Genomic DNA, 85,350 nt, shown 5'->3' with positions numbered 1-85,350 from the left:
TTTAAAGAGCATTTCTGCGAGGACCCGGAGGCTTTCTCAGCAGCGCTGCGTTTTCAGCAGCAGAGAAGCGAGATTATGAACCGTCTTTTTCAGTTCGTCAACAACTTTTTAACTGCTTCGTTGCGACGACTGGGGGTCAACTTCCTGCACCGCCGAGGCCGCTACGACCCGCCCGACAGCACCGCTTCCCTTCTTCCCCCGCGCTGCGTTTCCGTTAGCGCGAAAGAGGCGTGATTCTAAGCACCCGCCGGCAATCGCGCAAGGGGTTCGATGGATTTTTCTTTCATCCCCGCCGATTCGGCCTTCCGGCCATGCCGGAGCACGAGACCGCTTATGGCGCAAAGAACGGACTAGAATGTGAGGTTCTTCGCCTCTTTCTATACGTATTTAATATGCGCCAGCGAATCGCCAAACGCCTCCCCCCCGACGCCGACAAACTGGTCGGCCTGTCGCTTGCGCTCTTCGCCTCGGGCAGTCGCATCGAGGATCGCTTCTGGGAAGCGAAGCTCGATGCGCTGCTTGCCAAGATTGTTCGCAACGGCAACCAGACCACGCTCGACGCAGCACTCGACCATCTGCAGCAGAACCATCCCGACGCCTATGGCGCGCTCGCCGACATGGCCGAGACGCATAGCGAATCGATGGTGATCGAACACGACGGCCAGCCGTACGATGCGCTGCTGGTCGCCGTTCCCGTTCTCGCCTGGACGCGCTACATGATTCCGTCGGGCCCGCTGAAAGGCGACGTCGCCGACGCACTGCGCACGCACCTGCAGGCGCACGTGCTCGCCACCGGCACGCTCGTCGGGCTGGCCCCGTTCCTGTACAGCATCGACCAGTTGCCGCGTCACCACGTCGAGACCTATCGGCTCGCCCAGCAGCTCGCACACGCGGCGCTCGGCCAGCACGCAGCCAAGCTCAGCTTCGGCGACCTGCCCGAAACCTCACCGATCCTGGCCGACCCACGCTTCCTGCTCGCCGTCGTCGCCGCGCCGGCCGGCGCACCGCTGTTTCGCTGGCAGGAGGAAGAACACGGCAACCGGATCGAACGCGGCCAGTGTCTCGAGCAATGGACTGCCCAGGGCGGCCCGAACCTGTCGGCTGCCCTGCCCGGCTGCGAGTTCGAATGCCTGCTTCCGGACGCGTACTACTCGGCCTGCCGCGATGCGGACGAGCGCATCCGTCCGCACACGGTCCGAACGGCCATCCGTTATCTTTTCGACACACTTGGTGCGGCACCGCAAGAGCTGCGCGCGGTGGTCGCGGGCTTCGGCGAGCGCCGGATCGACGAGTATCGCGTCGGCTTCACGCGACGTGCCAGCAACGACGTGATCTATGGCGTCGTGTGGCCGCTGTACGGTCGCGAGAACGGCGACGTGTCGATCGACAGCGCGACGCTGGAAGGCGAAGCCCCGATCGAAGGGCCGCTCGAGGAGATCGTGAGTCTGTTGAAGGAATGCGGCGTAACCGACGTCCGCCGGCACGCAGGCCGCTTCGAGCCCGAGTACTGCGACGACTGCGGCGTGCCGCTCTATGCGGATCCGCTCGGCGAGATCGTCCACGCGGAAATGCCGGAAGACGCATCGCCCGCCCAGCCGCACTTTCACTGATCGTGCAAGGCAGGCCCGCTGAGCCTGCCCAACGAAGCCGCTCCCGGTTCCTGCCGGAGCGGCTTTTTTTCGTCCGCATTTCCCTCACGCGAAATTTCAGACTTTTCCTAATCCTTTCAGCCAAGCAGACATCGTGTAAGGTTTTTGTCATTATCGGAGCCACCCCATGCCGACGGCAGCTCAATGACTCACCTTACGGAGGTTGAATATGCGGTTCCTGGTGCTTAACTCAGACGCCGAACGGCGTGACGGACTGAAAGCCCTGCTGCGGCAGATCGACCGTCACGCCCGCATCAACGATGCACCCGATGGTTTCCAGGCGCGCCGGCTGCTGCGCACCCAGCGTTTCGACCTCGTTGCCATCGACTGGCTGGACGTCGGGCGGCACAGCGAACTCCAGGCGCTCTGCAGCGCCTGCTCGCCGACGCCCGCCGCGGTGCTGATCGACGAATCCACGCCGGAGGCCATCCAGCGCTTCTACAACTACGGCGTCGCGGGCGTGATCCCGCACTCCACACGGCCGCACCTGATCGTGCGGGCGCTCGAAATGGTTCTGCTGGGCGGCCATTACATCCCGCCGATCGCGCTCAGCCTGCTGCCTTCCGCCGCCGCGGCGCGTCACGATGCCCATTTCCAGACGCTCGCCGGATCGCTGCCGCGCCGCCCGCCAAGCAGCCTCCTGTCGCCTAGACAGGCGCAGATCATGCGCTTCGTCCATATGGGCAGCACCAACAAGATGATCGCCCGCACGCTCGGCATCAGCGAAGGCACCGTGAAGATCCACCTCGCCAGCATCTTCCAGCAGCTGGGCGCGGCAAACCGCGCTGCCGCAGTCGCGATCTACAACGGCTGGCTGTCGCCCCATCTCGAGGTGCTGCTGGCGAACCGCGATCGTGCAAGCAAGCCCGTCATCGGCGAACGCGGCCCGGTCCCCCTGCGCAAGCAACGGAACGACCGTCCATACCCGCTGCCTGCCGCGGACACCAGCACTCGCGACCTGCCGCTCGCGGCCGAACCGCGGGCGCGGTTTCGGCGCGACCGCTGATCGGACAGTCTCGATATTGCGACGGTCGACATGTGCGGATTCCCACCTTTGATGCTCAACGAGTAATATGGACCCATGGGTTTTCTTTTCACACCGCTTCCGCTCTGGGTTGGCATCGGTGGCTGGATCGCCGCCGTGGCGCTGCTCGTGCTCGCGCTCTGGAATCGTCCCTTCGTCCGGCTGCAGGACGCAACGCTCCAGCACGTGTGGCTCGCGCTCGTCACTGCGATCACGGTGCTGTGGGCCTCGAATGCGTGGCTCGAAGATGGCATCGTCATGCACCTGCTCGGCGCGACGCTGCTCGTCACGCTGTTCGACTGGACGCTTGCGCTGATCGCGATGGGTGCCGTCACGGCCGTCGCCGCGATCGTCTTCGATGCGCCGTGGCAAGGCATCGGTCTCACCTATCTGATCTACGGCGCGCTACCGGTCGCCGTGTCCGCGTTGCTGCAACGCGCCGCGATCGCGTGGCTCCCGCACAACCTCGCATCGTTCATCATCGGCCAGGGGTTCCTGTCACCGGCCATCGCGATCGTCTCGGTCGCCGCGGCCGCGGCCGGTGTCCAGCTCGCGCTCGCGGACGGCGTGCCCGTCGTGATTCCCGCCGGCTATCTGCTGAACACCGCGCTGCTCGCGCTCGGCGAAGCGTGGTTCACCGGCATGGCCACCGCGCTCATCGCTGTCTATCGTCCGGCGTGGGTCACGACGTTCGACGTTCGGCGCTATCGCCTCGGCGGCCCGCGCGCCTGAACGCGCCGGCCCCGATGCGAGCGGTGCGCGCGGCGATCCGTTTGCGCAGCGCGGGAGAGTGCAACGCCTACTGCCGCACAACTTTTTTACGCTAAGATTGAACTCCTGATCTTCATCGGGCATCTATACGTGCCCGATGCCTCATTTGCTCCTCACCAATAACCAGATGGACAGCTCACCTGCCTCGCTCCGGATTTTCCGGGCGCTCGGCAAGCTGGCGGCCTGTGTCGCGGGCCTGTCGCTTGCGCTTCCGGCACCGGTATTCGCCGACCTCCTCGACCAGCGCTCCGAACTGATCAACAAATTCGTCAACGAGATGCACGCCGATCCGATCGTCGCCGATTGTGCGGCGCACGGCAGCTTCATCGCCAGCACGTCGTCGGCCTTCGATCGCGTCGACTTCGCGCCGAACGCGTTCGAAAACGGCAAGGCGACGATCACGCCGTGGAACGATTCGTTCGATCAGGGCAAGCAGCGCGTGAAGGTCGACAACATCGTTACCGTGGATGGCCTCGGCGTCCACAGCGACGGCAGCGACCCGACACCGCTGAAATTCCGCTGCGGCTACGTCGGTCAGCAAATGCTTGCGTTCAGCTGGAACGATCCCGTGCCGCCGCTGAAGCCGCGCGTCGAGCGTCCGTCGTCGTCGACGAAGAAGTTCAACGGCAAGTCACACCGCGGCAAGGTGAAGGCCAAGGCATCCGGCCGCACCGGCAAGAAAGCCGTCGCAACGAAAAAATCCAGCGGCCAGAAGAATGTCGTGAAGAAGAAAACCGCGAAGAAGTCCTGATACGGCGGAGCGGCAACGACAGAAGCCAAAAAGCCGGCACATCATGCGATGCGCCGGCTTTTTCATATCGACGACGATGCGCTTACGCGAACGTCTCGACGTGCACCAGGATTGCCGCCAGCATTGCAGCGCCAAGCGCCGCGCTCCGTTCGCCATTCCAGCCGACCCGCTCGTCGGGCAAGTTCGCGTTGTCCTTGAACGGCATCTCGAGCGTCAGCGACAGGCAGCCGAACTGATGGCCGATGTACTTCGACGCGAGCTTGAGCGCGTCTTCCTTGTACTTGCTCGCCGCATAGCCGTGCTCGGTCTGGAAATCCGGGCTTGCGACCTTGAACGCTTCGATGAACGCGGTCTGCTCCCTGCCCTGCTGCTCGGTAAAGCTCGGCAGCATCTCCGAACCCGCAACGAACACGTACGGCAGATCTTCGTCGCCGTGAATGTCGAAGAACATGTCGCAGCCGATCGCATGGATCGCATCGCGCACGGCCAGCACTTCGGGGCTGCGCTCGGCATCGGGCTCCATCCACTCGCGATTCAGGTTCGCACCCGCCGCGTTGGTGCGCAAGTTGCCGTGCACGCTGCCGTCCGGATTCATGTTCGGGACGATGTAGAACGTCGCGCGGTCGTACAGCTTGCGCGCCACCGGATCGCCCGCCCAGTCGCCCCATCCGGCCAGCCGCTTGACGAGCCCTTCGACGAACCACTCGGCCATCGTCTCGCCCGGGTGCTGGCGCGCGATGATCCATACCTTCTTCTTCGGTGCCCCGTCGACTTCCGGCGTACCGAGCGTCAGCAGCGACATCGGACGGCCTTCGACCGTGCGGCCGAGTTCGACGACGCTCGCCTGCGGCAATTGCTGAACCGCGCCGAGGAACGCCGCATGGCGCTCTTCCGAGTACGGCTCGAAATACGCGTAGTAGATGCTGTCGAACTCGGGCGCATGGTCGATGGTCATCGTCTTGCCGTCGAATGTCGTCGGCACGCGGAACCAGTCGACCCGGTCGTAGCTCGCGACTGCACTGTAGTTGCGCCATCCCGACGGATACGCGCATTCGGCTGCATTCTCGAACGACATCACGCACCGCTCGCCGCGCGCGCCCGTCAGGCGAAAGTAGAACCATTGCGCGAATTCCGAGCGGTTGTCGCCACGTATGCGCAGCCGGATCGCGTCCGGGCTATCGCACGACACGACGTCGACGGCGCCTGCGTCGAAATTGCTGGTGATCGAAAGGGTCATCTGTCTCTCCAATTGCGACCGGAGCGGGCGGTCTGCCACGTGTCCGGCCTCATGCATGCACCGGCCGTCTCGTGAACGGCCGGCTCGGTCACTCGCCGATTCGCCGGCGATATACGTAAGTCGAATCGTTCGACGCAGCGGCATCGAACGCGTAGTCTTCCACCGCGAAATCCTTCAGCGCGGCCGGCTCGGAGATGCGGTTCTCGACGATATAGCGCGCCATCAGGCCACGGGCGCGTTTCGCATGGAAGCTGATGATCTTGTAGCGGCCGCCCTTCCAGTCCTCGAACACCGGCGTGACGATCGGCGCGGCCAGCAGTTTCGGCTTGACCGACTTGAAGTACTCGGTCGACGCGCAGTTGACCAGCACACGTGCCGCGCCGCTGCGCGTCTCGAGCTGCTCGTTCAGTGCCCGCGTGATGCGGTCGCCCCAGAACGCATACAGATCCTTGCCGCGCGCGTTCGCGAAACGCGTGCCCATCTCGAGCCGGTACGGCTGCAGCAGGTCGAGCGGGCGCAGCAGCCCGTACAGGCCCGACAGCACGCGCACATGCTGCTGCGCATAGTCGAGATCGGCGGCCGACAGCGATTTGGCATCGAACCCTTCGTACACGTCGCCGTTGAACGCGAGCACCGCCTGCTTCGCATTGGCCGTCGTGAAGGTCGGCGACCAGTCCGCGTAGCGCTGGAAGTTCAGCCGCGCGAGCGGATCGGAGATGTCCATCAGCGTCGAGATATCCTGCGGCGACAGCTTGCGCAGGCCGTCGATCAGTTCCGACGCATCGTCGACGAATGCAGGCTTCGTGTAAGACGGGACGTGGGCGGGCGTATCGTAGTCGAGGGATTTGGCTGGGGAGAGAACGATTATCATAGAGGCTCGCTGGCACGCCGTGCCTTGCGGTCAGACGAAAACCACCGATTGTAACGAATGACCCGCTCCCTCGCCCCGCATGCCGCACATCGCGTCGTGCTCGACTCGAACGTCTGGATCGACATACTCGTATTCGACGACCCGGCCACCCGCCCGATCCGGGCTGCGCTCGAACGCGGCACGCTGGCCGCCGTGATCGACGGCCGCTGCCTGAACGAACTCGAGCTCGTGCTCGACTATCCGCAGTTCCAGGCGCGCGCGATCGACAAGGCCGAAGCGCTCGCGACCGTCGCCCGCCTGACGCGCCTCGTCGAGCCGCCGCCCGTCGACGCCGACGCGCCGCCGCTGCCGAAGTGCAAGGACCGCGACGATCAGAAGTTTCTCGAGCTCGCGCGCGCCGCGCAGGCCGACTGGCTCGTGTCGAAGGACCGTGCGCTGCTCAAGCTCGCGAAGCGCACCGCACGCGACTTCGGCTTCCGGATCGCGCAGCCCGCGCCATTTACCGAAGCCTGCGCGCTCGATGCCGCGTCGGCCCCCACCACCACGCCGGCCTGACGAGCCCGGCGCCACCCGCTTGCGACCGTATCGATGAACGCTCCTACCGACATGCCTACGACTCCCGTTTTCCCCTCGCGCCTGCCGAACGTCGGCACGACGATCTTCACGGTGATGAGCGCGCTCGCCGCCGAGAAAGGCGCCGTGAACCTCGGCCAGGGCTTCCCGGATTTCGACTGCGACCCGCGCATCGTCGACGCGGTCGCGGCCGCGATGCGCAACGGTCACAACCAGTATCCGCCGATGGCCGGCGTCGCGCCGTTGCGCGATGCGATCGCCGACAAGATCGCGCAGGTCTACGGCCGCCGCTACGATCCGGCCACCGAGATCACGGTCACGGCCGGCGCGACGCAGGCCCTGCTGACGGCGATCCTGTGCGCGGTGCATCCCGGCGACGAAGTGATCGTCGTCGAACCGACCTACGACAGCTATCTGCCTTCGATCGAACTGGCCGGCGGCAAACCCGTGTTCGTCACGCTGGAAGCGCCCGACTATGCGATCCCGTTCGATCGCCTGGCCGCCGCGATCACGCCGAAGACGCGGATGATCATGATCAACACGCCGCACAACCCGACCGGCACCGTGTGGCGCGAGGCCGACATGCGCAGGCTCGAGGAGATCGTGCGCGGCACCAACGTGCTGATCCTGTCGGACGAAGTGTACGAACACATGGTCTACGACGGCGCGCGGCACGAGAGCGTCGCGCGCTACCCGGACCTGGCCGCGCGCAGCTTCATCGTGTCGAGCTTCGGGAAGACCTACCACGTGACGGGCTGGAAGGTCGGCTACGTCGCGGCGCCTGCCGCGCTGACCGCGGAGTTCCGCAAGGTCCATCAGTTCAACGTGTTCACGGTGAACACGCCGATGCAGATCGGGCTCGCCGACTACCTGCGCGATCCGGCACCGTACCTGACGCTGGCCGGCTTCTACCAGAAGAAGCGCGACTTCTTCCGCGCCGGCCTCGAGCGCACGCGCTTCAAGCTGCTGCCGTGCACCGGCACGTACTTCCAGTGCGTCGACTATTCGGCGATCAGCGATCTGCCCGAAGCGGAATTCTCGAAGTGGCTCACATCGGAAATCGGCGTGGCGGCGATTCCGGTGTCGGCGTTCTACCACGAGCCGCACGAGTCGGGCGTCGTGCGCTTCTGCTTTGCAAAGCAGGAAGGCACGCTCGCATCCGCACTCGAACGGCTCGCGCGCCTGTAAGGCTTGCCTCGGCAGCCGGGCGCGGCACGACATCGCGCCCGCACCGCGCTTACGAACGCGCGGCGCTCGCCGCCTCGACGTAGGCCTTGCGATCGGCCGCCACGCGCTGCGCGGCCGGCCGCTCGCCGACCAGCTTAGCGTGCGCCTTCCAGTCGATGCCGGCGTCGAGCAGGAAATCGCGGCCGAAGACGGCCTTCGTCGCCATCCCGATCACCGGCAGGTGGATCGCTGCGGCAATGTCCGCAAGACTGAACGTGTCACCGAGCACGTACGGCGAGAACTGCGTCATCCGCTTGAACGCATCGATCGCGCGCGGCAGGCGCTTCTCGACGTGCGCCTTCATCCCGTCGCTGACCTTGCCGCCGAAAAACGCTTCCGTATAGACCTCGCGCGCGGTCCATTCGAGATACAGCTCGAGCGTCTCGACGAGTTCGCGCACCTTCGCGGCCGCGAACGGCCCGGCCGGGAAAATGGCCTTGTCGGGAAAACGCGCGGCCAGATACTCGATGATCACCTGCGACTCGAACAGCGCGCCCTCTTCCGTCTTCAGGAACGGAATCTTGCCGAGCGGCGAATCGGCAAGCAGTGCCGGATCGTTGATCGGCAGACCGCATGCCGATTCCTCGAACGGGATGCCATGCTCGAGCAGGACGAACTTCACCTTGTTGTAATAGTTGGACAACGGAATACCGCACAGCTGTAGCATCGGAGTCTCCTTCGTTGCTGAGGCGCGGCCGCAGTGATGCCGGCCGCATCGGGATGCGTCGCGCTGAAAAGCACGTTCGTGCTAGTCTAAAGCAGTTTCGCGTCCGTCAAGACAACGATACATCCGCTGCGGCATCACCCTCACGGGTAGGCGCGCAAGCCCGCGCAACATGCGGCGCCGCAACCCCGCCATTCGATGGAGACACACTCGCATGAGTGCTGAACTGCTGGCCTCGCGTCCGCCCGAAAGCGAATCGACGCTCGTCCTCACGCTGTCCAATCCCGGCGCGCGCAACGCGCTGCATCCCGACATGTATGCGGCCGGCGTCGAAGCGCTCGCCACCGCCGAGCGCGATCCCGCGATTCGCGCGGTCGTGCTCACGGGGGCCGATCGCTTCTTTTGCGCGGGTGGCAACCTGAACCGGCTGCTCGACAACCGCTCGAAGGATCCGTCCTACCAGGCCGACAGCATCGATCAGCTCGGCGCGTGGATCACGGCGCTGCGCGCAACGACGAAGCCCGTGATCGCGGCCGTCGAAGGCGCCGCGGCCGGCGCGGGCTTCTCGCTCGCGCTCGCGTGCGACCTGATCGTTGCCGCGCACGATGCGAAGTTCGTGATGTCGTACGCACGCGTCGGCCTCACGCCCGACGGCGGCGGCTCGTGGTTCCTCGCACGTGCGCTGCCGCGTGCGCTCGCCGCCGAAATCCTGTTCGAGGGCAAGCCTGTCGCGGCCGAACGCCTGCATGCGCTCGGCGTCGTCAACCGGCTCGCCGCGCCCGGTGCCGCGCTGTCCGACGCGCTCGCGTGGGCCGACTCGCTTGCCGGCATCTCGCCGAACGCGCTGACACGCATCAAGTCATTGCTCGACGATGCGACCGCGCAGCCGCTCGATGCGCACCTCGGCACCGAGCGCGATCACTTCGTCGCGTCACTGCATCACGCGGACGCGTTCGAAGGCATTACCGCATTTCTCGAGAAACGCCAGCCGCGCTACAAGCGCTGATCCGGCGCGCGGCCACCGCTCGAACGCCGGTTCCGCCGCCTCGGCGACACGCGCGCGCAGGCGCGTGGCCGCACGTTGCCGTCGCCTGCAGCCCGCATCGATCCATGCTCTAATGACCGCCTGTCGCGGCGCCCTGTCGGCGCCGTTTTCGCGCATGCAATAAAGGAGTTGACGATGATCGACGTCTACAGCTGGGCGACCCCGAACGGCCACAAGGTACACATCATGCTCGAGGAAACAGGCCTCGCGTATCGTGCGCATCCGGTCGATATCGGTGCGGGCGACCAGTTCGAGCCCGAATTCCTGAAGATCAGCCCGAACAACAAGATCCCCGCGATCGTCGACGCGGACGGCCCCGGCGGCAAGCCGATCTCGCTGTTCGAATCCGGCGCGATCCTCATTTACCTGGCGGAAAAGACCGGCAAGTTCCTGCCGACCGAGCCAGCCGCACGCTACGCGACGCTCGAATGGCTGATGTTCCAGATGGGCGGCGTCGGCCCGATGCTCGGCCAGGCGCATCACTTCCGGCTGTATGCGCCGGAGAAGATCGCGTACGCGGTCAATCGCTACACGAACGAAGCGAAGCGCCTGTACAACGTGATGGAAAAGCGCCTCGGCGAATCCGCCTATCTCGCGGGCGACACGTACACGATCGCGGACATTGCGACGTTCCCGTGGACGCGTTCGTGGCAAAACCAGGGCATCGTGCTCGACGAACTGCCGAACGTGAAGCGCTGGCATGAAGCCATTGCCGCGCGTGCCGCCGTGCAGCGCGGCGTCGAAGTACTCGCGTCGCTGCGCAAGCCGCTGCAGGACGACAAGGCACGCGAGATGCTGTTCGGCGCGACGCAATACGCGAAGCACTGAAGCACCGCGCGCCCTGCGACGCAGCGGCATCCGTCGCTGCCGCCGCGCGCATCAGAAGTAGTGCAGCGTAATGAATTCCGCCGAACAAACGAGCAACGGCGCATCCGGACGCTCGACCTGCATCGACACCGACCACGTCACCTGCACGCCGCCCCGCGCGGCCTGCGCGGCCTCCTTCACCGCGAACAGCGCGCGCACGCGCGCGCCGACCGGCACCGGCTTCAGGAACCGCACGCGGTTCAGTCCGTAGTTCACGCCCATCTTCTGCTCGAAGCGCATCGCATCGGTCATCAGCGCGGGAATCAGCGACAGCGTCAGGAAGCCGTGCGCGATCGGGCCGCCGAACGGCGACTCGCGCCGCGCACGCTCGGGATCGACGTGAATCCACTGGTGATCGCCGGTCGCGTCGGCGAACCCGTCGACCCGGCGCTGGTCGATCTCGACCCAGCCGCTCGCGAGCGGTTCCGCGCCGACCCGCTCGAGCAGCGCTTGCGTCGACGCGATCAGCGGCAATGTCACGTCCGTCATGCACCCGCTCCTTGCGGATGGCGCAGCCCGAAGATCACCTTGGTATGCACGGTGATCACCGTGTCGCCGGCACCGTTGAGGCCGATCCACTCCGTCGACACGATGCCGCGATCGGGCTTGCTCGCCGACACGCGCTTGTCGTGGACCTTCTGGTACATCGTGATCGTGTCGCCGGCACGCACGGGCTTGAGCCAGCGGATCGAATCGATGCCGGGCGAGCCCATGCTGGTCGAATCCGGCCCGAGCTTCTTGATGAGCAGGCTCATGAACACCGAACACGTATGCCAGCCGCTCGCGACCAGTCCACCGAACGGCGAGGCCTTGCCGGCTTCCTCGTCGAGGTGGAACGGCTGCGGATCGTAGCGTTGCGCGAACGCCTTGATGTCGTCCGGTTCGAACGTATAGCGGCCGATTTCGGTCGTACTGCCGACTTCCAGATCTTCGTAACTGATACCCACTGTCTATCTCCTGTAGCGCGCTCGCGCGTCGCCGTCATGCCGCGTCGGTCTGCGCGAAATCCGGCAGGGCCGCGATGCGCGCAAGGTGATGATCGGTGTCGCCGAGGGTCGTCTCGATGATCGACAGCCGCTTGAACAGGTGTGCGGCGGCGACCTCGTTGGTCACGCCCATGCCGCCGTGCAGTTGCACGGCCTGCTGGCCGACGAAGCGCGCGGCCGCGCCGACCCGCGCCTTCGCGGCCGACACCGCCTTGCGCCGCGCGTCGGCGTCGCCGCCCGCGTAACGCACGGCGGCCAGGTAGGTCAGCGAACGCGCCTGCTCGGCGTGAATCAGCATGTCGACCATCCGGTGCTGCAGCGCCTGGAAGCGCGCGATCGGCACGCCGAACTGTTCGCGCGTCTTCGTGTATTCGACCGTCGCGCGGTTCAGTTCGTCGAGTGCGCCGACCGCTTCCGCGCAGAGCAGGAAGGTCGCGTAATCGGCAATCTGCTCGAGTGCGGCCGCATCGCGTGCGCCGCCCGTCAACTGCCGTGCGGGCGTTTCCTTGAACTCGATCGTCGCGGCGCGCTGGCCGTCGATCGTCCGGTAGTCGACGAGCTGCACGCCCGCGGCATCGCGATCGACGACGAACAGGCCGATTCCGCCGCCGTCGACGCGCGCGGGCACGATCCACACATGGGCCTGTGCGCCGTGCTGAACGATCGACTTGATGCCGGTCAGCCGGGACGTGCCGCCATGCTCGCGCGCATGCGTTTCGAGTTCGTACAGGTCGTAGCGCGCCCGCGGTTCGTGGAATGCAACGGCAACGCGCTTCTGCCCTTGTGCGACCGCTTCCAGCAGCGCGGCATCGTCGCCCGTGCCGGACCCGGCGATGCGCAGCGCCTCGATACCGACCGCGGTCGCCCAGTACGGCTCGACCACGAGTGCTCGGCCGAGCTCCTGCATCGCGACCAGCATGTCGACCGGGCCGCCGCCGAATCCGCCATGTGCGTCGGGCACGGGCAGCGCGGTCAGGCCCAGCTCCGCGAATGCGCTCCATTGTGCATCCGACACGCCCGCCTCGCTGCGCACGATGGCCTGGCGCGCGTCGAAACCGTATTGCTCGCCGAGATAACGGCGCAGCGCGTCGGCGAACTGTTGCTGCTCGTCGGTAAAGCTGAAATCCATGGTTGTCTCCGTTCCCTGATCACAGCCCCAGGATCATCTGCGCGATGATGTTCTTCTGAATCTCGTTCGAACCACCGTAGATCGAAGTCTTCCGGTAATTGAAGTAGTACGCGGCGAGCGGCGCCGCATCGTCGTCGCCCGCGCTGCTGTGTTCGCGCTCGCCCTCGAGGAACGGGACATCGAATGGCGCGGCGAGCGGCCCGATCGCCTCGAACATCAGCTCGGTGAGCGCCTGCTGCACCTCGGTGCCCTTGATCTTCAGCATCGATGCCTCGGGGCCCGGCCCCTTGCCGCTCGTCTCGCGGCTCACGACGCGCAGCACCGTCACCTCGAGCGCCATCAGCTCGACCTCGAGCGCCGCGATCTTCGCGGCAAACACGGGATCGGCGAGCAACGGCTTGCCGTTCTTGCGCTGGTTCGACGCCACGCGCTTCAGGAATGCGAGCTCGCGCTTCGACGCGCCGACGCGTGCAATGCCGGTGCGCTCGTGGCCCAACAGGTATTTCGCGTAGGTCCAGCCGCGGTTTTCATCGCCGACGAGATTCTCGACGGGCACCTTCACGTCCTCGAAGAACACCTCGTTGACTTCGTGATCCTCGTCGAGCGTGATGATCGGACGCACGGTGATGCCGGGTGTCTTCATGTCGATCAGCAGGAACGAGATGCCCTCCTGCTTCTTCGCCGCCGGATCGGTGCGCACGAGACAGAACATCATGTCCGCGTACTGGCCGAGTGTCGTCCAGGTCTTCTGGCCGTTGACGACGTAGTGATCGCCGTGGCGTTCGGCGCGCGTGCGCAGCGATGCGAGATCCGATCCGGAGCCCGGCTCCGAGTAGCCCTGGCACCACCAGTCGGTGCCGTCGAGAATGCGCGGCAGATAATGGCGCTTCTGCGCTTCGCTGCCGTATTTCATCAGCACCGGCGCGACCATCGACACGCCGAACGGCAGTACGGTCGGCGCGCCGATGCGTGCGCACTCCTCATCCCAGATGTGCCGCTGCGTCGCGTTCCAGTCCGGGCCGCCGTATTCGGCCGGCCATGCGGGCGCGGACCAGCCGCGCTGGCCGAGAATCCGGTGCCAGCTCGCGAAATCCTCGCGGTCGAGTCGTTTGTGATCGAGTACCTTGGCGCGCAGTGCGTGAGGCAGATTGGCCTCGAGCCAGGCGCGGACGTCCACGCGGAACGCGTCGTCGGCGGGGGAATAATCCAGATCCATGCGCAGTGTCTCCTGGCCGCGGCCGTCCGGGCCGCCAAGGACACACTGCATACGTCATTGCAGCGGTTCTTTCAGCGCGGCAGGAATCGGCAGCGGCATCACGTCGATGCCTTCTTCGGCCAAGGATTGCGCATCCTCCGGCGTCGTGACGCCACGAATGCTGCGTGCCGGCGCCTCGTTGTAATGGATGCGCCGCGCTTCCTCGGCGAAGCGCTCGCCCACGTTCTCGGTCTTCTCCAGCACCTCGCGCAGCGCGCGCATCACCTGCGCCTGCAGCGCACGCGGATCGGCCGGCTGTGCCTGCGTCGCGCCCGACAGGTTCAGGCGAGGCGCCGACGGCATCCGGTTGATCTCGGTCGTCCCGCATACCGGACATTCGACCAGCTTGCGGGACAACTGCGCTTCGAACTCATCGGCGGAAGCGAACCAGCCTTCGAACCGATGGCCGTGCGGGCACTGTAAATCGAGGACCTTCATGCTGAATCAGGGCGTGTGACGAGTGTAGCGCAAAACGCGCTTTTGTGAACGATCGTGCTAAACCAGGATCGCGCGGCCGGCCAGCAACCGCGTCACCCAATTGTAACGCGGCGCCCCACCCGCCGCTGACGCGTCGTCAGGGCTGCTCGACCGGACCCAGCGGCCAGGCGCCGGACAGCACCTTGTCGAGCCACATCGTGCCGATGATCGTCTTCACGTCGGTGATCTGGCCCGTGCGCACCCACTCCTGCAGGTCGGGCAGCGTCGCCGTGAAGGTTTCGAGGAATTCGCCTTCGTCGAGCTTGCGCTCGCCGGCAGTCAGGCCGCGCGCGAGATACAGGTCGATGAATTCGGTCGAATAGGAAATGATCGGGTGAATACGGGCCAGGAACACGTATTCGCGTGCCGTGTAGCCGGTTTCCTCGCGCAGTTCGCGCACCGCGCAGGCGAGCGCGCCTTCGTTCGGATCCAGCTTGCCGGCCGGGAATTCGGCCATGACCTTGCCGATCGGATAGCGGTACTGGCTTTCCATCAGCACGCGGCCGTCGTCGAACAGCGGGATCACCATCACCGCGCCCGGGTGCTGGACGTATTCGCGCGTGGCCTGCTTGCCGTCCGGCAGACGGACGGTATCGCGCTTCAGCTTGAGGAACGAGCCTTCGAAAATCGCCTCGCTCTCGAGGCAGGTTTCGGTCAGCGCGGCGTCGTGATTGGGTAGTTCGGCCATCGGCGGCTCCAAGAATGAGCGCGACGGCCGAAGCCGTCAGCGTCGTTTGACGAGATACTGGAACGTGAAGCCGGGGAACGCGAACACGACAAAGAGACTGAACGTGATCGCGTAAAACTGCCAGCCCTGTTCGAAGCGGTTGCCGGCGCGCGACTCGAGCCAGAAGCCGAGCGCGCCGACGACGAAATACAGCACGATCAGCTCGCCGATCCGAACCCACGCGTTCTTCTTCGTCGCACCGATCGGCACGACGGCGAAGAGGCGTTGGTTCAGGAACGGCAGGTTGGCGCAAACGAGCGCCAACAGCACGATGAACCAGCCGGCTGCCGACATTACAGCGGCAGCGTGTGACGAATCGCCTGCAGGCAGGCCGTCAGCAGCGGGCTCGGGATCAGGCCGAGCACGACGACCGCGAGGCCGTTCAGCACGAGGATCGTGCGCTTGCAGAAATCGCCGGTGACCGGAGTCGTATCCTGCGGTGCATCGAAGTACATCAGCTTGACGATGCGCAGGTAGTAGAACGCGCCGAACAGCGACGTGATCACGGCCAGCACGGCCAGCCACGTGAGCCCCGCATTGACGGTCGCCTCGAGCACCGCGAGCTTCGCGTAGAAGCCGACGGTCGGCGGGATACCTGCCAGCGAGAACATCATGACCATCATCACGAACGCGAACACCGGGCTGCGCTTGTTGAGGCCCTTGAAGTCGTCGATCGTTTCCGCTTCGAAATCGCGGCGTGCGAGCAGCATCACCACGCCGAACGAGCCGAGCGTCGTGATCAGGTAGACGATCGCGTAGAACATCGCCGAGCTGTATGCGTTCGCCGGTGCGGCCGCGTCGCCCTTCACGATGCCGGCGAGCAGGCCGAGCAGCACGAAGCCCATGTTCGAGATCGCCGAATACGCGAGCATCCGCTTGATGTTGCGCTGGACGATACCGGTGATGTTACCGACGATCAGCGACAGCGCGGCGAGGATCACGAGCGCGGTCTGCCAGTTCTGTGCGAGCGGCAGCAGGCCCATCACCAGGAAACGCAGGCCCCACGCGAACGCGGCAACCTTCGGGCCGCCGCCGACGAACAGCGTCATCGCGGTCGGTGCGCCCTGGTAGACGTCCGGCACCCACATGTGGAACGGCACGGCGCCGAGCTTGAACGCGATACCGGCGACGATGAAGATCACGCCGAACATCAGCACGGCCGCGTCGGTGTTGCCGCCGACCGCCTTGTACACCTCGCCCAGCTCGAGCGAGCCGGTCGCGCCGTAGAGCATCGAGATGCCGTACAGCACGAAGCCCGACGCGAGCGCGCCCAGCACGTAGTACTTCATCGCGGCTTCGCTCGACTGCGCGGCATCGCGGCGCAGCGCGATGACCGCGTACAGCGACAGCGACATCAGTTCGAGGCCGAGGTACAACGTCAGGAAGTTGTTGCCCGACACCATCACCAGCTGACCGAGCAGCGAGAACATGCCCAGCAGGAACACGTCGCCGCGGAACATGTCGCGGTCTTCGAGGTACTTGCGCGAATAGACGAGCGAGACCGCGAAGCCGATCGACACGACGGCCTTCATCATGCTCGCGAACGAGTCGACGACGACCATCCGCGAGAAGAAGTAGTACGGCTGCGGGTCGAGCGCCTGCACCGCGAACCACACGCCGGCGACGACCGACGAAACCACCGCGATCAGATAGGTCAGGCGGCGGCCAGCGGCACCGGTAAAGGTGTCGTTCAGCCATGCGACGACGATGGCGACCATCACCAGCGCGTCAGGCAACAGGACATTCATAGGAGCGTTCATGATCTTGAGTTCCTCCGCTCGCGATTACTGGGCCAGCGGCAGCTTCGACTGCGCGACTTGGGAGAGGAGGTTTTCCACGGAAACGTGCATCACGTCGGTGAAAGGCTTCGGATACAGGCCCATCAGCATCGTGAACGCGGCGAGCACCGCCAGCATCACGAATTCGCGACGGCCGATGTCTTTCAGCTTGGCAACGTGATCGTTCGCGACCGCGCCGAAGTACACGCGCTTGTACATCCACAGCGTGTAGGCCGCGCCGAGGATCAGCGTGAATGCCGCGCCGAATGCGATCCAGAAGTTGTACTGGACGGCCGCGAGAATCACCATGAACTCGCCGACGAAACCCGAGGTGCCCGGCAGGCCGCAGTTGGCCATCGAGAACAGCATCGCGAATGCCGCGAACTTCGGCATCACGTTCACGACGCCGCCGTAATCGGCGATCTGACGCGAGTGCACGCGGTCGTACAGCACGCCGATGCACAGGAACATCGCGCCCGACACGAAGCCGTGCGAGATCATCTGGACGATCGCGCCTTCGACGCCAAGCTGGTTGAAGATGAAGAAGCCGAGCGTGACGAAGCCCATGTGCGCGATCGACGAATACGCGACCAGCTTCTTCATGTCGGCCTGCACCATCGCGACGAGACCGATGTAGATCACCGCGATCAGCGACAGCGTGATCACGACCGGTGCCAGGAAGTGGCTTGCGTCAGGCGTGATCGGCAGCGAGAAGCGCAGAAAACCGTATGCGCCGAGCTTCAGCATGATCGCCGCCAGCACGACCGAGCCGCCCGTCGGCGCTTCCACGTGCGCGTCCGGCAGCCAGGTGTGCACCGGCCACATCGGCACCTTCACCGCGAACGCGAGGAAGAAGGCGATGAACAGCAGGATCTGCGGCGTCATCGCGATCTTGGCGCCCTGCCACGTCGCGAGGTCGAACGAATGCGTCTGCGTGTACAGGTAGATCAGCGCGACCAGCATCAGCAGCGAGCCGGCCAGCGTGTACAGGAAGAACTTGAACGCCGCGTACACGCGGTTCGGGCCGCCCCACACGCCGATGATGATGTACATCGGGATCAGGGTCGCCTCGAAGAACACGTAGAACAGCAGGCCGTCAGCCGCCGAGAACACGCCGATCATGATCCCGGACAGGATCAGGAAGGCCGCGAGGTACTGCGCGACGTTCTCGGTGATCACTTCCCACGCGGCGATCACGACGATCACCGTGATCAGCGCGGTCAGCACGACGAACCACATCGAGATGCCGTCGACGCCGAGGTGGTACGAGATCTTGAAGCGTTCGATCCAGGTCGACTGCTCGACGAACTGCAGCGCAGCCGTGCTCGAGTCGAAGCCCGTGATCAGCGGGACCGTGACCGCGAGACCGAGCAGCGAGCCGATCAGCGCGACCCAGCGGGCCGTCCCCGGATTTTTGTCGTTACCTACCGCGAGTACCAGGAGGCCGAAAACGATCGGCAACCAGATCGCGGTACTGAGAATCGGAAAAGCGTGCATTGTTCTTGTCCCCTCGCCTTATTTGCCGCCGAGCGTTACAAACAGGGTCAGGAGCCCCAGCATGCCGATGATCATGGCGAACGCGTAGTGATAGATGTAACCGGATTGGAGGAAGCGGATCACGCCGGCGAACCAGCCGATGAACTTGGCGCTGCCGTTGACGAGGCCGTCGATCACGACGACGTCGCCTTCCTTCCACAGGCCGCGGCCGATCGCCACCGAACCACGGGCGAACACCACTTCGTTGATCTTGTCCATGTAGTACTTGTTGTCGAGCAGCGTGTAGATCGGGCCGAACGCGCGGCGGATCACGGCAGGCAGCTCAGGACGCTTCAGGTACAGGAACCACGCGACCACGACGCCGGCAATCGCGAGCCACAACGGCAGCGTCGTCAGCGAGTGCAGGCCCATTGCGGCCCAGCCGTGGAATTCCTTGCCCAGCTCTTCGAGGCCCGGGTGGTTTTCGCCGATGAAGATCACCTTGTCGAATGCCACGCCATGTTCGAAGAAGCTGCCGTACAGCATCGGGCCGATCGCGATCGCACCGATGATGACCGACGGAATCGCGAGCAGCACGAGCGGCAGCCACACGACCCACGGGGTCTCGTGCGGTTCGTGCGCGTGGTCGTCGTGACCGTGGCCGTGGCCGTGATCGTCGTGGCCGTGCGCGGCCGCCATGCCCATCGGCGATTCAGGATGCTTCGGGTTGCGGAAGCGCTCTTCGCCGTGGAACACGAGGAAGTACATGCGGAACGAGTACAGCGCCGTCACGAACACGCTTGCGACCACTGCGAAGTACGCGAAGCCCGAACCCGCGAGATGCGATTCCTTCACGGCCTCGATGATCGAATCCTTCGAGTAGAAGCCCGAGAAGAACGGCGTTCCGATCAGTGCGAGCGAGCCGATCAGCGACGTGATCCACGTGATCGGCATGTACTTGCGCAGGCCGCCCATGTTGCGGATGTCCTGGTCGTGGTGCATGCCGATGATCACCGAGCCCGCGCCAAGGAACAGCAGCGCCTTGAAGAACGCGTGCGTCATCAGGTGGAACAGCGCGACCGGGTACGCGGATACGCCGAGCGCGACGGTCATGTAGCCGAGCTGCGACAGCGTCGAATACGCGACCACGCGCTTGATGTCGTTCTGGATGATGCCGAGGAAACCCATGAACAGCGCCGTGATCGCGCCGATCACCGTGATGAACGACAGCGCGGTATCCGACAGTTCGAACAGCGGCGACATGCGCGACACCATGAAGATGCCGGCGGTCACCATCGTCGCCGCGTGAATCAGTGCGGAGATCGGGGTCGGGCCTTCCATCGAGTCGGGCAGCCACACGTGCAGCGGGAACTGTGCCGATTTACCCATCGCGCCGATGAACAGGCAGATACAGGCGACGGTCAGCAGGCCCCAGTCGGTGCCCGGGAAGTGCAGGCTGGCGAGCTCGGCACGCTTCGCGAACACTTCGCCGTAGTTCATCGAACCCGCGAACGCGAGCAGCAGGCCGATGCCGAGCAGGAAGCCGAAGTCGCCCACGCGGTTCACGAGGAACGCCTTCATGTTCGCGTAGATCGCGCTCTCACGCGTGAAGTAGAAGCCGATCAGCAGGTACGACACCAGACCCACCGCTTCCCAGCCGAAGAACAGCTGCAGGAAGTTGTTGCTCATCACGAGCATCAGCATCGAGAACGTGAACAGCGAGATGTACGAGAAGAAGCGCTGGTAGCCGTCCTCTTCCTGCATGTAGCCGATCGTGTAGACGTGCACCATCAGCGACACGAAGGTCACGACGACCATCATCATCGCCGTCATCGAATCGACGAGGAAGCCGACTTCGAGCTTCAGCGAGCCGACCCGCATCCATTCGTAGACGGTCGCGTTGAAGCTCGCGCCGCCCATCACGACGTCGGCGAAGACTTTCGCCGACAGGAGGAACGCGATCATCACGCCGAGGATCGTGATCCGGTGTGCGCCCTTGCGCCCGACTGCGTTCCCGAACAGCCCCGCAATCAGCGAGCCGGCCAGCGGAGCGAGCGGAATCGCCAGCAGCAGGTTTTCATTGAGTGTCGTTGACATAACAGCGTTGCCTGAAATTAACCTTTGAGCTGATCGAGATCCTCGACATTGATCGTGTCGAGCTTACGGAACAGGGTCACCAGAATCGCGAGACCGATCGCGGCTTCCGCTGCGGCGACGGTCAGCACGAAGAACACGAAGATCTGGCCGTGCACGTCGCCGAGGTAGTGCGAGAACGCGACGAAGTTGGTGTTCACCGCCAGCAGCATCAGCTCGATCGCCATCAGGATGATGATGATGTTGCGGCGGTTCAGGAAGATCCCGACGATCGCGATCGCAAAGAGGATCGCGCCGAGCACGAGGTAATGAGCAAGAGTCAGCATGGTTTTCCTTTCCTCCGCTTAGCCGTTGGTGCTCGTACCGGCTTCGCTCTGCGCCGTTTCCGGCTGCGGCTTGTCCGCTTCCATCTTCACGAGGCGCACGCGGTCGTCGCGGCGCACCTTGACCTGATCCGACACACGCTGGCGCTTGCTGTCCTTGCCCTTGCGCTCGGTCAGCCCGATCGCGGCAATGATCGCGACCAGCAGCACCAGGCCGGCGATTTCAAACGCGAAGATGTAGTCGGTGTAGATCACCTTGCCGATCAGACGCGTGTTCGACCAGTCGGCCATCGCGCCCGTCGCCATCGCGTGCACGGTGTGCGTGTCGCCGTAGCCGCGCCACAGGATCAGCGCGGTCTCGACCACGATGATCGCGCCGACGACGGTCGCCATCGGCACGAAGCGCTTGAAGTCGCGGCGCAGGTAATCGATGTTGATGTCCAGCATCATCACGACGAACAGGAACAGCACCATCACGGCGCCCACGTACACCAGCACCAGCAGGATCGCGAGGAACTCCGCTTCCAGCAGCATCCAGATCGCGGCGGCGTTGAAGAACGCCAGCACAAGGAAAAGCGCAGACGCCACCGGGTTGCGCGAAGTGATCACCTTCAGCCCTGATACCACCAGGAGCAGCGCGAAGATGTAGAACAGTACGGTCGTGAATTCCATGATTACCGGTTCATCGTTAGGCCATAGTCAGGCGCGGCTTGCGGGACGCTCTCGCGTGCCGCACCCGTCGCGGCGGCTCGGCCCGTTCATGCCGGGCCGGCACTGCAAACACAATCAACGATACGGCGCGTCGGCGGCCTTCGCCGCAGCGATGTCCTTCTCGTAGCGATCGCCCACCGCGAGCAGCATTTCCTTCGTGAAATACAGGTCGCCGCGCTTTTCGCCGTGATATTCGAGAATCTGCGTCTCGACGATCGAATCGACCGGGCAGCTTTCTTCGCAGAAACCGCAGAAGATGCACTTCGTCAGGTCGATGTCGTAGCGCGTCGTGCGGCGCGTGTTGTCCGCACGCGTTTCCGATTCGATCGTGATCGCCATCGCGGGGCACACGGCCTCGCAGAGCTTGCACGCGATGCAGCGCTCTTCACCGTTTTCGTAGCGGCGCAGCGCATGCAGCCCGCGGAACCGCGGCGAAATCGGGGTCTTCTCTTCCGGGAACTGCACGGTGAACTTGCGCCGGAACGTGTAACGACCGGTCAGCGCGAGCCCCTTCAGCAGCTCCGTCAGGAAGAAGGTCTTAAAGAAGTGTTGGATTGCCGTCATGATTTCGTCCGATCTTTACTTCACCCAGATGTTGAGCGGCGACATCATCCAGAAGCCGACCACGACCACCCAGATCACCGTGACGGGCAGGAACACCTTCCAGCCCAGACGCATGATCTGGTCGTAACGGTAGCGCGGGAACGTCGCGCGCACCCAGATGAACACCGACAGCAGCGCGAATACCTTCAGCACCAGCCAGAAGATGCCCGGAATGAACGACAGGAATTCGAACGGTGCGTCCCAGCCGCCGAGGAACAGCGTCGAGGCCAGTGCCGAGATCACGATCATGTTGATGTACTCGGCGAGGAAGAACAGCGCGAACGCCATGCCCGAGTAATCGATCATGTGACCCGCGACGATCTCCGACTCCCCTTCCACCACGTCGAACGGGTGACGGTTCGTTTCGGCGATGCCGGACACGAAGTAGACGACGAACGCCGGCAGCAGCGGCAGCCAGTTCCACGACAGGAAGTTCACGCCGTGGCCGGCGAAGAAGCCGTGCTGCTGCGAGCCGACGATTTCCGACAGGTTCAGGCTGCCGGCCGTCATCAGCACGAGCACCAGCGCGAAGCCCATCGAGATTTCGTACGAGACCATCTGCGCCGCGGCGCGCATCGCGCCGAGGAACGCGTACTTCGAGTTCGATGCCCAGCCGGCGAGAATCACCGCGTACACGCCGATCGACGAGATCGCCATCGCGTACAGCAGGCCCGCGTTCACGTTCGCGAGCACGGCTTCGGCCTGGAACGGGATCACCGCCCACACGGCGAACGCCGGCACGACGGTCATGACCGGTGCGATCAGGTACAGCCAGCGGCTGGCGGCGCTCGGCTGAATCACTTCCTTCAGCAGCAGCTTCAGCACGTCGGCGATCGGCTGCAACAGGCCGGCGGGGCCGACGCGGTTCGGGCCGAGACGCACGTGCATCCAGCCGATCAGCTTGCGTTCCCACAGAATCAGGTACGCGACGCACAGCAGGATGACGACGGAGACGACGAGGATGCGCACGATTGCCCACACCGTCGGCCACGCGACGCCGAGAACCTGGGCGCCGCCCGCGTTGATCGTATCGAACAAGCTCATTTACGCCTTCTCCACCACCAGTTCACCGGACAGGCTGCCGAGCGCTGCGCCGGCAGGCGTTGCCGCCGACACGCGAACGACCGTCTCCGCAAGATTCGCGTCGCGCACGGCCGGCAACTGCACCGCACGCTCGCCCTGGCGCACGCGCACCGCGTCGCCTTCCTTCAAGCCCAGCTTGTCGAACAGCGCGGCCGGCAGGGCTGCGGCGTTCGCTACCTTCGCGGCGGCCGTCAGGTGCAGCGCACCTGCGCGGCGCACGAGTGCGTCGGCATGATAGATCGGCACGTCGGCGAGGCGCTCGAAGCCGCCGTTCGCGGCAGTTGCCGCGACGCGGGCCGGTGCGGCCGACGCCTGATTCGACAGACGGTTCGCGACGCCTGCGTCGCCGAGCGCCGCGAGACGCACTTCTTCGGCCGTTTCGTATTCGAAGTTCGGCAGGCCGAGCAGGCTGCCGAGCACGCGCAGCACCTTCCACGCCGGACGCGTGTCGCCGAGCGGGCGTACGACGCCGTTGAAGCTCTGCACCGAGCCTTCCGCGTTCACGTACGTACCGGCCGTTTCCGTGAACGGCGCGATCGGCAGCAGCACGTCGGCGTAATCGAGGCCGTGCTTGAACGGCGACATCACGACGACCATCTCGGCCTGGTTCAGCGCGGCAAGCGCCTGCGCCGGATCGACCGTGTCGAATTCCGGTTCGACGTTCAGCAGCACGTAACCCTTGCGCGGCTGCGCGAACGCTTCGCGTGCGTTCAGGCCGCCTTCGCCCGGCAGTGCGCCGACGACGTGCGCGCCGACCGTGTTCGCCGCTTCCGTCAGGAAGCCGAACGTGGCGCCGGTGTTGTCGGCGATCCACTGTGCGACGGCGTGCAGCTTCGCGAATTGCGGATGACGCACGGCTGCGTTGCCGAGCAGCACCGCGCGGCGCTCGCCGTTCGCGAGCGACTGGGCGACCGCTTGCGCAGCCGGCGATGCGGCGACGCCCGCGAGCGCGTCCGGCAGCGCGATGCCGCGCAGTTGCGCGACGGCTGCGGCCACGCCGGCCAGTTCGTCGAGCCATGCCGACGGCGCGGCGACGATGCGCTTCGCGGTCGGGATCAGCGAGTCGTCGGCGGTCGCGTGCAGGAAGTGCAGCTTCGCGCCGTTCTTCGCGGCCTGGCGCAGGCGTGCGGCGAACAGCGGGTGGTCACGGCGCAGGAACGAACCGACGACGAACGCGGCATCCACGTTCGACAGGTCGGCGATCGGCATGCCGAGCCACGGTGCGCCCTGGACCGGCGCCGAGAAATCCTGCTGACGCAGACGGAAGTCGACGTTCGGCGTCTTCAGTTCGTTGGCGAGCTGCTTCACGAGGAACAGCTCTTCAGCGGTGCTGTGCGCGCTCGCGAGCATCGCCAGCGCAGTCGCGCCGTGATCCGCGGCGATGCCCTTCAGGCCCTTCGCGACGTATTCGAGCGCGGTCTGCCAGTCGGTTTCGATCCACTGGCCGCCCTGCTTCAGCATCGGCTTCGTCAGGCGCTCTTCGCTGTTCAGGCCTTCATACGAGAAACGATCCTTGTCCGAAATCCAGCATTCGTTGATCGCTTCGTTCTCGAACGGCAGCACGCGCATCACGCGGTTGTTCTTCACCTGCACGACGAGGTTCGCGCCGACGGAATCGTGCGGGCTCACCGACTTGCGGCGCGACAGTTCCCACGTACGGGCGCTGTAGCGGAACGGCTTGCTGGTCAGCGCGCCGACCGGGCACAGGTCGATCATGTTGCCCGACAGTTCGGAGTCGACCGTCTTGCCGACGAACGTCGTGATTTCCGAGTGCTCGCCGCGGCCCAGCATGCCGAGCTCCATCACGCCGGCGATTTCCTGGCCGAAGCGGACGCAGCGCGTGCAGTGGATGCAGCGCGACATTTCTTCCATCGAGATCAGCGGGCCCACGTTCTTGTGGAACACCACGCGCTTCTCTTCCGAGTAGCGCGACGACGACTTGCCGTAGCCGACCGCCAGATCCTGCAGCTGGCATTCGCCGCCCTGATCGCAGATCGGGCAGTCGAGCGGATGGTTGATGAGGAGGAATTCCATCACCGACTGCTGCGCCTTCACGGCCTTGTCGGACTGCGTGTGCACGATCATGCCGGCCGACACGGGCGTCGCGCAGGCAGGCACGGCCTTCGGCATCTTCTCGACTTCGACGAGACACATCCGGCAGTTGGCCGCGACCGACAGTTTCTTGTGATAGCAGAAGTGAGGAATGTACGTATCCGCCTTGTGCGCAGCCTGGATCACCATGCTGCCTTCGGGCACCTCGACCTTCTTGCCGTCTATTTCAAGTTCAACCATGATGGTGAATGGTCCTTAACCTATTTCCGCCCGTTCGCGCCTTCGCCCGACCGTGCGCTCAAATTCCGCAACCGGTGCTTCGCTTCAGGCTGCCGCCACGTGCGCGTGGCCGCCGACCATGCAGTGCTTGTGCTCGACGTGGTACGCGAATTCGTCCCAGTAATGCTTGAGCATCCCGCGAACCGGCATCGCCGCCGCATCGCCGAGCGCGCAGATCGTGCGGCCCATGATGTTCTCGGCAACCGAGTTCAGCAGGTCCAGATCTTCCTGGCGGCCTTCGCCGTGCTCGATACGATTCACGACGCGATACAGCCAGCCGGTGCCTTCACGGCACGGCGTGCACTGGCCGCACGATTCCTCGTAGTAGAAGTACGACAGGCGCAGCAGCGAACGCACCATGCAGCGCGTCTCGTCCATCACGATCACCGCGCCGGAGCCGAGCATCGAGCCCGCCTTCGCGATCGAGTCGTAATCGAGATCGGTCTGCATCATGATGTCGCCCGGGATCACCGGCGCCGACGAGCCGCCCGGAATCACGGCCTTGATCTTGCGGCCGCCGCGCATCCCGCCGGCGAGTTCCATCAGCGTCGCGAACGGCGTGCCGAGCGGCACTTCATAGTTGCCCGGACGCTCGACGTCGCCCGACACCGAGAAAATCTTCGTGCCGCCGTTGTTCGGCTTGCCGATCTCGAGGTAATTCTGCGGCCCGATGGACAGCAGGAACGGCACCGCGGCAAACGTCTCGGTGTTGTTGATCGTGGTCGGCTTGCCGTACACGCCGAAGCTCGCCGGGAACGGCGGCTTGAAGCGCGGCTGGCCCTTCTTGCCTTCGAGCGACTCGAGCAGCGCCGTTTCCTCGCCGCAGATGTACGCGCCGTAACCGTGGTGCGCGTGCAGCTGGAACGAGAATTCCGAGCCCATGATGTTGTCGCCGAGGAAACCCGCGGCGCGCGCCTCATCGAGCGCGGCCTCGAAGCGTCGATACACTTCGAAGATTTCGCCGTGAATGTAGTTGTAGCCGACGGTGATGCCCATCGCGTACGCGCCGATGGCCATGCCTTCGATCAGCGCATGCGGGTTCCAGCGCAGGATGTCGCGATCCTTGAACGTGCCCGGCTCGCCTTCGTCCGAGTTGCAGACGAGGTACTTCTGTCCCGGGAACTGGCGCGGCATGAAGCTCCACTTCAGGCCGGTCGGGAAGCCCGCACCGCCACGGCCACGCAGGCCCGACGCCTTCACGTCGGCAATCACCTGCTCCGGCGGAATCTTTTCTTCGAGAATGCGGCGCAGCTGCTTGTAGCCGCCGCGCGCAACGTAGTCTTCGAGATGCCAGTTCTCGCCGTTCAGACCAGCGAGGATCAGCGGTTTGATGTGACGGTCGTGGAGGGACGTCATTTCGAGAGCTCCTCAAGCAGCTGGTCGATCTTCTCGCGGCTCATGAAGCTGCACATTCTGTGATTGTTCACCAGCAGCACCGGCGCATCGCCGCACGAGCCCATGCATTCGCCTTCCTTCAGCGTGAACTTGCCGTCGGGCGTGGTCTCGCCGAAGCCGATGCCCAGCTTCTGTTTCAGGTAGTCGGCCGTCGCTTCCGCGCCGCCGTGCGGGCCAAGCTGGCACGGCAGGTTCGTGCAGAGCGTGATCTTGTGCTTGCCGACCGGTTTGAGCTCGTACATCGTGTAGAACGTCGCGACTTCCTGCACGGCGACGGCCGGCATGCCGAGATAGTCCGCGACGAACTGCATCAGTTCGGGCGACAGCCAGCCGTGCTCTTCCTGAGCGACGGCCAACGCCGACATCACGGCGGACTGTTTCTGATCGGCGGGATACTTCGTCAACGCTCGATCGATTTCCTTCAGGCCTTCAGCTGAGATCATTTTCAGACACGACTCTTTCAATTCCTACCGAACGAACAACCTGCCGCACTGCTGTGCATGGACGGCAGACCTGGCGCTCACTGTTGACAGCTTGCGAAGCCGCGCCGGCTCGGCGCATACCGCATGTGACTTCGCGTGTGACTGACCGCTCGCCGCCCGCTCGCGCAAGCGGCGCAACCATTAGCGATCGATTTCGCCGAACACGATGTCCTGCGTACCGATGATCGTGACGGCGTCGGCAATCATGTGACCGCGCGCCATTTCGTCGAGCGACGCGAGGTGCGCGAAGCCCGGTGCGCGGATCTTGAGGCGATACGGCTTGTTGGCACCGTCCGACACGAGGTAGATGCCGAACTCGCCCTTCGGATGCTCGACTGCCGCGTACGCCTCGCCTTCCGGCACGTGAAAACCTTCGGTGAAGAGCTTGAAGTGGTGAATCAAGTCTTCCATGTTGGTCTTCATGCCGACGCGCGACGGCGGCGCAACCTTGTGATTGTCGGTCATCACCGGGCCCGGATTCTTGCGGAGCCACTCAATACACTGTTTCGCGATACGGACCGACTGGCGCATTTCTTCCACGCGCACCAGATAGCGGTCGTAGCAATCGCCGTTCACGCCGACCGGCACGTCGAAATCCATGCGGTCGTACACTTCGTACGGCTGCTTCTTGCGCAGGTCCCAGGCGATGCCCGAGCCGCGCAGCATCGGGCCCGTCAGGCCCATCTGCAGCGCACGCTCCGGGCTGACGACGCCGATCCCGACCAGACGCTGCTTCCAGATCCGGTTGTCGGTCAGCAGCGTTTCGTATTCGTCGACGCACTTCGGGAAGCGCGTGAAGAAGTCGTCGATGAAGTCGAGCACCGAGCCGCTGCGCGCTTCGTTCATCTTCGCGAGCGCCTTCTCGTTGCGAATCTTCGACGCCTTGTATTGCGGCATTGCGTCAGGCAGGTCGCGATAGACGCCGCCCGGACGGTAGTACGCCGCGTGCATCCGGGCACCGGACACCGCTTCGTACACGTCCATCAGGTCTTCGCGCTCGCGGAATGCGTACAGGAACACGGCCATCGCGCCGACGTCGAGTGCGTGCGCGCCGATCCACATCAGGTGGTTCAGCACGCGGGTGATCTCGTCGAACAGCACGCGGATGTACTGCGCGCGCTCCGGCACGTCGATGCCGAGCAGGCGCTCGATCGCGAGCACGTAGCCATGCTCGTTGACCATCATCGACACGTAGTCGAGACGGTCCATGTACGGCACGGACTGGATGAAGGTCTTGCTTTCCGCGAGCTTTTCGGTCGCGCGGTGCAGCAGGCCGATGTGCGGATCGGCACGCTGGATGACTTCGCCGTCGAGCTCGAGCACCAGGCGCAGCACGCCGTGCGCTGCCGGGTGCTGCGGGCCGAAGTTGAGGGTGTAGTTCTTGATTTCTGCCATGACGCCCCCTTAATGTTTCAGACCGCCATAGCGATCCTCGCGGATCACGCGCGGCGTGATTTCGCGCGGCTCGATCGTCACCGGCTGGTAGACGACCCGCTTCTCTTCCGGGTCGTAACGCATTTCGACATAGCCCGACACCGGGAAGTCCTTGCGGAACGGATGGCCGATGAAGCCGTAGTCGGTGAGGATGCGGCGCAGGTCGGGGTGACCCTCGAACACGAGGCCGTACAGGTCGAACGCTTCGCGCTCGTACCAGTTTGCGGAGGTCCAGATGTCGACGAGCGACGCCACGATCGGCAGATCGTCGTCCGGCGCGAACACGCGCAGGCGCAGGCGCCAGTTGTTCGTGACCGACAGCAGCTGCGACACGGCCGCGAAACGCGGGCCGTCGTAGGCGCCGTCGCCGTACGTTTGATAGTCGATGCCGCACAGGTCGATCAGCTGCTCGAAACGGAGCTTCGGATCGTCGCGCAGCGTCTTTGCGACTTCGAGGTAATCGCTCGCCTTCACGACGAGCGTCAGTTCACCGATCGCTTCGGTGAGGCTCACCACGCGCGCGCCGAGCGCGGCTTCGAGGTTGGCCTTGAGGGTCTCGATTTTGCTTGCCATATTGAGGGGACGCTCGGGGCTTTATTGACGGGCGATGGTGTTGGTGCGGCGGATCTTCGCCTGAAGCTGGATCACGCCGTAGACCAGCGCCTCGGCCGTGGGCGGACAGCCCGGCACGTAGACGTCGACCGGCACGATCCGGTCGCAACCGCGGACCACCGAGTACGAGTAGTGGTAGTAGCCACCACCGTTCGCGCACGACCCCATCGAGATCACCCAGCGCGGCTCGGCCATCTGGTCGTACACGCGGCGCAGCGCGGGCGCCATCTTGTTGCACAGCGTGCCGGCGACGATCATCACGTCCGACTGACGCGGGCTCGGACGGAACACGACCCCGAACCGGTCCAGGTCGTAACGGGCCGCGCCCGCATGCATCATCTCGACGGCGCAACACGCGAGCCCGAACGTCATCGGCCACAGCGAGCCGGTACGCGTCCAGTTGATCAGCTTGTCAGCCGTCGTGGTGACAAACCCTTCCTTCAAGACCCCTTCGATACTCATTTGCTTTCCACTCCAGACGAGCGGCCCAGCGTGGCCGCCCATGCAAACCGGCGATTAACCCATCACTCCCAGTCGAGGCCGCCTTTCTTCCAGATATAGGCAAAGCCCAGCAGGAATTCGAGCAGAAAAATCATCATTGCGATGAAACCCGGCCAGCCGATGTCCCGGAGCGCGACGCCCCACGGAAACAGGAATGCGGTTTCGAGATCGAAGATGATGAACAGGATGGCGACGAGGTAGTACCGGACGTCGAATTTCATCCGGGCGTCTTCAAAGGCTTCGAAGCCGCACTCGTACGGTGCGTTCTTCTCGACGTCCGGCTTGTTGGGACCAAGGAGCTTGCCGATGCTGACCAGCGCTATACCTAAACCAGTGCCCACGAGGAGGAACAACAAGACGGGGTAATAGGCTGCGAGGTTCAAGGCAATCCTCTATCGGTTGGTTCTGAGCGTCCGGAGAATACCACTTCCGGCGGAAGGAATCATTTCGGAGTGCGTGCAATCACAAGACAATCGCAAGGCACACCCCACAAATGAAAAATGCCAGCCACTAGAAGCGGCTGGCATTGAGTAACTTTGGTGCCGACGGCGAGACTCGAACTCGCACAGCTTTCGCCACTACCCCCTCAAGATAGCGTGTCTACCAATTTCACCACGTCGGCACTGCATGCAACTCGGGTTGTACTGCTCGTTTCCCGCGAATCGCTTCAAGAATTAAATTCTAACCCGAGTTCCAGATTTGTTCAACGCACAACCGCAAAAAATTTAACTTTTTATTTCGGGACGTCCTGGCCCGGCGCGCTTGCGGCCGACCCCGCCACCGCGGCGGACGCCGCGACTGCCGGTGCCGATGCTGCAGGTGCCGATGCCGGCGCGGTCGCTGCCGTGCCGAGCACGCCGGCCGACGGCGTCGACTTGTACGAACCGAGATACGTCAGTGCGAGCGTCGCGACGAAAAAGATCGTCGCGAGAATGCCCGTCGTGCGCGAAAGAAAGTTCGCGGAGCCTGTCGCCCCGAACAGGCTCCCCGACGCGCCGCTGCCGAATGCAGCGCCCATGTCGGCACCCTTGCCGTGCTGGAGCAGCACCAGCCCGATCACACCCAGCGCAGACAGTACCTGCACGACAATAATCAGCGTCTTGAATAACAGCATCACACCCACCCGATTGGATCAGGCGACCGGACCGACCGGCCGCCATCATGGTTCAATTCGACCCCGGACCGCTCAACGCGCAGCCCGGCAGATCGCCAGGAAATCTTCCGCCTTCAGCGACGCGCCGCCGATCAGGCCGCCGTCGATGTCCGGCTGCGCGAACAGCTCTTCCGCGTTGTCCGGCTTCACGCTGCCGCCGTACAGCACCGATACGTCCGCCGCCCCCTTTGCCGCGAGACGCGCACGCAGGAATGCGTGTACGTCCTGCGCCTGCGCCGACGTCGCGCTCTTGCCCGTGCCGATCGCCCAGACCGGCTCGTACGCGACGACGATGCGCGCCGCCTCGTCGGCCGTCAGCACGGCCAGCACGGCGTCGAGCTGCGCACCGACCACCTGCTCGGTCGCACCCGCTTCGCGCTCGTCGAGCGTTTCACCGACGCACACGACGGGCGTGAGGCCTGCCGCGAGCGCGCGCTGCGTCTTCGCAGCGACGGTTTCGCTTCGCTCGCCGTGATACGCGCGGCGCTCCGAGTGACCGACGATCGCATACTGCGCGCCGAACTCCGCCACCATCGCGGCCGCCACTTCACCGGTGAACGCGCCCTGCTCGTGCGCGGACACGTCCTGCGCGCCGAACGCGACACGGCCGCCGGCGAGCTGCGCCTGAACCTGCGCGAGATACGGGAACGGCACGCACACGCCGATCGACGTCTCGGCCGCCACCGCGCCTGCGCCCTGCACCACTTCGTTCAGCAATGCCTGGTTGCCGGCCAGCCGGCCGTGCATCTTCCAGTTGCCGATCACTCGCTTCGTTCGTTGTTTCGACATCGTGTCTGTCTCGTCACTATCTTGTCATTAACGCACCGGAAACCGGCCGTCAGGTTGGATCTGGCGAAGCAAACCCGCGATTTTACTGCGCGCGGCTTGAACCGGTCAAACCGCACATGTCAAGTCCGGCCGCACGGCCGTTAGGTGGTCGTACCCCAATCGAGCACGATCTTGCCGATGTGCTCGCCGCTTTCCATCAGCGCATGCGCCTGCGCGGCCTCGCCGGCCGGCAGCACGCGGTAGATCACGGGCTTGATGCGGCCGTCCGCGAGCAGCGGCCAGACGCGCGCCTTCAGCTGTGCGGCGATGCGCGCCTTGAATTCGACCGGACGCGGACGCAGTGTCGAGCCCGTAACCGTCAGCCGGCGGCGCAGGATCTCGTTCAGGTTGACCTCGGCCTTCGCCCCGCCGAGCAGCGCGATCAGCACGAGGCGGCCGCCATCCGCGAGCGCGGACAGTTCGCGCGGCACGTACGAGCCTGCGACCATGTCGAGGATCACATCGACGCCACGATCGTGCGTCAGCGACTTGACGACCTCGACGAAGTCCTCGGTCTTGTAGTTGATTGCACGTTCGGCGCCGAGCGCCTCGCATGCCCGGCATTTGTCGGCATTCCCGGCCGTCGCGAACACGCGATAGCCGAGCGCGTGCGCGATCTGGATCGCCGTCACGCCGATCCCGCTCGAGCCGCCTTGCACGAGCAGCGTTTCCTGCTCGCCGCCCTCGCCCGCGCCGAGCAGCGCGCGGTCGAACACGTTGCTCCACACCGTGAAGAACGTTTCAGGCAGCGATGCGGCTTCGATGTCGGTCAGCCCATCGGGAACCGGCAGGCATTGCGGCAGCGGCGCGACCGCGTACTCGGCGTAGCCGCCGCCCGCGAGCAGCGCGCAGACGCGATCGCCCAGCTTCAGGCCGAACGGGTTCAGCGCCGCATCAGACAGGTCGCCGCCGACGATCTCGCCCGCGACCTCGAGGCCCGGCAGATCCGATGCCCCCGGCGGCGGCGCATACGCGCCCTTGCGCTGGAATACGTCGGGCCGGTTCACGCCGGAAGCCGCCACCTTGATCAGCACTTCGCCGCGCTTCGGTTCGGGGCGCGGACGCTCCGCGAGCTTCAGCACGTCGGGGGCGCCGAATTCGGTGATTTCGATGGCTTGCATGGTGGTCGCTCCAGGATCGGAATCGGGTGGCGCACCCGTGCGCGGCACGGGCGCCTCGCCGGCGCTGCTGCGCCGCACAACGATGCTACAGAAAAAACGGCCGGCACGCTTTCGCACTGCCGGCCGTTCTCACGCCTGTCCGCTTACTGCTGCGGCGGCGTATCCGAATGCGACGCCGCCGCTGCTTCGTTCAGCAGCGCCTTCGCCGACAGACGCACGCGACCCTTCTCGTCCGTCTGGATCACCTTGACCTTCACCTGCTGGCCTTCCTTCAGGTAGTCGTTGATGTCCTTCACGCGCTCGTTGACGATTTCCGAGATGTGCAGCAGGCCGTCCTTGCCCGGCAGCAGGTTCACGATCGCGCCGAAATCGAGCAGCTTGAGCACCGTGCCTTCGTACACCTGGCCGACTTCGATTTCAGCCGTGATTTGCTCGATGCGCTTCTTCGCTTCGGCCATGCCTTCGCTGTTCGTGCTCGCGATCGTCACGACGCCGTCATCGGAGATGTCGATGGTCGTGCCGGTTTCTTCGGTCAGCGCGCGGATCACCGAACCGCCCTTGCCGATCACGTCGCGGATCTTTTCCGGGTTGATCTTGATCGTGATCATGCGCGGCGCGAATTCCGACAGTTGCGTGTTCGCACCCGAGACCGCCGAGGTCATCTTGCCGAGGATGTGCATGCGGCCTTCCTTCGCCTGCGCGAGCGCGACCTGCATGATTTCCTTCGTGATGCCCTGGATCTTGATGTCCATCTGCAGCGCCGTCACGCCTTGCTCCGTGCCGGCCACCTTGAAGTCCATGTCGCCGAGGTGATCTTCGTCGCCGAGGATGTCGGTCAGCACCGCGAACTTGTTGCCCTCGAGGATCAGGCCCATCGCGATGCCCGCGACGTGCGCCTTCATCGGCACGCCGGCGTCCATCAGCGCGAGGCAGCCGCCGCACACCGATGCCATCGACGACGAACCGTTCGATTCGGTGATTTCCGACACGACGCGGATCGAGTAGCCGAATTCGTCGGCGCTCGGCAGGCACTTGACCAGCGCGCGCTTCGCGAGACGGCCGTGGCCGATTTCACGACGCTTCGGCGAGCCGACGCGGCCCGTTTCGCCGGTCGCGAACGGGGGCATGTTGTAGTGGAGCATGAAGCGCTCGCGGTATTCGCCTTCGAGCGCGTCGATGATCTGCTCGTCACCCTTCGTGCCGAGCGTCGCGACGACGAGCGCCTGCGTTTCGCCACGCGTGAACAGCGCCGAACCGTGGGTGCGCGGCAGCACGCCGGTGCGGATCTCGATCGGACGCACGGTGCGCGTGTCGCGACCGTCGATGCGCGGCTCGCCGTTCAGGATCTGCGAACGGACGATCTTCGCTTCGATGTCGAACAGGATATTGCCGACGGTCGCCTTGTCGGCCGCGACCGTGCCGGCCGCCAGCGCGTCTTCCTCGAGCTTCGCCGAGGTTGCCGCGTAGACTTCCTTCAGCTTCGTCGAACGCGCTTGCTTGTCGCGCAGCTGGTAAGCGGCGAGCAGGTCGCCGTGCGCCAGTTCCGTCACGCGCGCGATCAGCGCTTCATTCTTCGGTGCCGGCTGCCAGTCCCACTCGGGCTTGCCGCCTTCGCGCACGAGTTCGTGGATCGCGTCGATCGCCGTCTGCATCTGCTCGTGGCCGAACACGACCGCGCCCAGCATCACGTCTTCCGGCAGCTGGTCGGCTTCCGATTCGACCATCAGCACCGCACGCTCCGTACCGGCGACGACGAGGTCGAGGCTCGATGCCTTGATCTGGTCACGCGTCGGGTTCAGCACGTAGGCGTTGTCGATGTACGCGACGCGCGCGGCACCGACCGGACCGTTGAACGGCAGGCCCGACACGGCGAGCGCGGCCGATGCGCCGATCAGCGCGGGGATGTCCGCCGGGATTTCCGGGTTCACGGACAGCACGTGGATCACGACCTGGACTTCGTTGTAGAAGCCTTCCGGGAACAGCGGGCGCAGCGGACGGTCGATCAGGCGCGACGTCAGCGTCTCGTGTTCCGACGGACGGCCTTCGCGACGGAAGAAGCCGCCCGGGATCTTGCCGGCCGAGTAGGTCTTCTCGAGGTAGTCGACGGTCAGCGGGAAGAAGTCCTGACCCGGCTTCGCCGACTTGGCGCCGACGACGGTGGCCAGCACGACGGTGTCTTCCACGTCGACGATCACGGCACCGCTCGCCTGGCGGGCGACTTCACCGGTTTCGAGGCGCACCTTGTGCTGGCCCCACTGGAATTCCTTCACGACCTTGTTGAACATGGACATGGTTGCTCCTTTGAATTCATTCATTTCATTCGCCGTGCGGGCCATCCCGCGCGGCGGCGTCCCGACCGAATCACCCGGAGCAAGGTGTGTTTTTTATGCCATTCCAGCACGCCGCTCGACGAGCGGCGCGCTGGAATGACACAAATCCCGACCCCGGTATCAGCCGTTCCGGCAGCCCGGCACCCACGTGCCGGACGACCTGCGGTGCGCGTGACGCTACGCACCGCGCAAAAACAAAATGCCTGCATCAGCGGACTGACACAGGCATCTTGCTGGCGGCAATCGCCTCGATTACTTACGCAGACCCAGCTTCTCGATCAGCGCGCGGTAACGGTCGGCATCCTTGCCCTTGAGGTAGTCGAGCAGCTTGCGGCGGCGGCTCACCATGCGCAGCAGGCCGCGGCGGCTGTGGTGATCCTTCGCGTGGGTCTTGAAGTGACCCGTCAGTTCGACGATACGTGCGGTCAGCAGTGCGACCTGGACTTCGGGCGAACCCGTGTCGTTGGTACCGCGGGCGAACTGAGCAACGACTTCCGACTTCTTGATATCTGCAACAGACATGAGATTTCCTTTGTTTCCTACTGGCTAACTAACAGGCGGACACGGAAGAATGGCCGTGCCGTGACTTACAACCGGCGGGCATTGTAGCACAACTGCACGCCGTTCCATCGCCTCCTGTCACGGGCGCGTCATCGAGCAGGTCGACGGCATCTGCGTGCGCTGCGCGGGCACCGCGAGGACGGTCCGGAAACCGTATCCCGAGCCCTCGTTGTCGAAGCGCACGCCCGGCGTGCCGGCCTTGTCCATTTCCATCACATAAAGGGGCTGGATCAACTGGTGATCCTGCGCGCGCATCGACGACGCGTGGAAGCCGTCGTCGAGCGACAGCCCTTCGAGCGCGCGCGCCACTGCGACGGGGTCGGACGAGCCGGCGCGATTCATCGCCGCCGCGAGCATCTCGATCATCAGGCTCATCCGTCGCACCGGATAGTCGTCCGGGGCAGCGGGAAAACGGGTCCGGAACGCGCGGTAGAACGCGTCCGATTGCGCGCCGCCCGCGTTCGGATGCCAGTCCGCGACGGCGACCACCCGGCCGACGCCCGCATCGCCGAGCGCGGCCGGTGCGCCGAGGCTGTTGCCATAGAACGTATAGAACTTCGCGTTCAGCCCCTGCTCGCGCGCCGCCTTCACGAGCAGCGTGAGGTCGTTGCCCCAGTTGCCGGTCACGACGGCGTCCGCGCCGCTTGCGCGGATCTTCGCGATATAGGGCGAGAAATCCTTGATGCGGCCGATCGGGTGGAATTCGTCGCCGGCGATCGTCACGTCGGGGCGCCGCTCGGCCAGCGCCTGCCGCGCCAGCGCGCTGACGTCGTGGCCGAAGCTGTAGTCCTGGTTCAGCAGGTAGACCTTGCGCAGCGGGCGGTCGCGCGCCATCACGTCCGCCAGCGCGGCCATCCGCATCCCCGCGTGCGCGTCGAAGCGGAAATGCCAGAAGCTGCAGCGCGCACCGGTCAGCGCCGGATCGTCGGCCGAATAGTTGAGGAACAGCATCCGGCTGTCCGGATTGCGCGCGTTCAGCTTGTCGAGCGCCGCGACGAGCGCGGCCGCGACCGCCGAGCTGTTGCCCTGCGCGACGAAACCGATGTGCCGGTCCGCCGCCGCGCGCAGCTGCACCAACGCCTCCTCCGGGCTGCCCTTGCTGTCGAGCACGACGAGTTCGAGCGGGTGCGCGCCGTCACGCAGCTTCACGCCGCCCGCCGCGTTGACCCGCTCGACGCCGAAGCGCAGGTTGCGCTCGACGGCCGCGCCCGCGTTCGCGAACGGGCCCGACATCCCTTCGATCAGCGCGATCCGCACCGGCTCGCCTGCCGCGAACGCGGACGACGCCAGCATCCACCCGGCGCTCCATGCGAGCGCGTACCGTTTCCACAGCTGCATCGGCTCCCTGCCCTTCAACCCGTCCGAGAAGCGCGGATCATAGGACGCGGACGGCGCCGGCCGCAAGCCCGGCGCGCAACGATAGCCCGACGACACCCGGCCGGCTATCCGCACCGATTTTTTCGGCACGATGCGCCGGCGCGCGCCGTCCGTGATACAACTGAACGGTTAGAGCGTTCTGGAGGATCCCATGCGCATTCGCATTCCCGCGCGCCTGCCGGTGCTGGTCGCCTGTGCGGCGGCGCTGCTCGCCGGCTGTGCGCAACCGTGGCAGCAATACCAGGCCGGCCAGGACGAGTCGGCGATCGTCGCGCGCATGGGCCCGCCGCGCGAGATCTACGACCTGCCCGGCGGCGGCAAGCGCCTGATGTGGCCGACCCAGCCGATGGGCGAGATCACCATCGCGGCCGACGTCGACGCGGCCCACCGGATCGTCAACGTGCGCCAGGTGCTGCAGCCGAGCGAGTTCTATCGCGCGGATATCGGCAAGTGGACCAAGACCGACGTGCTCGTCAATTTCGGCCGCCCGGTCGAGACGTCCTACTTCCCGCTGATGAAGCGCGAGGTATGGACCTACCGCTATCTCGAAGACAACGTCTGGTACATGATGTACAGCTTCTACTTCGACCCGCAGGGCATCCTGCGCACCACGCAGAAAACACCGGACCCGCTGCACGATCCCGACCGCCGCAATCTGTTCTGATCGGATCGATTGCGCATTTACGCGAAATTTTCACAATGGCCATTCACGAATTGCTGCGTGAATGGCCATTTCATTTTTTCCGTCATATTCGATTAATTTCGAATTGAAGCAGCAATCCTTTCCGATCGAATATGCGCCCAAAGCATCGCGATGAGCCCCGCGCCACGCGGCCGCCAGGAGGAAACAGGCATGTACGATACATGTCATGCGTTGCATTGGTGCATTCGGTGCACCTCGCCAGATCGAGTTGAAACAATTTGTATCATTGGCACCGGATGTTAGGGCATACCCCTAATATCGGATGAAATTGAACCTTTCAATTTAGAAAGCATCCTATTGCTCCACTTCGTCCGGTATTTGTTTGTCCTTATCAGAAAGGAGTCCTCATGAATCGCCCCAAGAGCATGCTGGTTGCCAACATCGCCTGGGCCCGCGAGACGCACGAGCACACGCCCGGTTTCTTCGACGCACTCGCGCGCGGCCAGAATCCGCGCGTGCTGTGGATCGGCTGCGCCGACAGCCGGGTGCCAGCCGAAACCATCACGCACTGCGTGCCCGGCGAGCTGTTCGTCCATCGCAACATCGCGAACCTGTTCCATCCCGACGACGACAATTCCGCGAGCGTGCTCGAGTACGCTGTGCGCGTGCTCGAAGTCGACCACGTGATCGTGTGCGGCCACTACGGATGCGGCGGGGTGCGCGCGTCGCTGCTGCCGCCGCCGGCCGACCTGCCGCACGTCGCGCGCCGCATCGCGCCGCTGTGCGCGCTTGCACGGCGCCATCGCGACACGCTCGACGGACTCGACGACACGGCCGCCGCCGACCGCCTGGCGGAACTTAACGTGCTCGAACAGGTGCGGCTGCTGCGCGCTTCGCCGATCGTGCATGGCCGGCAGCGGCCGCCGCTCGTGCACGGCTGGATCTTTTCGCTTGCCGACGGCCGCCTGAAGGAACTCGATTCCGGCTACACGACAGCGCCGGCCGAAGCCGAACCGGAGCATGCCGCCATGGCCGCCGCTCTCGGCTGATCCGCCCCTCCCTACGCCAATGAAATCACCCCAACCATGAAACTGAACGACCGCCTGTCCACCCTGCCGCGCGACATCGTCGCCGGCATCGTCGTGTTCCTCGTCGCGCTGCCGTTATGTCTCGGCATCGCCAATGCGTCCGGCGTCGAGCCGTTCGCCGGGCTCGTGTCCGGCATCGTCGGCGGGATCATCGTCGCGCTGTTGAGCGGCTCGTCACTGTCGGTCAGCGGGCCGGCCGCCGGCCTCGTCGTGATCGTCGTCGAAGGGATCGCGCAACTCGGCAGCTTTTCCGCGTTCCTGCTCGCTGTGCTGCTGTCCGGCGTGCTGCAGTTCGGCTTCGGCATGCTGCGCGCCGGCCGCTTCGCCGCGTACGTACCGTCGCCCGTCATCAAGGGCATGCTCGCGGCGATCGGCCTGCTGCTGGTCGTGAAGCAGATTCCGTTCGCATTCGGCATCGGCGGGCCGGCCGCGCAATCGTTTGCATCGTGGCCCGGCCTGCCGACCGCCTGGGCCGCAACGGCCATCGCGCTCATCTCGCTCGCGCTGCTGGTCGCGTGGGACACGCCCGCGCTCAAGCGCTTCGGCTGGGTACGCGCGGTGCCTGCGCCGCTCGCGGTCGTCGTGTTCGGCATCGGCGCGACGCTGGTGCTCGGCGTCGTTGCACCGTCGGTCGCGCCGGGCGCCGCGCATCGCGTCACGCTGCCGGAGCTCGAATCGTTCGCGGCGCTCGCGGCATCGCTGAAGCATGCCGAGCTCGGCCCGAACTTCGCGCAACTCGTCAATCCGGACGTGTGGCGCGTCGCGATCACGCTCGCGGTCGTCGCGAGCCTCGAGACGCTGCTGAGCCTGGAGGCGGTAGAACAGATCGATCCGAAGCGCCGGCCGACCCAGCCGGACCGCGAACTCAAGGCCCAGGGCGTCGGCAATCTCGTCGCGGGCGCGGTCGGCGGGCTGCCGATCACGTCGGTGATCGTGCGCAGTTCGGTCAACGTGAACGCGGGTGCCCAAAGCCGGATGTCGGCGATCGTGCACGGGATCCTGCTGCTCGCCAGCGTGTTCGCGCTCACCGGGCTGATCAACCTGATCCCGCTCGCGAGCCTCGCGGCGATACTGATCCACACCGGCTTCAAGCTCGCCAAACCGGCGCTGTTCCGCTCGGTGCTGAAGCAGGGCCCGGCCGCGTTCGTGCCGTTCGCCGCGACGATCGCGGGCGTGCTGGCGGTCGACCTGCTGTTCGGCATCGCGCTCGGCCTCGCCTGCAGCGTGCTGGCGGTCGCGGTGGCGAACCTGAAGAGCCCCGTCACGCTCGCGCAGCACGACGACCACTTCCTGCTGTCGTTCCGCAAGGACGTGTCGTTCCTCGGCAAGGTGCAGGTCAAGCATCACCTGCGGCACATTCCGGACCGCGCGGCCGTGATCATCGACGCGACGCGCGCCGACTACATCGACCACGACGTGCTCGAACTGCTCGACGCGTTCATCGCCGATGCGCCGCGGCGCGGGATCGCGGTCGAATTCCGCCGCCGCAGCCCGGCGCCCCGCCCGGCCGCGCGCCGCTGGTCGTTCCGCGCGCCGGCCGCCGAATGAGCGGCGCATGAAAAACGCCCCGCGCGGCGCGAGGCCGCTCGGGGCGTTTCGTGTGCTTCGGGCGCTCGACGCGCAGCGCTTACGCGCGCTGCGGGTTGACCTTGTCGTCCTTCGAATGCAGCTTGTTCAGCGCCGAGATGTACGCCTTCGCGGACGCGGCGACGATGTCCGGATCGGTGCCGACACCGTTGACGATCCGCCCGCTCTTCGACAGCCGGACCGTCACTTCGCCCTGCGCCTGCGTGCCGGTCGTGATCGCGTTCACCGAGTACAGCAGCAGTTCGGAACCGCTGCCGACTTCACCCTCGATCGCATTGAACGTCGCGTCGACCGGCCCGTTGCCGCGTGCCTCGCCGGTCACTTCCTTGCCTTCGACCGCGAACACGATCTTCGCCTGCGGCTGCTCGCCCGTCTCCGAACGCTGCGACAGCGACACGAACTTGAAGTGCTCCTGCTCGTGCGCGAGCGCCGATTCTTCCGAGACGATCGCGATGATGTCTTCGTCGAAGATCTCGGCCTTGCGGTCGGCGAGGTCCTTGAAGCGCATGAACGCGGCGTTCAGTTCGGCTTCGCTGTCGAGCGACACGCCGAGCTCCTGCAGGCGCTGCTTGAACGCGTTGCGGCCCGACAGCTTGCCGAGCACGATCTTGTTCGCGGTCCAGCCCACGTCTTCCGCGCGCATGATTTCGTAGGTGTCGCGCGCCTTCAGCACGCCGTCCTGGTGGATGCCCGACGCGTGCGCGAACGCGTTGGCGCCGACCACCGCCTTGTTCGGCTGCACGACGAAACCGGTGATCTGCGACACGAGCTTCGAGGTCGGCACGATCTGCGTCGTGTCGATGCCGACGTCGAGGCCGAAGTAGTCCTTGCGGGTCTTCACGGCCATCACGATTTCCTCGAGCGACGTGTTGCCCGCGCGCTCGCCGAGACCGTTGATCGTGCACTCGACCTGGCGCGCGCCGCCGATCTTCACGCCGGCGAGCGAGTTGGCCACCGCCATCCCGAGATCGTTGTGGCAATGCACGGAGAAGATCGCCTTGTCCGAGTTCGGAATGCGTTCGCGCAGCGTCTTCACGAGGTTGCCGTAGAGCTCCGGCACGCCGTAGCCGACCGTGTCGGCGATGTTGATCGTCGTCGCCCCCTCGGCGATCACCGCTTCCAGCACGCGGCACAGGAAGTCGAGATCCGAACGGCTGCCGTCTTCCGGCGAGAATTCGACGTTGTCGGTGAACTTGCGCGCGAAGCGCACCGCGAGGCGCGCCTGCTCGAACACCTGGTCCGGCGTCATGCGCAGCTTCTTTTCCATGTGCAGCGGCGACGTCGCGATGAACGTGTGGATCCGCGAGCTGTTGGCCGGCTTCAGCGCGTCGGCCGCACGCTGGATGTCCTTGTCGTTGGCGCGCGCCAGCGAGCAGATCGTGCTGTCCTTCACGAGACCGGCGATCGTGTGGATCGCGTCGAAGTCGCCGTTCGAGCTGGCCGCGAAACCGGCCTCGATCACGTCGACCTTCATCCGCTCGAGATGCTTCGCGATGCGGATTTTCTCTTCCTTCGTCATCGACGCGCCGGGCGATTGTTCACCGTCACGCAACGTCGTATCGAAAATGATCAGCTTGTCTGTCATGGGGGGCTCCAGGGCTCTTTATACGGGAATCGAACGTAATGAGATCGCGCCACCGCTGGCGACGCTCAACAACAGACGAGGCTTGACGGAGGGCGAGAACGGTCAGCGCGGCAGGCGCGCCAAAGCTAGCGCGCGTAGCGGCGCACCGGCTAGAAGGAGGGAGAGGCGGGGAAATGCAGTCATGCCGAAGACTATAGCGACATTCCGCCGGGTGCGCAATCGGACGGCACCCGGGATACCGGGCTCCGACGCACGAAAAAGGGGCAAATGAAAACGGCGGCCCGGAATCACCTCCGAGGCCGCCGCTTCCGGACAGGTTGCGCGTCAGTGGTCGCGTTGCGACGAGCGCGCGGGATTCGCCCGTCCGCGCACGGCCATGTAGGCCCAGAACACGTAGCCGGACAGCCCGTACAGCACGAACAGGCAGAACAGCATCAGCGGCGGATCGGACGACACGAGCACGAACGCGACGACGACCAGCAGGATCGCCGCGAACGGCACGCGGTGCCGCACGTCGAGCGCCTTGCCGCTGTAGAACGGCGCGTTCGACACCATCGTCACGCCCGCATAGATCGTCAGTGCAAACGCGACCCAGGGCAGCCAGCCGAGCTTCATCGGCACGCGATTGTCGGTCGCGAGCCAGACGAAGCCGGCGATCAGCGCGGCGGCGGCCGGGCTCGGCAGCCCCTGGAAGAAGCGCTTGTCGACGCTGCCGATGTTCGTGTTGAAGCGCGCGAGACGCAGCGCGGCGCCCGAGCAATAGACGAACGCGGCGAGCCAGCCCCAGCGGCCGAGATCCTTCAGCACCCACTCGTACATCACGAGCGCGGGCGCGACGCCGAACGACACCATGTCCGACAGGCTGTCGAACTGTTCGCCGAACGCGCTTTGCGTATGCGTCATGCGCGCGACGCGCCCGTCCATCCCGTCGAGCACCATCGCGACGAAGATCGCGATCGCGGCGATCTCGAAGCGCACGTTCATCGCCTGCACGACCGCAAAGAAGCCGCAGAACAGCGCGGCGGTCGTGAATGCGTTCGGCAGCAGATAGATGCCACGCGTCTTCAGGAACCGCTGGCGCGCGGCGCGGCGGCTCTCGAGCGGCGCGGGATCGGGCGCCATTCCCTTGTTGCGGCGGAACGGACGTGGCGTCTGGCCGGAGCCGTTACGCGGCCGACGCGGTTTGAATGCGGCCATCGTGCGCCCCGCCGCTTACTGTTCGAGCTCGGCGAGGATCGTCGACGACGCGTAGACCTTCTCGCCGATCGACACCTTCGCGCGGCTGCCGAGCGGCAGATACACGTCGACGCGCGAACCGAAGCGGATGAAACCGTAGCGCTGGCCGCGCGACAGCGGCTCGCCGGCGCGCACGTAGCAGAGGATCCGGCGGGCGACGAGGCCGGCGATCTGCACGGCGGTGACGGTCTTGCCGCTCGCCGTCTGGATCACGACCGCATTGCGCTCGTTCTCGGTCGACGCCTTGTCGATCGCCGCGTTCAGGAACGCGCCCGGGAAGTACTCGACCTTGGAGATCGCGCCGTCGACCGGCGAACGCTGCGAGTGAACGTTGAAGACATTCATGAACACGCTGATCTTCAGCGCTTCGCGGTTCGCGTACGGATCCTGCGTGGTCTCGACCGCGACGATGCGGCCGTCGGCCGGGCACAGCACCGCATTCGGCTGCGCCGGGATCGGGCGCTGCGGATCGCGGAAGAACTGGACGACGAAGACGAGCAGCAGCCAGAACGGCCATGCGAAGCCGAAGCCCCCGACGGCGTGGATCAACAACGCGATGACGGCTGCAATCGCGATGAACGGCCAGCCTTCGCGCGCGATGATCGGATGAGGATAGTTCATGGGTTCGTTCGGTGTTCGGTGAATTGCAAAGCCCGTAGGATAGCAAAAGCCGCCCGGGGCACTGCTGCCTTCGGACGGCTTTTTGAAACCGACCCTCCACTCGAAGGGCCGGAGCAGCACGCGGTGCTTAGTTCTTCGTCTGGTCGACGAGCTTGTTCTTCGCGATCCACGGCATCATCGCGCGCAGCTTCGCACCGACCTGCTCGATCTGGTGCTCGGCCGTCAGGCGGCGGCGCGACTGCAGCGTCGGGGCGCCTGCCTTGTTCTCGAGGATGAAGCTCTTGGCGTACTCGCCCGTCTGGATGTCGGTCAGGCACTGCTTCATCGCCTTCTTCGTCTCTTCCGTGACGACGCGCGGGCCCGTCACGTACTCGCCGTACTCGGCGTTGTTCGAGATCGAGTAGTTCATGTTCGCGATGCCGCCTTCGTAGATCAGGTCGACGATCAGCTTCAGTTCGTGCAGGCACTCGAAGTACGCCATTTCCGGCGCGTAGCCGGCTTCGACCAGCGTCTCGAAACCTGCCTTGATCAGCTCGACGGTACCGCCGCACAGCACGGCCTGCTCGCCGAACAGGTCGGTTTCGGTCTCTTCACGGAAGTTCGTCTCGATGATGCCGGCACGGCCGCCGCCGTTCGCTGCCGCGTACGACAGCGCGATGTCGCGTGCCGCGCCCGACTTGTTCTGCGCAACCGCGATCAGGTGCGGCACGCCGCCACCTTGCGAGTACGTGCCGCGCACGGTGTGGCCCGGAGCCTTCGGCGCGATCATGATCACGTCGAGGTCGGCGCGCGGGATCACCTGGCCGTAGTGGACGTTGAAGCCGTGCGCGAATGCCAGCGCCGCGCCCTGCTTGATGTTCGCGTGCACTTCCTTCGCGTACACGTCGGCGATCTGCTCGTCCGGCAGCAGCATCATGACGACGTCCGCGCCCTTCACCGCTTCCGCGACTTCCTTGACCGCGAGGCCTGCGTTTTCAGCCTTGCTCCACGACGCGCCGTCCTTGCGAAGGCCGACCGTCACGTTCACGCCGCTGTCCTTCAGGTTCAGTGCGTGTGCATGGCCTTGCGAGCCGTAGCCGATGATCGTGACTTGCTTGCCCTTGATGAGGGAGAGGTCAGCGTCTTTGTCGTAGAAAACGTTCATGATGGTTCCTTCGCTAATTCAAAAATTCAACAATTCGTTCAGATGGAGTACTGCGGGCCGGGACATGACGGCGCACCCGGCGTGCCTCTTTGGCAATTTCGGCATCACACCTTCAGGATGCGCTCGCCGCGTCCGATGCCGGAGCTGCCGGTACGCACGGTCTCTAGGATCGCGGTGGCGTCCAGCCCCTGGATGAATGCGTCGAGCTTGTCGCTCGCGCCCGTCAATTCGATCGTGTAGGTCTTTTCGGTCACGTCGATGATGCGGCCGCGGAAAATGTCCGACATCCGCTTCATTTCTTCGCGCTCCTTGCCCACTGCACGTACCTTGATCAGCATCAGCTCGCGTTCGATGTGTGCACCGTCGGTCAGGTCCACCACTTTCACCACCTCGATCAGGCGGTTCAGATGCTTCGTGATCTGTTCGATCACGTCGTCGGAGCCAATGGAAACGATGGTGAGCCGCGACAGCGATTGGTCTTCGGTCGGCGCCACCGTCAAGGTTTCGATGTTGTAGCCGCGTGCGGAAAACAGACCGACCACGCGCGACAGCGCGCCCGGTTCGTTTTCCAGCAGGACGGAAATGATGTGTCTCATGTTCGCTTCTTCCAGAATGTGTCCGTGTCGATTCACTCGCGCCGCGCGCCGCCCGGTGCCGCACCGCCCTTCGTGAAGGCGGCCGCTCCCGGCCTGGACGCGCGTCGCGCCGTTACAGATCTTCCGATCCGAGCAGCATCTCGGTGATGCCCTTGCCGGCCTGTACCATCGGCCAGACGTTTTCGGTCGGATCGGTCTGGAAGTCGAGAAACACGGTGCGGTCCTTCAGGCGCAGCGCTTCCTTCAGCGCCGGCTCCACATCCGAGGTCTTTTCGATCCGCATGCCGACATGGCCGTACGCTTCGGCGAGCTTCACGAAATCGGGCAGCGCATCCATGTACGAATGCGAATAGCGCTTGCTGTATTCGATCTGCTGCCACTGGCGGACCATGCCCAGATAGCGGTTGTTCAGCGAAATGATCTTCACGGGCGTGTCGTACTGCAGGCAGGTCGACAGTTCCTGGATGCACATCTGGATCGAGCCTTCGCCCGTGATGCACAGCACGTCGTCGTCCGGGTGCGCCATCTTGACGCCCATCGCTGCCGGCAGGCCGAAGCCCATCGTGCCGAGGCCGCCGGAGTTGATCCAGCGACGCGGCTTGTTGAAACGGTAGAACTGCGCGGCCCACATCTGGTGCTGGCCGACGTCCGAGCACACGAACGCGTTGCCGTCCGTCAGCTCCCACGCCTTCTCGACCACGTACTGCGGCTTGATGATCTCGCTGTCGCGGTCGAACTTCAGGCAGTCTTTCGCGCGCCAGCTTTCGATGTCCTTCCACCATTGCGCGAGCGCGTCGGTGTCGGGGCCGTGCTCGGCCGTCTGCAACTGCTCGATCAGTTCCTTCAGCACTTCCTTCACGTCGCCGACGATCGGGATGTCGACCTTCACGCGCTTCGAGATCGACGACGGGTCGATGTCGATGTGGATGATCTTGCGCGGACGCGACGCGAAGTGCGCCGGGTCGCCGATCACGCGGTCGTCGAAGCGCGCGCCGATCGCGATCAGCACGTCACAGTGCTGCATCGCCATGTTCGCTTCGTAGGTGCCGTGCATGCCGAGCATGCCGAGGAATTTCTTGTCCGACGCGCGATAGCCGCCGAGGCCCATCAGCGTGTTCGTGACCGGGTAGCCGAGCAGGTCGGCGAATTGGTTCAGTTCGCGTGCCGCATCGGCGAGGATGATGCCGCCGCCCGTGTAGATATAGGGACGCTTCGCCGACAGCAGCAGCGACACGGCCTTGCGGATCTGGCCCGAATGGCCCTTCGTGACGGGGTTGTACGAGCGCAGCGACACGCTCTTGACCGGCTCGTACTGGCACGGCGTCTTCGAGATGTCCTTCGGGATGTCGATCAGCACCGGGCCCGGACGGCCGGTGCGGGCGATGTAGAACGCCTTCTTGACGGTTTCCGCGAGGTCGCGCACGTCCTTCACGAGGAAGTTGTGCTTCACGCACGGACGCGTGATGCCGACCGTATCGCATTCCTGGAACGCGTCCTGGCCGATCGCGGCAGTCGGCACCTGGCCGCTGATCACGACCATCGGGATCGAATCCATGTAGGCCGTCGCGATGCCGGTCACCGCATTGGTGACACCGGGGCCGGACGTCACGAGACAGACGCCGACATTGCCGGTGGAACGCGCATACGCATCGGCTGCGTGCACGGCCGCCTGTTCGTGGCGCACCAGCACGTGCTGAATCTTGTCCTGCTTGTAAAGCTCGTCGTAGATGTAGAGTACCGAGCCGCCGGGGTAGCCCCAGATGAATTCGACGTTTTCGTCGGCCAGTGCCTTCATGAGCACGGTGGCGCCGATGGAGTCGCTATCGGGAGGGGAAAGGGGTTCCGACGTGGAGAATTCCGCGCTGGGCATGTTCATTTTGACCTTTCGAATTTTCGGCAAAAAATTGATCGGGTGCTCTCTGCCGGGCTTGTGGCTCGGGTTCAAGCGGCGCGTCCAGTTTGAAGGGCGGGCTTCTTGGGCCAGCCTCAAATGAGACCATCACTTCATGTTGCGAATCGCTGACGATAGCGGGTCATGATTGGGTCGTCAAGCAAAATATCCCGCAGCGCATCATGCGCCCCGCCCGGCGGGCCGCGGACGCGGCTCGCATGCAACGGGGCGAGCCGCAACCGGTGCCAAGTCGCGCGAAAATTTGTTAGCATCCGCGGGTTTTACGAAATTTTTCGACCTTTCACACGCCGCAGTCCGCAGCGCATACCTTTACGGAATGGCATCAGACAAGGAACTCGCCGACTTTCTGGCGGGCGTCGAAAGGCGCGCGTTCAAGCAGGCTGCGTACGCCGTGCGTGACGACGATGCGTCGCTCGACATCGTGCAGGACGCGATGATCAAGCTGGCGGAGAAATACGGCGACCGGCCGGCGGCCGAACTGCCGCTGCTGTTCCAGCGGATCCTGCAGAACGCGATCCACGACTGGTTCCGCCGGCAGAAGGTCCGCAACACCTGGGTCACGCTGTTCTCGTCGCTCAACAATACGGACGACGAGGACTTCGATCCGCTGGAAACGCTCGAGTCAGCGGACGACAATGCAGGTGTCGAGAGCACCGAGCACCGCCTCGAGCGGGAGCAGGTTCTGGCCCTGATCGACGAAGAAATCCAGAAACTTCCGACGCGTCAACGGGAAGCGTTCCTGATGCGTTATTGGGAAGATATGGATGTCGCCGAGACTGCCGCCGCAATGGGGTGCTCCGAAGGCAGCGTCAAGACGCACTGCTCGCGAGCCACCCATGCCCTGGCGCAAGCGCTCAAGGCCAAAGGAATCACGCTATGAGCTCCGCTCCCGTAAATCGAGAACACGAATTCGCGCTGAAGGTCCGCCGCGCACTGGACGAACGTGCCGCGGCGCTGCCTGCCGCGACCACCGATCGTCTGGCCGTCGCGCGCCGGGCCGCGCTCGCGCGCAAGAAGCCGGAAGCCGCCACCGCGCCGGTGTTCGTGCCCGCCTTCGCCGGTGCCGCCGCCGCATACGGCACGCCGCCCGCGAGCCGTCCGCAGACGTCGTTCGCGCGCCGCCTGCTGCGCGCGTGGCCGCTCGCGCTGCTGCTCGCGGGGCTCGTCGGCATCGCGTACTGGGAAGACATGCAGCGCACCGCCGAACTCGCCGACATCGACGCGGCGATGCTCAGCGACGACCTGCCGCTCAACGCGTATCTCGATCACGGGTTCAACGCGTATCTTTCGCACACACGCTAACAAACAGACAATAACGAGGGGATCGCACGGGTGAGTCAGAAACGCGGCCTGGCCGTATTTTTCGGATGCGTGATCGCGATCGCCATTTCCTACGTCGCCACCTATTCCCGATTCAACCCGCCCCCCGCGACGGTCTCCGCCGCGGCCAGCAGCGCGCCCGCGCCGACCTCGGCCGCGGCCGGCCTGACCACCGAACTCGCCCCGCTGCCCCTGCCGCTGCCGGCCGCCAACGGCCCGCTCTCGTGGGCGCGCCTGACGCCCGCGCAACGCGCGGCACTCGCGCCGTTCGCCGATCAGTGGGATGGCTTCAGCGATGCGCGCAAGCGCAAATGGCTGAAGATCGCGTCCCGTTTCGCGAAATTGACGCCCGATGAGCAGAAGCACCTGCAGGACAGGATGTCCGAGTGGGCGCGGATGACGCCCGAGCAGCGCCGCGTCGCGCGCGAGAATTACCAGAGCGCGAAGGAGCTTTCCGCGCAGGCGCGCGAGCGCGCATGGAAGGCCTACCAGCAACTGCCCGAAGAACAGAAGCAGCGCCTCGCCGCGACCGAGCGCCGGCGCCGGCCGAGCGTCGTCAGCGCGCCGCCGACCGTCGCCGACCGCGACGTGCGCCGCCTCGTCAATTCGCACGAACATCCGGCGAGCAACCCTGTTGCGGCACCGGCGCCCGCATCGGTCGGCGCCGGCGCGCCGCCGGTGACCGCATCGGCCACGTCCGGCACCGCCCCCGCACCCGCGACCGTCACGCCCGTGTCGCCGGCCGACGCGCCGTCGATGTTCAAGGGTTCCTGACCCGCCGTGGCAAGCGCCCCCGCAACCGAGGCCCCGGCCGTCGCCGCCGCGCCGTCCGTGCGGCGGCGCCTCGCGGCGATGCTGTACGAAGCCGTGCTGCTGTTCGGCGTCGTATTCTTCGCCGCCCTCGCCTTCAGCCTCGCGACGCAGCAGCGCAACGGCCTCGTCCATCACAACCTGCTCGCCGCGTGGATCGCACTCGTCGTCGGCGCGTACTTCGTCTGGTTCTGGACCCATGGCGGCCAGACGCTGCCGATGAAGACCTGGCGGCTGCGGCTCGAATCGTCGAGCGGCCGGCCGCTGAACGCCGGCCACGCGCTCGTCCGCTACGCGCTCGGCTGGCTGTGGTTCCTGCCGCCGCTCGCACTGCATCCGCTCCTCGGCCTGTCGGTGCCCGTCACGCTCGCGCTCGCCGCCGCATGGATCGTCGTCTGGGCCGGCGCCGCCCGCCTGCATAGCGATCGCCAGTTTCCGCACGACCGCATCGCCCGCACGCGCGTCGTCGCGATTCCGCGCTGACCGCGCGGTTCGCGTGATCGCGGGACGGCTCCGCGCATCCGCGCATTCATCAGACAAAACCACTCGAAACCGCCCACACGCCCGCCCCGCGAGGCATGCACGGTAACCGCAGGCCAGTCGGTTCGGCAGATTACGCAACACCGCCACATTCACTGCTAAACACGCCGCGACGACAGTAATAAGAACGTCTCGTGACTGTCACGGCATGGTCACGCCCGCATGGCGCAATGCCGGTAATGTCAACCGGCGCGAGTCATGCATGGGCCAGAAAACGTCCGCGACCTCCCTGTTCCGTCAACCGCTCGGCGCCCGCGCCGTCACCGCCTTCCTGTCCGGCTCGGCCGCAACCGATGCCCTTTCGCCGCACGAACCGGCGGCCGCACACGTCACGCAGCGCGACGACCCCGAGCCGTCCACGCATCGCTACCGCACGATCTGGCTGTCCGACATCCATCTCGGCTCGAGCGGCTGCCAGGCGCCGTACCTGCTCGATTTCCTGCGCCACAACGATTCGGAATACCTGTACCTCGTCGGCGACATCATCGACGGCTGGCAGCTGAAGAAGGGCTGGTACTGGCCGCAGGCGCACAACGATGTCGTGCAGAAGGTGCTGCGCAAGGCGCGCAAGGGCACGCAGGTCGTCTACATCCCGGGCAACCACGACGAAGGCGCGCGGCAGTTCTGCGACCTCGCATTCGGCGACATCCAGGTGCGCGGCGAGGCGTTCCACACGACGCTCGCCGGCAAACGTTTGTGGATCGTGCACGGCGACCTGTTCGACGGCGTGATCCAGCACGCGAAATGGCTCGCGTATCTCGGCGACACGCTCTACACGCTGATCCTCGTGCTGAACCGCTGGTTCAACCGGATCCGCAGCCGGCTCGGGTTCCAGTACTGGTCGCTGTCACAGTACCTGAAGCACCAGGTGAAGAACGCGGTGAACTTCATCTCGCAGTTCGAGACCGTGATGACCGACGAGGCGCGCCGCCGCGGCTGCGACGGCGTCGTGTGCGGGCACATCCACAAGGCGGAGATCCGCGACATCGACGGCGTGCTGTACTGCAACGACGGCGACTGGGTCGAGAGCCTGTCCGCGCTCGTCGAGACGATGGAAGGCGAACTGAAGGTCGTCTACTGGACGGCGATGCGCACCGCGCCGTCCGTTGCCCCGTCGCGCAAGGCCAAGGCCACTGCCTGACACAACTCCACTTACAGGACACATGCCGCGATGAAGATCATGATCGTCACCGACGCGTGGGAACCGCAGGTCAACGGCGTCGTGCGCACGCTGAAGAGCACCACCCGCGAACTCACCGCGCTCGGCCACCGGGTCGAAATGCTGACGCCGCTGGAATTCCGCACGGTGCCCTGCCCGACCTATCCCGAGATCCGCCTGTCGATCCTGCCGTACCGCAAGCTGCGCGCGCGGATCGATGCGTTCGCACCCGACGCGCTGCACATCGCGACCGAAGGCCCGCTCGGCCTCGCCGCGCGACGCTATGCACGCGCGCGCAAGCTGCCGTACACGACCGCGTATCACACGCGCTTTCCGGAATACGTGCAGGCGCGCTTCGGGATTCCGCTGTCGGCGACCTACAAGTTCCTGCACTGGTTCCACGGGCCGTCGCTCGCGGTGATGGCGCCGACCCCGGTCGTGAAGCAGGACCTCGAGAAGTTCGGCTTCACGAACGTCGTGCTGTGGACGCGCGGCGTCGATCTCGACATCTTCCGGCCGATGGAGTCGAAGGTGCTCAACACCGCCCGGCCGATCTTCCTGTACGTGGGCCGCGTCGCGATCGAGAAGAACGTCGAGGCGTTCCTGCGCCTCGACCTGCCCGGCTCGAAGTGGGTCGCGGGCGAAGGTCCGGCGCTCGCCGAGCTGAAGTCGCGCTACCCGGAAGCGAACTATCTTGGCGTACTGTCGCAAGCCGAGCTCGCCAAGGTGTATGCTGCGGCCGACGTGTTCGTGTTCCCGAGTCGCACCGACACGTTCGGCCTCGTGCTGCTGGAGGCGCTCGCGTGCGGCACGCCGGTCGCCGCCTACCCCGTCACGGGCCCGATCGACGTGCTCGGCGGGGGCGATGCCGGCGCGATGCACGAAGACCTGCAGGAAGCCTGCCTGGAGGCGCTGAAGATCGAACGCGAGACGGCCCGCGCGTGGGCCGAACGCTTCTCGTGGCGCGCGGCGTCCGAGCAGTTCGCGTCGCATCTGAAGCCGCTGCCGAAGACTGCGTACTCGCCCGCCGAAGGTGCCGCCGTTTGAAACGAGACCTGAACGACAAGACCCCGTCCCCTGCCATCACGGCGCCACTGCATCGTCCGTTCGACGAAGAAGAGCCGCACGCCGACGCGGACGTGCACCCGCACGAACCGCTCGGCCCCGACGATCGCCTGGCGCCGCTGCCGCCGAACCCGTACAAGCGCCACCGCGGCATCACGCGCGCGTGGTACGCGCTCAAGCATTCGCTGAACGGGTTTCGCGTCGCGATCCGCGAGGAGAGCGCGTTTCGCCAGGAGCTCACGCTCGCCGCGCTGATGCTGCCGATCGGTGCGTTCTCACCGGTCCCCGCCGCATCGCGCGCGCTGCTGATCGCGTCGGTGCTGCTCGTGCTGATCGTCGAGCTGCTGAACTCGAGCGTCGAGGCCGCGATCGACCGCATCTCGCTCGAGCGCCACGAATTGTCGAAGCGCGCGAAGGATCTCGGCAGCGCGGCGGTCACGGTCGCGCTGTTCGCGTGCGTGACGACGTGGGGCTTCGTGCTCGGGCCGGTGATCGCCCGCTGGCTCGGCTTCTAGCAACCCCCGCGCCGCCGCCCGCGTGCGGCGGCGCACCATGCGCGGAACGCATCGCGCTCACGAAATGCGCCCGATGCAAGGAAACCGCGGTTTATAATCGTCCGCCAGACTTAGAACAGCAACCCGCGCCGGACGAATCCCGCAGCATCGATTGCAGCGCCCGCCAGTCCGGCACACACAGGGCCGGACGACATGGAAGCGAAACCTCCCCGCCGCACCCGCGAACGGATTCTCGAGTTGTCGTTGAAACTCTTCAACGAGATCGGCGAGCCGAACGTCACGACCACGACGATCGCCGAGGAAATGGAAATCAGTCCAGGCAACCTGTACTACCATTTCCGCAACAAGGACGACATCATCAACAGCATCTTCGCGCAGTTCGAGCAGCAGATCGAACGGCGGCTACGCTTCCCCGAAGATCACCGTCCGACGATCGACGAGACCTGGTCGTACCTGCAGTACATGGCCGATTTCATGTGGACCTACCGGTTCCTGTATCGCGACCTCAACGACCTGCTCGCGCGCAACCGCACGCTCGAGACGCACTTCAAGCAGATCATCAGCCACAAGGTGCGCTTCGCGCACGAGATGTGCGAACTGCTCGTGTCCGACGCCGAAATGGTCGCGACGCCCGCCGAGATCGAAGTCATCGCCACCAACATGGCGGTGATCTCGACGTACTGGCTGTCGTATCAGTACGTGATGCATCCGCGCAAGTACAACGACCAGGACGCGATCCGCGAAGAGCTGCACCAGGTGAGCATGCACGTGATCTCGATCATGGCCCCGTACCTGCGCGGCCGTTCGCGCCAGCTGTTCGACGATCTCGTCTCCGGCAAGCTGCCCAAGCGCCAGTTCACCGACTACCTGCCGCCGCGCGACGGTTCGCCGCGCCCCGCGGGCAGCCCGGTCGCCGCCAAGCCCGCCGCGAAGGATACGAAACAATGAAGGCAGTCTGTGTTTACTGCGGCTCGTCGTCCGGCGTGCGGCCCGTCTATGCGGACGCCGCGCGCGCATTCGGCCGCGCGCTCGTCGATGCGGGCCTCACGCTCGTCTACGGCGGCGGCCGCGTCGGTTTGATGGGCGTGATCGCCGATGAAGTGATGGCGGCCGGCGGCCGTGCGGTCGGCGTGATCCCCGAGTTGCTCGTCGACAAGGAAGTCGGCCATACCGGGCTGTCCGAGCTGCACGTCGTACCCGACATGCACCACCGCAAGAAGATGATGGCCGACCTGTCCGACGCGTTCGTCGCGATGCCCGGCGGCGCCGGCACGCTCGAGGAATTCTTCGAGGTCTATACGTGGGCGCAGCTCGGTTATCACCGCAAGCCCGTCGCGCTGTACAACATCGATTCGTTCTACGATCCGTTGATCGCGCTGCTGCGCCATACGGTCGACGAAGGCTTCATGCGCCCGGCCTACTTCGACGCACTGTGCATCGACGCCGAACCGGTCGCGCTGATCGAACAGCTGCGCCGCTACCAGCCGCTCGCCCAGGACAAGTGGGCAACCGACGCGGCCAAGTAACGTTCATCAGGAGCCGCACGCGATGCCCGCACCGTCCGAGCGCAAGGCCGTCCTCATCACCGGCGCGAGCCGCGGCATCGGCCGCGCGACCGCCGTGCTCGCGGCCGGGCGCGGCTGGGACGTCGGCATCAACTACGCGCGCGACGCGGCGGCCGCCGAACTGACCGCGCAAGCCGTTCGCGACGCCGGCGCCCGCGCATGCGTCGTCGCCGGCGACGTCGCGAACGAAGCGGACGTCATCGCGATGTTCGATACGGTCGCGACCGCGTTCGGTCGCCTCGACGCGCTCGTCAACAATGCGGGGATCGTCGCGCCGTCGCTGCCGCTCGCCGACATGCCGGTCGAACGGCTGCGGCGGATGTTCGACACCAACGTGCTCGGCGCCTACCTGTGCGCGCGCGAAGCCGCGCGCCGGCTGTCCACCGATCGCGGCGGGCGCGGCGGCGCGATCGTCAACGTGTCGTCGATCGCGTCCCGGCTCGGCTCGCCGAACGAGTACGTCGACTACGCGGGCTCGAAGGGCGCGGTCGATTCGCTGACGATCGGCCTCGCGAAGGAACTCGGCCCGCACGGCGTACGCGTCAACGCGGTGCGCCCCGGCCTGATCGAGACGGAAATCCACGCGAGCGGCGGCCAGCCGGGCCGCGCGGCACGCCTCGGCGCGCAGACGCCGCTCGGCCGCGCCGGCGAAGCGCAGGAGATCGCGGAAGCGATCGTCTGGCTGCTCGGCGACGCGGCGTCTTACACGACGGGCGCCCTGCTCGACGTCGGCGGCGGCCGGTAATCCCGCCCCAAAAGGCGGAAAAACGGCCGACCGGGGCCGTCCGTGGTCACGACACCACAAATCTCCACAATATCGCGGCTGTTTCAGTAAACATCCGTAACGGTTCCGTGTTCTACTAGCGCCAAGCCAAAAACGGCCGGTCATCCGGCTGTCATTTCGCCTCGATGCGACCCTTATTGGTCCCGGCCCATGTCGCCGGACCGGCTTGACCCGACCGAGATCTTTTCCATGCCAGGAACCGCAGCGCCCGGCCGGCGACGCACGGCCGTGCCCGCTTCGGCCGCGCACGCACGCTCAGCCGCCGATCCCAACCTCAGCGCGACACTCGATGGCGCCGGCACGCCTGCCGTGGCCGGCGCCGCCGCACCGAACGCCACCCGCGATCGCGTCCTCCGGCTCGGCTGGCGCGTCTGGCTGCTGGTTGCCGCGCTGGTGTGCGCGTATACGCTGCCGGGGGTGCTCGGCCACGATCCGTGGAAGCAGGACGAAACCTATACGTTCGGCATCATCCAGCACATGCTCGAGACGGGCGACTTCGTCGTGCCGACCAGCGCCGGCCAGCCGTTCATGGAAAAGCCGCCGCTCTACGCATGGGTCGCGACGAGCCTCGCGTGGCTGCTGCAGCGGGTAATGCCGCTGCACGACGCGGCACGGCTCGCGAGCGCGCTGTTCGCGGCGCTCGCGTTCGGCTTCATCGCTCGCGCGGCCCGCAGTGCCGGCCGGGCCGACAGCTGGCTCGACCTGCGCGTGATCGGCCCCGTCGTGCTGAGCGCGGGCACGCTCGTCGTGATCAAGCACGTGCACGACATGATGACGGACGTCGCGCTGTTCGCCGGCACCGCAATGGGCTTCTGCGGCCTGCTCGAGCTCGTGATGCGGCACGTCGCGCAGGCGCGGCAGATGCGGCACGGGCTGCCGGTGCGGCCGTCCGGCCGCTGGGCCGCGCCGCTCTTCGGCGCGGGCGTCGGCATCGCGCTGATGGCGAAGGGGCTGTTCGTGCCGCTCGTGTTCGCGGCCACGCTCACGGGCGCGCTGGTGCTCTACCCCGCCTGCCGTACGCGCGCGTTCGCACGCTCGCTCGGCGTCGCCGCGCTGGTGTTCGCACCGTTCGCGCTCATCTGGCCAACCGCGCTGTTCCTGCGTTCCGAGACGCTGTTCATGACGTGGTTCTGGGACAACAACGTCGGCCGCTTCTTCGGTTTCTCGGTGCCGGAACTCGGCGCGGAAAACGACAAGCCGTTCTTCATCCTGCGTGCGTTCCTGCTGCTCGGCTTCCCGGTCGCGCCGCTCGCGATCGCCGCGCTGGCGCGAGGCGCATGGCGCGACTGGCGCACGCCGCGCATCGCGCTGCCCGTGCTGTTCGCCGGGATCGGCCTCGCGGTGCTGCAAGTGTCCGCGACCTCGCGCCAGCTCTACATCCTGCCGTTCTTCGCGCCGCTCGCGCTGGTCGCCGCGCAGGCGATCGACCGCCTGCCGCGCGGGCTGCACCTCGCATGGGACTACCTGAGCCGCCTGCTGTTCGGCACCGTCGTCGCGCTCGCGTGGATGATCTGGGCGGTCATGGCCGATCCCGGTGCATCGCGTGCGAACCTCGCGGTACTCGGCCGCTGGCTGCCGCTCGACTGGACCATGCCGATCGTGCCCGGGCTCGTGATCGGTGCGCTCGCGCTGACGGTCGGCTGGCTGTCGCTGCTGCCGAAGCTGCGCACGACCGGCCTGTGGCGCGGCGCGCTGTCGTGGGGCGCCGGCGCGCTGGTCGCGTGGGGTCTCGTTTATACGCTGCTGCTGCCGTGGCTCGACGTCGCGAAGAGCTACCGGTCGGTGTTCGACGACCTGAACGCGCATCTCGCGCTCGAGTGGAGCGACGGCGACTGCATGGCGAGCCTGCACGGGCTCGGCGAATCGGAAGCGCCGATGATGTACTACTTCTCCGGTATCCAGCACACGCCGATCGACGACGCGAAGACGACGCGCTGCACGTGGATGATCGTCCAGGGCGTGCGGGCCGTCGATCCGGCACCGGGCAGCGAATGGAAACTGTTCTGGACCGGCGCCCGCCCGGGCGACGACGAGGAGCTGCTGCGCGTCTACGTGCGCACGCCCGAAGCGCACGAAACGAAGTAATGCAAGGCGGCGCCGCAAAACGGCGCCGTCGTCATGTCCGGAAGACCAGCGCAAGCGGCGCGCGAGCGCGGCTTCATGCCCGCCATCCCGCCCCCCCGCCCGTCAAAACGACGAGCCGGGCTCGCGCAGGAATGCCGCCTCCGCATCGGTCGATGCACGGCCGAGAATCGCGTTCCGGTGCGGAAAACGGCCGAAACGCCCGATCACGGCCGCATGACGCAACGCGAAGTCGTGATAGCTCGCACACCCGGCCTCGCCGCGAATGCCAGCGCACAGGCGCACGGCCTCGCGCTGGCTCGCGTCCGACTCGTCATGTTCGAACGGCAGGTACGCAAACGCGCGGTGATGGCCGCTCGGCAACTGCGCGTCCCACCCGGCCGCGACGACGCGCCGCGCGAGCGCCAGCGCTCTCGGATCGGCGGCGAACGCGCGCGGCGTGCCGCGGTGAATGTTGCGCGAGAACTGGTCGAGGACCACGATCAGCGCGAGCGCGCCGAGCGGCGTGTCGGCCCAGTGATCGCACGCGCCGTCGCACGCGGCGTCGAGCAACGCACCGTAGCGCGTACGAAGCACGTCGTCGAACGCCGCGCCGCCGTTGAACCACACCTTGCGCGCATGGCCGAACGCCGCCGAATCCGGTTCGCCGAACCAGAAATCGAGAATCTCGCGCGCTTGCGGATCGAGCGCCGCGGCGCTGTCCGTCAGGTTGTCGATCGTCATGCAAACTCCAGCACGAGGCGCCGTGTCCGCGCACTCTTCTTTTCAAGTCTGGCGACCCGCAGGTCGCCGATTTCCGACGTATTGCGCACATGCGTGCCGCCGCACGGCTGCAGATCGACACCTTCGATGCGCAGCAGCCGTACGCGGCCCAGCCCCAGCGGCGGCTTCACGCTCATCGTGCGCACGAGTTCGGGGCGCTCGGCCATCTCCGCGTCGGTGATCCATTCGGTCGTGACCGCATGCGCGCCGTGGACCAGTTCCGCGAGACGGCGCTCGACGTCGACGCGGTCGATCGTGTCCGACGTCGCGAAATCGAGCCGCACGTAGTCGGCCGTCACGCTGCAGCCGTCGACCGGGTAAGGCAGCACCGCGCACATCAGGTGGGCGGCCGTATGCAATCGCATGCGCCGGTAGCGGCGCAGCCAGTCGATGTCCGCGACCACGCGCGCGCCGGGTGCGAGCGCCGCGACGCGCGCTTCCTGGCCCGCCTCGGGCACGTGCACGGCATCGTCGGGCGTTGCGCCTTCGAACTTCGCCTTGCGCGTGTCGACGATCGCGATCGTGCTGCCGTCGGGCAGCGTCAGCGTGCCGCTGTCGCCGGCCTGCCCGCCGCCGAGCGGATAGAACACGGTGCGGTCGAGCCGGATGCCGTCTTCGCCGACGGCCGCGACGACGGCCTCGCACTGCGTCAGATAGGCATCGTCGCGAAACAGGGCCTGGGTCATCATCGGGCGAACCTCGTATCGATGGGGAAACGACCAGTGTCGCGCCGCACCGCGCCGGCCGCCCAGACGCAGTTCGCCCAGCGTCCGGACAGCGGCGTACCGGTCGATCAACCGGGCCGGTTGCGCATCCAGTCGGCCGTGTCGTAGAACGAATGCATGAGCCGTTCGCGCAGCGGCTCGGGCAACCCGACGTCCTCCATCGCCCACGCCATGCAGCGCAGCCACTGATCGCGCTCGACCGACGCGATCGGGAACGGCAGGTGCCGGGCGCGCAGCCGCGGATGGCCGAACCGGCTGATGTAGTGATCGGGGCCGCCGAGCCAGCCGCACAGGAACCAGAACAGCTTGTCGCGCGAGCCGTCGAGCGACGCCGGATGCAGCGCGCGAATCTCCGCGAACTCGGGCTCGAGGTCCATCAGGTCGTAAAAACGGTCCACCATCTCGCGCACGCGGGCTTCGCCGCCCACGAGCTCGAACGCCGTCGGCTGCGACGGCGCTTCATCATTCACATCGGTCATACGGATAATCGGAAACGGGATAGTCGGGGCCGCCGGCGACGCTCAAGCGTCGCGCAGCGACTGCAGCGCCGGGCGCCGCAACACATTATGCAGGCTCAGCCAGCCGGCCGCACCGGCGCACGCGACGCCGGCCGCGATGCCGGCCGGCACGAGCCACGGATCGACGGCGAGCCGGAACTCGAACACGCGCGACGCGAGCACCCAGCCGACCGCGATCGCCCCCGCCGCAGCCAGTGCGCCGGCCAGCGCGCCGACGACGATGAATTCCGCGCGCTGCACCGCATTGACCTGCGCGCGCGACGCGCCGAGCGCGCGCAGCAGCGCGGCCTCGCGCACGCGCTCGTCGCGCGAGCCGGCCAGCGCCGTGTACAGCACCAGCACGCCCGCCGCGAGCGTGAACGCAAACAGGAACTGCACCGCGCCGACCACCTGCAGCATCATCCGTTGCAGCTGCGCGAGGATCGGCGCGATGTCGATCGCGGTCAGGTTCGGGTAGCGCGCGATCAGCGGATCGAGCAGCGCCGCCTGCTCGGCCGGCTGGTGGAAGCTCGTCAGGTAGACGGCCGGGAAATCCTTCAGCACCGGAGGCGGCATCAGCACGAAGAAGTTGACGCGGAACGTGCCCCAGTCGAGCTTGCGCACGCTGGTGATCGGCGCATCGACCGTCAGCCCCGTCACGTCGAAGCGCAGCGTGTCGCCAGGCTTCACGTTCAGCGTCTGCGCCAGCCCGGCCTCGATCGAGATCTGCGGGCTGGCCGAATTGCCGAACCAGTCGCCTGCGACGATCCGGTTGTCGGGCGGCAGCTCGGTCGTATACGACAGGTTGAACTCGCGATCGACGAGCCGGCGCGCCTCGTCGGACGGATACGCTTGCGGGTTCACCGGCTTGCCGTTGATCGCGACGAGCCGGCCGCGCACCGTCGGCGCGGGCACCGCATCGCGCACGCCGTGCGCGGCGAGCCACGCCGCGACGTCGTCGCGCTGGTCGGGCTGGATGTCGATCAGGAACTGGTTCGGTGCATCGGGCGGCATCGACTGCCGCCAACCGGCGACGAGATCGTTGCGCGTGATCGCGATCAGCAGCAGGCACATCAGGCCCAGCGCGAGCGCGGTGATCTGCAGCGCGCTCGCCGTGCCGCGCCGGTGCAGCGACGCGAGCGCATAGCGCCAGCCGATGCCCGCCGCCACGCGCGCATCGCGCACCGCGCGCGCCGCCGCGTACAGCACGAGCCGCGCGATCAGCGAGAACCCGACCAGGGCACCGGCGAACCCGCCCGTGACGATCAGCCCGAGCTTCAGGTTGCCCGCCGCGACGATCAGCAGCCCCGCGAACAGCACGACGCCGAGCGCATACGCGGCCCACGCGGTGCGCGACGCGTCGCCCCAGTCGCGCCGCAGCACGCGCACCGGCGGCACGCGCGTGAGCGGCGCGAGCGGCGGCAACGCGAAGCCGAGCAGCAGCACGAGCGCGGTGCCGATGCCGACGAGCGCGGGCCACAGCGTCGGCGGCGGCAGCGCGACGTCGATCAGGCCGCCGAGCGCCGCCAGGAGCGCCCAGTGGCCGCCGTAGCCGAGCGCCGCGCCGGCGACACCCGAGACGATGCCGAGGCCGGCGAATTCGAGCGCGAACAGCGCGCCGAGCGTGCGCCGGCTCACGCCGAGGCAGCGCATCGTCGCGCAGCCGTCCAGATGGCGCCGCATGTAGCGCTGGGCGGCCATCGCGATCGCGACCGCCGCGAGCAATGCGGTCAGGAGCGCGACGAGCGTCAGGAAATGGCGCGCACGATCGAGCGTCTGGCGCACTTGCGGCTGGCCTTCCTGCAGCGATTCGAGACCGACGCCGCGCAGCTTGCCGCCGTCGACGCGCCCGTGCGCATAGGCCTCGAAGCGCGCGACGGCCGCCGGGTCGCCGGCGACCAGCAGCCGGTACGTGACGCGGCTGCCGTAGCCGGTGAGCCCGGTCGCGGCAAGCTCGTCCGCGCGCATCATCAGCCGCGGCGAGAAATTGACGAACGAGAAGCCGCGATCGAGTTCGCGGGAGATCGACGCGGCGACCGTGAACGTGCGCAACCCGACACGCACGGTATCCCCGACCTTCAGATCCAATGCATCGAGCAGCGCGGGATCGGCCCACACGGTGCCGGGCGCGGGAATCGCGGCCGCCTTGTGCGCGGCGGCGGCGCCGGCCGGCACGATCTCGACCGCGCCGCGCAGCGGATAGCCGGGCGACACGGCCTTCACGGCCGCGAGGCGCGCGGGCGCCGCGTCGCTCGCCTGCCGGCCGGCGGCCGACGCGATCATGCTCGGGAAGATCGCGGTCGTCGCGGTGCGCAGGCCGAGTGCGCGCGCCTCGCGATCGAACGACGGATCGACGGGATGGTCGGCACGCACGACGAAATCGGCGCCGAGCATCTGGCGCGCGTCGCGCTCAAGCCCCTGGCGCAACCGGTCGGCGAGGAAACCGACGCTCGTCAGCGCGGCGACCGCGAGCACCAGCGCGAGCACCAGCAGCGTCAGTTCGCCGGCACGCCAGTCGCGTGCGGTCATCCGTGCGGCCTGGCGGATCAGGTCGTGCCAGCCGAAGCGGCCGGCATGGCCGGGCCGCCCGGCCGGCGAAGGGTCAGGACGCTGCCGCTCGGCGGTTGACGGCGCCTTCAATCGCGCTTGCCCCCGATCGAGTTGAGCCGCGACACCATGTGGTTCGCCATCCCGCGGAAGCCGCCCGACACGCCGCGCCACAGACGCGGCAGCGCCCAGGCCGATGCCGCGATGAACGCCGCGAGCAGCACGAGGAACGCAAGCGGAACGAAGAACGCGAGTGCGAGGCCGCCGAACACGAGGCCGTCTTCGGTGGACGATGCGACCCAGTTCGAGATCGGCTCGGGAGACAGGTTGATCAGCGCGCGCGTGCCGGCCTTCGCGACGTGCGCGGCACCGGCGAGCGAGCCGCCGGCCAGCCCGGCGACCGCGAGCACGGTCGGGTCGGCATGGCCGAGCGCACCGGCGGCCAGCACCGCGCCGGCCGGAATGCGGATGAAGGTGTGGACCGCGTCCCACAGCGAATCGAACGCGGGAATCTTGTCGGCAAGGAATTCGGTGACGGCGAGCACGGCGGCGGCGCCGATGACCCACGGCGACGTCAGGACCGCCAGCGTGTCGGGCAGATGGAGCCAGCCGACCCGCGCGAGCACGCCGGCGATCAGCACCGTCAGGTAAAGGCGCAGCCCGCTCGCCCACGCGAGCCCCGCGCCGAGCGAAATGGCTTCGATCATGGCCCTCTCCTTGCACTTTTCGTGCGCTTTGCCGATTGATCGGATCGAGTCGGTATGACCGGCCGCGCGGCGCGTGGCAACCGGTGCCGCCTGCCGGGAACGGCGCAGCGGCATTCAGGCCCGAATGCGTTCCATTATAGACAGGCTGGCAGGCGGGCCGCCGCAATTCCGCAGTGCGTCACGGCCGGGGGCGGGCGCCGGCCGGCGCGGCGGCGTCACGCAGCCGACGACAGCTTCAGGCCGATCAGCCCGAGCACGATCAGCGACGCGCTCGCGACGCGGGCGGCGGTGAGCGCCTCGCCCATCATCACGATCCCGAACACGAACGCGCCGACCGCGCCGATGCCCGTCCATACCGCATACGCGGTGCCGAGCGGCAACTGGCGCATCGCGACCGCGAGCAGCCCGAAGCTGGCGAGCGCCGCCACGATCGTCACCACCGACGGTCCGAGCTTCGTGAAACCCTCGGACGATTTCATGCCGGCCGCCCAGGCCACTTCCAGCAAACCGGCGATCAACAACCATACCCACGCCATCTCGACGTACTCCGGATCGGATGGGGCCGTCCCCGTTGAAGCGAATGGCCCGGGGTCGTCCCCGGGCGGCGCCGAGTATAACAAGACGCTTACGGGCATGCCGGATGCGCCGGCCGGGGGCGAACGGGGGGATCGCTGCGACGCATGGCCCGCGCGCCGCCGCCCGGCCGCGCCCGGTCTCAGTTCGACACGCGTTTGGCGCCGCCGCCGCCCACGCAGCGGTCGTCGCGGTACAGCGCCCATTCGTCGCACACCCGGCCGTCCTTGAACACGCACATGCCGACCTGCCCGCTCGACAGGTTGCGGATCACGTGGCGGCCGCCGAGCTTCGCGCAGTTGACCGACGCGGGATTGGCGAGCGCCTGTTGCGGCGCCGAAGGCTGCTGCCCGGGCGGCAGCGGCTGGGCAAACGCGCCGGGCGCAGCGAGCGCCAGCGCACAGATGACGACCAGACGGACGGACATTGCACGCTCCTCGATTTCGTTCGCGGAACGGTCAGCATAGCGGGGAATCCGTGGCCGGTGTGCGCGGCCGGCGCATGCGGCGGCAATGTCGCGCCGATGCAACTTCACCGGCGTGCGGCCTTGCATTCCGGCCGCTTCGCGCGGCACGCCGCGGACGTCACGCAGCGCCGACGAGCCGGTAGCCGACTCCCGTTTCGGTGACGATATGCTCGGGCTGCGCGGGATCGCGCTCGAGCTTCTGGCGCAGGTGCGCCATGTAGATGCGCAGATAGTGATGGCTCTCGACGTGCGACGGCCCCCACACGTCGCGCAGCAGCTGGCGATGCGTGAGCACGCGCCCCGCGTGCCGCACGAGCGTCGCGAGCAGCCGGTACTCGAGCGGCGTCAGGTGCACGATCTCGCCGTCGCGCCACACTTGGCGCAGCGCGAGATCGACGCTCACCGTGCCGAAGCTCACCTTCGGCGACTCGTTCGCGCCGCCCTGGTTGCGCCGGCGCAGTTGCGCGCGGATCCGCGCGCGCAGCTCGGACACGCCGAACGGCTTGGTCAGGTAGTCGTCGGCGCCGGCATCGAGCGCGGCGACCTTCTCCTCTTCCTGGGTGCGCGCGGACAGCACGATCACCGGCACCTCGGACCAGCCGCGCAGCTCGCGGATCACGTCGAGGCCGTCGGTGTCGGGCAGGCCGAGGTCGACGATCACGAGATCGGGCTTGCGGGTCGCCGCGTCGATCAATCCCTGCTTGCCCGTCTCCGCCTCGAACACGGCGATGTCCTCCTCTTCGAGCGCGGCGCGCACGAAGCGGCGGATCTGTTTTTCGTCCTCGATCAGGACGACGGTCAGGCTCGGTTCACTCATGGTCTGGCAATGGCTCGGAGGGAGACGACGCGCCGGGCACGTCGATTTCGTCGTCGGGTACGGCAGGCACGGCCGGCGGCGTGTCGACCGGCAGCGTGAACCAGAAGCGCGCGCCCGTCACGCGGCCGTCGGGCGCGATACGGTTGAGCGCGCCGATTCTACCGCCATGCGCCTCGACGATCGCGCGGCAGATCGCGAGGCCGAGCCCGATGCCCGGCGTCGCCGATTCCTTCTCGCCGCGCGTGAACTTGTCGAAGATCCGCGTTTCCATCCCGGCCGGCAGGCCCGGGCCGTGATCGTCGACGTGCACGCGCACGAAGGGCTGGCCGTCGTCGGTCACGCGTTCGGCGCCGATGTCGATCGGCGCGTCGGCCGGTGTGTATTTCGCCGCGTTCTCGAACAGGTTGGTGAACAGCCGCTCCATCAGCACCGCGTCCATCTGCAGGAGCGGCAGGTCGGCCGGCAGCGACACGCGCGCCGGATGCCGCGCGAGCACGCGCTTGCACGCGGCGAGCGCGGCGCCGACGGTTTCCTCGAGCAGCGACCACTGGCGCTTGAGCTGCAGGCTGCCGGCCTGCAGCCGCGCCATGTCGAGCAGGTTGGTGACGATGCCCGTCATCCGCAGCGCCTCGTCGTGGATCGCGTCGACCAGCTCGCCCTCGCGCTGCGCGAAGCGTTCGGCCGCCGCGGCGTCGCCGTCCTGCGCGGCCGCGCGACCGTTCGCGAGCATCGACGAAAAGCCGACGATCGTCGTGAGCGGCGTGCGCAGGTCATGCGAGATCGCCGACAGCAGCGAGTTGCGCAGCCGCTCGGATTCCATGTTGACGAGCGCGTCGCGCGCGATCTCGACGTAGTGCACGCGTTCGAGCGCAAGCGCGATCTGCGCGGCGAACGCGTCGAGCATCCGCTGCTGCTCGGGCACCTCGAGTTCGCGCGGCTCGCGCGACGCGACCGCGAGCACGCCGCGCGTGCGCATCGGCGCCTTCAGCGGCAGGTACAGCGCGGCGGCGGCGGGCAGCGTGTCGGTGCCGCGGCCGGCCGGCTTCTGCTGGTCGTACACCCACTGGCCGACGTCGCTGTCGAGATCCGCGCCCGTCAGCGTGACGGCCGCGTCGGGTTCCTCGATCTTCTGCCGCACCTGGTCCGCGCTGTCGGGCAGCAGGAACGCGACGCGCGCGCGGAACACCTCGCCCACGTGGCGGCTGCCGATCTCGACGATCTGCTCGGTCGTCAGCGCCGCGCCGAGCTCGCGCGCCATCGCGTAGATCGCGCCGGTGCGGCGCTCGCGGCGCTGCGCGATGCTCGCCTGGCGCGTCAGCGTCGACGTCAGGTGGCTGATCACGAGCGACGTCAGCAGCATCCCGAAGAAGGTCAGCAGGTACTGCGTGTCGCTGACCGAGAACGACATGCGCGGCGGCACGAAGAAGAAATCGAACGCGGCGACCGACAAGAACGACTGCAGCACGCCCGGGCCGCGCCCGAGCCGCACGGCCGAGAACACGACGCCGAGCAGGTACAGCATCACGAGGTTCGTGAGGTCGAGCCGCTCGGACACGACGCTCGCGACACCGGTGATCGCCGCGCAGATCGCGGCGGCGTACAGGTAGTGGCGCGGCGGCGAACGCCGCAACCCGAATTGCGCGAACGCGTCGCGCCAGTCGCGTGCGCGCGCGTCGAGCGGCGCCGCGCGCACCTCGTCGCTCGCCGACGCGCGGATCAGCATCAGGTCGACGTCGCCCGCGCGTTCGGCGAGCTGTTCGCCGAACGGCCGCGCGAAGCGGCGCGCGAGCCCGACCTTCGGCGAGCCGCCCGCGACGAGCTTCGACACGTTGCGCACCTTCGCATAGCCGATCAGCGCGGCAACCGCGTCGTCGCCCGCGAGCGTGGCCGTCTCCGCGCCGAGCTCGGCCGCGAGTTTCAACGCGTCGAGCGTGCGCTGCCGCCGCGCATCGGGCAGCCGCTGCAGCCGCGGCGTCTCGACGTACACGGCGATCCAGTCGGCCTTCAGGCTCGCCGCGAGCCGCGCGGCCGCGCGCACGAGCGTCGGCGCCTCGGGGCCCGGCCCGACGCACACGAGCAGCCGCTCGCGCGCCTGCCAGATGCGCTGGATCGAACGGTCGGCGCGGTACTCGCGCATCTGCGCGTCGACGCGATCGGCCGTGCGCCGCAGCGCCAGCTCGCGCAGCGCGATCAGGTTGCCCTTGCGGAAGAAGTTGCGCACCGCGCGCTCGGCCTGCTGCGCGAGATAGACCTTGCCGTCGCGCATCCGCTCGAGCAGCTCCTCGGCCGGCAGGTCGACCAGCGTGACTTCGTCGGCCGCGTCGAACACGCGGTCGGGCACGGTCTCCCACACGCGGATGCCGGTAATCGCGCCGACCACGTCGTTCAGGCTTTCGAGATGCTGGACGTTGACCGTCGTATAGACGTCGATGCCCGCGTCGAGCAGTTCGTAGACGTCCTGCCAGCGCTTCAGGTGCCGTGCGCCCTGCACGTTCGAATGCGCGAGTTCGTCGACGAGGATCAGCTGCGGCGCGCGCGCGAGCGCGCCGTCGAGATCGAATTCGGCGAGCGTGCGGCCGCGATACTCGATGCGCGCGAGCGGCAGCACGTCGAGGCCGTCGAGCAGTGCGGCGGTTTCGCCGCGGCCGTGGGTCTCGACGATGCCGACGACGACGTCGACGCCGTCCTGCAGCCGCTGGCGCGCGGCCTGCAGCATCGCATAGGTCTTGCCGACGCCGGCGGACGCGCCGAAGAAGATCTTCAGCTGGCCGCGCCGCTGCTTTTCTTCGTCGCGCTGCAGCTTGTCGAGGAGTTGGTCGGGATCGGGGCGGTTCATGCGTCAGGAAGGCGAAACGCGGGATGGCGAACGAGTACTGTCATTGTGGTTCCAAATCGCCGCAAAAGGCAAAGACGGCGCATGCGCCGTCGGACAAGCGCGTGCGGCGCGGATCGGGCCGCGCCGCACGCCGGTTGCCGCGCCGGGAGCCCGGCCGCGCGTTCAGTGCGCGGCCTGCGCCGCGTCGAGCGCGAGGTTCAGCTTCAGCACGTTCACGCGCGCCTCGCCGAGCACGCCGAACTGGCGGCCCGCCGTGTTCGCGGCGACGAGCTGCGCGACCGCGTCGGCCGTCAGGTTGCGCGCCTTCGCGACGCGCTCGACCTGGTACGCGGCGGCGGCCGGCGTGATCTCCGGATCGAGGCCGCTCGCCGACGCCGTCACGAGGTCGACCGGCACGGGCTTCGACATGTCGGTGCCGGCGTCGCGCAGCGCGGCGATGCGCGCCTTCACCTGGTCGGCGAGCGACGGGTTCAGCGGGCCGAGGTTCGAGCCGCCGGAGCCGGTCGCGTTGTACGGCATCGGCGACGTGGCCGACAGGCGGCCCCAGAAATACTTCGGCGCGTCGAACTGCTGGCCGATCAGCGCGGAGCCGACCGCGCGGCCGCCCTGCTCGATCAGGCTGCCGTTCGCCTGCGACGGAAACACGGCCTGGCCGAACACGGTCATCACGGCCGGATAGGCGAGCCCCGTCACGGCGGTCAGGACGACAAAGATCACGACGAGCGGGCGAATCAACGTTTTCATGAGGGTTCCTTCAAATGCGGCGCATCAGGCCCAGCCGAGCGCGGCGAGCGTCATGTCGATCAGCTTGATGAACGGGAACGGCAGCAGCACGCCGCCGAGACCGTACACCAGCAGGTTGCGGCGCAGCAGCGACGCGGCGCCGAGCGGCCGGTAGGTGACGCCCTTCAGCGCGAGCGGGATCAGCGCGACGATGATCAGCGCGTTGAAGATCACCGCGGACAGGATCGCGGAGGCCGGCGACGTCAAATGCATGATGTCGAGCACGCGCAGTTGCGGGTACGTCGTCACGAACGCGGCCGGGATGATCGCGAAGTACTTCGCGATGTCGTTCGCGATCGAGAACGTCGTCAGCGACCCGCGCGTCATCAGCATCTGCTTGCCGATTTCGACGATCTCGATCAGCTTCGTCGGGTTCGAATCGAGGTCGACCATGTTGCCGGCTTCCTTCGCCGCCTGCGTGCCGGTGTTCATCGCCACCGCCACGTCGGCCTGCGCGAGCGCCGGCGCGTCGTTGGTGCCGTCGCCCGTCATCGCGACGAGGCGCCCCGCCGCCTGGTGCTCGCGGATCGTCGCGAGCTTGGTTTCCGGCGTCGCTTCCGCGAGGAAGTCGTCGACGCCCGCTTCCGCCGCGATCGCCGCGGCCGTCAGCCGGTTGTCGCCCGTCACCATCACGGTCTTGATGCCCATCTTGCGCAGTTCCGCGAAGCGCTCCTTGATACCGCCCTTCACGATGTCCTTCAGCTCGATCACGCCGAGCACGCGCGCCACGCCGTCGTGCAGGTCGGCCACGACGAGCGGCGTGCTGCCGCGGCGCGCGACGTCGTCGACCGCGCGGCGCACTTCATCCGGGAAGCGGCTGCCGTGCGTCTCGACGTAGCGGCGGATCGCATCGGCCGCACCCTTGCGGATCTCGCGACCCGGGAGATCGACGCCGCTCATCCGCGTCTGCGCGGAGAAGCCGAGGAAGGTCGCATGCAGCTGCGCCATGTCGCGCTGGCGGATGTTGAAGCGTTCCTTCGCGAGCACGACGATGCTGCGGCCTTCCGGCGTCTCGTCGGCGAGCGACGACAGCTGCGCGGCATCGGCCAGCGCCTCCTCGCTCACGCCCGGCGCGGGCACGAACATCGACGCCTGGCGGTTGCCGAGCGTGATCGTGCCGGTCTTGTCGAGCAGCAGCACGTCGACGTCGCCGGCCGCTTCCACCGCGCGGCCCGACGTCGCGATCACGTTCGCCTGCATCATCCGGCTCATCCCGGCCACGCCGATCGCCGACAGCAGCCCGCCGATCGTCGTCGGGATCAGGCACACCAGCAGCGCGACGAGCGCGGTGATCGTCACCACGTGGCCGGCCTTCATCGCGTCGACCGAGAACATCGAGAACGGCAGCAGCGTCGCGGTCGCGAGCAGCATCACGATCGTCAGCGCGACGAGCAGGATCGTCAGCGCGACCTCGTTCGGCGTCTTCTTGCGCTTCGCGCCCTCGACCATCGCGATCATCCGGTCGAGGAACGCCTCGCCGGGGTTCGCGGTGACCGTCACGACGATCCAGTCGGACAGCACGCGCGTGCCGCCGGTCACCGACGAGAAGTCGCCGCCCGATTCGCGGATCACCGGCGCGGATTCGCCGGTGATCGCCGATTCGTCGACCGACGCGACGCCGTCGACGACTTCGCCGTCGGCCGGGATCACGTCGCCGGCCTCGACCAGCACGACGTCGCCTTTACGCAAGTCCGACGCGGTCGTGATGCGGATCGGCGACTTCGGATGCGGCTCGTTGAGCTTCTTCGCCATCACGTCCTTCTTCGCGCTGCGCAGCGACGCGGCCTGCGCCTTCGAGCGCCCTTCGGCGAGCGCTTCGGCGAAGTTCGCGAACAGCACGGTGAACCACAGCCACAGCGCGATCGCGAGGATGAAGCCCGCCGGCGCCTCGGCCTGGCCGGCGAGCGCCGCGATCCACAGGATCGTGGTCAGGATGCTGCCGACGTACACGCAGAACATCACCGGGTTGCGGAACTGCGTGCGCGGCGTGAGTTTCTTGAACGAATCCACGATCGCCGGGCGCAGCAGCGCCGGATCGAACATGGACCGTGTTGCGGAATGTTGAGTCATTGCGATCTCTTCAATCTCTTCAGTCTTTGCAAGGTGTCGCCATGCGCTCGTGCGTCATGCGCCCAGCCACATCATCAGATGCTCGACGCCCGGGCCGAGCGCGAGCGCCGGCACGTAGGTCAGCGCGCCCACCAGCATCACGGTGCCGAGCAGCAGCACGACGAACAGCGGGCCGTGGGTCGGCAGCGTGCCGCTCGTCACCGCGATGCGCTTCTTCGCGGCGAGCGAGCCGGCGATCGCCAGCACCGGCACGATCGTGCCGAAGCGGCCGAACCACATCGCGATCGCGGTCATCCAGTTGTAGAACGGCGTGCCGACCGTCAGGCCCGCGAACGCGCTGCCGTTGTTGTTCGCGGCCGAGCTGAACGCGTACAGGATTTCCGAGAAGCCGTGCGGGCCCGGGTTCGCGATGCCGGCACGGCCCGCGTCGGCCAGCACCGCGATCGACGTGCCGACCAAGACGAGCAGCGGCGTGAGCAGCACGACGATCGACACCATCTTCATCTCGTACGACTCGATCTTCTTGCCGACGTATTCCGGCGTGCGGCCGATCATCAGGCCCGCGACGAACACCGCGAGCAGCGCGAACACCAGCATCCCGTAGAGACCGGACCCGACACCGCCGTAGATCACCTCGCCGAGCTGCATCAGCAGCATCGGCACGAGACCGCCGAGCGGCGTCAGCGAATCGTGCATCGTGTCGACCGCGCCGCACGACGCGGCCGTCGTCGCGACCGTGAAGATGCCGGTCTGCGCAATGCCGAAGCGCGTTTCCTTGCCTTCCATGTTGCCGCCCGGCTGCAGCGCGCTCGTCGACTGGTCGACGTGCAGCGCGGCGAGCGCCGGGTTGCCGGCCTGCTCGGCGCTCACCTCGACGCCGATCGCGACCGCAAACGCGACCGTCATCGCCGCGAGCACCGCGATGCCCTGCCGGCGGTCGCCGATCATCCGGCCGAACACGAGGCACAGCGCCGCTGGAATGATCAGGATCGCGAAGATCTGAACGAAGTTGGCGAACGGCGTCGGGTTCTCGTACGGATGCGCGGAGTTCGCGTTGAAGAAGCCGCCACCGTTGGTGCCGAGCATCTTGATCGCTTCCTGCGACGCGACCGGGCCCATCGCGAGTGTCTGCTTCGTCAGCTGCGTCGGCACCGTGACCGCGTTACCCTTGTCGTCCTTCACCGGGTTGCCCTGCGCGTCGAGCTTCGGCGCAGCATAGGTGCTCGTCTGCAGCACCGGCACGTCCTGGTAGGACTTCATGTTCTGGATCACGCCCTGGCTCATCAACAGCGCGGCGACGAGCGCCGCCATCGGCACGAGCACGTACAGCGTCACGCGCGTGAGGTCGACCCAGAAGTTGCCGATCGTCTGCGCGGTGTGACGCGCAAAGCCGCGGATCAGCGCGATCACGACGACGATGCCGGTCGCGGCCGACAGGAAGTTCTGCACCGTCAGGCCGAGCATCTGCGTCAGGTAGCTGACGGTCTGCTCGGGCGTGTAGTCCTGCCAGTTCGTGTTGGTGACGAAGCTGACGGCCGTGTTGAATGCGCCGTCAGTCGTCATCGCGCCGAACTGCTGCGGATTGCCGGGAAGGAAACCCTGCAGGCGCAGCAGGCCGTAGAGAAACAGCGCGCCGAGCGCGTTGAATGCGATCGTGGCGACCGCGTAGCGCTTCCAGGTCATCTCGGTGCCGGCGTCGACGCCGGCGATGCGGTACAGCACGCGCTCGAGCGGTCCGAACACGCGCACGACGCGCGAGCTGCCGTCCATCACGGCCGTCAGGTAGCGCGCGACCGGCACGGCCGCCGCAAGCAGCACGACGATGAACAGCAGCGTCTGCAACAGGTTGTTCGCGTTCATTCGATGTCCTCCGCGCGCAGCAGCGCAAAGACGAGATACGCGAACAGCAGGGCCGTCGAGGCACCCGCCAGCCAAAGCATCCAGGTCATGCGCGCCCCCCGCGGCCGTATTGCGCGAGCGTCTCGCAACCGGCAAGCAAACCGAGGATCAGCGCTGTGAACAGCACCAGTGCGCCGATGAAAACCCCATCCATTTTTGTGTTCTCCGTCGTCGAAATCGGACGACTAGAACCTTATGGGAACGCGCGTAAAGGACGGGTCAAAGGTCATCGGGCCGGCATAAAAAACGCGTAAACGCGTGCGGCGGCGGACGGCGGGGGACGGCGGGCGGAACAGCGGCGGGACAGCGGGCGGAACAGCGGACCGAACGTCGGTCGAGACAAAGACTGGACCGACGGCGACCGTCGCCGCCCGCCAGGGTGCGCGCCGGCGTGGTGCCGGCGCGAAGGGATACGTCAGGGAATTAGGATCGTCGAGCCGGTCGTCTTGCGCGACTCGAGGTCGGCATGCGCGCGGCCGACTTCCGCGAGCGGATAGCGCTGGTTGATGCTCGTCTTCACCTTGCCCGACAGGATCACGTCGAACAGCTCGGCGGCCGCGGCTTCGAGATCGGCGCGCTTCGCGATGTACGAGAACAGCGTCGGCCGCGTGAAGAACAGCGAACCGCGCGACGAGAGCTCCTTCGAGTCGATCGGCGGCAGCGGGCCCGACGCGTTGCCGAAGCTGACGAACAGCCCGAGCGGCGCGAGGCAGTCGAGCGAACCGATGTAGGTGTCCTTGCCGATCGAATCGTAGACGACCGGCACGAGCGCATCGTTCGTGATCGCCCTCACGCGCTGCGTGAAATTCTCGCGCGTGTAGACGATCGGGTGGTCGCAGCCGTGCGCTTTCGCGAGTTCGGCCTTCTCGTCGGAGCCGACCGTGCCGATCACCGTTGCGCCGAGCGCCTTCGCCCACTGGCAGACCAGCAGGCCGACGCCGCCCGCCGCGGCATGGATCAGGATCGTGTCGCCGGCCTTGACCGGATACGTGCGGCGCAGCAGGTAGTGTGCGGTCAGGCCCTGCAGCATCACCGACGCCGCTGCGTCGTAGCTGATGCCGTCCGGCAGCTTGACGAGGCGGTCGGCGGGCAGCACGCGCTCCTGCGCGTACGCGCCGGGCGACGACCACACATAGGCGACGCGGTCGCCGGGCTTGAACGCGGTCACGTCATCGCCGACCGCCGTCACCTCGCCGGCCGCCTCCATCCCGAGCCCGGCGGGCAACGGCTGCGGATAGAGGCCGGTGCGGAAATACACGTCGATATAGTTGAGCCCGACCGCATGCTGCTTGACGCGGACCTGGCCCGCCTGCGGCTCGCTGACCTCGACGTCGACCCACTTCATCACGTCCGGGCCGCCTGCCTGGTCGTATCGGATTGCTTTCGGCATCGTTTCGCTCCTCGCTTGTCTGGAAATTCGGTTCGGCAAATACGTCGCTGCCCCCGAATGGCGAGGCGGGCAGACGCGGGACACTGCGCGTGATTTTCGCGCGTCGCGCGCGCTCGTGCTGCACGCCGCGGCAATCCCTTCACGACCGTAGGGTCTTCGCGAAAGACGATCGGCACGTGACGTGCATTCCGGCGGATGGTGCGCCATCCGATCCGTCGCGACCTTGCGCTCGTCTCGGTGCGGCGCGTGCCCCACGTGTAACATTTCGCCACGTTCAAGGAATCATCTTCGGGTCGGACGAATGGCTGTCCATTCAGCGATGGCAAAGCGTCGCCACCCATTGCACCGTGCGGTCCCCCGCGAAATCATGCGGTCCATGGAGATTCCCGGGACGGTGAGCGTGCTATTTTGCTTTGCGCCGAATTCACGAACCCCATGCCATGAACGCCCTTTTCATCCGCCATGCATTTGTTTTCGCATCGTTGTCGGCAGGTATCGGCATCGTGAACGGAGCCGCGCTCCCACGCGTCGACGGTGCGCGGCTGCTCAACGGCATCAGCCGTACGGACAACAATCCGTACGCCGACGCCGAGCGCCACGTCATGACCGGTTATCTGGCCGGCGTGGCCGACATGACCGAAGGCAAGGACTGGTGCGACAACGGGCGCCTCAAATCCGGAGAGATCGATTCGGAAGTGATCGGCGGTCTTCGAAAACTGCCGAACGATGCGCTGCGCACAAACGCAGCAGGCCTGATCACCCGCATCCTGCAGCAGAAATATCCGTGCCGTTGATCGGGGACGATCTGCTTGAAACCACACTTCTCATTACTGAACAGCCACTATCCGGACAACAGGACGGTATCCAGGGAAGCGCTATACGAGGAGCTCGGCTGGCAAGACCTGGTCGCCAATCCGGCGTATGCAAATACGTGCGCCATTCGGATCAGCCTGGCACTCGTCAAGAGCGGAATGACATTGCGCGGCGGCCTCGTCATTCAGAAGGGGCCGCACCGTGGACGGCGAATTGAAGCCGGCCAGGCGAGGCTGGCCAACATGCTGGCGGAGCCGGCCTATTTCGGCAAGGCTGAAGTGTTCCGGCGAGACGATGCGACGACCGGCATTGCCGCCAGAAAGGGCGTCGTGGCCTTCTGGAACATCCCCGGATACATGAACGGCCGCGGCGGACACATCGACCTGATCGATGGCGCCCGCGCCCTCTGCAGTTCGGATTGCTACTGGGCTGCATCAACCGTGTGGTTCTGGTCGTTACGATGAGCGACCGGCCGCGATCTCGGGCATCGCAATCCGCGCCTGTTTCGGCGCTATCAACGCTCACCGCCATCCGTCACATGTCATCCACACGACAGATGGCGGCAAGCACGCACACTCACGCGTGCCGAACGCCTAGCAAACGTCCTGCATGTTGCGCGCCAGATCGTCGAGCAACATCCGCGCGGTCGCGACATTCGTCGCGACCGGCACGTCGTGCACGTCGCATGCGCGCACCAGCGCGGTGATGTCCGGGTCGTGCGGCTGCGCGGTCATCGGGTCGCGCAGGAACACGACGATGTCGACGCGGCCTTCGGCCAGCTCAGCACCGATCTGCAGGTCGCCGCCTTGCGGCCCCGACAGCTTGCGCTCGACCTCGAGCCCGTGCGCGGCGGCGATGCGGCCGCCCGTCGTGCCCGTCGCGACCAGCCGGCATTGCGCGAGCGTCGCGCGGTACTGGCCCGCGAGCGCGACGATCTCGTCCTTCTTCGCGTCGTGCGCAATCAGTGCGATGCGGGGTTTGCTCATCTCCGTTTCCTTCGTGGGTCGATTGTTGTCGTATGTGTGAACGGCGGTGCGCGCGTCAGAACGTGCCCGGATACGCGCCGCCGTCGAGCAGCCAGTTCTGCCCGGTGATATAGCCGGCATGCACGCTGCAGAGGAACGCACACGCCGCGCCGAATTCGGCGCGCGTGCCGAGGCGCCCGGCCGGGATTTCCTTCGCGCGCCGCGCGCGCATCTCGTCGACGCTCACGCCCTGCGCCTTCGCCGACGCGGCGAGCGTCGTCGCGATCCGGTCGGTGTCGAACAGCCCGGGCAGCAGGTTGTTGATCGTCACGCCCTGCCCCGCGACCTTGCGCGACAGCCCCGCGACGAAGCCGGTCAACCCCGAGCGCGCGCCGTTCGACAGCGCGAGCACGTCGATCGGCGCCTTCACGGCCGAGCTCGTGATGTTGACGATCCGGCCGAAGCCGCGGCCGATCATCCCGTCGACGGTCGCGCGGATCAGCTCGATCGGCGTCAGCATGTTCGACTCGAGCGCGCGGATCCAGTCGTCGTGCGAGAAATCGCGGAAATCGCCGGGCGGCGGCCCGCCGGCATTCGTCACGAGAATGTCCGGCTGCGGGCACGCGGCGAGCGCGGCCGCGCGGCCGTCGGGCGTCGTGATGTCGCAGGCGACGGCGGTGATCGACACGTTCGACCCGGCGCGGATCTCCTCCGCGGTTTCCTCCAGCGTGTCGCGCGTGCGCGCGACGATCACGAGGTTCACGCCCTCGGCGGCCAGCGCTTCCGCGCAGCCGCGCCCGAGCCCCTTGCTCGCCGCGCACACGAGCGCGGTCTTTCCTGCGATGCCGAGATCCATCGTCGATTCCTTTATGGCGACGCGCGCCGGACGGGCCGGTCGCCGACGGGTCGCAGGCCGGTTCGCCGGGCGGGCGAACGGTCGCGAACGCAGGCGAGCGGGCGAACACGGCGCGCGGATTGTCGTGAGACGTCGATAATATCCGGATCACGTGGCGCGCCTTGGTAAAATTGCGGCCATGAGCGGCGGCCGGCCTGGCGCCGGCGCCGCCCCCGATCCCCTTTTGCCGCCAAGGCACCCCGTCATGAAACAGGACAGCCGTTTCCCGAATCTCTTCATCACCGATCACCCGCTGATCCAGCACAAGCTGACCCACATGCGCGACAAGGACACGTCGACGCGCACGTTCCGCGAACTGCTGCGCGAGATCACGCTGCTGATGGGCTACGAGATCACCCGCAACCTGCCGATCACGACCAAGCGGGTCGAAACCCCGCTGGTGGCGGTCGACGCGCCGGTGATCGCGGGCAAGAAGCTCGCGATCGTGCCCGTGCTGCGCGCCGGCATCGGGATGTCGGACGGCCTGCTCGACCTGGTGCCGTCCGCGCGCGTCGGCCACATCGGCGTGTACCGCGCGGAAGATCACCGCCCGGTCGAATACCTGGTGCGCCTGCCCGATCTCGAGGATCGCATCTTCATCCTGTGCGACCCGATGGTCGCGACCGGCTATTCGGCCGTGCACGCGGTCGACGTGCTCAAGCGCCGCAACGTGCCGGCCGCGAACATCATGTTCGTCGCGCTGGTCGCCGCGCCCGAGGGCGTGCAGGTGTTCCAGGACGCGCACCCGGACGTGAAGCTGTTCGTCGCGTCGCTCGACTCGCACCTGAACGAGCATGCGTACATCGTGCCGGGCCTGGGCGACGCGGGCGACCGCCTGTTCGGCACCAAGAACTGACATACGACGACGCCGGGCCGCGCGGCCCGGCACGCCGCAACGGCCCGCCCGGCCGTTCGGCCATGCGCGGCGGCCCCGAAGCGACGGTCGCCGCGTGATAAAATCACGTTCCACTCGACACGCGCGGCCCCGCGGCTTCATGCCCGCCCAGACGGCCGCCGATTCAACGACACATTGGCACAATCGCCCGCGCAGCGCGCCCGGGCACGGAGAAAGGTATGGCTGGTCATTCGAAATGGGCCAACATCAAGCATAAGAAGGCAGCAGCCGACGCGAAGCGCGGCAAGATCTGGACCCGACTGATCAAGGAAATCCAGGTCGCGGCCCGCCTCGGCGGCGGCGACGCGAGTTCGAACCCGCGCCTGCGTCTCGCGGTCGACAAGGCGGCCGACGCGAACATGCCGAAGGACAACGTCAAGCGCGCGATCGACCGCGGCGTCGGCGGCGCGGACGGCGCGAACTACGAAGAAATCCGTTATGAAGGCTACGGCATCAGCGGCGCGGCGATCATCGTCGACACGCTGACCGACAACCGCACCCGCACGGTCGCGGAAGTCCGTCACGCATTCTCGAAGTTCGGCGGCAACATGGGCACCGACGGTTCGGTCGCGTTCATGTTCGATCACGTCGGCCAGTTCCTGTTCGCGCCCGGCACGTCGGAAGACGCGCTGATGGAAGCGGCGCTCGAAGCCGGCGCGGACGACGTCAGCACGAACGACGACGGCTCGATCGAAGTGCTGTGCGACTGGCAGGCGTTCTCGGCAGTGAAGGACGCGCTCGAAGCCGCGGGCTTCAAGGCCGAACTCGCCGAAGTGACGATGAAGCCGCAGAACGAAGTCGAATTTACCGGCGACGATGCGGCGAAGATGCAGAAGCTCCTGGACGCGCTCGAGAACCTCGACGACGTGCAGGAGGTGTATACGAACGCCGTCATCGTCGAGGAATGAGATGCCGGCCGCCGTGCGCAGCGTTGCGACGGCGGCCCGACCGATTTCGCGGCCGGCGCGCCTGAGCGTGCCGGCCGCCCTGTTTTCTAGTCTGCGGGGAATCCCATGAAACTACTCGTCGTCGGTTCCGGCGGTCGCGAACATGCACTGGCGTGGAAGCTCGCGCAGTCGCCGCGCGTCCAGATGGTCTACGTCGCGCCCGGCAATGGCGGCACGGCGCAGGACGAGCGTCTGAAGAACGTCGACATCACGTCGCTCGACGCGCTGGCCGATTTCGCGGAAAGCGAAGGCGTCGCGTTCACGCTCGTCGGGCCGGAAGCGCCGCTCGCGGCCGGCATCGTCAACCTGTTCCGCGCGCGCGGCCTCAAGGTATTCGGCCCGACCCGCGAAGCCGCGCAACTCGAAAGCTCGAAGGATTTCGCGAAGGCGTTCATGAAGCGCCACGGCATCCCGACCGCCGACTACGAAACCTTCTCCGACGCGGCCGCCGCGCACGCGTACCTCGACGCGAAAGGCGCGCCGATCGTCGTGAAGGCCGACGGCCTCGCGGCCGGCAAGGGCGTCGTCGTCGCGATGACGCTGGAAGAAGCGCATGCCGCGGTCGACATGATGCTGTCGGGCAACAAGCTGGGCGACGCCGGCGCGCGCGTCGTGATCGAGGAATTCCTCGATGGCGAGGAAGCGAGCTTCATCGTGATGGTCGACGGCAAGCACGCGCTGGCGCTGGCTTCGAGCCAGGACCACAAACGCCTGCTCGACGAGGACCGCGGCCCGAACACGGGCGGCATGGGCGCCTACTCGCCCGCGCCGATCGTCACGCCGCAGATGCACGCACGCGTGATGCGCGAAATCATCATGCCGACGGTGCGCGGGATGGAGAAGGACGGCATCCGCTTCACGGGCTTCCTGTATGCGGGCCTGATGATCGACAAGGAAGGCAATCCGCGCACGCTGGAATTCAACTGCCGGATGGGCGACCCCGAGACGCAGCCGATCATGGCCCGCCTGAAGAGCGATTTCTCGAAGGTCGTCGAACAGGCGATCGCGGGCACGCTCGACACGGTCGAGCTCGACTGGGACCGCCGCACCGCGCTCGGCGTCGTGCTGGCCGCGCACGGCTATCCGGACGCGCCGCGCAAGGGCGACCGCATCAACGGGATCCCGGCCGAGACCGAGCAGGCCGTGACGTTCCATGCGGGCACGACGCTCGACGGCGACAAGCTGACGACGTCCGGCGGCCGTGTGCTGTGCGTGGTCGGCCTCGCCGATTCGGTGCGCGAAGCGCAGCAGCATGCGTACGACACGATCAACCAGATCAATTTCGAAGGCATGCAGTACCGCCGCGACATCGGCTTCCGCGCGCTGAATCGCAAGAGCACGTAACACCCTGACCGCCGCTTTGCCGTCGCAAACGGCGGCCTCCTCTGCCGGGGTTCGATAGAATGCCCGGCAGATGCCTTTTTTACGGCCCCCGCTTCGCGCGGGGGCAGCCAGTCCAGACATGACCGATTCGACCTACGACGTGGCGCGCGTGCGCACGTATCTCCAGGGCCTGCAGACACGCATCGCCGACGCGCTCGGCGCGCTCGACGGCACGCCGCTCGCGACCGACGCGTGGCAGCGCGGGCCCGAGGAACGCCTGCGCGGCGGCGGCTGCACGCGGATTCTCGAAGGCGGCCGCGTGTTCGAGCGCGCGGGGATCGGTTTTTCCGACGTCGCCGGCGATGCGCTGCCGCCGTCGGCGAGCGCCGCGCGCCCGCAGCTGGCCGGCCGCGGCTTCGAGGCGCTCGGCGTGTCGCTCGTGCTGCATCCGCGCAACCCGTACTGCCCGACCGTGCACATGAACGTGCGGATGCTGATCGCGACGAAGCCCGGCGAGGCGCCGATCTTCTGGTTCGGCGGCGGCATGGATCTGACACCGGTTTATCCGTTCGAGGACGACGCGCGGCATTTCCACCAGACCTGCAAGGACGCGCTCGATCCGTTCGGCGCCGAGCTCTACCCGCGCTTCAAGACGTGGTGCGACGAGTATTTCTTCCTGAAGCACCGCAACGAGACGCGCGGCATCGGCGGGATCTTCTTCGACGATTTCTCCGAGCCCGGATTCGAACGCTCGTTTGAGATGATGCAAAGCGTCGGCGACGCGTTCCTGAACGCGTACCTGCCGATCGTCGAATGCCGTGTCGCGCTGCCGTACGGCGAGCGCGAACGCGACTTCCAGGCTTACCGGCGCGGCCGCTACGTCGAATTCAACCTCGTGTTCGACCGCGGCACGCTGTTCGGGCTGCAAAGCGGCGGCCGGACCGAGTCGATCCTGATGTCGATGCCGCCGGTCGCGCACTGGCGTTACGACTGGCAGCCCGAGCCGGGCTCGCCGGAAGCGCGCCTGAGCGAGTTCCTCGTGCCGCGCGACTGGGTCTGAGCCCGCCGCGCCCCGCCGCCTCAAGAACAGGACACGTTTTTCTGGACACCACCACCCGCCCCGCCCCGCAGCCGCTGTCACGTCGTATCGGCCTGCTGGGCGGCACGTTCGACCCGATCCACGACGGCCACCTCGCGCTCGCGCGCCGGTTCGCCGACGTGCTCGGCCTGACCGAACTCGCGCTGCTGCCCGCCGGGCAGCCGTACCAGAAGCGCGACGTGTCGGCCGCCGAACATCGGCTCGCGATGACCCGCGCCGCTGCCGGCTCGCTGTCGCTGCCCGGCGTGACGGTCACCGTCGCGACCGACGAGATCGAGCACGCGGGGCCGACCTATACGGTCGAGACGCTCGCACGCTGGCGCGAGCGGATCGGCCCCGATGCGTCGCTGGCGCTGCTGATCGGCGCCGACCAGCTGGTGCGGCTCGACACGTGGCGCGACTGGCGCAAGCTGTTCGACTACGCGCACGTGTGCGCGTCGACGCGCCCGGGCTTCGACCTCGGCGCGGCGCCGCCGGACGTCGCGCAGGAAATCGCGCGGCGGCAGGCCGGTGCCGACGTGCTGAAAGCGACGCCGGCCGGCCACCTGCTGATCGACACGACGCTGGCGTTCGATATCGCCGCAACCGACATCCGCGCACACCTGCGCGAATGCATCGCGCGTCACGCGCAAATGCCCGATGCGTCGGCCGAGCATGTGCCGGCCGCCGTCTGGGCCTATATTCTTCAACATCGTCTCTACCATTCCTGATTCCATGGATATCCGCAAACTGCAGCGCGTGATCGTCGACGCTCTCGAAGACATCAAGGCGCAAGACATCAAGGTGTTCAACACCAGCCACCTGACCGAACTGTTCGACCGCGTGATCGTCGCGTCGGGCACGTCGAACCGCCAGACCAAGGCGCTCGCGTCGAGCGTGCGCGACAAGGTCAAGGAAGCCGGCGGCGACATCGTCAGCTCCGAGGGCGAAGACACCGGCGAATGGGTGCTGGTCGACTGCGGCGACGCGATCGTGCACATCCTGCAACCGGCGCTGCGCCAGTACTACAACCTCGAGGAAATCTGGGGCGACAAGCCCGTGCGGATGAAGCTCGGCGGCGGCAAGGGTCCGAACGGTCTCGCTACCGCCAGCGAAGAAGAGGACGACGAGGAAGAAGCGCCCGCACGCCCGGCGCGCAAGACGGCTGCCCGCCGCCGCTGAGCCGCAGCGAGTCGTCCCGATGAAGCTTTTCATCCTCGCGGTCGGCCACAAGATGCCCGGCTGGATCGCGTCCGGCTTCGACGAATACACGAAGCGGATGCCGCCCGAGCTGCGCATCGAACTGCGCGAGATCAAGCCCGAACTGCGTTCGGGCGGCCGCAGCGCGGAAAGCGTGATGGCGGCCGAGCGGCAGAAGATCGAGGCCGCGCTGCCGAAGGGCGCGCGCATCGTCGCGCTCGACGAGCGCGGCCGCGACTGGACCACCATGCAGCTCGCGCAGGCGCTGCCCGGCTGGCAGCAGGACGGCCGTGACGTCGCGTTCGTGATCGGCGGTGCCGACGGGCTCGATCCGGAACTCAAGGCGCGCGCCGACCTGCTGCTGCGCATCTCGAGCATGACGCTGCCGCACGGGATGGTGCGCGTGCTGCTCGCCGAACAGCTTTACCGCGCGTGGAGCATCACGCAGAATCACCCCTACCATCGCGCATGACGTGCCGTCCTCGGGACGCGCGCCGCGCGCGCTCAACGAGATAACGACACCATGCCGTCCAGCACGCCCCCTGCCCTTTTCCCGACCCTTTACCTCGCTTCGCAAAGCCCGCGCCGCCAGGAGCTGCTGCAGCAGATCGGCGTGCGCTTCGAATTGCTGCTGCCGCGCCCCGACGAGGACGCGGAGGCGCTCGAAGCCGAGCTGCCCGGCGAAGCCGCCGATGCGTACGTGCAGCGCGTGACCGTCGCGAAGGCGGAGGCCGCGCGGGCGCGTCTCGTCGCCAGCGGCAAGCCAGCCGCGCCGGTGCTGGTTGCGGACACCACGGTGACCATCGACGGCGCGATCCTCGGCAAGCCGGCCGATGCCGACGACGCGCTCGCGATGCTGACACGCCTCGCAGGCCGCGAACACGAGGTGCTGACCGCCGTCGCGGTGGTCGGCGCCGACGGCGAACTGCTGCCGCCCGCGCTGTCGCGCTCGTCGGTGCGCTTTTCGGCCGCGCCGCGCGACGCCTTCGAGCGCTACGTCGACACCCGCGAACCGTTCGGCAAGGCGGGCGCCTACGCGATCCAGGGACGCGCGGCCGAATTCATCGAGCGAATCGACGGTTCCCATTCGGGTATCATGGGTCTGCCCCTTTTTGAGACTGCCGCGTTGCTGCGCACCGCGCGCGTCGCCTTCTGAATCGCACCATGAACGAAGAAATCCTGATCAACCTCACGCCGCAGGAAACGCGGGTCGCACTCGTCCAGCAAGGCGCGGTGCAGGAGCTTCACGTCGAGCGCACGCTGTCGCGCGGGCGGGTCGGCAACATCTACCTCGGCAAGGTCGTGCGCGTGCTGCCCGGCATGCAGTCGGCGTTCATCGACATCGGTCTCGAGCGCGCGGCGTTCCTGCACGTCGCCGACATCTGGCATCCGCGCCTCGCGGGCGAGCCGCAGTCGGGCGCGCCGCACCAGCCGATCGAGAAGACCGTGTTCGAAGGCCAGACGCTGATGGTCCAGGTGATCAAGGATCCGATCGGCACGAAGGGCGCCCGACTGTCGACGCAGGTCAGCATCGCGGGCCGCACGCTCGTCTACCTGCCGCAGGAGCCGCACATCGGCATCTCGCAGAAGATCGAGAGCGAGGCCGAGCGCGAGGCCGTGCGTGCGCGGCTGACCGCCGTGATCCCGTCGGACGAGAAAGGCGGCTACATCGTGCGCACGATCGCCGAGGACGCGACCTCCGACGAACTGGCCGGCGACGTCGCCTACCTGCGCAAGACCTGGACGACCATCGTGGCCCAGGCGCAGCGGCTGCCGGCGACGAGCCTGCTGTACCAGGATCTCGATCTCGCGCAGCGCGTGCTGCGCGATTTCGCGAACGACGACACGACGCGCATCCAGGTCGATTCGCGCGAGACGTACCAGCGCCTCGCGGAATTCGCGAACGAATTCACGCCGGCGGTGAGCCCGAAGCTGCATCACTACACCGGCGAGCGGCCGCTGTTCGACCTGTACAACATCGAGACGGAGATCCAGCGCGCGCTGTCGCGCCGCGTCGACCTGAAGTCGGGCGGCTACCTGATGATCGACCAGACCGAGGCGATGACGACGATCGACGTGAACACCGGCGGCTACGTCGGCGCGCGCAACTTCGACGACACGATCTTCAAGACCAACCTCGAGGCCGCGCATACGATCGCGCGGCAGCTGCGGCTGCGCAACCTCGGCGGGATCATCATCATCGACTTCATCGACATGGAGAACGCCGAGCATCGCGACGCGGTGCTGTCCGAGTTGAAGAAGGCGCTGTCGCGCGACCGCACGCGCGTGACGGTCAACGGCTTCTCGCAGCTCGGGCTCGTCGAGATGACGCGCAAGCGCACGCGCGAATCGCTCGCGCACGTGCTATGCGAGCCGTGCCCGACCTGCCAGGGCAAGGGCCAGGTGAAGACGTCGCGCACGGTGTGCTACGACATCCTGCGCGAGATCCTGCGCGAGTCGCGCCAGTTCAATCCGCGCGAATTCCGCGTGATCGCCGCGCAACAGGTGATCGACCTGTTCCTCGACGAGGAGTCGCAGCATCTCGCGATGCTGATCGACTTCATCGGCAAGCCGGTGTCGCTGCAGGTCGAGTCGAACCTGAGCCAGGAACAGTACGATATCGTGCTGATGTAAGGTCATGCGCGGCGATCTCCGAATCGGGAGATCGCCCCCACCCTTGCCGCGGGCATCGAGCACAAATATCAGTTGGCACGCCGAGCTTCGAGGGCTCGGGCAACGTAAGCGCCCGCTGGCGAGCGAAGCACGGCCGCTTGATTTCAACTTTGGTCACTGAGCATTTGACGCACCGCAGCAGTGTCACTATAATTCGCGCCGCGGGGTGGAGCAGTCTGGCAGCTCGTCGGGCTCATAACCCGAAGGTCATAGGTTCAAATCCTATCCCCGCAACCAAACATCGAAGCCCGCTTTGCGACAGCAAGCGGGCTTTTTGCATTTCGCCGATTCGCTGGTTCGTATCGCTCGACTCGAAGCCGCCGGCCCTGGCAAAGCCGAAGACGCTCGCCATCCCTGTATCATTCGGTCACGCGTGCAATCAGCCGCCGGCCGAGCCGCACCGCGAAAGCCAAGTCGATCGATTGTTCAACGATGGTTTTCTGATCGGCCGCGCGACAGCACGATATCGCGACGACGCAACGCTCGCCCCTTTCGCGACCGGCCGGACCGCGCGGCACGTCGGGACAGTGCCCGCAGCGGCCGCCGCGCTATCCTTTCCCACCTCACATTCACTCACCACACACCATGAGCCAACGCCACAACCGCCGCCAGCGCAAGAAACTCCACATCGCCGAGTTCCAGGAACTCGCGTTCAACGCGGCCGCGCAATACCGCAACGAGCTGTCCGACCTCGAACGTGGCCAGCTGATCGATGCATTCATCGATTTCGTCGAAGCGAACGGGCTGCTGACCGTCGCCTCCGCTGACGAAGGGATCGGCGCCTACGTGAT

General features: G+C 66.5%; 87 protein-coding genes and 2 tRNA genes (1 of these 89 cut by a window edge). 36 read left to right on the top strand and 53 right to left on the bottom strand.

What is annotated here, in order from left to right:
* From DIE12_RS38075 to DIE12_RS14685, 5 genes are all read left to right on the top strand, one after another.
* Nucleotides 1-234 (top strand): hypothetical protein (locus tag DIE12_RS38075; protein WP_185641000.1); only part of this gene is annotated, 234 nt, incomplete at its 5' end.
* 158 nt (nt 235-392) lie between these two features.
* A complete protein-coding gene (locus tag DIE12_RS14700; RefSeq protein WP_044844642.1) occupies nt 393-1,610 on the top strand; it encodes a DUF2863 family protein in 1,218 nt (405 codons plus the stop codon).
* A 208-nt stretch (nt 1,611-1,818) separates the two neighbouring features.
* Nucleotides 1,819-2,655: a response regulator transcription factor gene (locus tag DIE12_RS14695; protein WP_044844643.1), complete on the top strand. Its 837-nt coding sequence runs from the start codon at nt 1,819-1,821 to the stop codon at nt 2,653-2,655.
* A gap of 75 nt (nt 2,656-2,730) precedes the next feature.
* Entirely contained in the window at nt 2,731-3,405 is a 675-nt protein-coding gene (locus DIE12_RS14690) for an energy-coupling factor ABC transporter permease (RefSeq protein ID WP_044844644.1), read from the top strand.
* Between the two features lie 136 nt (nt 3,406-3,541).
* Nucleotides 3,542-4,195 carry a BspC domain-containing protein gene (locus DIE12_RS14685; protein ID WP_124522502.1) on the top strand — a complete coding sequence of 218 codons (654 nt, stop codon included), beginning with the start codon at nt 3,542-3,544 and terminating at the stop codon, nt 4,193-4,195.
* A gap of 82 nt (nt 4,196-4,277) precedes the next feature.
* On the opposite strand, the gene DIE12_RS14680 is transcribed toward DIE12_RS14685, so the two are convergent.
* Both DIE12_RS14680 and yaaA read right to left on the bottom strand, forming a co-directional pair.
* On the bottom strand, nt 4,278-5,432 hold the full coding sequence (locus tag DIE12_RS14680) for a M14-type cytosolic carboxypeptidase (protein ID WP_124487242.1): 1,155 nt from the start codon (nt 5,430-5,432) through the stop codon (nt 4,278-4,280).
* 88 nt (nt 5,433-5,520) lie between these two features.
* The gene (yaaA, locus tag DIE12_RS14675; protein ID WP_059703381.1) at nt 5,521-6,303 is read right to left on the bottom strand and encodes a peroxide stress protein YaaA; all 783 of its coding nucleotides are present in this window, start codon (nt 6,301-6,303) and stop codon (nt 5,521-5,523) included.
* Nucleotides 6,304-6,360: 57 nt separating this feature from the next.
* Here yaaA and DIE12_RS14670 point away from each other — a divergent pair, with 57 nt between their 5' ends.
* Nucleotides 6,361-6,858 carry a putative toxin-antitoxin system toxin component, PIN family gene (locus tag DIE12_RS14670; protein ID WP_124487240.1) on the top strand — a complete coding sequence of 166 codons (498 nt, stop codon included), beginning with the start codon at nt 6,361-6,363 and terminating at the stop codon, nt 6,856-6,858.
* A 33-nt stretch (nt 6,859-6,891) separates the two neighbouring features.
* Nucleotides 6,892-8,064 (top strand): pyridoxal phosphate-dependent aminotransferase, encoded by a 1,173-nt coding sequence (locus DIE12_RS14665; protein WP_124487239.1) that lies wholly within the window; start codon nt 6,892-6,894, stop codon nt 8,062-8,064.
* A gap of 49 nt (nt 8,065-8,113) precedes the next feature.
* Here DIE12_RS14665 and DIE12_RS14660 read toward each other — a convergent pair whose 3' ends face one another.
* The gene (locus DIE12_RS14660; protein WP_124487238.1) at nt 8,114-8,770 is read right to left on the bottom strand and encodes a glutathione S-transferase; all 657 of its coding nucleotides are present in this window, start codon (nt 8,768-8,770) and stop codon (nt 8,114-8,116) included.
* Nucleotides 8,771-8,981: 211 nt separating this feature from the next.
* Here DIE12_RS14660 and DIE12_RS14655 point away from each other — a divergent pair, with 211 nt between their 5' ends.
* Entirely contained in the window at nt 8,982-9,773 is a 792-nt protein-coding gene (locus DIE12_RS14655; RefSeq protein WP_124522500.1) for an oxepin-CoA hydrolase, alternative type, read from the top strand.
* A gap of 174 nt (nt 9,774-9,947) precedes the next feature.
* The gene (locus DIE12_RS14650; protein ID WP_124522498.1) at nt 9,948-10,640 is read left to right on the top strand and encodes a glutathione binding-like protein; all 693 of its coding nucleotides are present in this window, start codon (nt 9,948-9,950) and stop codon (nt 10,638-10,640) included.
* Nucleotides 10,641-10,691: 51 nt separating this feature from the next.
* On the opposite strand, the gene DIE12_RS14645 is transcribed toward DIE12_RS14650, so the two are convergent.
* The 28 genes from DIE12_RS14645 to DIE12_RS14505 form a co-directional block, all read right to left on the bottom strand.
* Entirely contained in the window at nt 10,692-11,168 is a 477-nt protein-coding gene (locus DIE12_RS14645) for a MaoC family dehydratase (RefSeq protein WP_124487235.1), read from the bottom strand.
* Complete coding sequence (locus DIE12_RS14640) at nt 11,165-11,626, bottom strand: MaoC family dehydratase (protein ID WP_044844653.1); 462 nt, start codon at nt 11,624-11,626, stop codon at nt 11,165-11,167. Before DIE12_RS14640 ends, DIE12_RS14645 begins: the two co-directional genes overlap by 4 nt.
* 34 nt (nt 11,627-11,660) lie before the next feature.
* Nucleotides 11,661-12,794, bottom strand: a complete 1,134-nt coding sequence (locus tag DIE12_RS14635) for an acyl-CoA dehydrogenase family protein (protein ID WP_124522496.1) — start codon at nt 12,792-12,794, stop codon at nt 11,661-11,663.
* Between the two features lie 19 nt (nt 12,795-12,813).
* Nucleotides 12,814-14,010 carry an acyl-CoA dehydrogenase family protein gene (locus DIE12_RS14630; protein ID WP_124522494.1) on the bottom strand — a complete coding sequence of 399 codons (1,197 nt, stop codon included), beginning with the start codon at nt 14,008-14,010 and terminating at the stop codon, nt 12,814-12,816.
* 54 nt (nt 14,011-14,064) lie between these two features.
* A complete protein-coding gene (locus DIE12_RS14625; RefSeq protein ID WP_006756910.1) occupies nt 14,065-14,487 on the bottom strand; it encodes a DUF1178 family protein in 423 nt (140 codons plus the stop codon).
* Nucleotides 14,488-14,623: 136 nt separating this feature from the next.
* Nucleotides 14,624-15,214 carry an NUDIX domain-containing protein gene (locus DIE12_RS14620; RefSeq protein ID WP_044844655.1) on the bottom strand — a complete coding sequence of 197 codons (591 nt, stop codon included), beginning with the start codon at nt 15,212-15,214 and terminating at the stop codon, nt 14,624-14,626.
* A gap of 36 nt (nt 15,215-15,250) precedes the next feature.
* Nucleotides 15,251-15,547 carry a DUF2818 family protein gene (locus DIE12_RS14615; protein ID WP_044844656.1) on the bottom strand — a complete coding sequence of 99 codons (297 nt, stop codon included), beginning with the start codon at nt 15,545-15,547 and terminating at the stop codon, nt 15,251-15,253.
* Entirely contained in the window at nt 15,547-17,001 is a 1,455-nt protein-coding gene (gene nuoN, locus DIE12_RS14610) for an NADH-quinone oxidoreductase subunit NuoN (RefSeq protein ID WP_185500423.1), read from the bottom strand. Before nuoN ends, DIE12_RS14615 begins: the two co-directional genes overlap by 1 nt.
* A 36-nt stretch (nt 17,002-17,037) precedes the next feature.
* On the bottom strand, nt 17,038-18,528 hold the full coding sequence (locus DIE12_RS14605; protein WP_044844658.1) for an NADH-quinone oxidoreductase subunit M: 1,491 nt from the start codon (nt 18,526-18,528) through the stop codon (nt 17,038-17,040).
* Between the two features lie 18 nt (nt 18,529-18,546).
* Nucleotides 18,547-20,604, bottom strand: a complete 2,058-nt coding sequence (nuoL, locus tag DIE12_RS14600) for an NADH-quinone oxidoreductase subunit L (RefSeq protein WP_124487230.1) — start codon at nt 20,602-20,604, stop codon at nt 18,547-18,549.
* 17 nt (nt 20,605-20,621) lie between these two features.
* Entirely contained in the window at nt 20,622-20,927 is a 306-nt protein-coding gene (gene nuoK, locus DIE12_RS14595) for an NADH-quinone oxidoreductase subunit NuoK (RefSeq protein ID WP_004185739.1), read from the bottom strand.
* 18 nt (nt 20,928-20,945) lie between these two features.
* Nucleotides 20,946-21,596: an NADH-quinone oxidoreductase subunit J gene (locus DIE12_RS14590; RefSeq protein WP_044844660.1), complete on the bottom strand. Its 651-nt coding sequence runs from the start codon at nt 21,594-21,596 to the stop codon at nt 20,946-20,948.
* A gap of 114 nt (nt 21,597-21,710) precedes the next feature.
* Nucleotides 21,711-22,199: an NADH-quinone oxidoreductase subunit NuoI gene (gene nuoI, locus DIE12_RS14585; RefSeq protein WP_011885529.1), complete on the bottom strand. Its 489-nt coding sequence runs from the start codon at nt 22,197-22,199 to the stop codon at nt 21,711-21,713.
* Between the two features lie 15 nt (nt 22,200-22,214).
* Nucleotides 22,215-23,282 (bottom strand): NADH-quinone oxidoreductase subunit NuoH, encoded by a 1,068-nt coding sequence (nuoH, locus tag DIE12_RS14580; protein ID WP_044844661.1) that lies wholly within the window; start codon nt 23,280-23,282, stop codon nt 22,215-22,217.
* On the bottom strand, nt 23,283-25,613 hold the full coding sequence (nuoG, locus tag DIE12_RS14575; protein WP_124522492.1) for an NADH-quinone oxidoreductase subunit NuoG: 2,331 nt from the start codon (nt 25,611-25,613) through the stop codon (nt 23,283-23,285).
* 84 nt (nt 25,614-25,697) lie between these two features.
* Entirely contained in the window at nt 25,698-27,008 is a 1,311-nt protein-coding gene (gene nuoF / locus DIE12_RS14570) for an NADH-quinone oxidoreductase subunit NuoF (protein ID WP_124523241.1), read from the bottom strand.
* Nucleotides 27,005-27,490, bottom strand: coding sequence for an NADH-quinone oxidoreductase subunit NuoE (gene nuoE / locus DIE12_RS14565; RefSeq protein ID WP_006478266.1), 486 nt, complete (start codon nt 27,488-27,490; stop codon nt 27,005-27,007). Before nuoE ends, nuoF begins: the two co-directional genes overlap by 4 nt.
* 180 nt (nt 27,491-27,670) lie before the next feature.
* A complete protein-coding gene (locus tag DIE12_RS14560) occupies nt 27,671-28,924 on the bottom strand; it encodes an NADH-quinone oxidoreductase subunit D (RefSeq protein WP_044844663.1) in 1,254 nt (417 codons plus the stop codon).
* Between the two features lie 9 nt (nt 28,925-28,933).
* Nucleotides 28,934-29,536: an NADH-quinone oxidoreductase subunit C gene (locus DIE12_RS14555; protein ID WP_044844664.1), complete on the bottom strand. Its 603-nt coding sequence runs from the start codon at nt 29,534-29,536 to the stop codon at nt 28,934-28,936.
* A 21-nt stretch (nt 29,537-29,557) separates the two neighbouring features.
* Nucleotides 29,558-30,037 (bottom strand): NADH-quinone oxidoreductase subunit B family protein, encoded by a 480-nt coding sequence (locus DIE12_RS14550; protein ID WP_006398799.1) that lies wholly within the window; start codon nt 30,035-30,037, stop codon nt 29,558-29,560.
* A 62-nt stretch (nt 30,038-30,099) separates the two neighbouring features.
* The gene (locus DIE12_RS14545) at nt 30,100-30,459 is read right to left on the bottom strand and encodes an NADH-quinone oxidoreductase subunit A (RefSeq protein ID WP_006398798.1); all 360 of its coding nucleotides are present in this window, start codon (nt 30,457-30,459) and stop codon (nt 30,100-30,102) included.
* Nucleotides 30,460-30,613: 154 nt separating this feature from the next.
* Nucleotides 30,614-30,698, bottom strand: a tRNA-Leu gene (locus tag DIE12_RS14540).
* A gap of 111 nt (nt 30,699-30,809) precedes the next feature.
* Nucleotides 30,810-31,190 carry a preprotein translocase subunit SecG gene (secG, locus tag DIE12_RS14535; RefSeq protein ID WP_042977371.1) on the bottom strand — a complete coding sequence of 127 codons (381 nt, stop codon included), beginning with the start codon at nt 31,188-31,190 and terminating at the stop codon, nt 30,810-30,812.
* 72 nt (nt 31,191-31,262) lie between these two features.
* Nucleotides 31,263-32,018, bottom strand: a complete 756-nt coding sequence (tpiA, locus tag DIE12_RS14530) for a triose-phosphate isomerase (protein ID WP_124522488.1) — start codon at nt 32,016-32,018, stop codon at nt 31,263-31,265.
* A 140-nt stretch (nt 32,019-32,158) separates the two neighbouring features.
* Entirely contained in the window at nt 32,159-33,178 is a 1,020-nt protein-coding gene (locus DIE12_RS14525; protein ID WP_044844666.1) for an NAD(P)H-quinone oxidoreductase, read from the bottom strand.
* A gap of 143 nt (nt 33,179-33,321) precedes the next feature.
* Nucleotides 33,322-35,469 (bottom strand): polyribonucleotide nucleotidyltransferase, encoded by a 2,148-nt coding sequence (pnp, locus tag DIE12_RS14520; protein ID WP_044844667.1) that lies wholly within the window; start codon nt 35,467-35,469, stop codon nt 33,322-33,324.
* Between the two features lie 291 nt (nt 35,470-35,760).
* Nucleotides 35,761-36,030 carry a 30S ribosomal protein S15 gene (gene rpsO, locus DIE12_RS14510; RefSeq protein WP_006398792.1) on the bottom strand — a complete coding sequence of 90 codons (270 nt, stop codon included), beginning with the start codon at nt 36,028-36,030 and terminating at the stop codon, nt 35,761-35,763.
* Between the two features lie 117 nt (nt 36,031-36,147).
* Nucleotides 36,148-37,407 carry a branched-chain amino acid ABC transporter substrate-binding protein gene (locus tag DIE12_RS14505; RefSeq protein ID WP_124522506.1) on the bottom strand — a complete coding sequence of 420 codons (1,260 nt, stop codon included), beginning with the start codon at nt 37,405-37,407 and terminating at the stop codon, nt 36,148-36,150.
* Between the two features lie 190 nt (nt 37,408-37,597).
* On the opposite strand from DIE12_RS14505, the gene DIE12_RS14500 reads away from it, so the two are divergent.
* The 3 genes from DIE12_RS14500 (at nt 37,598) to DIE12_RS14490 (ending at nt 40,725) form a co-directional block, all read left to right on the top strand.
* Nucleotides 37,598-38,110, top strand: coding sequence for a hypothetical protein (locus tag DIE12_RS14500; protein ID WP_124487226.1), 513 nt, complete (start codon nt 37,598-37,600; stop codon nt 38,108-38,110).
* Between the two features lie 386 nt (nt 38,111-38,496).
* Entirely contained in the window at nt 38,497-39,138 is a 642-nt protein-coding gene (locus DIE12_RS14495) for a carbonic anhydrase (RefSeq protein WP_124522486.1), read from the top strand.
* 36 nt (nt 39,139-39,174) lie between these two features.
* Nucleotides 39,175-40,725: a SulP family inorganic anion transporter gene (locus DIE12_RS14490; RefSeq protein WP_124522484.1), complete on the top strand. Its 1,551-nt coding sequence runs from the start codon at nt 39,175-39,177 to the stop codon at nt 40,723-40,725.
* A gap of 79 nt (nt 40,726-40,804) precedes the next feature.
* Here DIE12_RS14490 and DIE12_RS14485 read toward each other — a convergent pair whose 3' ends face one another.
* From DIE12_RS14485 to DIE12_RS14455, 6 genes are all read right to left on the bottom strand, one after another.
* The gene (locus DIE12_RS14485) at nt 40,805-42,349 is read right to left on the bottom strand and encodes a 2-isopropylmalate synthase (RefSeq protein WP_044844671.1); all 1,545 of its coding nucleotides are present in this window, start codon (nt 42,347-42,349) and stop codon (nt 40,805-40,807) included.
* A 324-nt stretch (nt 42,350-42,673) separates the two neighbouring features.
* Nucleotides 42,674-43,546, bottom strand: a complete 873-nt coding sequence (gene pssA, locus DIE12_RS14475; protein ID WP_044844672.1) for a CDP-diacylglycerol--serine O-phosphatidyltransferase — start codon at nt 43,544-43,546, stop codon at nt 42,674-42,676.
* Between the two features lie 15 nt (nt 43,547-43,561).
* Nucleotides 43,562-44,206 carry a phosphatidylserine decarboxylase gene (locus DIE12_RS14470; protein WP_039370565.1) on the bottom strand — a complete coding sequence of 215 codons (645 nt, stop codon included), beginning with the start codon at nt 44,204-44,206 and terminating at the stop codon, nt 43,562-43,564.
* A gap of 127 nt (nt 44,207-44,333) precedes the next feature.
* Entirely contained in the window at nt 44,334-45,350 is a 1,017-nt protein-coding gene (gene ilvC / locus DIE12_RS14465; protein WP_044844673.1) for a ketol-acid reductoisomerase, read from the bottom strand.
* 104 nt (nt 45,351-45,454) lie between these two features.
* Nucleotides 45,455-45,946 (bottom strand): acetolactate synthase small subunit, encoded by a 492-nt coding sequence (gene ilvN / locus DIE12_RS14460; protein ID WP_034207977.1) that lies wholly within the window; start codon nt 45,944-45,946, stop codon nt 45,455-45,457.
* A 112-nt stretch (nt 45,947-46,058) separates the two neighbouring features.
* Complete coding sequence (locus DIE12_RS14455) at nt 46,059-47,822, bottom strand: acetolactate synthase 3 catalytic subunit (protein ID WP_044844674.1); 1,764 nt, start codon at nt 47,820-47,822, stop codon at nt 46,059-46,061.
* Between the two features lie 352 nt (nt 47,823-48,174).
* Here DIE12_RS14455 and DIE12_RS14450 point away from each other — a divergent pair, with 352 nt between their 5' ends.
* The 11 genes from DIE12_RS14450 to DIE12_RS14400 all read left to right on the top strand — a co-directional run bounded on the left by DIE12_RS14450 (nt 48,175) and on the right by DIE12_RS14400 (nt 57,701).
* A complete protein-coding gene (locus DIE12_RS14450; RefSeq protein ID WP_040144687.1) occupies nt 48,175-48,738 on the top strand; it encodes an RNA polymerase sigma factor in 564 nt (187 codons plus the stop codon).
* The gene (locus DIE12_RS14445; protein ID WP_044844675.1) at nt 48,735-49,160 is read left to right on the top strand and encodes a DUF3619 family protein; all 426 of its coding nucleotides are present in this window, start codon (nt 48,735-48,737) and stop codon (nt 49,158-49,160) included. Before DIE12_RS14450 ends, DIE12_RS14445 begins: the two co-directional genes overlap by 4 nt.
* 30 nt (nt 49,161-49,190) lie before the next feature.
* Nucleotides 49,191-49,952: a DUF3106 domain-containing protein gene (locus DIE12_RS14440; RefSeq protein WP_124487224.1), complete on the top strand. Its 762-nt coding sequence runs from the start codon at nt 49,191-49,193 to the stop codon at nt 49,950-49,952.
* Nucleotides 49,953-49,958: 6 nt separating this feature from the next.
* Complete coding sequence (locus tag DIE12_RS14435; RefSeq protein WP_124487223.1) at nt 49,959-50,471, top strand: RDD family protein; 513 nt, start codon at nt 49,959-49,961, stop codon at nt 50,469-50,471.
* 259 nt (nt 50,472-50,730) lie between these two features.
* Nucleotides 50,731-51,669 carry a UDP-2,3-diacylglucosamine diphosphatase gene (locus DIE12_RS14430; protein WP_124487222.1) on the top strand — a complete coding sequence of 313 codons (939 nt, stop codon included), beginning with the start codon at nt 50,731-50,733 and terminating at the stop codon, nt 51,667-51,669.
* 30 nt (nt 51,670-51,699) lie between these two features.
* Entirely contained in the window at nt 51,700-52,734 is a 1,035-nt protein-coding gene (locus DIE12_RS14425; protein WP_124522482.1) for a glycosyltransferase family 1 protein, read from the top strand.
* Complete coding sequence (locus DIE12_RS14420; RefSeq protein WP_044844680.1) at nt 52,731-53,267, top strand: diacylglycerol kinase; 537 nt, start codon at nt 52,731-52,733, stop codon at nt 53,265-53,267. Before DIE12_RS14425 ends, DIE12_RS14420 begins: the two co-directional genes overlap by 4 nt.
* A 192-nt stretch (nt 53,268-53,459) precedes the next feature.
* The gene (locus DIE12_RS14415) at nt 53,460-54,215 is read left to right on the top strand and encodes a TetR/AcrR family transcriptional regulator (RefSeq protein WP_044844681.1); all 756 of its coding nucleotides are present in this window, start codon (nt 53,460-53,462) and stop codon (nt 54,213-54,215) included.
* Nucleotides 54,212-54,793 carry a TIGR00730 family Rossman fold protein gene (locus DIE12_RS14410; RefSeq protein WP_044844682.1) on the top strand — a complete coding sequence of 194 codons (582 nt, stop codon included), beginning with the start codon at nt 54,212-54,214 and terminating at the stop codon, nt 54,791-54,793. Before DIE12_RS14415 ends, DIE12_RS14410 begins: the two co-directional genes overlap by 4 nt.
* A 22-nt stretch (nt 54,794-54,815) precedes the next feature.
* The gene (locus DIE12_RS14405; protein WP_124522480.1) at nt 54,816-55,577 is read left to right on the top strand and encodes an SDR family oxidoreductase; all 762 of its coding nucleotides are present in this window, start codon (nt 54,816-54,818) and stop codon (nt 55,575-55,577) included.
* Between the two features lie 228 nt (nt 55,578-55,805).
* Nucleotides 55,806-57,701 carry a glycosyl transferase gene (locus DIE12_RS14400; RefSeq protein WP_124487220.1) on the top strand — a complete coding sequence of 632 codons (1,896 nt, stop codon included), beginning with the start codon at nt 55,806-55,808 and terminating at the stop codon, nt 57,699-57,701.
* A 102-nt stretch (nt 57,702-57,803) separates the two neighbouring features.
* Here the strand turns inward: DIE12_RS14400 and DIE12_RS14395 are convergent, their stop codons facing one another.
* The 14 genes from DIE12_RS14395 to DIE12_RS14330 form a co-directional block, all read right to left on the bottom strand.
* The gene (locus DIE12_RS14395; RefSeq protein WP_044844684.1) at nt 57,804-58,421 is read right to left on the bottom strand and encodes a DUF924 family protein; all 618 of its coding nucleotides are present in this window, start codon (nt 58,419-58,421) and stop codon (nt 57,804-57,806) included.
* Nucleotides 58,418-59,149 (bottom strand): alanyl-tRNA editing protein, encoded by a 732-nt coding sequence (locus tag DIE12_RS14390; RefSeq protein ID WP_124487219.1) that lies wholly within the window; start codon nt 59,147-59,149, stop codon nt 58,418-58,420. Before DIE12_RS14390 ends, DIE12_RS14395 begins: the two co-directional genes overlap by 4 nt.
* Before the next feature lie 104 nt (nt 59,150-59,253).
* A complete protein-coding gene (locus DIE12_RS14385; RefSeq protein WP_044844686.1) occupies nt 59,254-59,664 on the bottom strand; it encodes a group II truncated hemoglobin in 411 nt (136 codons plus the stop codon).
* Between the two features lie 42 nt (nt 59,665-59,706).
* Complete coding sequence (locus tag DIE12_RS14380; protein ID WP_124522504.1) at nt 59,707-62,211, bottom strand: ABC transporter permease; 2,505 nt, start codon at nt 62,209-62,211, stop codon at nt 59,707-59,709.
* A gap of 107 nt (nt 62,212-62,318) precedes the next feature.
* Nucleotides 62,319-62,936, bottom strand: a complete 618-nt coding sequence (locus tag DIE12_RS14375; RefSeq protein ID WP_040144699.1) for a DUF4126 domain-containing protein — start codon at nt 62,934-62,936, stop codon at nt 62,319-62,321.
* Between the two features lie 215 nt (nt 62,937-63,151).
* A complete protein-coding gene (gene sugE / locus DIE12_RS14370) occupies nt 63,152-63,472 on the bottom strand; it encodes a quaternary ammonium compound efflux SMR transporter SugE (protein ID WP_044844689.1) in 321 nt (106 codons plus the stop codon).
* Nucleotides 63,473-63,651: 179 nt separating this feature from the next.
* Nucleotides 63,652-63,936: a DUF333 domain-containing protein gene (locus tag DIE12_RS14365; RefSeq protein ID WP_124522478.1), complete on the bottom strand. Its 285-nt coding sequence runs from the start codon at nt 63,934-63,936 to the stop codon at nt 63,652-63,654.
* Between the two features lie 157 nt (nt 63,937-64,093).
* Nucleotides 64,094-64,792 carry a two-component system response regulator KdpE gene (gene kdpE, locus DIE12_RS14360; protein WP_040127870.1) on the bottom strand — a complete coding sequence of 233 codons (699 nt, stop codon included), beginning with the start codon at nt 64,790-64,792 and terminating at the stop codon, nt 64,094-64,096.
* Nucleotides 64,785-67,628: a sensor histidine kinase KdpD gene (locus DIE12_RS14355; RefSeq protein WP_124522476.1), complete on the bottom strand. Its 2,844-nt coding sequence runs from the start codon at nt 67,626-67,628 to the stop codon at nt 64,785-64,787. Before DIE12_RS14355 ends, kdpE begins: the two co-directional genes overlap by 8 nt.
* Nucleotides 67,629-67,790: 162 nt before the next feature.
* Entirely contained in the window at nt 67,791-68,372 is a 582-nt protein-coding gene (gene kdpC / locus DIE12_RS14350) for a potassium-transporting ATPase subunit KdpC (protein ID WP_124522474.1), read from the bottom strand.
* Between the two features lie 24 nt (nt 68,373-68,396).
* The gene (kdpB, locus tag DIE12_RS14345) at nt 68,397-70,481 is read right to left on the bottom strand and encodes a potassium-transporting ATPase subunit KdpB (protein WP_124522472.1); all 2,085 of its coding nucleotides are present in this window, start codon (nt 70,479-70,481) and stop codon (nt 68,397-68,399) included.
* 54 nt (nt 70,482-70,535) lie between these two features.
* The gene (kdpA, locus tag DIE12_RS14340) at nt 70,536-72,341 is read right to left on the bottom strand and encodes a potassium-transporting ATPase subunit KdpA (protein ID WP_124522471.1); all 1,806 of its coding nucleotides are present in this window, start codon (nt 72,339-72,341) and stop codon (nt 70,536-70,538) included.
* The gene (kdpF, locus tag DIE12_RS14335) at nt 72,338-72,430 is read right to left on the bottom strand and encodes a K(+)-transporting ATPase subunit F (RefSeq protein WP_006752209.1); all 93 of its coding nucleotides are present in this window, start codon (nt 72,428-72,430) and stop codon (nt 72,338-72,340) included. The genes kdpA and kdpF overlap by 4 nt, the downstream gene beginning before the upstream one ends.
* Before the next feature lie 365 nt (nt 72,431-72,795).
* Complete coding sequence (locus DIE12_RS14330; RefSeq protein ID WP_124487215.1) at nt 72,796-73,770, bottom strand: quinone oxidoreductase; 975 nt, start codon at nt 73,768-73,770, stop codon at nt 72,796-72,798.
* A 440-nt stretch (nt 73,771-74,210) separates the two neighbouring features.
* Here DIE12_RS14330 and DIE12_RS14325 point away from each other — a divergent pair, with 440 nt between their 5' ends.
* Nucleotides 74,211-74,564, top strand: a complete 354-nt coding sequence (locus tag DIE12_RS14325; protein ID WP_124487214.1) for a Rap1a/Tai family immunity protein — start codon at nt 74,211-74,213, stop codon at nt 74,562-74,564.
* 15 nt (nt 74,565-74,579) lie between these two features.
* Complete coding sequence (locus tag DIE12_RS14320; protein WP_044844697.1) at nt 74,580-75,047, top strand: T6SS effector amidase Tae4 family protein; 468 nt, start codon at nt 74,580-74,582, stop codon at nt 75,045-75,047.
* A 129-nt stretch (nt 75,048-75,176) separates the two neighbouring features.
* Here the strand turns inward: DIE12_RS14320 and DIE12_RS14315 are convergent, their stop codons facing one another.
* Together DIE12_RS14315 and DIE12_RS14310 are read right to left on the bottom strand one after the other, a co-directional pair.
* Nucleotides 75,177-75,569: a methylglyoxal synthase gene (locus DIE12_RS14315; RefSeq protein WP_044844698.1), complete on the bottom strand. Its 393-nt coding sequence runs from the start codon at nt 75,567-75,569 to the stop codon at nt 75,177-75,179.
* Nucleotides 75,570-75,624: 55 nt separating this feature from the next.
* Nucleotides 75,625-76,404 (bottom strand): SDR family oxidoreductase, encoded by a 780-nt coding sequence (locus DIE12_RS14310; protein WP_044844699.1) that lies wholly within the window; start codon nt 76,402-76,404, stop codon nt 75,625-75,627.
* A 244-nt stretch (nt 76,405-76,648) separates the two neighbouring features.
* On the opposite strand from DIE12_RS14310, the gene upp reads away from it, so the two are divergent.
* The 11 genes from upp to DIE12_RS14255 all read left to right on the top strand — a co-directional run.
* Nucleotides 76,649-77,299, top strand: a complete 651-nt coding sequence (gene upp, locus DIE12_RS14305; RefSeq protein WP_006478229.1) for a uracil phosphoribosyltransferase — start codon at nt 76,649-76,651, stop codon at nt 77,297-77,299.
* 218 nt (nt 77,300-77,517) lie between these two features.
* Nucleotides 77,518-78,246 carry a YebC/PmpR family DNA-binding transcriptional regulator gene (locus tag DIE12_RS14300; RefSeq protein WP_044844700.1) on the top strand — a complete coding sequence of 243 codons (729 nt, stop codon included), beginning with the start codon at nt 77,518-77,520 and terminating at the stop codon, nt 78,244-78,246.
* 105 nt (nt 78,247-78,351) lie between these two features.
* Entirely contained in the window at nt 78,352-79,629 is a 1,278-nt protein-coding gene (gene purD, locus DIE12_RS14295) for a phosphoribosylamine--glycine ligase (RefSeq protein ID WP_124487212.1), read from the top strand.
* A 118-nt stretch (nt 79,630-79,747) separates the two neighbouring features.
* Nucleotides 79,748-80,668, top strand: coding sequence for an oxygen-dependent coproporphyrinogen oxidase (gene hemF / locus DIE12_RS14290; RefSeq protein WP_124487211.1), 921 nt, complete (start codon nt 79,748-79,750; stop codon nt 80,666-80,668).
* Between the two features lie 41 nt (nt 80,669-80,709).
* Nucleotides 80,710-81,417 (top strand): nicotinate-nucleotide adenylyltransferase, encoded by a 708-nt coding sequence (locus DIE12_RS14285; RefSeq protein WP_082088490.1) that lies wholly within the window; start codon nt 80,710-80,712, stop codon nt 81,415-81,417.
* Nucleotides 81,418-81,421: 4 nt separating this feature from the next.
* Entirely contained in the window at nt 81,422-81,868 is a 447-nt protein-coding gene (rsfS, locus tag DIE12_RS14280; RefSeq protein WP_044844704.1) for a ribosome silencing factor, read from the top strand.
* Nucleotides 81,869-81,887: 19 nt separating this feature from the next.
* Nucleotides 81,888-82,358, top strand: a complete 471-nt coding sequence (gene rlmH / locus DIE12_RS14275; RefSeq protein WP_044844705.1) for a 23S rRNA (pseudouridine(1915)-N(3))-methyltransferase RlmH — start codon at nt 81,888-81,890, stop codon at nt 82,356-82,358.
* Between the two features lie 51 nt (nt 82,359-82,409).
* A complete protein-coding gene (locus tag DIE12_RS14270) occupies nt 82,410-83,042 on the top strand; it encodes a nucleoside triphosphate pyrophosphatase (protein ID WP_124487210.1) in 633 nt (210 codons plus the stop codon).
* Between the two features lie 8 nt (nt 83,043-83,050).
* Complete coding sequence (rng, locus tag DIE12_RS14265) at nt 83,051-84,520, top strand: ribonuclease G (RefSeq protein ID WP_124487209.1); 1,470 nt, start codon at nt 83,051-83,053, stop codon at nt 84,518-84,520.
* A gap of 199 nt (nt 84,521-84,719) precedes the next feature.
* A tRNA-Met gene (locus DIE12_RS14260) sits at nt 84,720-84,796 on the top strand.
* A gap of 348 nt (nt 84,797-85,144) precedes the next feature.
* Nucleotides 85,145-85,350, top strand: the 5' portion of a protein-coding gene (locus tag DIE12_RS14255) for a YggL family protein (RefSeq protein ID WP_044844709.1). The gene runs 130 nt beyond the window's last position; the window shows 206 of its 336 coding nt (coding positions 1-206); it begins with the start codon at nt 85,145-85,147; its stop codon lies beyond the right edge, outside the window.

The organism is Burkholderia sp. Bp9015, assembly GCF_003853505.1.
In the GTDB taxonomy this organism is placed as follows: domain Bacteria; phylum Pseudomonadota; class Gammaproteobacteria; order Burkholderiales; family Burkholderiaceae; genus Burkholderia.
Note: the sequence above shows the minus strand (reverse complement) of the source record. Positions and strands in the feature narration are given on the sequence as shown.

Excerpts from the sequence above, each read along its gene's own strand:
- rsfS (WP_044844704.1), top strand. The coding sequence starts at position 81,422 with ATGGATATCCGCAAACTGCAGCGCGTGATCGTCGACGCTCTCGAAGAC.
- DIE12_RS14555 (WP_044844664.1), bottom strand. The coding sequence starts at position 29,536 with ATGGCAAGCAAAATCGAGACCCTCAAGGCCAACCTCGAAGCCGCGCTC.
- rng (WP_124487209.1), top strand. The coding sequence starts at position 83,051 with ATGAACGAAGAAATCCTGATCAACCTCACGCCGCAGGAAACGCGGGTC.
- DIE12_RS14330 (WP_124487215.1), bottom strand. The coding sequence starts at position 73,770 with ATGCCGAAAGCAATCCGATACGACCAGGCAGGCGGCCCGGACGTGATG.
- DIE12_RS14645 (WP_124487235.1), bottom strand. The coding sequence starts at position 11,168 with ATGACGGACGTGACATTGCCGCTGATCGCGTCGACGCAAGCGCTGCTC.
- DIE12_RS14450 (WP_040144687.1), top strand. The coding sequence starts at position 48,175 with ATGGCATCAGACAAGGAACTCGCCGACTTTCTGGCGGGCGTCGAAAGG.
- nuoL (WP_124487230.1), bottom strand. The coding sequence starts at position 20,604 with ATGTCAACGACACTCAATGAAAACCTGCTGCTGGCGATTCCGCTCGCT.
- DIE12_RS14605 (WP_044844658.1), bottom strand. The coding sequence starts at position 18,528 with ATGCACGCTTTTCCGATTCTCAGTACCGCGATCTGGTTGCCGATCGTT.
- DIE12_RS14410 (WP_044844682.1), top strand. The coding sequence starts at position 54,212 with ATGAAGGCAGTCTGTGTTTACTGCGGCTCGTCGTCCGGCGTGCGGCCC.
- DIE12_RS14655 (WP_124522500.1), top strand. The coding sequence starts at position 8,982 with ATGAGTGCTGAACTGCTGGCCTCGCGTCCGCCCGAAAGCGAATCGACG.
- nuoN (WP_185500423.1), bottom strand. The coding sequence starts at position 17,001 with ATGAATGTCCTGTTGCCTGACGCGCTGGTGATGGTCGCCATCGTCGTC.
- DIE12_RS14495 (WP_124522486.1), top strand. The coding sequence starts at position 38,497 with ATGAATCGCCCCAAGAGCATGCTGGTTGCCAACATCGCCTGGGCCCGC.
- nuoH (WP_044844661.1), bottom strand. The coding sequence starts at position 23,282 with ATGAGCTTGTTCGATACGATCAACGCGGGCGGCGCCCAGGTTCTCGGC.
- nuoF (WP_124523241.1), bottom strand. The coding sequence starts at position 27,008 with ATGACGTCCCTCCACGACCGTCACATCAAACCGCTGATCCTCGCTGGT.
- DIE12_RS14385 (WP_044844686.1), bottom strand. The coding sequence starts at position 59,664 with ATGACCGATGTGAATGATGAAGCGCCGTCGCAGCCGACGGCGTTCGAG.
- DIE12_RS14400 (WP_124487220.1), top strand. The coding sequence starts at position 55,806 with ATGCCAGGAACCGCAGCGCCCGGCCGGCGACGCACGGCCGTGCCCGCT.
- DIE12_RS14395 (WP_044844684.1), bottom strand. The coding sequence starts at position 58,421 with ATGACGATCGACAACCTGACGGACAGCGCCGCGGCGCTCGATCCGCAA.
- yaaA (WP_059703381.1), bottom strand. The coding sequence starts at position 6,303 with ATGATAATCGTTCTCTCCCCAGCCAAATCCCTCGACTACGATACGCCC.
- DIE12_RS14620 (WP_044844655.1), bottom strand. The coding sequence starts at position 15,214 with ATGGCCGAACTACCCAATCACGACGCCGCGCTGACCGAAACCTGCCTC.
- kdpB (WP_124522472.1), bottom strand. The coding sequence starts at position 70,481 with ATGACTCAACATTCCGCAACACGGTCCATGTTCGATCCGGCGCTGCTG.
- DIE12_RS14325 (WP_124487214.1), top strand. The coding sequence starts at position 74,211 with ATGAACGCCCTTTTCATCCGCCATGCATTTGTTTTCGCATCGTTGTCG.
- DIE12_RS14380 (WP_124522504.1), bottom strand. The coding sequence starts at position 62,211 with ATGACCGCACGCGACTGGCGTGCCGGCGAACTGACGCTGCTGGTGCTC.
- kdpF (WP_006752209.1), bottom strand. The coding sequence starts at position 72,430 with ATGACCTGGATGCTTTGGCTGGCGGGTGCCTCGACGGCCCTGCTGTTC.
- nuoE (WP_006478266.1), bottom strand. The coding sequence starts at position 27,490 with ATGATCTCAGCTGAAGGCCTGAAGGAAATCGATCGAGCGTTGACGAAG.
- kdpA (WP_124522471.1), bottom strand. The coding sequence starts at position 72,341 with ATGAACGCGAACAACCTGTTGCAGACGCTGCTGTTCATCGTCGTGCTG.
- nuoG (WP_124522492.1), bottom strand. The coding sequence starts at position 25,613 with ATGGTTGAACTTGAAATAGACGGCAAGAAGGTCGAGGTGCCCGAAGGC.
- DIE12_RS14615 (WP_044844656.1), bottom strand. The coding sequence starts at position 15,547 with ATGTCGGCAGCCGGCTGGTTCATCGTGCTGTTGGCGCTCGTTTGCGCC.
- DIE12_RS14590 (WP_044844660.1), bottom strand. The coding sequence starts at position 21,596 with ATGGAATTCACGACCGTACTGTTCTACATCTTCGCGCTGCTCCTGGTG.
- nuoK (WP_004185739.1), bottom strand. The coding sequence starts at position 20,927 with ATGCTGACTCTTGCTCATTACCTCGTGCTCGGCGCGATCCTCTTTGCG.
- DIE12_RS14635 (WP_124522496.1), bottom strand. The coding sequence starts at position 12,794 with ATGGATTTCAGCTTTACCGACGAGCAGCAACAGTTCGCCGACGCGCTG.
- DIE12_RS14405 (WP_124522480.1), top strand. The coding sequence starts at position 54,816 with ATGCCCGCACCGTCCGAGCGCAAGGCCGTCCTCATCACCGGCGCGAGC.
- hemF (WP_124487211.1), top strand. The coding sequence starts at position 79,748 with ATGACCGATTCGACCTACGACGTGGCGCGCGTGCGCACGTATCTCCAG.
- ilvC (WP_044844673.1), bottom strand. The coding sequence starts at position 45,350 with ATGAACGTTTTCTACGACAAAGACGCTGACCTCTCCCTCATCAAGGGC.
- DIE12_RS14485 (WP_044844671.1), bottom strand. The coding sequence starts at position 42,349 with ATGACAGACAAGCTGATCATTTTCGATACGACGTTGCGTGACGGTGAA.
- DIE12_RS14665 (WP_124487239.1), top strand. The coding sequence starts at position 6,892 with ATGAACGCTCCTACCGACATGCCTACGACTCCCGTTTTCCCCTCGCGC.
- pnp (WP_044844667.1), bottom strand. The coding sequence starts at position 35,469 with ATGTCCATGTTCAACAAGGTCGTGAAGGAATTCCAGTGGGGCCAGCAC.
- DIE12_RS14680 (WP_124487242.1), bottom strand. The coding sequence starts at position 5,432 with ATGACCCTTTCGATCACCAGCAATTTCGACGCAGGCGCCGTCGACGTC.
- kdpC (WP_124522474.1), bottom strand. The coding sequence starts at position 68,372 with ATGAAAACGTTGATTCGCCCGCTCGTCGTGATCTTTGTCGTCCTGACC.
- ilvN (WP_034207977.1), bottom strand. The coding sequence starts at position 45,946 with ATGAGACACATCATTTCCGTCCTGCTGGAAAACGAACCGGGCGCGCTG.
- DIE12_RS14415 (WP_044844681.1), top strand. The coding sequence starts at position 53,460 with ATGGAAGCGAAACCTCCCCGCCGCACCCGCGAACGGATTCTCGAGTTG.
- DIE12_RS14670 (WP_124487240.1), top strand. The coding sequence starts at position 6,361 with ATGACCCGCTCCCTCGCCCCGCATGCCGCACATCGCGTCGTGCTCGAC.
- DIE12_RS14455 (WP_044844674.1), bottom strand. The coding sequence starts at position 47,822 with ATGAACATGCCCAGCGCGGAATTCTCCACGTCGGAACCCCTTTCCCCT.
- nuoI (WP_011885529.1), bottom strand. The coding sequence starts at position 22,199 with ATGACGGCAATCCAACACTTCTTTAAGACCTTCTTCCTGACGGAGCTG.
- pssA (WP_044844672.1), bottom strand. The coding sequence starts at position 43,546 with ATGGCCGCATTCAAACCGCGTCGGCCGCGTAACGGCTCCGGCCAGACG.
- DIE12_RS14365 (WP_124522478.1), bottom strand. The coding sequence starts at position 63,936 with ATGTCCGTCCGTCTGGTCGTCATCTGTGCGCTGGCGCTCGCTGCGCCC.
- DIE12_RS14625 (WP_006756910.1), bottom strand. The coding sequence starts at position 14,487 with ATGAAGGTCCTCGATTTACAGTGCCCGCACGGCCATCGGTTCGAAGGC.
- DIE12_RS14445 (WP_044844675.1), top strand. The coding sequence starts at position 48,735 with ATGAGCTCCGCTCCCGTAAATCGAGAACACGAATTCGCGCTGAAGGTC.
- DIE12_RS14685 (WP_124522502.1), top strand. The coding sequence starts at position 3,542 with ATGCCTCATTTGCTCCTCACCAATAACCAGATGGACAGCTCACCTGCC.
- DIE12_RS14390 (WP_124487219.1), bottom strand. The coding sequence starts at position 59,149 with ATGATGACCCAGGCCCTGTTTCGCGACGATGCCTATCTGACGCAGTGC.
- purD (WP_124487212.1), top strand. The coding sequence starts at position 78,352 with ATGAAACTACTCGTCGTCGGTTCCGGCGGTCGCGAACATGCACTGGCG.
- DIE12_RS14525 (WP_044844666.1), bottom strand. The coding sequence starts at position 33,178 with ATGCAAGCCATCGAAATCACCGAATTCGGCGCCCCCGACGTGCTGAAG.
- DIE12_RS14695 (WP_044844643.1), top strand. The coding sequence starts at position 1,819 with ATGCGGTTCCTGGTGCTTAACTCAGACGCCGAACGGCGTGACGGACTG.
- DIE12_RS14490 (WP_124522484.1), top strand. The coding sequence starts at position 39,175 with ATGAAACTGAACGACCGCCTGTCCACCCTGCCGCGCGACATCGTCGCC.
- tpiA (WP_124522488.1), bottom strand. The coding sequence starts at position 32,018 with ATGTCGAAACAACGAACGAAGCGAGTGATCGGCAACTGGAAGATGCAC.
- DIE12_RS14310 (WP_044844699.1), bottom strand. The coding sequence starts at position 76,404 with ATGGATCTCGGCATCGCAGGAAAGACCGCGCTCGTGTGCGCGGCGAGC.
- DIE12_RS14355 (WP_124522476.1), bottom strand. The coding sequence starts at position 67,628 with ATGAACCGCCCCGATCCCGACCAACTCCTCGACAAGCTGCAGCGCGAC.
- DIE12_RS14700 (WP_044844642.1), top strand. The coding sequence starts at position 393 with ATGCGCCAGCGAATCGCCAAACGCCTCCCCCCCGACGCCGACAAACTG.
- DIE12_RS14505 (WP_124522506.1), bottom strand. The coding sequence starts at position 37,407 with ATGCAGCTGTGGAAACGGTACGCGCTCGCATGGAGCGCCGGGTGGATG.
- DIE12_RS14630 (WP_124522494.1), bottom strand. The coding sequence starts at position 14,010 with ATGGATCTGGATTATTCCCCCGCCGACGACGCGTTCCGCGTGGACGTC.
- sugE (WP_044844689.1), bottom strand. The coding sequence starts at position 63,472 with ATGGCGTGGGTATGGTTGTTGATCGCCGGTTTGCTGGAAGTGGCCTGG.
- DIE12_RS14650 (WP_124522498.1), top strand. The coding sequence starts at position 9,948 with ATGATCGACGTCTACAGCTGGGCGACCCCGAACGGCCACAAGGTACAC.
- DIE12_RS14690 (WP_044844644.1), top strand. The coding sequence starts at position 2,731 with ATGGGTTTTCTTTTCACACCGCTTCCGCTCTGGGTTGGCATCGGTGGC.
- DIE12_RS14470 (WP_039370565.1), bottom strand. The coding sequence starts at position 44,206 with ATGAACTATCCTCATCCGATCATCGCGCGCGAAGGCTGGCCGTTCATC.
- upp (WP_006478229.1), top strand. The coding sequence starts at position 76,649 with ATGAAACAGGACAGCCGTTTCCCGAATCTCTTCATCACCGATCACCCG.
- DIE12_RS14430 (WP_124487222.1), top strand. The coding sequence starts at position 50,731 with ATGGGCCAGAAAACGTCCGCGACCTCCCTGTTCCGTCAACCGCTCGGC.
- DIE12_RS14660 (WP_124487238.1), bottom strand. The coding sequence starts at position 8,770 with ATGCTACAGCTGTGCGGTATTCCGTTGTCCAACTATTACAACAAGGTG.
- DIE12_RS14500 (WP_124487226.1), top strand. The coding sequence starts at position 37,598 with ATGCGCATTCGCATTCCCGCGCGCCTGCCGGTGCTGGTCGCCTGTGCG.
- DIE12_RS14315 (WP_044844698.1), bottom strand. The coding sequence starts at position 75,569 with ATGAGCAAACCCCGCATCGCACTGATTGCGCACGACGCGAAGAAGGAC.
- secG (WP_042977371.1), bottom strand. The coding sequence starts at position 31,190 with ATGCTGTTATTCAAGACGCTGATTATTGTCGTGCAGGTACTGTCTGCG.
- kdpE (WP_040127870.1), bottom strand. The coding sequence starts at position 64,792 with ATGAGTGAACCGAGCCTGACCGTCGTCCTGATCGAGGACGAAAAACAG.
- DIE12_RS14270 (WP_124487210.1), top strand. The coding sequence starts at position 82,410 with ATGCCGTCCAGCACGCCCCCTGCCCTTTTCCCGACCCTTTACCTCGCT.
- DIE12_RS14425 (WP_124522482.1), top strand. The coding sequence starts at position 51,700 with ATGAAGATCATGATCGTCACCGACGCGTGGGAACCGCAGGTCAACGGC.
- rpsO (WP_006398792.1), bottom strand. The coding sequence starts at position 36,030 with ATGTCTGTTGCAGATATCAAGAAGTCGGAAGTCGTTGCTCAGTTCGCC.
- DIE12_RS14550 (WP_006398799.1), bottom strand. The coding sequence starts at position 30,037 with ATGAGTATCGAAGGGGTCTTGAAGGAAGGGTTTGTCACCACGACGGCT.
- rlmH (WP_044844705.1), top strand. The coding sequence starts at position 81,888 with ATGAAGCTTTTCATCCTCGCGGTCGGCCACAAGATGCCCGGCTGGATC.
- DIE12_RS14560 (WP_044844663.1), bottom strand. The coding sequence starts at position 28,924 with ATGGCAGAAATCAAGAACTACACCCTCAACTTCGGCCCGCAGCACCCG.
- DIE12_RS14300 (WP_044844700.1), top strand. The coding sequence starts at position 77,518 with ATGGCTGGTCATTCGAAATGGGCCAACATCAAGCATAAGAAGGCAGCA.
- DIE12_RS14375 (WP_040144699.1), bottom strand. The coding sequence starts at position 62,936 with ATGATCGAAGCCATTTCGCTCGGCGCGGGGCTCGCGTGGGCGAGCGGG.